This is a genomic window from Streptomyces sp. NPDC051664, assembly GCF_044453545.1.
Classification (GTDB): domain Bacteria; phylum Actinomycetota; class Actinomycetes; order Streptomycetales; family Streptomycetaceae; genus Streptomyces.
Genome location: NZ_JBITCU010000002.1, coordinates 228,889 through 340,907 on the forward strand (window position 1 = coordinate 228,889; position 112,019 = coordinate 340,907).

A 112,019-nucleotide genomic window follows, 5' to 3' on the forward strand; every position below is an offset into this window, starting at 1 on the left:
GCTTCGACATCAGCTCGAAGGCGCCCGCGCTCTCGGTGATGGACGAGATCACGAAGGGCATCAAGGCCGCTTCCGGTACAGGGTCGGGATCAGGACAGACCGCCTGAGGGGTCTCGCCTCCCGGCAGGCGGGCCGTCACTTCACGCGGGTGCCGCGCGACGGCGGTACGGCGTTGCCGGATGCCAGCGGCGAGCGGGCCAGTTCGACGCAGCCCAGGGCGATCAGGGTGAGCGCGGCCAGTTCGGGCAGCAGCCACCAGCCGGTACGCAGATGCTCGCCGAACAGGGTCACGCCGTACAGGATGCTGATCACCGCGTCGCCCAGCGTCAGCATCGGCTGTACGGCGACCAGGGTGCCCGCCTGCAGGGCGTTCTGAAGGAGGAACAGCGATCCCACCCCGGCGGCGGCGGTGGCGTACAACTGCCAGGACGTCATGAGCGCGGCTGCCCCGCCGCCGTCGCCGAGCCGCCCCATGGCGTCCTTCATCAGGGCGGCGGTGAGCGCGTACCCGCATGCGGCGGCCAGACCGAGCAGCGCCCCACGGGGGTTGCCACGGGTGGACAGTGCTCCGGCGATCAGCGCCGCCTCGAAGATCCCCGTCAGGACCAGCGCCGGGATCCACGCCACGCCCTGCACCGAGGAACTGCCGCCGCCCGGCGCGGCGGAGGCCATGCCGAGGGCCAGTCCGAACGTCACGGCAGCCACCCCGTACCAGACCCCACGGGGCACCCGGACCCGCATCACGAACCCGGCCAGGAGCAGCGTCGCCGGCAGCTCGATGACGAAGATCGGCTGGACCACCGAGATCGGCCCGGTGGCCAGCGCGATGGCCTGGCAGACGGCTGCGACGATCACCAGGCCGATCCCGGCCAGCCACACCTTCTGGCGCAGCAGATGGGCGATCAGCGACAGACGCATCGCCTCGGTGTCGGGTACCGAGCGGGCGGCGCGGCGTTGCAGCACAGAGGCGGCGCCGTTGCTGAGTGCGGTCAGGACGGCGAACAGGACACTGATCACCGGACCATGATGCGGGCGCTCCGCCCACAATCCCGGGTCCTGCCGTCCTCGGTGCGGCGGCCCGGGCAGAGGAGGATGCGCAGTCGCGGACCGAAGATGTCCGCAAGCCCGCGTAGCGTGCCGTTCATGGCCGCGAAGACGCACTCCGCCGCACCCGCCTCGCCCCCCGTGCTCCCGCCCCGCGCACTGGGCCGCGCCACCCTGGCGCGCCAACTGCTCCTGCGCCGGAGCCCGATGCCCGCGAAGGACGCCGTCGGGCATCTCGTCGGACTCCAGGCACAGAACACCAAGCCGCCCTACCACCAGCTCTTCGCCCGCCTCGAAGGCTTCGATCCCGTTGAACTGTCCGGGCTGATGGAGTCCCGCGAGGTGGTCCGTATCGTCACCCTGCGGTCCACCATCCACACCCACACCGCCGACGACGCGCTCACCCTGCGCCCGCTGGTCCAGCCGGCCCGCGACCGGGAGCTGAAGATGTTCCGCAATGGGCTCGCCGGTGTGGATCCGGACCGGCTCGCAGCGCTCGGCAGGGAGCTTGTCGAGGAACGGCCCCGTACCCCGAAGGAGATCCGCGAGGCGCTGCTCGCCGAGTGGCCGGACGCCGACCCGCAGGCCCTGACCGTGGCAGCCCGCTGCGTCCTGCCCCTGGTCCAGGTCACCCCGCGCGGGCTGTGGGGCCGCAGTGGCCAGGTCGCGCTGACCACCGCGGAGCACTGGCTCGGCCGGCCGGCGGAGCCGACACCCACACCGGACGCCACCGTGCTGCGCTACCTCGGGGCGTTCGGCCCCGCCTCCGTGAAGGACATGCAGATGTGGGCGGGGCTGACCCGGCTGCGGGAAGCCTTCGAACGGCTGCGGCCGCAGCTGATCACCTTCCGCGACGAGAACGGCGTCGAGCTCTTCGACCTGCCGGACGCCCCGCGCCCCGACGCGGACACCCCTGCCCCGCCGCGCTTCCTGCCCGAGTTCGACAACGTGCTGCTCGGCCACGCCGACCGTACGCGCGTCATCCCGCCGCGGTACCGGGGACGCAACGGGAACGGCAACCAGACGTACGGCACCGTGCTGGTCGACGGGTTCCTCGCCGCGATCTGGCGATTCGGCGCGCCCGTCACGAAGTCCGCCACGAAGTCCGGTGGCGAAGGGATCGTCACGGTGCAGGCGCTGGGGAAGCTCAGCCGGGCCGAGCGCGACGCCGTCGCGGAGGAGGGGCTGCGGATGCTCGCCACGATGGCGCCCACGCAGGCGCCCGCGCACGACATCCGGTTCGCGCCGTTCATCGACTTCGGGCAGTGAACCGGGTTCAGTCGGCGCGGCCCGTCGCCGCCACCGTCACGCCCAGGCCGATCATCGCGAAGCCACCCGCCCCGCCGATCATCGACAGCCGCCTGTCCGACCGGGCGAACCAACTCCGGGCAGCCGAGGCGCCGAGCCCCCAGAGCGTGTCCGTCACGAGACCTATGGCGATCGGAACCAGGCCCAACAGCAGCATCTGGGCCGGGAGATGACCCGTCGACGGGTCCACGAACTGGGGGAGTACGGCGGCGAAGAAGACGATTCCCTTCGGGTTGGTGACACCGACGACCACACCGTCCGCCACCGTCCGCAGGTCACTGCGCGCGGGCCGTTCAGGCGATGCCTGGACGGCCCCCAGCTTCATCTCCTTGCGGTGCCGGAACGCCTGCACGCCCAGGAGGACCAGATACGCCGCACCCGCCAGCTTCACCGCCACGAAGACCGCCGCCGAGCGCTCGACCAGCGAACCGATCCCCAGCGCGACCGCCACCACCAGGCCGTACGAGCCGACGACATTGCCCAGCACCGTTGCCAGCGCGGTACGGCGGCCGTGGGCCAGTGCCCGGCCGATCACGAACAGCACGCTCGGCCCCGGGACAACGATCACCAGCAGGGACATCGCCGCGAAGGCGAGATATTGATGCATGGACACCATGTCCGTCACCCCCTCGGCCTCGACGCTACGGCAGAAGCCGCCGCCGACGTCAGGCACGCGACCAGGACCGACCGGTGCATGGGGGCGGTGCCGCCATGGCCCGGTGTCTACGGCAGCAGCCCCGCCCGGCGCGCCGCCACGACCGCTTCCAGCCGGGTGCGTGCCCCCAGCTTCCGCATCGCCGAGCGCAGATACCCCTTCACCGTCTCCGGTCGAAGGCCCAGTCGGCCGGCCACCACAGCGTTGGTCGCGCCCGACGCCACACAGGCGAGGACATCGACCTCGCGTGGCGAAAGCAGCACCTCACGGGCGTGTGGCTCCTGCGCCCCGGACGCCGAGGCCAGCCGCGCGCACACCGAGAGGAGCTCCTCGCGCAGCGCCGGGTCGGCCACCTTGGGGGCGAGCGCCCGCAGTTCGCGGTGCGCCTCGCGGACGTCCTCCCAGGCCCCCGGAGCGGCCCGGGGGTCCGTCACCTGGTCCCGGGTGACGGACAGGAGTTGTTGCACCTCGTCCCGTACGACAAGGGCCTGTTCCACGTCGCGGGCCGCCGCGACTGCCGCGTCGAACGTACGGTCCCCGAGGGTGAGCGGCTCACGCAGCGCCCCGTACAGCACGCCCCGTACCCTCCGGCGTACGACGACGGGCACCGCGACCACCGAGCGCAGGCCCTCCGCGGCGACTGCGGTGTCGTACTCGTGGCTGATGTGCCGCGACGACGGGTAGTCGGTCACCGCGCACGGCCGCGACAGGGCGATCGACTTGCCGCCGAGCCCGCTGCCGGCCGATATGACGAGCCCGCGCAGCGCGGTGGTCTGCGCACCGTTGAGTTCCACGATCCTGGCGTGGCGCGGGTCCGAGAGCAGTCCGCCGAACGTGACGGGCAGTCCGCTCGTCCGGCGCAGCCGCAGCAGTGCCGCTTGCATCTCGACCGTATCGACCGGTTCCGGCACGCTGTCGCCTCTCTGCCCCGCCCTCCGTACCCCCGTTCGGGGGTGGTGAGACCTGGGTCACTGTTTTCATGATGTTAAGTGACCGGTCCGGTCCGCAATGAGGAGGGCACATGTCGGCGACGAACGCGACGGAAACGTTTCGGGCCGCCCGGGACTTTCTGCTGCAGCACAACGATGACTACGCGGCGGCCTACGAGGGTTTCCGCTGGCCCCGGGCCGACCATTTCAACTGGGCGCTGGACTGGTTCGACGTCATCGCCGAGAACAACGACCGCACGGCTCTGCACATCGTGGAGGAGGACGGCCGGCGCACCGAGGCGTCCTTCGCCCGGATGTCCGCCCGCTCCAACCAGGCGGCGAACTGGCTGCGCGCCCGGGGGGTGCGCGCCGGTGACCGGATCCTTGTCATGCTCGGCAACCAGGTCGAGCTGTGGGAGACGGCCCTCGCCGCGATGAAGCTGCGCGCCGTCGTCATCCCCGCCACCCCGCTCCTCGGCCCCGTCGATCTGCGTGACCGGGTGGACCGCGGCCGGGTCCGGCATGTGATCGTGCGGGACACGGACGCCGCAAAGTTCGACGAGGTGCCCGGTGACTACACCCGGCTCGCCGTCGGCGGCGAGGTCGAGGGCTGGCATTCGTACACCGGCACCGACGAGCAGCCGGAGAGCTTCGAGGCGGACCGGGAGACCGACGCCGACGAACCGCTGATGCTGTACTTCACGTCCGGCACGACCGCCAGCCCCAAGCTGGTCGAGCACACCCATGTCTCGTATCCGGTGGGCCACCTGTCGACGATGTACTGGATCGGCCTCAGGCCCGGAGACGTCCACCTCAACATCTCCTCGCCGGGCTGGGCCAAGCACGCCTGGTCGAACCTCTTCGCGCCGTGGAGCGCCGAGGCGACCGTCTTCATCTTCAACTACACGCGGTTCGACGCGGGCCGGCTGATGGCCGAGATGGACCGCTCGGGCGTCACCAGCTTCTGCGCCCCGCCCACCGTCTGGCGGATGCTGATCCAGGCCGACCTCTCCCAGCTGAGGACCCCGCCGCGCGAGGTCGTCGCCGCGGGCGAGCCGCTGAACCCCGAGGTCATCGAGACGGTCCGGCGCGCGTGGGGCGTCACCATCCGGGACGGATTCGGCCAGACCGAGACCGCCGTACAGGTCGCCAACACTCCCGGCCAGCTGCTGAAGTCCGGTTCCATGGGGCGGCCGAGCCCCGGCTTCAAGGTCGTGCTCCTCGACCCGGTCACCGGCCGGCCCGGCGCGACGGAGGGCGAGATCTCCCTCGACCTGTCGGACCGTCCGGTCGGCCTGATGACCGGGTACCACGGCGACCCGGACCGTACCGCCGAGGCGATGGCGGGCGGCTACTACCGCACCGGCGACATCGGCTCCCGCGACGAGGACGGCTACATCACCTATGTCGGCCGCGCCGACGACGTCTTCAAGGCATCCGACTACAAGATCTCGCCGTTCGAGCTGGAGAGCGCCCTGCTGGAGCACGAGGCGGTCGCCGAGGCTGCGGTCGTGCCCGCGCCCGACCCGGTCCGGCTCGCGGTCCCGAAGGCGTACGTCGTGCTCGCGGAGGGCTGGGAGCCCGGCCCGGACACCGCGAAGGTGCTGTTCGCGCACTCGAGGGCGGTGCTGGCCCCGTACAAGCGGATCCGCCGGCTGGAATTCGCCGAACTGCCGAAGACCGTGTCCGGCAAGATCCGCCGGATCGAGCTGCGCGAGCGTACGGCCGAGGGCGTCGGCACCGAATTCGACGAGGGGGACCTGCGATGAGCGGACGGACCGGCCTTTCCTACGCGCACGGCACCGGCACCACGGCCCTGCTCGGCGACACCATCGGGCGCAATCTCGACCGGGCGATCGAGGCGTACCCGGACCGTGAGGCCCTTGTCGACGTCGCCTCGGGGCGACGCTGGACGTACGCGGAATTCGGCGCCGCCGTAGACGAGTTGGCACGCGCTCTGATGGGTTCCGGAGTGGCGAAGGGCGACCGTGTCGGCATCTGGGCGATCAACTGCCCCGAGTGGGTGCTCGTCCAGTACGCAACCGCCCGCATCGGCGCCGTCATGGTCAACATCAATCCGGCCTACCGGGCGCACGAGCTGGAGTATGTGCTGGGCCAGGCCGGGATCTCCCTCCTGATCTCCTCGCTCGCCCACCGCACCAGCGACTACCGCGCCCTCGTCGGCCAGGTCCGGGCCAACTGTCCCGCCCTGCACGCCGTGCACTACATCGGCGATCCGTCCTGGGGCGAGCTGACGGCAGCGGCCGCAGCCGTCACCGCCGAACAACTGGCGGCCAGAGAGGCCGAGCTGTCCTGCGACGACCCGATCAACATCCAGTACACCTCGGGCACGACGGGCTTCCCCAAGGGCGCCACCCTCTCGCACCACAACATCCTCAACAACGGCTATTTCGTGGGGGAGATGGTCGCCTACACGGAACAGGACCGAGTGTGTCTGCCCGTTCCCTTCTACCACTGCTTCGGCATGGTGATGGGCAACCTCGGCATCACCTCGCACGGTGCCTGCATCGTGATCCCGGCCCCAGCCTTCGAGCCCGCCGCCGTCCTCGCGGCGGTCCAGGCGGAGCGCTGCACCTCGCTCTACGGCGTCCCCACCATGTTCATCGCGGAGCTGAACCATCCGGACTTCGCCTCGTACGACCTCTCCTCGCTGCGCACCGGGATCATGGCCGGATCGCCCTGCCCGGTCGAGGTGATGAAGCGGGTCGTCGCCGAGATGCACATGGACGAGGTGTCCATCTGCTACGGGATGACGGAGACCTCCCCGGTCTCCACCCAGACCCGCCGCGACGACGACCTGGAGCGCCGTACCGGAACGGTCGGCCGGGTGATGCCGCACATCGAGGTGAAGGTCGTCGACCCGGCGACGGGCGTGACCCTGGAGCGCGGCGCGGCGGGCGAGCTCTGCACCCGCGGCTACAGCGTGATGCTCGGCTACTGGGAGCAGCCCGAGCGGACCGCGGAAGTGATCGACGCGGGGCGCTGGATGCACACCGGTGACCTCGCGGTGATGCGCGAGGACGGCTACGTACAGATCGTCGGCCGCATCAAGGACATGATCATCCGCGGTGGCGAGAACGTGTACCCGCGAGAGATCGAGGAGTTCCTCTACGGCCATCCGAAGATTGCCGACGTGCAGGTGGTGGGCGTACCGGACGAGACGTACGGCGAGGAGATCCTGGCCTGCGTCATCCCCCGGGACCCGGCGCAGCCGCCGACCCTGGAGGAGATGACGGAGTACTGCCGTGAGCAGCTGGCGCACTACAAGATTCCGCGGCGGCTGCAGATCCTGGAGACCTTCCCGATGACGGTGAGCGGGAAGGTCCGGAAGATCGAACTGCGGGAGACCTACGGGTAGGGGGCCCGTTGGGGGGCGGCGCCGACGGGCGCTGTCAGGCGGCTTCGATGATGTCGCCGGCAGCGCCCCGGGTGGCCGCCGCCCATTCGATGAGCAGCACCTCGTAGGCCGCGGACTCCACGGAGGACCAGTCCTGGCCGGCTCGTGCGTCCACGAGCGCACGAATCGCCTCGTTCGCCTCGACGGCGGACGGGTGGGTCGGCTGTGCGGACTGTGCGACGCTCTGTGCGGTGTTGCGCGGGGCGAAAGGTGGTGAGAGTCGTGGAGTTAAGACCATGTGCACCACTCTACGGCCGCCCACTGACAGCGACCGAACATTTGTGGCCGCAGGACCGAACGTGACCGATTGCACTCGTTGTTACCGGCCGGTTCCGCTGCGGCGTCGGGGCGTGTGTCCGGGACGGCGCGGGGTCCGCGTGGGAGTACCCGAATCGTGTCGCCGTGTCAGAGTTCGCGTCGCATGCAGACCCTCGGCCAGCGGTCCAGGCCGTGTTCGGCCTCCTCAGTCCTGATCTTCCGCAGCCCGTCGGTGAGTTCGGCCTCGGTCAGCGTGCGGAAGCCGAGGCGTGTGTAGTACGGCGCGTTCCACGGGACGTGCGAGAAGGTGGTGAGGGTGAGAGCTTCGAGCCGCTGCTCGCCCGCCCAGAGCGCGAGGTGGTCGATGAGTGCGCTGCCGACGCCGCGCCGGGCGGCGGACGGATGGACCGAGACCTGCTCGACATGGGCCGCGCCGTCGACCGGATCGGCGATCAGGTAGCCGACCGGACGGTCGTCGGCATCCGCGGCCACCCAGGCGCGGCCGGCCCTGCGGTATTCGTCCAGCAGATCGAGAGGCGGCGGGTCGTCGTCCGCGACGGCGGACATGGCGAGGGTGCGGAAGGGATCGCCGGCGGCGCGCTCGATCTCCTGGAGCAGCGGAAGATCGGAGCGGCGGGCGGGACGGATGCGCATGCCGCCAGTATGGCGGTCGGTACGGCGGTCAGGCGCCGGTGGAGAGCAGTTCGTCCGCCGGGCCGTTGACCGGCTGCGGGGTCCCGGTGAGGTCCATCACGAAGAGCGGGATGCAGAGATCGTCCGCCCGGGACCTGGCGTCCTGCGCATAGCCCGCCAGTGAGAAGAAGACGCTGGTCACCGAGGTGTTCAAGCCGTTCAGCCAGAGACATTCGACATCGCGCAGGGTGGTCGGCCGGGTGGTCGAGTCGACCTGGGCGATCAGCCCGGCGGCGCGCAGATCGATTCGGGACGCGGGGCGTTCCGCGGGCTGTACGACGTCGCGGTAGCCCAGCCACCGCAGATACATCGCGGCCGCGGTGACCGTGTCGCGGCCGGTACGGATCGTCATCGGCCGGAACGCCGGGCGGGGCGCAGCCGCCGTCCGTGGCAGGGGAATGTGGGTGGGCAGGGTCCCGGCGCCCGGGCCGGGCGCGGACTCCGTGGCCGGGCGGACCGGGATCCGCAGCACCGTCCCGCACGGACAGCACAGCTCCGGCTGAGGCCACTGGTCGTGGCGTCCGCAGGTGCGGCAGCGCACGGTCACCCAGTCCTCGCTCCAGGTGCGGTGGGTGATCGGTTCGACGGCCCCGCCGCGCAGTACGGGCGGGGCGATGGGGGTCCCGCATGGGCACGGGTAGACCGGTGTGAGGTAGGCGTGATCGCGGCCGCAGGCCGGGCAGCGTACCGGCACGGACTCCACTGTGGTCTCCCTCCGGCGCCCCCCGGCGCCGCCCCGGGGTCTCGGCGCCCCGTGTCCCCTGTGCTCCGTCCCCATGGTCCACCAAGAGTGAGGCGCGGGGGAGCGACTTGGCGGATTCGTCGGTCTTGACGGCCACTCGGCCGCAGCTTAGATTGCTTCCGTATAGCAGAAACAAACTTTCGTAATGCGGAATAGGTGCTCTCAGGTGGCGCGACAGAGCCCGACTCCACCCGTCCGAGCAGGAGTACTCCATGCCTCGAATGACCGCTGCCCGAGCGGCAGTTGAGATCCTCAAGCTGGAAGGCGTCACCAACGCGTTCGGCGTGCCGGGCGCAGCGATCAACCCGTTCTATGCGGCGCTCAAGGCGGGCGGTGGCATCGACCACACGCTCGCCCGCCATGTCGAGGGCGCGTCCCACATGGCCGAGGGCTACACCCGGAGCAGGGCAGGGAACATCGGCGTCTGCATCGGTACGTCGGGGCCCGCCGGGACCGACATGATCACCGGGCTCTACTCGGCGATCGCCGACTCCATTCCGATCCTCTGCATCACCGGCCAGGCGCCGGTGGCCAAGCTCCACAAGGAGGACTTCCAGGCCGTCGACATCGCCTCGATCGCCAAGCCGGTGACCAAGGCCGCGACGACCGTCCTGGAGGCTGCGCAGGTGCCCGGTGTCTTTCAGCAGGCATTCCACCTGATGCGGTCGGGCCGCCCCGGCCCGGTCCTCATCGACCTGCCGATCGACGTCCAGCTGACGGAGATCGAATTCGACCCGGAGACGTACCAGCCGCTGCCCGTCTACAAGCCGGCCGCGTCCCGCGCCCAGATCGAGAAGGCGATCGGGCTCATGCTCGCATCCGAGCGCCCGGTGATCGTCGCCGGTGGCGGCATCATCAACGCCGACGCCTGCGAACTCCTCGTCGAGTTCGCCGAGTTGACGGGCACCCCGGTCATCCCGACCCTGATGGGCTGGGGCATCCTCGCCGACGACCACGAGCTGAACGCCGGCATGGTCGGCCTGCAGACCTCGCACCGCTACGGCAACGCGAACTTCCTGGAGTCGGACTTCGTCCTGGGCATCGGCAACCGCTGGGCCAACCGGCACACCGGCGACCTGGCCGTCTACACCAAGGGCCGTACGTTCGTCCACGTCGACATCGAGCCCACCCAGCTCGGCAAGATCTTTGCGCCGGATCTCGGTATCGCCTCCGACGCCAAGGCCGCGCTGGAGCTCTTCGTCGACGTGGCAAGGGGGCTCGAGGCCGCCGGCAGGCTGCCGGACCGCAGCGCGTGGGCCGCCTCCACCCAGGAGCGCAGGGCCCGGCTGCAGCGACGTACCCACTTCGACGACGTGCCGTTGAAGCCGCAGCGCGTGTACGAGGAGATGAACCGCGCCTTCGGACCGGAGACGCGCTACGTCACCACGATCGGGCTCTCCCAGATCGCCGGCGCTCAGATGCTGCACGTCTACAGGCCGCGCCACTGGATCAACTGCGGCCAGGCCGGTCCGCTCGGCTGGACCATCCCGGCCGCGCTGGGCGTCGCCACCGCCGACCCCGAGGGCCAGGTGGTCGCGCTCTCCGGCGACTACGACTTCCAGTTCATGCTGGAGGAGCTGGCGGTCGGCGCGCAGCACAACATCCCGTATGTGCATGTCCTGGTGAACAACTCCTACCTGGGGCTGATCCGCCAGGCCCAGCGCAACCTGGACATCAACTTCCAGGTCAACCTGGAGTTCGAGAACATCAACTCCCCGGAACTGGGTGTCTACGGCGTCGACCACGTCAAGGTCGTCGAGGGCCTGGGCTGCAAGGCGATCCGGGTCACCGAGCCGGACCAGCTGCTGCCCGCGTTCGAGGAGGCCAAGAAGCTGGCCGCCGAGTTCCGTGTCCCGGTGGTCGTCGAGGCGATCCTGGAGCGGGTCACCAACATCTCGATGGGCGCCGCGGGTATCGACACCATCAACGAGTGGGAGGACATCGCCACCGAGCCGGGCCACGCCCCGACCTCGATCCGCCCCTTCGTCGCGAGCTGACGACCCTCTCTTCTGCCGCCTGTGTGGGGGTGGACCACCGGAACCCGGTAGTCCAGCCCCACGCGTGTGTCCAGGCCTCGCGAAGGCGCCAACTCCCCCTACCCGTAGTACTTCAGGGTTACCCGGAAGGTGACCTCCCCGGGTGGACGCCGACCACAAGGTCCGCTCCCTAGCTTCTGTACCGGAAGCACCACTGACCATCTCCACGGACATCCGGTACGGAAGGAATATCCCTCATGGCGCCCAGCCCGCCCAGGAGCCGACCGCGCAGGAACGTTCCGCGCGTTGTCCGGACGCTGCTCGCCGCCTTCGTCGTCGCCGCGGTCGCCGTGCCCATGGCGGGCGCGGCCCGGCCCTCGGCCGTCCCGGCGCCGGCCCCGGCCGCCCTCGCCCCGCTGCGTGCTGCGACCGCCGCAGACCTTGCCGACCGGTACGCCGTCAACCGCGGCTCCGTCCTCGCGGCCGAGCGGATGGCCGGCCGCCACGGCGACGGCAAGCGGGCCGCAGCGCTGCGCGGTCTCGCCGACCCGGCGCGCCACTTCTTCTCCTTCGACGGCCGCGACGGCGGCCGCAGCGCCGAGGTCTTCGGCGACCTGTCCAGGGCGCGCCGGATCGCCGTACTGGTCCCGGGGGCGGGCATCAGCCTCGACCGGTACTGGCGGCTGCGGGCCGGCGCCGTCGCTCTGCGCCGGGAGCTGGGCGAGGGGTCGGCGGTCATCGGCTGGCTCGGCTACGAAACGCCGGACACGGTGAGCGAGGCATCGGTGACCACGGGCCGGGCCAAGGGCGCCGCGACCGAACTGAGCGCATTCCTTGCCGAGTTGCGGCGAGCCGAGCCGACCGCTCGGACCTCGTTGCTGTGCCACTCCTACGGATCCGTCGTCTGTGCCGAGGCGGCGCCGGGGCTGCCGGTCTCGGACATCGTCCTGTACGGCAGCCCCGGCACCGGCGTCGACAGCGTCGCCGCACTCCACACCCCGGCCACCGTCTGGGCGGGCCGGGGCCGCGACGACTGGATCGCCGAGGTACCCCACGTACAGATCCGACTGCCGTTCACCACCCTCGGTTTCGGAACGGACCCGGTCTCCCCGGAGTTCGGTGCCCGGCACTTCGCGGCGGGCGACGGCGGCCACAGCGACTACCTGAAGCCCGGCTCATTGTCGCTGGAGAACATCGCCCGGATCGTCTCCGGCCGGGCCCCTGCCGAGGAGGGCCGTCATGCGTGAACTCGTCCGGCGGATCGACGCCGCCACCCCGCCCGAGCGTGACCGCGCCGTCGACGCACTGCGCGCCCTCGCCATTCTGGGCGTGGTGCTCGGTCACTGGCTGGTGACCGCCCTGATCGCCGACACCGGCACGGTGCGCGCCGCGAGCCCCCTCCAGCACATGCCCCAACTGACCCCGGTCTCCTGGCTGTTCCAGACCCTCGCGGTGTTCTTCCTGGTGGGCGGTCAGGTCGGGGCGAGGAGTTATGCCTCCGCCCGCACCCGCGGCACCACGTACGGTGAGTGGCTCGGCGCCCGTACGATCCGGCAGTTCAGGCCGGTCGCCGCCGTGCTGGTGGTGTGGGCCGTGACATCGGGCGCGCTGCTCGCCTCCGGGGTGGGCACGGAGACCGTGCACGCGCTGCTCAAACTGGTGCTGTCACCGCTCTGGTTCCTGCTGGTCTTCGCGGCGCTGACAGCGGCGACCCCGCTGGTGGCGAAGCTTCATCCGCTGTGGCCGCTCGCCGTCGTGCTGCATGTGGACCTGATCCGGTTCGGGCTGGGCGGTGCCGCCGGGCTCGGCTGGATCAATGTGGCGGCCGGCTGGCTGGTCCCGTACTGCCTGGGCGCGAGCTGGGCCCGCGGCGGTCTGCGGAGCCGGTCGACCGGATGGGCCCTGCTGCTCGTCGGCGCCGCCGCCACCGCCGGACTCGTCCTGTGGGCCGGCTACCCGGCGTCCATGGTCGGGGTGCCCGGCTCCAGGATCTCCAACCTCGACCCGCCCACCCTCGCGGCCGTCACCTTCGGCCTCGCCCAGTGCGGCGCGGCCCGGCTGCTGCTCGGCCCGCTGCGGCGCGTCCTGCGACGCCCCGCGGCCTGGGCGGCGGTGGCACTGGTCAACCTCTCCGCGATGACCGTCTTCCTCTGGCACCAGACCGCGATGATGGCGGTCACCGCCGTCGGACTCCTCGCGGGCGAGGCGTTGCCCGGTCTGCACACCGTGCCCAGGGACTTCGGCTGGGTGTTCGCACGGCTGGCCTGGCTGCCGGCCTTCGCCGTGGCGCTGCTGGTGTGCTGGGCGGCCTTCCGCAAGTACGAGGAGGGACGGCCGCGGAGAGGCGGCCGTATCGTCCGTGAGGGGCGACCTGCCCGGAAGCCGGTGATGCGCCGTGCCTAGCCTGGACCGGACGAAGGGGTCGGTGGTGGGGGACGAACAGCGGTTGAGGGCCGCGCTGCGGAGGGCGCCGCGCGCCCTGTTCGAGGATCTGACGGCGCCCGCCGATCCGCTGCCTGCCATGGGGGGGCCCGGATGGCCGGTCTGGCGGCCGGTGTTCGGGATGGTGCTGGTCTTCTGTGCCGTGGCCCTCGCCGTGGTCCAGGTGAGCGCTCTGGCACCGGTCGGTGGCCGCGCCATCCCCGGGTACGCGGTGCTGCTCGGCATCGGCCAGGCGGCGGCGCTGATCGGCGGCATGTTCCGGCCGGTGTCCGCCTGGTGGGCGTCGACGGTCCTCATGGTCGTCACCGCGCGGATCACGGAGCCCGGGTCGAGCCCGGACGCACTCTTCCCCTGGACCGTTTCAGGGCTCTTGCTCCAGTGCGGGGTGCTGTTCCTGCTGGCACTGCGGGTCCGGCCCCGTCGGGCGGCCGGAGCGCTGGTGATCACCCTCCTCGCGGCACTGTCCTGCACCGTCGCCACCACCCGGGCACACCACTACGTCCTCGACCGCGGCGCCCCGGTCCTGATCGCCGCCGTGGTGATCGGCGCCTCGCTGCGCGGCCTGCGGGTGGCCCGCACGCAGCTGGTCGCCCAGGAGGAACTCACCGCCGGGGAGCGTGCTCGGCGCACCCTGCTGGAGGAGCGCAACCGGATCGCCCGTGAGCTGCACGACGTGGTCGCCCACCACATGTCGGTGATCTCCATCCAGGCGCAGGTCGCCCCGCACCTCGTCGAGAACCCGTCCGACGAACTCAGGGAGAACCTCGCCGGCATCCGTCAGAACGCTGTCGAGGCGCTCACCGAACTGCGCCATGTGCTCGGCGTACTGCGCTCGGAGGATGCCTTGTCGCAGGGGGCGAGGCATGCCCCCCAGCCCACCCTCGACCGGCTCGGCGAACTGGTCGACAATGTCCGGGCCGCCGGGCTGACGGTGGCCACCGCCACCTCCGGCGCCCCGCGTCCACTGCCCCCGGGCGTCGAACTGTCGGCGTTCCGCATCGTCCAGGAGGCGCTCAGCAACGCGATGCGGCACGCGCCCGGTGCCCAGGTGCGGGTGGAGACGGCCTACGGGAGGGCGGGGCTCACCGTCCGGATCACCAACACCGCCCCGGACGGACCGACGGCGCCACAGCGGGGCATGGGGCACGGACTGCTCGGAATGCGCGAACGCGCCGCGATGCTGGGCGGCGAACTCGTCACTGGACTGACCCCGGACGGCGGCTACGAAGTCACGGCTATCCTGCCGGTGAGCGCCCCTGACCTGGCCGCCTTACCTGCTGAGGACACACTGTGACGACCATCCGCGTGCTGATCGCCGACGACCAGGTGATGGTCCGTCAGGGATTTACGGTGCTGCTCGACGCCGAACCCGGCATCGAGGTCGTGGGTCAGGCGGTGGACGGCCTCGACGCCGTCTCCAAGGTCGCCGAACTCGCCCCGGATGTCGTCCTGATGGACGTCCGGATGCCCGTGCTCGGCGGTATCGAGGCGACCCGTCGCATCACGTCACCGCACGACGCCCGGGTCAAGGTGCTCATCCTGACCACCTTCGATCTCGACGAGTACGTGTACGAGGCGCTGCGCGCGGGCGCGTCCGGCTTTCTGCTCAAGGACGCCTCGGTCGAGGAACTGGTCCACGCGGTACGGGTGGTGGCAGCAGGTGACGCGCTGCTCGCCCCGAACATCACCAAGCGGCTGATCGCCGAGTTCTCCCGGATGACCGCCGCGCCCAGGGCTCCGCTCAGGGACCGCGTCGGCGGTCTGACGGAACGCGAGACAGAGGTGCTGTCCCTGATCGCGCAGGGGCTGTCGAACGCGGAGATCGCCTCGCGCCTGGTGGTGGCCGAGCAGACGGCGAAGACCCATGTGGGCCGGATCCTGGCCAAGCTGGGTCTGCGCGACCGGACCCAGGCGGCGGTCTTCGCCTACGAGACGGGCCTCGTCCGCCCGGCCGGCTACTGACGCACACACGCAAGGGCGGGGAGCGCGGGACCGCCCGTACTCCCCGCCCTTGCATGAGGGTGGTGACCGCCCGACGGCGAGAGGCCGGCGCGACCGTTTCGTTCGCGCCGCCGGGCGGAGTCCTGTGTGCAGGTTGTGCCGGGACCGCGGCGACGGGCGACGGTCGGCCGGGTCGGCTCTCTCTCAGGTCGAGAGCGGCCGTCGGCTGACTTCACCACCGCACTGGCTCGCACGCCGCCGCGGTCCTCGGTCACGTCCGTCCTGCCGGGCACCCCTCAGGGCCGGTCGGACGGACAGCGCAAAAGAAATGACCTCCCGTCATATCCTCTGCGCGGTGTCGGTGTTCTAGTCCTCGCGCAGGGCGCGGACCGCCTCCTCGACGCGCTTGCCGTACTCGACGTCCGCAGCGTGGAAGTGGGCGAGGTTCTTCTCGATCACGTCGTCGCGGGTGACCTGGGACAGGCCTCCGGCGATGTTGGCGACCAGGCGGCCCTTCTCGTCCTCGGACATCAGCCGGTAGAGCTCACCCGCCTGGAAGAAGTCGTCGTCCTTGGTGTGGGCGGGCGCCGCGTGGGCGCCGGTCCAGCCGTGGACGGCGAGCGGGGCGGCGAGCGCCGCGTCGGTCTGGGCGGGGCCCGCGTACGAGTTGGGCTCGTAGTTCTTGTCGCGCCGCGCACCGTTGCGGGTGGCGTGCAGGCCGTCGCGGCCGTAGTTGTCGACGACGGCGGTCCGCGGCGCGTTCACCGGGAGCTGCGTGTGGTTGACGCCGAGCCGGTAGCGGTGCGCGTCGGCGTAGGCGAACAGGCGGCCCTGCAGCATCTTGTCCGGGGACGGGCCGATGCCGGGCACGAAGTTGTTCGGGGAGAAGGCGGCCTGCTCCACCTCGGCGAACACATTGTCCGGGTTACGGTCCAGGACCAGCCGGCCCACCCGCTGCAGCGGGTAGTCGCTGTGCGGCCACACCTTGGTGAGGTCGAACGGGTTGAAGCGGTAGTCCGCGGCCTCGGCGGCTGGCATGACCTGCACGTACAGGGTCCAGGACGGGTTCACGCCCCGCTCGATGGCCTGCAGCAGGTCCGTCTGGTGCGAGTTGCCGTCCCTGCCCACGAGTTCGGCGGCCTGCTCGCTGGAGAGGGAGCGCACCCCCTGGTTCGTCTTGAAGTGGTACTTGACGAAGAAGGCCTCGCCCTCGGCGTTCGTCCACTGGTAGGTGTGCGAGCCGTAGCCGTTCATGTGACGGTACGAGGCAGGGACGCCGCGGTCACCCATCAGCCAGGTCACCTGGTGGGTCGCCTCCGGGGCGTGCGCCCAGAAGTCCCAGACGTTGTCCGGCTCCTGACGGCCCGTGAACGGGTCACGCTTCTGCGAGTGGATGAAGTCGGGGAACTTGATCGGGTCCTTGATGAAGAACACCGGGGTGTTGTTGCCGACCAGGTCGTAATTGCCCTCGTCCGTGTAGAACTTGAGGGCGAAGCCGCGCGGATCACGTACGGCGTCGGCGCCGCCGAGCGAGTCGGCGACGGTCGAGAACCGGATGAACGTCTCGGTGCGCTTGCCGACGGCGGAGAGGAAGTCGGCACGCGTGAAGCCGGAGACGTCGTCGGTGACCTCGAAGTAGCCGTACGCGCCGGAGCCGCGGGCGTGGACCACGCGCTCCGGAATGCGCTCCCGGTTGAAGCGCGCGAGCTTCTCCAGCAGGTGCTGGTCCTGGAGGAGGATCGGGCCACCGACGCCTGCGGTGGCGGAGTTCTGGTTGTCGGCGACCGGGGCGCCTGACTCGGTCGTAAGCACACGCTGCGTCATGGTGTCGGGGCGACCTTCCGTACGGGAGCTGCTGAACTGCGACGCTCTGGGGGCTCCAGGAGCGTAAGTACGCTCCGAACCGAACGTCAACAGTTTGTTGAAATTGAGAGTGGGGTGTTCCGGATGGTGCCGACGCCTGGGCGCGACAGGACAGGTGTCGGCGCCGACACCATCCGGAAGTCTGGGGGGCGGGCCGGTCAGGCCTGGACGGGCTGACCCGAGAGGCGCTCGACCGCGCGGAGGAGCGCCGAGTGGTCCAGGCCGCCGTCGCCCTGTGCGCGCAGCGAGGCGACGAGTTGTGCGACCACTGCGCCGACGGGCAGCGCGGCACCGACATTGCGGGCGGCGTCGGTGACGATGCCCATGTCCTTGTGGTGCAGATCGATCCGGAAGCCCGGGGCGAAGTCCCGCTTGAGGAAGTTGTCCTTCTTGCGGGTCAGCACGGTCGAGCCGGCCAGCCCGCCGTTCAGCACGTCGAGCGCGGCGGAGAGGTCCACCCCGGACTTCTCCAGGAAGACGACGGCCTCGGCGCAGGCCTGGATGTTGACCGCGACGATCAGCTGGTTGGCGGCCTTCACCGTCTGGCCGGAGCCGTGCGGACCGCAGAGCACGATGGTCCTGCCGAGCGCCTCGAGGATCGGCTGCGCGGCGTCGAAATCGGCCTGCTCGCCGCCGACCATGATCGACAGCACCGCTTCGATCGCGCCGGCCTCGCCACCGGACACCGGGGCGTCCAGCACGCGGATGCCTCGGTCCTTCGCGCTCTTCGCGAGGTCCACGGAGGTCTGCGGGGTGATCGAGGACATGTCGATCAGCAGGGCCCTGGACCTCGCGTTCTCCAGGATGCCGTCGGGGCCGTACGCAATGGCCTCGACCTGAGGGGAGGCCGGCACCATCGTGATCACGACGTCGGCGTCCCGGACCGCCTCGGCGATCGAGCCCGCGCCGTACCCGCCGGCGGCGACCAGCCGGTCGATCTTGTCCTGCTCCAGGGTGTGACCGGTGACGTCGTAACCGGCCTTGACCAGGTTCTCGGACATGGGGGAGCCCATGATGCCGAGTCCGATCCACGCAACCTTGGGGAGGTTGTTGCTCATGAGGGTGCCTTCCTGAAAACGTGTGTACGAGGGGGGTCCGACGCCCTCAGCGGGCCGCGCGCGCCTCGGCGGGAAGCCAGTCGAAGGACTCGGAGCTCGGTCGGTCGCCCGGCTTGTACTCCAAGCCGACCCAGCCGCGGTAACCGGCCTTCGTCAGCTCGTCGAGGAGCTGCTCGAGCGGCAGCGAGCCGGTGCCGGGCGCGCCGCGCCCCGGGTTGTCGGCGATCTGGACGTGGCCGGTCTTCCCGGCGTACGCGGCGATCACCTGGCTGAGGTCCTCGCCGTTCATCGACAGGTGGTACAGGTCCAGCAGGAACCTGGCGTTGCCGAGGCCCGTCGCGGAGTTGACCTTGTCGACGACCTCGATCCCGGCCGGTGCGCTCACCAGCGGGTAGCGCGGTGACTCCGGCTTGTTCAGGGTCTCGATCAGCAGGACCGCCCCGATCCGGTCGGCCGCGCGGGCGGCCAGGACCAGGTTCTCCAGGGCGAGTTCGTCCTGCACGGCCGGGTCCACGCCGTCGACGCGGTTGCCGTAGAGCGCGTTCAGCGCCTCGCAGCCGACCGAGGCGGCGAAGCCGGCCGCCACGTCGATATTGGCGCGGAACCGGTCCGACTCCGCGCCGGGTACGGAGAGCGCACCGCGGTCGGGGCCGGGCAGCTGTCCGGCGTAGAAGTTCAGCCCCACCAGCTGCGTGCCCGCGTCGTCGAGCGCCTTTTTGACAGCGTCGAGTTCGGTCTGCGGCGGGGTGGGGGTCTCGATCCAGGGCCACCACAGCTCGACCGCCGTGAAGCCCGCTGCGGCGGCGGCCGCGGGGCGTTCCAGGAGCGGGAGTTCCGTGAAGAGGATCGAAAGGTTCACATCGAAGCGCTGGTCCGGGTGTCCCATGAGGTCAGGCGCTCCTTCCGTATTGCGGAAGTTAGTTTCTGCTTAACGGAAGATTGCATGGCCGACGAGAGGGCTGTCAAGAGGGGGTCCGTACATCGGGCCCGCCGGGAGCGGTGCGCGCGGCCCCGTGCATGGTGGTTGCGGAGGATGCAACCGCAATTGCGCCACTTGCGGCTTCGGTCGGGGCGGGAGAGTGTGGCTGACATGTCCGACGCAGCCGACCCCGAGGTGCCGCGCATGACGACCCGCACCAGCCGACGCACGCTTCTCGGAGCGCTCCTGGCAGGCGCCGCAGTCTCCTTCTCGCCCGCGCCGCCCGCACCGTCCGGCCCGACGGCCGGGCCGGACGCACCGGCTGCCCGTGACCGAAAGGCCGGGACGCTCTTCCTGGGGACGTACACCTCGACCGGCGGAGGGGGTACGGGGATCGGGGTCGCCGGGTACGCCCCGGCGACCGGGGCGATCACCGGGCGCACGGCGATCACCGGCGTCGACAACCCCTCGTACCTCGCCCTGCACCCCTCGGGCACCACGCTGTACGCCGTCGACGAGCAGGAACAGGGCGGTGTGACGGCCGTGGCGCTCGCCTCGGACGGAACGTTCCGGGTGCTCGGCACCCGCTCCACCGGCGGAGCAGGCCCCTGCCATCTCTCGGTCCACCCGAGCGGCCGGTGGCTGCTGAGCGCCAACTACACCTCGGGCAGCGTCGCCGTGCACCCGATCGCAGCCGACGGGTCGCTGGGTGAGCGCACCGACCTGATCGTCCATACGGCCCCCGCCCCCGGTCCCGGCCAGGACGGGCCGCACGCCCACCAGATCATCACCTCCCCCGACGGCGGCCATGTCCTCGCCGTCGACCTGGGCAACGACACCGTCTACACGTACCGGCTCGACACGCGCCGCGGCACGCTCCGTCAGCTCTCCTATGCCGCGCTGCGGCCGGGCGCCGGGCCGCGCCACCTCACCTTCCACCCGAGCGGCCGCTTCGCCTACCTCGCCTGCGAGGTCGACAACACTGTCGTCGTCTGCGGTTACGACCCCGCCACCGGCGCCGTGACCCCGGGGGCCGGACAGTCCACCGGAACCGGCCCCGGCACCAGCTATCCCGCCCAGCTCCTGGTCACCGACGACGGTCGCTTCGCCTACCTCGCCAACCGCGGCCACAACAGCCTGACCCGCTACGCCGTCGAGGAGGGCGGGGCCGCGCTGCGGCTGATCGACACGGTGCCGGTGGGCGGTGACTTCCCCCGGCAGATCGCCTTCTCGCCGGACGAGGCGCTGCTCTTCGCCGCCAACCAGCGGTCCGGCACGGTGACGGTCTTCGAGGTCGACCGGGCGGGCGGCGGCCTGCGTCGCACCGGAACCCCGTTCGCCGCCCCGATGGCCGCCTGCGTGCTGCCGCTCCCGCCGTCGGGCCCGGCGGCGGTCCGTTAGGGTCGGGGCCGAGCCGCCGGCCCCTGGGCGCACGGCGAGCAGATGAGGGAGGCACAGTGCGCTTGAGAGTGGAGTTCACCACCGAGCCGTTCGATCTCGACGAGGCACCCGCACACGCGGTGGTGGCCCGCGAGGTCATCCAGTCGGCCGAACTGGACGCCGTGGACGTGGGCCCCTTCGGCAATACGGCGGAGGGCGGCGCGGACGCGGTGCTCACCGCGGTGGACTCCCTGCTGCGAAAGGCCCTGGAGTCGGGTGCCACCCGGATATCGCTCCAGGTCAACGTCGTCGGGGAGGACTCGAAGTGACCGAGCCTGCGGACCACCCCCTCGTCACCGCGGTCAAGCCGCTCGTCGACGCCATGGGCGCCGAGCTGGTCGGGCCCGAGCAGGCGCGGGCCGACGACGTGGTGCTGGCCTGGGAGGGCGAGGACGTCATAGCCGTACGCCTGCCGCAGCTGTCGGACTCGCTCGACCACATCCTGGCGGCCATGGAGCGACGGCACGGGATGCCACTCGCCGACCTGGACCGGAAGACGAAGCAGGCGGTCGTACGGACCCTGGAGGCACGCGGTGCCTTCTCCGTACGGCATGGCGTGGAGACGGTGGCCGGTGCCCTGGGCGTCAGCCGCTTCACCGTCTACAACTATCTCAACCGGGAAATTGCCGCCAAAGGTGAGTAGTTGAGCGAAGAGGTGCACAAGCACATGGAAGGCCGTTGTCCGGATCGCCCGGCGACGGCCTTTTCTGTTCGGGTAATTTCAACAAAGTGTTGACGTGGTGTTGCGGAAGGCGTTAGCTATCCGCAGCCCGACCAACGCACAGCGAAGAACAGCCACGGAGGCTCCCGTGACTTCGAGCTCCACACCGGGCCTCGCCCGGTTCAACATCCTGGCGGACGACGAGGCCATCACCGCGTTGCACGAGGTGTGTGCCAGCGGGGCATGGGGAAGAGCGATCCTCTCCCGGCGCCCGTACGCCACCGCAGAAGCCCTTCTCTCCGCCAGTGACGCCGCCACGGCCGAGCTGACCGAGGACGAACTCGCCGACGCGATGGCCGGACACCCCCCGATCGGCCGCCCGAAGCCCGGGGACCCCACCTCCTCACGCGAACAGCGGGGGATGGCCGGCGCCACCGAGGAGCTCAAGGCCGAGATGCTCGAACTGAACCTGGCCTACCAGGAGCGGTTCGGACACGTCTTCCTGATCTGCGCCACCGGCGCCACCGGTGAGCAGATGCGCGACGCGGTGAAGTCCCGGATCGGGAACTCGCCCGAGCAGGAGCGCGAGATCGTGCGCACCGAGCTGGGCAAGATCAACCGCATCCGGCTGACCCGTCTCGTGACAGAAGGAGAGTGACGGTCTTGCGCACCGACACCACCGCATCGGTGTCCACACACATTCTGGACACCAGCATCGGCCGCCCCGCCGAGGCCGTCCCCGTCTCGCTCGCCGCCCGCGGCGGCAGCGACGCGCAGTGGGTGACGCTCGGCGGCTCCGCGACCGATGCGGACGGGCGATGCAAGGACCTGCCGGCGCTGCCGGAGGGCACCACCCACGTACGGCTCGACTTCGACACCGAGACGTACTTCTCCAATGAGCACAGTTCCAAGAAGCAAGCCGAGGCGCAGCAGGACGCCCCCCGCGTAAGGGACAGCGGCGCGTTCTTCCCGGAGGTGGCGATCACCTTCGCCGTCGTACCGGGTGAGCACCATCACGTACCGCTGCTGCTCAACCCGTTCGGCTACTCCGTTTACCGAGGGAGCTAGCACCGACATGCCCACGATTCTCGGCCAGAACCAGTACGGCAAAGCAGAGAACCGCGTCGTCAGGATCACGCGGGACGGCGACACCCACCACATCAAGGACCTGAACGTCTCGGTCGCCCTCTCCGGCGACATGGACGACGTCCACTACTCCGGCTCCAACGCCAACGTCCTGCCGACCGACACCACGAAGAACACGGTGTACGCGTTCGCCAAGGAGCACGGCATCGAGTCCGCCGAGCAGTTCGGCATCCACCTCGCCCGTCACTTCGTGACGTCACAGGAGCCGATCAAGACCGCGCGGATCCGGATCGAGGAGTACGCCTGGGAGCGCATCGCCACCTCCGACGGCAGCTCGCAGTTCATCGGCGCCGACGAGGTCAAGCACTCCTTCGTCCGCAAGGGCCAGGAGACGCGCACCACCCAGATCACCTTCGACGGCGAGAAGTGGCAGGTCATCTCGGGTCTCAAGGACCTCGTGGTGATGAACTCCACCAGCTCCGAGTTCTGGGGCTACGTCAAGGACAAGTACACGACGCTCAAGGAGGCCTACGACCGCATCCTCGCGACCGAGGTGTCCGCCAAGTGGCGGTACAACTGGACCAGCGACGACGCGCGTATGCCGAACTGGGAGAAGTCCTACGAGCAGACGCGCAAGCACATGCTCCAGGCCTTCGCCGAGACGTACTCCCTCTCGCTGCAGCAGACCCTCTACCAGATGGGTTCGCGCATCATCAACAGTCGCAGCGAGGTGGACGAGATCCGCTTCTCGCTGCCGAACAAGCACCACTTCCTGGTGGATCTGGAGCCGTTCGGCCTCAAGAACGACAACGAGGTCTACTTCGCCGCGGACCGCCCGTACGGCCTGATCGAGGCCACCGTGCTGCGCGACGGCACAGAGCCTCAGATCCCGGTCGACATGACCAACCTCTGACGCGGCACCGAACCGGTCCCCGCCCGCCGACGGGCGGGGACCGGCCGGACCGGAGGGAACCACCCATGGCACAGCACACAACGGGGCCGGCCGCAGAAGGCCCGTGCACCGCACCCCCGGAGAGCTCCGCGCATCCGGCCGGCGTGCTGATCCGGACCCGCCACCGTCCCGCTGACGCCCGCCGGGCCCGGCCTCCACGCCGGATCCCCGTCCTGGGCGCGGACCGTGCCGCGCTCCGGGATCGGTGCGGGAGCGCTCGTCGCCGCCCCGTTGAACCTGTTCTTCCATCATCTCGGCACCCACGGCCGCACGGCTGTGGCACTCAAATCCTCCTAGGGCCCTGCCGTGCCCACGTCCCCGCAGAGAGAAGAAGGAAGCGCCATGGCAGCCCCTGATCGTGTGGAACGCATCGTCATCGAGAACTGTTCGATCGCGACGGTCGACGCCGACGACACCGAGTACGCCTCGGGCCATGTGGTCGTCGCCGGCAACCGCATCGAGCACGTCGGCGCCGGCCGAGCCCCCGAGGGCCTGGAGAATGTCGTACGACGCATCGACGGCGCCGGGCACCTCGTCACTCCCGGCCTGATCAACACCCACCACCACTTCTACCAGTGGATCACCAGGGGCCTGGCGACGGACCACAACCTCTTCGACTGGCTGGTCGCGCTCTATCCGACATGGGCGCGCATCGACGAGCCGATGGTCCGCGCGGCCGCGCAGGGCTCGCTCGCGATGATGGTCCGCGGCGGCGTCACCACCGCCATGGACCACCACTACGTCTACCCGCAGGGCTCCGGCGACCTGTCCGGCGCCATCATCGGGGCGGCGCGCGACATGGGCGTACGGTTCACCCTCGCCCGGGGCTCCATGGACCGAAGCCAGAAGGACGGCGGACTGCCGCCGGACTTCGCCGTCGAGACGCTCGACGGTGCGCTCACCGCCACCGAGGCGACCATCGACGCGCACCACGACGGATCGTTCGACTCGATGACCCAGATCGCCGTCGCGCCCTGCTCGCCCTTCTCCATCTCCACCGAACTGCTGCGTCAAGGAGCCGAGTTGGCCCGCCGCCGCGGCGTCCGGATGCACACCCACGGCTCGGAGACCGTGGAGGAGGAGAAGTTCTGCCACGAGCTGTTCGGGATGGGCCCGACCGACTACTTCGAGTCGACGGGCTGGCTCGGCAACGACGTGTGGATGGCGCACTGCGTCCATATGAACGACTCCGACATCGCCGCGTTCGCCCGCACCGGAACGGGCGTCGCGCACTGCCCCTCCTCCAACGCCCGCCTCGCCGCAGGCATCGCCAGGGTCCCCGACATGCTCGCCGCGGGTGTCCCGGTGGGCCTCGGCGTCGACGGCACCGCCTCCAACGAGTCCGGTGAGCTCCACACCGAACTGCGCAACGCCCTCCTCATCAACCGCCTCGGCGCCCACCGCGAACGGGCCCTGAATGCCCGTCAGGCCCTGCGCCTGGGCACGTACGGCGGCGCCCAGGTACTCGGTCGCGCCGACCAGATCGGCTCCCTGGAGGTCGGCAAGCTCGCCGACTTGGTGCTCTGGAAGCTGGACACGCTCGCCCACTCCTCCATCGCCGACCCGGTCACCGCGCTGGTGTTCGGCGCGGCGGCCCCTGTCACCCTCTCCCTCGTCGACGGGAAGACGGTCGTCGAGAGCAACCACCTGACCACGGTGGACGAGGACGCCATCGCGCGCACCACCCGCGACGAGGCCCGCCGCCTCGCGCAGATCGCCGCCGGAGCCTGACGCTCCGGGGCACCCCCCAAGAACAGCCGGCCGAAGGGGGACGGCCCTTGGCCGGCCGCCGTGGGCCCGAGCGGGGTTCACGGCAGCCGGCCCGGCGGGCACGTACACAGACGTACGCGCCCGCCGGACCGGCGACCGAAGCTGCCGCATCAGCTGCACGACCTGCCCCACCTGCACCAACGCCCCACCTCCCAGACACCCGCGTCGCTCTTGACGTGTAACCGACCGGAGGAACCGCCGTGGCAGCACAGCCCAGGTTTCGCAACGACGCAGTCGCAGGACCCGACCAGGAGCCGATACGGGACGACCCGCAGGTCGCCGACGGCAAGCATCCGGTCGACGAGACCCTCCCCCCACTGAGGATGTTCACCAGCGGACTGCAGCACGTGGCCGCGATGTACGCGGGCGTGGTGGCCCCGCCCATGATCGTGGGACCCGCTGTGGGCCTCACCCCCAAGGAGACCGCTTTCCTGATGGGGGCGAGCCTCTTCACCGCCGGCATCGCCACCCTGCTCCAGACCCTCGGCTTCTGGCGCATCGGCGCCCGGCTGCCGTTCGTCAACGGCGTCTCGTTCGCCGGTGTGACACCGATGATCGCGATCGGCAAGGACCGGGGACACGACGGCATCGCCGTCATCTTCGGCGCGATCATCGTGGCCGGCCTGCTCGGCTTCGTCCTAGCCCCCTACTTCTGCAAACTGGTCCGCTTCTTCCCGCCCGTCGTCACCGGCACCGTCATCACCCTGATCGGCGTCTCCCTGCTGCCGGTCGCCTTCAACTGGTCCCAGGGCGGCAACGCCACGGCCGACGGATACGGGTCGACGACCAACATCTCCATGGCGGCCCTCACCCTGGTGATCGTCCTCGCGCTGCGCAAACTGCTGCGCGGCTTCTTCCAGCAGATCGCGATCCTGCTCGGACTGGTCGCCGGCACCCTGATCGCGATCCCGGTCGGCATCACCGACTTCGGCGCGATCAAGGACGCCGACCTGGTCGGCTTCCCGACCCCGTTCCACTTCGGGGCGCCGCAGTTCGAGGTCGCCGCCATCGTCTCCATGTGCATCGTGATGCTGGTCTGCATGACCGAGTCCACCGCGGACATGCTGGCACTCGGCAAGATCGTCGGCCGTCCGGCGGACGAGCGGACCATCGAGGGCGGCCTGCGCGCCGACACCCTGGGCAGCGCCGTCAGCCCGCTCTTCAACGGCTTCATGTGCAGCGCCTTCGCGCAGAACATCGGTCTGGTGGCGATGACCAAGGTGCGCAGCCGGTTCGTCGTCGCCGCGGGCGGCGGCATCCTCGTCGTGCTCGGCCTGGTACCGGTCGGCGCGTCCGTCATCGCGCTCGTGCCGCTGCCGGTGCTCGGCGGCGCGGGCATCGTGCTCTTCGGCTCGGTCGCCGCGAGCGGAATCCAGACGCTGGCCGGCGCGGCCCTGGAGAAGGGCGAGAACGCGCTGATCGTCGCGGCCGCCGTCGGCATCGGCCTGATCCCGATCGCGGCGCCGGAGTTCTACCACGCGTTCCCCAAGGATCTCCTCGTCGTGCTGGACTCGGGGATCTCCACCGGCTGCGTCGTGGCGATCGTCCTCAATCTGGCCTTCAACCACCTGGGCCGGAAGCCGGAACCGGTGGCGGAGGAGCCCTCCGTGACTGAGGCAGCGGCTCCGGTGGGCGCGCACTGAGCGCATCCGGTACGGCGCAGTGGCGCGTACGGCGAGTGCCGTACGCGCCACCGGTGCATCGCGGCAGGGCTCAGCCGATGTGGTAGCTGTCGCCGTAGACCTTCCAGTCGAGCGGCGGATCCAGGTTCAGATTGCCGTTGTTCAGGAAGACCCGCTGGGCGGTGTCCACCCGGCTGGTGTCCGAGTGGGCCTCCTCCTGCTGCATCGCCCAGACCCGCGCGTCCAGGAAGGCGTTCAGGTAGGTGACCTCGTCGCCGCCCTGGGCCGGCGGCTTCGCCCTGGCGAGAGCGCGCTCGCGGATGGCACTGAAGCTGGTGCTGTCGTCGCCGTCGCCGTGCATGACGATGGCGTCGTAGTACGCGAACTGGCCGAGCGTACCGACGCCGTCAGCCTTGCCCCGGCTGACCGCCGGGTCGAAGTACACCCGGTCCCGCTCGTCGTTCTGCGCCTGCTCGAACGCCGGGTCCGACGCGGCGGTCACCCAGTCCCTGGTGAAGTTCGGGTCGAGGCCGTCGTGCGAGTCGGTGCCGTCCACCTCCCGCAGTGCGGGCAGATACTTCGCGAGGACATTCCCCGGCTTGCGCTGGGTGTAGAGCTCGACGAGGTCGAGCATGTCGCCGGTGCCGGAGCAGAATCCGATGATGCCCGCGGTGTAGCCGCGGCCGTCGCCGATGTCCTCGATGTACTTGTACTGGGCCTTCCAGTCGAGGGTGGAGTTCTCCGCGCTGGAGACCAGCTGCATGGCGATCTCCTTCTTCGCCGGATCGTCGAGCCCGGTTGCGGCGGCCACGTGGCGGGTGGCGGAGGCTTCCTGATGGACCGCCGGATGCGTGGGGGCACCGGCGTAGGCAGTGGCGGGAATGGCCGTGAGTGTCACCCCGAGTGCGACCAGCGCGAGCCGGGCGGGGCGGGTGTTTCGACGTGCGGTGCGCTTATGGGGAGCGTGCACCAGTCCTCCAAAGGGAGTTCGTCGCTGGGCTGTTCTGTTAGGAAGCTTTCCTATCAGAGTCGAACGCGGGTCGTACACCCCTTCGACACAAGCGAGTTGAGTTCCACTCCGGCGGCGGAGGAGGCGGCCATCAGGGTTCTGACTCCGGGTCACCCGGCCCGGTCCGGGGCACGCCGAGCCCGATGGCGCACGTCGTCCGTCGCACGGGCGCTTCGTGCGCCTCTCGATCAGAGGTTCACGGGCCGTCGATGCGGTAGCTGTCGCCGTACACCTTCCACCGCAGCGGCGTCTCCAGCCGGAATCTGCCCTCGCGTACGAAGACCCGTTGGGCCGTCTCGATGCGGCTTGTGTCGGAGTGCGACGGCTCCTTGCGGATCGCGGTGACACGGGCGTCGAGGAAGGCGTTCAGATACGTCGTCTCGTCACCGCCCCGCGACGGCGGTTCGGCCGCGGCGAGAGCCTCGCGGCGCATCGTACGGAACCCGACCGTGCCCCCCGAGTCGGCAGCACCGTGCATCACATAGGCGTCGTAGTAGATGAACTGTCCGAGAGCTCCCAGCCCGTCGTCCTTGGCCTGGCGCACCGCCGGATCGAAGTACGAGTGGTCCCGTTCCGCGTCCTGCGCCGACCGGAACGCGGCGTCGCCGGCCGCCTTGGCCCAGGCGTCGGTGAACGGGCGGCCGAGACCGCCGTGCGCGTCGCTGCCCTTGACGGCTCGCAGCGCGGGCAGGAACCGTTCCAGCGGATTGCCGGGGCGGGTCGCCGCGTACCGCTCGACGACCTTCAGCATGTCGCCGGTGCCGGAGCAGAATCCGATGATGCCCGCGGTGTAGCCGCGGCCGTCGCCGATGTCCTGGATGTACTTGTACTGGGCCTTCCAGTCGAGGGTGGCGTTCTCCGCGCTGGAGACCAGCCGCATGGCGATCTCCTTCTTCGCCGGATCGTCGAGCCCGGGCCCCGCGGAGCCCTTTCCGGAACCGGCCCCGGACGCGGAGCATCCGGACAGTACGAGGAGAGCCGTCACGAGAGCCGTGAGGAGGGCACTGGCGGGGGCGACGCGGGAACGCGGAACGAGCTTCACTCCGACAGCCTGCCAGGCGCGGAGAAGGATCTTGCTCCATTCGGCTGTAGCGTCAGAGGTATGGAAGATCAGTCTGTTGTGGATGTCGGTGATGTGCGGCTGGCGTACCGGACCTGGGGTGACCCGTTCGGCTCGCCCGTCGTGCTGCTGCACGGCCTCGGCGGTTCCGCCGCGAGCTGGGAAGCGGTCGGGAGCCTGCTCGGTGAGGAATGGCGGGTGTACGCCCTCGATCTGCGCGGGCACGGGGAGAGCGACTGGCCCGACGAGTACTCCTTCGAGCTGATGCGGGACGACGTCCTGGGCTTCCTCGACGAGTGCGAGCTCGACCGCGTCGGCCTGGTGGGCCACTCCATGGGTGGCGTCGTCGCCCATCTGCTCGCCCAGGAGCACGCGGACCGGGTGGAGCGGCTGGTGCTGGTGGAGACCCCGCCGCCGTTCCCCAGCGAGCCGAGGCCCGCCGCGCAGCCCGAAGGGCCGGTCGACTACGACTGGAATGTCGTCGCACCCATCCGGGCCCGGATCGCCGACCCCGACCCGCACTGGGCGGACGGTCTCGGCGAGATCGTCGCACCCACGCTGATGATCGCCGGCGGCCCGGAGAGCACCATGCCGCAGGGCCGGCTGGCCGACATGGCGTCCCTGATCCCGGACTGCCGACTGATCACGCTCGGCGGCGGCCACCGGGTCCACGAGACCCACGCCGACCAGGTCGCCCAGCAGATCACCGAGTTCTTCACCAGCTGACCTGTGCGGCCGACGGAATCCCCGCACCGGCGCGTCATGGGCACGGCCGGAGTCCTGTTCTCTGCGGCCGTAGTCCGTCGACGTAGGCGAAAGGTCCGGTCGGCATGGCGGGTGGGGCACTGCAGGGGCGTTGTCAGTGCCGGGTGCCAAGATCCTTTCATGGAACTCGCACCGTTCTTCGCCGAGATCGACGCCCAGCCATGGGCCGAGCTGCAGCATGCGTACGGAAGCGCCGCCGATGTGCCCGACTGCCTGCGGGCGCTTGCCGGGGACGAGGACGAGGCGTCCGAGGCGCTCTCCGAGCTGTACGGCAGCATCCTGCATCAGGGATCGGTCTACGAGGCGACGGCCCGCGCGGTGCCGTATCTGGCACGGCTCGCGGCGGCTGGGCACCGCACCGAGGACCTGCTGGTGATGCTCGGAGGGATCGCGGAGTCCGGCGAGGACCAGAGGAAGACGGACGAGGCCGCCTGCCGGGCGGCCGTCGTCGGCCAACTGCCGTTGGTCCTGGGCTGGATCGACGACGAGAAGCCCGGATTGCGGCAGGCCGCCGCGTGGACCGCGGCCATGACGGGGGCGTCCAGTCAGGTGCTGCCGGTGCTCCGGAGGCGCTGGGCGCGGGAGACGGATCCCCTCGTCCGGGCCGAACTCCTCGGCGCCATCGCCCATCTGGACCCGGCAGGGAGCGTCGCCGAGGCGACCGAAGCCATGGGGGCGGGCGAGCCTGGTCAGGTGAGGATCGCGGCCCTGCTGGCCGGTGTCGACGCCGGCCGGCCCTGGACCCCCGCACACCACGAGGCGATGCTGATCCTCCTCCCGGCGGACGGGCTTGTCGCAAGCCGCCTTGATCAGGAGCGCAACGAACCGCTGCAGTATGTGGTCGAATCGCTGCTGTTCCGCGACACCTCTGCGGACCGTGAAGCGGCGTACGCCCTGCTCTCCGCCGCACTGCGCAGCCCCGAGCCCGACGCCCGTACGGAGGCGCTGTGGGCGGCCGAGACCGCCTGCCGGCTCTCGCGCAGCGCTCCGGAACGGCTGGCCGCACCGGTGCGCGCACTGATCGCCGACCCGGCCGCCGTGCCCGCCGCGTACCCGCTCCTCACGAAGCTGGGCGCCCACGCAGCGGAGGCTGCTCCCGTACTGGCCCGACTCGCCGCAGGGGAGGGCGATCCGGCGGACCGGGCTCTCGAAGCCCTCGTCGCGGTGGCACCGGCGCAGGCCGCGCCCCTCCTCGCCCGCGACCTGGGGCAGCGCCCGCGCGGACTCGGTGCCGCGTGCGGCTTCCCGGCCCGAGCGGCGGTCGCCCCTTCGTTCCCGTACGACCCCGAACTGCTGGACGCGATCCGTATCCGCCTCGGAGCCGGTGATCTCGAAGGCAACGAGCCGATCTGGCTCACGGTCCTGCTCGGTGCCTGGGGGAGGCGGGCGTCCTCCGCCCTGCCCGAACTCCGGTCCGCGCTGCAGAGATTCCCGAAGGTCGTACCGAAGGCGCTGGCGGCGGTGTGCCCGCCGGAGCACCGCGCGAAGACGGCGGAACTGCTGACCGCCGCGGCACGCTCCGGACCGAAGGCGGGCAGGCTCGCGGCGGCCAGGGCGGTTCACGAGCTGACGGGCGACACCGCGCCACTACTGGCGGCGACGGCCGCGCAGCTCGCCGCGGGTGGTTTCGACGTACGGGAGGCTGCGGGCATCGCCGGTGAGCTGGGCCCGGAGGCAGCCGATCTGGTGCCCGCCCTGCGGTCGGCCCTCACTGCTCCCGGAGTGAACCGCACCGTCCCGCAGCTGGACGGCGACGTCGAGATCGCCACCGCCCTGTGGCGGATCACCGGTGACGCGGAAGAAGCGGTGCCCGTGCTCGCCGGAGTGCTCGCGGCGGTCGAACCGGCCTGGATGCGCTGGACGTTCATCCGTGCCGCGCGAGCGGCGGCCCTCATCGGGGAGCCGGCCCGACCGCTGGTCCCCGCACTGGAGGGCCTGCTGGCGGACCGGCAACAGACTCCGGCTGCGGTACTCGCCCTGCACGCGATCGCACCCGAATCCCTCGACGCCCCACGACTGGCCGACCTGCTCCTGGACTCCGCGGAGGCGGACGCCGAACCGGTCACCGCCATCGAAGCCCTGGTCGCCCTCGGTCCGACCGCACTCACCGACGACCACCTGAGCCGGCTGACCGCACTCGCCGAGCGGGACCTGCGGGTGACGGCGTCAGGAATCGAATCAGGCATCGCCCCGGCCGACGAACGGCTCCGCGACCGGGCGCGAGAGGCGGTGCGTACGCTCCGACCGCACTGATCGCGTCTGTCCGCACTGACCGCGCGGGCCGCACCGGCGGCAGGGCGGCGTGGTGTCGAGGGACGACATGAGCCGTCCGCCGGATCCGCCGACGGCAGGGGCGGACCATGAGCCGGCCGATGCCGGACGCGTCAGCCGCCCGGCTGCCAGTCCGGGCGTCGGCCGCTCATCGCGACGGCCCGGTCGACGAGGGGCGCGTCCGCAGGTACCGGGACCGGCGGGCCGAAGAGCTCTCCCAGCCGGGGACTGTCGTCGCTCGGCGTCGTCAACGCCAGGGACACCCGGAGGCTCGCCTCGTCCGCCTCGTACTTCTGTCCGGTCGACCTGGCCAGGTCCCAGCCGTGGATCACCAGCTCGTTCAGAGCGACCATCGCCGCCACCTCGCCCGGCAGATCCACGCCACCGGCCCTGGTCATTCCCTGCCGGGCGGCGGGGTCGCGCCAGGCGGCCACAAGCTCGTCCAGCAGGGGCGGCAGTGCCTCGCGCCAGCCTTCCGGCAGGACCGGAAGCACGGTGTCCGGAGAGGTGTCGGTCGTCGGTCCGAGGTTCTTGCGGCCCGCGTCGCGGAAGGCCGTGACCAGCCCGACCAGGTGGGCGAGCAGCTCCCGTACCGCATAGTCGGGGCAGGGTGTCGGGTCGGTCAGACAGCGGTCGTCGATGCCGTCGAGCAGTCCGGCGATCTGCCGTGCCGCGGGTTCGAGATCGAGTGTGGGCGTCGTTCCGTTCTCTGTATCCATGTTCTGCAGACCGCCGTGGCGGTCCGAACTCATCGCTCTGCGCACAACGCATCCGCGGCGCAGACCGGCATATTGCGGAAGGCACCGCTCCACGCTCTTGTCCGGGACCCGCCGGCCGTGGCATACAGGTCCAGACCATTGCTGCCGGACGGAAGGCAAAACCGTGCAACGCCCCCACGCACACGCCGCGTTGGCCACCTCCGCCGCCCTGCTCCTCGTCACGCTCACCGCATGCGGCGACCCCGCCGACGCCGCCGACAAGCAGAAACCGACCGCCCCGGGCGGGGTGACGGCGCAGGCGAGCAGCGCCACCTCCGTCCACGTCATGTGGGACCCGGCCTCCGACAACAAGGCGATCACCGGCTACCAGGTGTACCGCAAGGGCACGCAGGTCAAGTCCGTCACGGCGGCCCGGCAGATGATCGACATCGACGGGCTGACCCCCTCCACCGCCTACACCTTCACCGTCCGGGCCCGGGACGCCGCCGGGAACCTCTCCGCGCCGAGCCGAGCCGTCGCCGTCACCACGCCCGCGCCGACACCCGCCGACCACGAGCCGCCGACGCGACCGGTCAAGCTGCGCGGCAAGGCGGACGGCAGCCGGGCGGCGACCCTGTCCTGGGGCGGCTCGACGGACGACGTGGGCGTCACCTCGTACGACATCTACCAGGAGGACTCCCGCATCCACAGCGTGCCCGGCACACAGACCACGGCCCGTCTGACCGGACTGCGCCCCGGCACCGTCTACACCTTCACCGTCCGGGCCCGGGACGCCGCCGACACGTCCTCGCCGGACAGCAACGCCCTTGACCTCACCACGCCCTCCGCCCCGGGCGCGCCGGCCGGTACTGCCCCCACCGATCTGCGGATCACGAGCAGGGCCCAGGGCAAGGAGTACGCGATCGACCTGGACTGGAAGCAGCCCGACACCGGCGGTGAGATCCCCGCGTACCAGCTCTTTCTCGACGGCCGGCTCACCACCACGATCGTGTGGGGCGGCAAGCCGCCGGCGGGCCGGGCGAGCTACCGGCTCACCGTCGGTGACCCGCGCGGGACCCGCTACTCGATGAAGATCCGCGCCAAACTGCCGGACGGGAAGTGGGGCGACTTCTCCGCCCAGCGCACGGTCGTCCTGGGCGACTGACAGGAGGCCGTGTCCGTCAGGCATGGCGTGCGGGGAGTCGCACCGTATGGTCCATTGATCCCGGAAACCTCATGGATGAGCAGGATGAGGAAGAGGGGTTGGACGATGGCGATGGATCTGGGCTCCCGCGTCGACGCGCTGATGGACGGGCTCCGGACGGATCTGGAGCGGCTGACGGCCATCCCGTCGGTCTCGTTCCCCGGATTTCCGCCGGAGCCCCTGCAGCAGGCCCACGACCTGCTCGTGGACCTCCTGCGCGACGCGGGCGTCGAGCGCATCGAGCGGCTCGACCTCCCCGGCACCGCGCCGATCATCGTCGCCGAGGTGCCTCCGCCGTCCCCGGACGCGCCGACCGTGCTGCTCTACGGCCACTACGACGTCCAGCCGCCCGGTGACGAGGCCCTGTGGCAGTCGCCTCCCTTCGAGCCCACGCCCATCGACGGGGGGCTCGGGCTGCGCGCCCGCGGCGTCGCCGACGACAAGGCGAACATCGTCGTCCACCTCGGCGTGCTGCGGGCCTACGAGGGAAAGCCCCCGGTCGGCCTCAAAATCATCCTGGAGGGGCAGGAGGAGTACGGGAGCGCATTCGACGACTACCCACCGACCGACCCCGACCGCTTCGCCTGCGACGCCATGGTCATTGCCGACACCGGCAGCATCCGCCCCGGCAGCCCCACCCTCACCGCCGGTCTGCGTGGCGCCTCGGAGGTCTTCGTCGAGGTGCGGACCCTCGACGAAGCCCGCCACAGCGGCGAGTTCGGCGGCGCCGCCCCCGACGCCCTGCTCGTCCTGCTCACGGCCCTCGGGACCCTCCACGACGTGCACGGCGATGTCGCCGTCGAGGGGCTGCGCCGCGAGGAGTGGACCGGCACCGCGTATACGCAGGAGGAGTTCCGCTCCCTTGCCGGGGTCCGGGACGGTCTGCCGCTGATGGGTACGGGAAGCCTCGGCGAGCGGCTGTGGAGCGGACCGGCGATCACCGTCATCGGTATCGATGCCCCGGGCGTCGACCACGCCGCGTCCGCGGTCGTCCCGTACGCCAGGGCCAAGCTGAACCTCCGCTTCCACCCGCAGCAGGACCCGGAGGAGGCGCAGGGCCTGCTGGTCACCCATTTGCAGTCAATGCGCCCGTTCGGAATTCCGCTCACCGTCACCTCGGGCGACGCCGGCCCCGGATTCGAGCCCGCCACCGAGGGCCCGGCCTACCGGGCAGCCCGCACCGCGCTGCGCGAGGGCTGGGGCAAGGACCCGGAACTCGTCGCCAGCGGCGGCTCGATCCCGCTGGTCAACGGTTTGTCCAAGGCGGTGCCGGGCGCCGAGGTGCTGCTCTTCGGCGCCCAGGACAGCATGTGCAATCTGCACGCCCCGAACGAACGGGTGCTGTTCTCGGAGCTGCGCTCGGCGGTCGTCGCCGAGGCAGCGTTTCTGCGCGAGTACGCGGAGGCGTACCGCGCGGGGAACAGGTCCTGAGCACCCGGTGACGGGGCGGCCGCACGCAACCGCGCCCCCGGTGCTGTGCGGTACCGGGGGCGCGAGGTGCTACGGGATCGGACGGACTCAGACCAGCTGCTCGTACGCCGGCAGTGTCAGGAAGTCCGCGTAGTCCTGGTCCAGCGACACCTGGAGCAGCAGGTCGTGGGCCTGCTGCCACTTGCCGGACGCGAATGCCTCCTCGCCGATCTCCTCGTGGATCGCGGCGAGTTCCTCGGCCGCGACCTTGCGGGCCAGGTCCGCCGTGGCGTGCTTGCCGTTCTCGAAGACCACGTCCGCGTTGATCCACTGCCAGATCTGCGAGCGGGAGATCTCCGCGGTGGCGGCGTCCTCCATCAGGTTGAAGATGGCCACCGCGCCCATACCGCGCAGCCACGCCTCGATGTAGCGGATGCCGACCGCAACGGCGTTGCGCAGGCCGTCGTACGTGGGCTTGGCGTCCAGGGTGTCGATCGCGATCAGGTCGCCCGCCGCCACGGAGACCTCTTCGCGCAGGCGGTCCTTCTGGTTCGGCTTCTCGCCGAGGACCGCGTCGAACGATGCCATGGCGATCGGAACGAGATCCGGGTGGGCGACCCAGGAGCCGTCGAAGCCGTCGTTCGCCTCGCGGTCCTTGTCCGCCTTGACCTTCTCGAAGGCGACCTTGTTGACCTCGGCGTCACGGCGCGACGGGATGAACGCCGCCATGCCGCCGATCGCGTGTGCGCCGCGCTTGTGGCAGGTGCGGACGAGGAGTTCGGTGTACGCGCGCATGAACGGGGCGGTCATCGTCACCGCGTTGCGGTCCGGCAGGACGAACTTCGAGCCGCCGTCGCGGAAGTTCTTGACGATGGAGAAGAGGTAGTCCCAGCGGCCAGCGTTCAACCCGGAGGCGTGGTCGCGGAGCTCGTACAGGATCTCCTCCATCTCGTACGCGGCGGTGATCGTCTCGATCAGGACGGTCGCGCGGACGGTGCCCTGCGGGATGCCGACGTAGTCCTGGGCGAAGACGAAGATGTCGTTCCAGAGGCGGGCCTCCAAGTGGGACTCCGTCTTCGGGAGGTAGAAGTACGGGCCCTTGCCGAGGTCGATCAGCCGCTGGGCGTTGTGGAAGAAGTAGAGGCCGAAGTCGACCAGTGCACCGGGCACCGGGGTGCCGTCGAGCTGGATATGACGCTCATTCAGGTGCCAGCCGCGGGGGCGGGTGACCACCGTGGCGAGTTCGGCGGCGGGCTTCAGCGCGTAGGACTTGCCCGACGTGGGGTCGGTGAAGTCGATGCGGCGTTCGTAGGCGTCGATCAGATTGAGCTGGCCGAGGATGACGTTCTCCCACGTGGGGGCGGACGCGTCCTCGAAGTCGGCGAGCCAGACCTTGGCGCCCGAGTTCAGGGCGTTGATGGTCATCTTGCGGTCGGTCGGACCGGTGATCTCCACCCGGCGGTCGTTCAGCGCGGCCGGGGCCGGCGCGACCTTCCAGGAGTCGTCCGCGCGGATCGCCGCCGTCTCGGGCAGGAAGTCCAGCGTGGAGGTGCGGGCGATCTCGGCGCGGCGCTCGCCGCGGCGGGCGAGCAGCTCGTCACGGCGGGGCGTGAACTGCCGGTGCAGCTCGGCCACGAACGCGAGGGCCGCGTCGGTCAGGACCTCGTCCTGCCGGGGCAGGGGTTCGGCATCGACGATGGCCAGCGGGGACGGCGCTGGTGCGGACATGAGCTGTCACTCCTTCAGCGGGCGGTGCGGGCGGCGCCTCTACGGCCGCCGGGCCGCCAGAAATGGCACGGCGTGCCAGGGCTCCGGAACGTGGCCGTGGGCGCCGTCTGGGATACAGAGCGCTTCTGACCAGTGGATAGTAGTTTCCTCATAGTGGAAGTTCAATGGTTTGTTGATGTCGAGATTCTCCGGGTCGACAGAAGTGGGGCGGGGCTGGCGCAGCGTGCCAGTGCGCGCCCAACCCGTTCATTCGAGGTGCGTCAGGTCCTCCGCCGTGTCGATGTCGTACGCCTCCGCCACATCGGAACACTCGACGAGCGTGATCGCATCGCGGTGCGTCCGCAGGTACGTCCGGGCACCCTGGTCGCCCACCGCGCCCGCAGCGACATCCGCCCACCGGTCGGCCCCGAACAGCACCGGATGACCGCGTTCCCCGTCGTACGAGGCCGCCGCCAGACTCGCCCGGGAGCGGTACGCCGACCGCACCCGTGCCACCGCCTGCGCGCCGATGCCCGGCTGGTCCACCAGCAGTACGATTGCCGCGTCCGCCCCCGTGCCGGCGAGTGCGCCCAGACCTGCCCGCAGCGACGAACCCATGCCTTCCGGCCACTGCGGATTGACGGTCACCGTGCAGCCGGAGAGGTCGGCCCGTGCCTGTACCGTCTCCGCCGCGGCGCCGAGCACCACATGGACGGGGCCGCAGCCGCCGTTCCGCAGCGCGCGCAGCGCATGTTCGACGAGCAGCCGGCCGCGGTGTTCCAGCAGGGCTTTCGGCCGGCCGCCGAGCCGGCGGCCGCCGCCCGCGGCCAGCAGCAGACCGGCGATCACCGGCTGCTGTCCCCCGTCGGAGGGACGGGACGATTGCGGAGCGGCGGAAGTGGACAGGGTGTGGGGTGTATCAGCCATGAGGCCCTGAATACCTCACCGCACCGGTGATTTCCTACCGGACCGGCCAGTACGCTGCGTCCCCCGGTGGTCACCCTGATTTCTGTCCGTGGAGTGGCGCGCGGCACCTGTCATGGCGTTAACTTGCGCACACCCCCGGGCACTTGACCACGGCTCGGGACGTGGTCGAAACACCGGCACAAGGATGTGCGAGGGGGAGTGCTTTGTTGCGAAGCGTGGGGCAGGCGCGGGTGACCAGCAGTGGCGAGGATCCAAGGGTGACGGAGCTGCGTACGGCCGTCTCCCGGCTCCGTCGCGAGCTGGCCGGGCATCCTGCGGAGTTCCCCGACCGGGGGATCGCCGAGGACGAGCTGGCCGCACTGGACGCCATGGCAGTCACCGGTGTGCCCGAGATCCCGCGGCTGCGCCGCTCGCTGCTGCTGATCGCGGGGGCGGTCGGCTCGGTCAGCGCACTGGCATCCGCGCTCAGGGGCGTACGTGTCGCCGTGGACCTCTTCGGCGAGCCGCCGCGCCGCTGACGGAACGCAAGGGGGCGCGTCGGACGCCCCCGGACACGACAGTGCCCGCCGGGTATCCGCCCGGCGGGCACTGTCGTGTCCGAGCTGCCTCAGCCGGTGGGGCCGCTGCTGGCCAGCGCCTGCGACAGCTCCTTCGCGACCTGCTGCAGGATCGGCACGATCCGCTCCGTCGCCGCCTCCGTGACCCGTCCCGCAGGGCCCGAGATCGAGATCGCGGCCGAGGTGGGGGAGTTCGGTACGGAGACCGCCAGGCAGCGGACCCCTATCTCCTGCTCGTTGTCATCCACCGCATATCCTGCGCGGCGGACCTGTTCCAGCGCGTCCAGGAAGCCGTCCGGGGTGGTGATCGTCTTCTCGGTGGCGGCCGGCATTCCGGTGCGGGCCAGCAGCGCCCGTACCTCATCCGGCGAGGTGTGCGCGAGGAGCGCCTTGCCCACCCCCGTGGAGTGGGGGAGCACCCGCCGGCCCACCTCGGTGAACATCCGCATCGAGTGCTTCGACGGCACCTGTGCGACGTAGACGACCTCGTCGCCGTCGAGCAGCGCCATGTTCGCGGTCTCGCCGGTCTCCTCGACCAGCCGCGCCAGATACGGTCGGGCCCAGGTCCCGAGCAGCCGGGACGCGGACTCGCCGAGCCGGATCAGGCGCGGGCCGAGCGCATAGCGCCGGTTGGGCTGCTGGCGCACGTAGCCGCAGACGACCAGCGTGCGCATCAGCCGGTGAATGGTGGGCAGCGGGAGTCCGCTGCTCGCGGAGAGTTCGCTCAGCCCGACCTCGCCCCCGGCGTCGGCCATCCGCTCCAGCAGATCGAAGGCGCGCTCAAGTGACTGCACGCCGCCGCTGGAACCGGCGGGCTTGGAGTCGGATGTGCTGGCGTGGGACGGCGGCACGTCAACGGTCCTTTCGAGGCGGAAGGGCAAGGCAGCAGCCTACCGGGAGGTTCCCGATCGGCCCACTGCTCCGGCACGGCGTCCTGGCCGGTCAGGGCCTGTTTGTCCGGGTGTCCGCGGTCCACGGGACGGTTCTGCGAAGCCGTACCCGACCCATGCTACGTTCCGCTCTCCGAAATTACCCTTTTACTTTGTGGAAATCTCCAGTCGCCCATGTGGGTGGTCGTCCTGTCGTCCGGGGAGGAGGGTGGGGTCTTGACGGGCTGGAATCCCACGTGAAGACTCCTTCAACAGTTCGTTGAATTTCTTCGGCGACCCCAGGCCGCCGAGAGGCCGGAAGTGAGGAGCACGGGTGTCCGGTGCGGACGTGAACCTGGTACTGCGCTCGACGCGCGTCGTCACCCCCGAGGGGACACGCCCCGCGGCGGTGGCGGTCGCCGGCGGGACGATCGACGCCGTCCTGGCGTACGACACCGAGGTGCCGGCCGGCGCCCGGCTGGAGGACTTCGGCGACGACGTCCTGCTGCCCGGCCTCGTCGACACCCATGTCCATGTGAACGACCCCGGCCGCACCGAGTGGGAAGGCTTCTGGACCGCCACCCGCGCCGCCGCGGCGGGCGGCATCACCACCCTGCTCGACATGCCGCTCAATTCTCTCCCGCCGACCACCACCGTCGACCATCTGCGGACCAAGCGGCAGGTGGCAGCCACCAAGGCGCATGTCGACACCGGTTTCTGGGGCGGTGCCGTACCGGCCAACGTCAAGGATCTGCGGCCGCTGTACGAGGCCGGGGTCTTCGGCTTCAAGTGCTTCCTTTCGCCCTCCGGCGTCGAGGAGTTCCCCGAGCTCGACCAGGAGCAGCTGGCCCGCTCCATGGCCGAGATCGCCGGGTTCGGCGGGCTGCTGATCGTGCACGCCGAGGACCCGCGCCATCTGGCGGCCGCGCCGCAGCGCAGCGGACCCGCGTACGCCGACTTCCTGGCCTCCCGGCCGCGCGACGCCGAGAACACCGCCATCGAGGGCCTCATCGCCCACGCCAGGCGGCTGAACGCGCGCGTCCACGTCCTGCATCTGTCGTCCGGCGACGCGCTGCCGCTGATCGCCGCCGCCAGGCGCGACGGCGTGCGGGTCACCGTCGAGTCCTGCCCGCACTTCCTCACCCTCACCGCCGAGGAAGTCCCGGATGGCGCAACAGAGTTCAAGTGCTGTCCGCCGATCCGTGAAGCCGCCAACCAGGACGCGCTCTGGGACGGGCTCGCCGACGGCACGATCGACTGCATCGTCTCCGACCACTCGCCCTGCACCACCGACCTGAAGACGCCGGACTTCGCCGCCGCCTGGGGTGGCATCTCCTCCCTCCAGCTCGGCCTGCCCGCCATCTGGACCGAGGCGCGCCGGCGCGGCCGCTCGCTCGATGACGTGGCCCGCTGGATGTCCGCCGCCCCTGCCGCGCTGGCCGGGCTGACCCGTAAGGGCGCCATCGAGGCCGGCCGGGACGCCGACTTCGCGGTCCTCGCCCCCGACCAGACCTTCACCGTCGACCCGGCCGAGCTGTTCCACCGCAACCAGGTCACCGCCTACGCGGGACGGACCCTGCACGGCGTCGTGAAGTCGACCTGGCTGCGCGGCCGGCGGATCGCGGCGGGCGGCGTCCTCACCGAACCCACCGGCCGGCTCCTCGAAAGGAACCTCTGACCATGACGGCGACAGCGCACTTCACCGGGGACGCCGATCCGTACGGCGGCGGCGACCCGTACGCCGACTACCGCACCGCCGACTTCCCCTTCACCCACCTCGTCGACCTCGCCGACCGGCGGCTCGGCGCGGGCGTGATCGCCGCCAACGACGAGTTCTTCGCCGAGCGCGAGAACCTGCTGAAGCCCGGGCCCGCCGAGTTCGACCCGGAGCACTTCGGGCACAAGGGCAAGATCATGGACGGCTGGGAGACGCGCCGCCGCCGTGGCGTCAGCGCCGCGCAGCCGCACCCCACGGATGAGGACCACGACTGGGCGCTGGTGCGGCTCGGCGCGCCCGGAGTCGTACGCGGCATCGTCGTCGACACCGCCCACTTCCGCGGCAACTACCCGCAGGCCGTGTCCGTCGAGGCGGCCTCCGTCCCCGGCTCCCCGTCGCCCGAGGAACTCCTCGCGCCGGACGTGAAGTGGACAACGCTCGTACCCCGTACGGCCGTTGGCGGCCACGCGGCCAACGGCTTCGCGATCGACGTCGAACAGCGCGTCACGCACCTGCGGGTCAACCAGCACCCCGACGGCGGGATCGCCCGTCTCCGGGTCCACGGAGAGGTCGTCCCGGACCCCGCCTGGCTGGCAGCCCTGTCCACCTTCGACCTCGCGGCGCTGGAGAACGGCGGTCAGGTCGAGGACGCCTCCGACCGCTTCTACTCCCCGGCCACCAACACGATCCAGCCCGGCCGCTCCCGGCAGATGGACGACGGCTGGGAGACCCGCCGTCGGCGCGACAAGGGCAACGACTGGATCCGCTACCGGCTCGCCGAGCAGTCGGAGATCCGGGCCGTCGAGATAGACACCGCGTACCTCAAGGGCAACTCGGCCGGCTGGGCGAGCCTTTCGGTACGGGACGGGGGGATCGGCGCCGGGGACGGCGGCGAGTGGACCGAGATCCTGCCGCGGACCCGGTTGCAGCCCGACACGAACCACCGCTTCGTCCTGCCGGAGGCCGTACGGGCCACCCACGTCCGCATCGACATCTTCCCGGACGGCGGCATCTCACGGCTGCGGCTGTTCGGCTCACTGACGCCGGAGGGCGCGACGCGACTGGCCGCCCGCCACCGCGAGCTGGGCGGCTGACGAGGACGGGTGACTCCGGCTCCTTCCTGGTGTGCCCGAGGCAACCCGATCCAGGGCTTGTGGGACTCTGGGCGGATCGCATGTCCCGAGCAGGAGTCGAGTCGCCATGATCTTCATCGCCGTCAAGTTCACCGTCCGCAGCGCCGAGCGCGACAACTGGCTTCCGGCCGTCGAGCCCTTCACCCTCGCCACTCGCCAGGAACCGGGCAATCTGTTCTTCGAGTGGTCGTACAGCGTCGAGAATCCGGACCAGTTCGTGCTCCTGGAGGCCTTCGCGTCCCCGGAAGCGGGCGAGGCGCATGTGAAGTCCGAGCACTTCGCGGCGGCGATGGACGCGATGGCGGACCTCGTCGCCCGGACCCCGGAAATCATCAACGTCGAGGTCCCGGGCGACGGTTGGTCCCTGATGACGGAGCTCACGCCCCGCGGTGAGTGACCCGGGAGCGGTGAGCTCCGGCCGGTGAGCCGGGCAGGGTGAGGTCCCACGGGCGAATCCCGGCCTGTGAGCCGCCGCCGGTCAGAACTCCTCGTGGGACTCCGGGTCGCCGCCGAACCGCCGCCGCGGACCGGCGGAGATCCGGGCCAGTTCGTCCGCCGTCAGCTCGAAGCCGAACAGATCCAGATTCTCGCGCTGCCGCCCCGGGTCGGCGGACTTCGGGATCGGCACCGCACCGAGCTGGGTGTGCCAGCGCAGGACGGCCTGACCGGGTGTCACGCCGTGCGCCTCGGCGACGGCGACGATCTCCGGGTCCGCCAGCAGCCGGTGTCCGCGGCCCAGCGGGCTCCAGCTCTCGGTGACGATGCCCTTCGCCTCGTGCACGGCCCGCAGCTCCTCCTGTGGGAAGCGCGGATGCATCTCGATCTGGTTGACGGCGGGCAGCACACCGGTCTCCTGCTCCAGCCGCTCGACATGGGCCGCGGTGAAGTTGGAGACACCGATCGACCGCACCAGACCGTCCTTGCGGAGCTGGATCATGGCTTTCCAGGTGTCGACGTACAGATCGACCCGGGGCAGCGGCCAATGGATGAGATACAGATCCACGTGGTCGAGCCCGAGATTGCGCCGGGACTCCTCGAACGACGCCAGCGTCTTCTCGTAACCGTGGTGCCGGCCCGGGACCTTGGTGGTGACGAAGACGTCCTCCCGCGGCACGCCGCTGCGGGCGATCCCACGACCTGTGCCTGTCTCGTTGCGATAGTTGAGCGCGGTGTCGACGAGCCGGTATCCGAGGCCCAGCGCCCCGGCGACGGCCTGCTCGGCCGCGTCGTCGTCCATCGGCCAGGTGCCGAGCCCGACGGCGGGAATGGTGCGGCCGTCGTTGAGGGCGCGAGCCGGGGTCTCGATCATGATCTCCCTTTACGTTCGGAAACCTTCCTGGCCAGACTAGGACGGACGACGGTGGTCCACCCGTCCGGACGGCCACCGGCGGGAATCGGCGACGTCGACCGCTGAGACGGGTGTTCCCGCAGCCGGGGCCCGCCCGGTACCGTGATCGTTCCGCGTGTGAGCCGGTGAGGTCTCCACATCGTTTCCCGCTGTGGAGAATCAGGAGAACCAGGTGTCCGCTGTCGCCCTGCCCGCCCTCGCACCACCGCGCCGGGCCTGGCTCACCGATCTGCCCGTGCTGCTCGTCGCGGTCGTCTGGGGCGCCAGCTATCTCGCGGCCAAGGGCATCACCACGACGTCCACCGTCGTCGCGGTCCTCGTCCTGCGCTTCGTCATCGTGCTGCCCGTGCTGGCCGTCGCCGGGTGGCGCCGGCTGCGGGCGCTCAGCGCGGCGCAGTGGTGCGGCGCCGGTCTGCTGGGGCTGGTCCTCAGCGGGATCTTCCTGGTGGAGACGTACGGCGTCGTGCACACCTCGGCGACCAACGCCGGACTCATCATCAGCCTGACGATGATCTTCACGCCACTTGCCGAGGCCGCGGTGACCGGGGTCCGGCCGACCGGAGCGTTCCTCGCCGCCGCCGCACTGTCCGTCGCCGGTGTCGTGCTGCTGACCCAGGGCGGCGGTTTCACCAGCCCGTCGGTGGGCGATCTGCTGATGTTGGTGGCGGCCCTCGCCCGCACCCTGCATGTGCTGATGATGGCCCGCATCAAGTCCGTCCAGGCGGCGGACTCGCTGTCGTTGACCACCGTGCAGCTCGGCAGCGCGGTCGCCGTCTTCGCCGTGCTCGCCGCCGTTCCCGGCACCGGGGAGTCGCCCTGGACGGCGGCTGCGGGGTTCGGCGTCCGGGAGTGGGGCGGGCTGCTGTTCCTCTCTGTCTTCTGCACGCTGTTCGCCTTCTTCGTGCAGATGTGGTCGGTACGCCGCACCTCGCCGTCCCGGGTCAGTCTGCTGCTCGGTACGGAACCGCTGTGGGCAGCCGCCGCGGGCATCGCGATCGGCGGCGAACGGCTCTCCGCCCTCGGCGTACTGGGCGCGGTGCTCGTCCTGGCCGGGACCGGCTGGGGGCGGCGCGCGGCAACGCCCGCCGCTGCTTGAGCCGCCTACTCCTTGAGCCGGTCCGCTGCCACCATGACAGCGGCGCCCGTCATCACCAGCACGATGTTGACGAACACCGCGTACCCGCCGAGGAACTCCAGTCTCCGCACCACCGCCCAGAGCCGGAACCAGCCCGTCCATTCGTGGAGCAGCCCGGCGATGCCCTGGATGAAGACGATGAAGCCGACCGACTCGCAGAGTTTCTTCATCCCGTGAGCCTCCCGCGCACGGTCCCACCGCCGCGTCGGCCGCCGGTCTGCCCCGCTGCGACTTAAGTCTCCGGTCCGGTGCTACCGAAGTCTCCGGTCCCGCGACTTCGGTGGCCTCCCGCGCCCGTACGGCCGGTACCAGCCCGCCACCTGAGTAGTTTTGTCGATATGACGCGCACGGAGTACCCCTGGCTGCTGCCCTCGGCGATGGCCGATCCCGAGCTGCCCGGTGACCAGGGCCGCAGGGCGCGCCGTACGGTAAGGGACTGGGTCGTCGACATCACGGCCTTCCTCTGCGCGGCGGCGATCGGCGTGGCCGCGGCCGGCGCCATCGACGCCGACCGCACCACCCCCGACGGCGTCGTCTTCATCGACTCGCTGATCGGCGCCGCGGCCTGCTGCGCCCTGTGGACACGGCGGCGGTGGCCGGTCGGCCTGGCTGTGACCCTGACACTGCTCTCCGTCGTCGAACCGGTAGCCGCCGGGGCCTTGCTCGTGGCGCTGTTCAGCGTGGCGGTGCACCGGCCGTTCAGACCGGTGGCCGCCGTCGGCGTGCTCGCCCTGGCCATCGCGCCCGTACAGCCGTATCTGCGCCCCGACCCGGCGACGTCGTTCCTCGCATCCACGGTCGTCGGCGTGCTGCTGGTCCTGCTGGTGCTGAGCTGGGGCATGGTCGTACGGTCCAGACGCCAGCTCGTCGTCACGCTTCGCGAGCGTGCCCGCCGGGCCGAGGCGGAGGCCGGGCTCCGTGCCGAGCAGGCCCAGCGGCTGGCCCGCGAGGCCATCGCGCGGGAGATGCACGATGTGCTCGCCCACCGGCTGACCCTCCTCAGCGTCCACGCGGGCGCCCTCGAATTCCGCCCCGACGCGCCACCGGCCGAGGTCGCCCGGGCCGCTGGGGTCATCCGGGACAGCGCACACGAGGCGCTCCAGGACCTCCGCGAGATCATCGGCGTCCTCCGGAGCCCCGGCGACGGCGACAACGGGGACGGCAACCGGCCGCAGCCCACCCTCGCCACCCTGGACGCACTGATCGCCGAATCCCGTCTGGCGGGGATGAAGGTCACCCTCGACAACCGCGTCGCCGACCCGGTCACCGCCCCCGCCGCCACCGGCCGCACCGTGTACCGCATCGCCCAGGAGGGCCTGACCAACGCCCGTAAGCACGCCCCCGGCACCGAGGTCACCGTCACCGTCACCGGCGGACCGGGCGACGGACTCACCATCGAGGTACGCAACCCGGCACCCGTCGAACCGTTCGAGCGGGTCCCCGGCTCCGGCCAGGGCCTCATCGGCCTGACCGAGCGCGCCACCCTCGCGGGCGGCCGCCTCGACCACGGCCCGGAAGCCGACGGCGGCTTCGTCGTCCGGGCCTGGCTACCGTGGTCCTCATGACCACCCCCAGGGATCCCGTGGCGCCCCCCGTCCGGCTGCTCATCGTCGACGACGACCCGCTCGTACGGGCCGGGCTGACGTTCATGCTCGGCGGCGTCGACGACATCACCGTCGTGGGGGAGGGTGCGGACGGCTCCGAGGTCGCGGATCTCGTCGACCGGCACCGCCCCGATGTGGTGCTGATGGACATCAGGATGCCGACGATGGACGGGCTGACCGCGACCGAAGCGCTGCGCGGCAGACCAGACGCGCCCGAGGTCGTCGTCCTGACCACGTTCCACGCCGACGAGCAGGTGCTGCGGGCCATCCGCGCCGGAGCCGCAGGATTCGTCCTGAAGGACACCCCGCCCGCGCAGATCGTCGACTCGGTGCGACGGGTCGCGGCCGGTGACCCCGTGCTGTCGCCCGCCGTCACCCGGCAGCTCATGGCTCGTGCCGCGGGCGGCGCCGACGGCCGGCCGGCCCGGGCCGAACGGGCCCGGCAGCGGATCGCCTCCCTCGCCGAGCGGGAGCGCGAGGTCGCGGTCGCCGTCGGACGAGGCCGGTCCAACGCGGAGATCGCCGCGACCCTGTATCTCAGCGTGGCCACCGTCAAGGCCCATGTGTCGCGCATTCTCGCGAGGTTCGGCTTCAACAACCGCGTTCAGATCGCGCTGTTGGTGCACGACACGGGTCTGCTCGACGAGGAGGGCGACTCCACCGGCGACGTACGCTGATGGGGGTCGGTCCGAGCAGATCGACCGAACCGGCCGGGAGGGGGCGGACCGTGTCCGCATCGGACGTCGATCTTCGCGGGATCCAGGACTTCACCGCGAATCCGTATCCGTACTACGCGAAGATGCGCGCCGAGGGACCGGTGCACACCATCCGTACCGACGACTTCGAGCGGGTCTGGCTGATCGTCGGTTACGAGGAGGGCCGCGCGGCTCTCGCCGACCAGCGGCTCGGCAAGGACTGGCGCACGACGCCGTACGCGACGGGCGTGGGCGATCCGATCAACGCCAACATGCTGGAGATGGACGCGCCCCACCACACCCGGCTGCGCAAGCTCGTCGCCCGCGAGTTCACCGCCCGCAGGATCGAGTCACTGCGGCCGCGCGTCCAGCAGATCACCGATGAACTACTCGACGCGATGGTGCCCTCCGGGCACGGTGACCTCGTCGACGCGCTCGCCTTCCCGCTGCCCATGACGGTCATCTGCGAGCTGATCGGTGTGCCGGACCTGGACCGCAACGAGTTCCGCCGGCTGTCGAACGGCATCGTCGCCCCGAAGACGGCCCAGGAGGAGGGCGAGGCGGTCCGCTCGATGGGTGCCTATCTGGTCGAGCTCATCGAGGACAAGCGGTGCTCGCCCGGGGACGACCTGCTGAGTGCGCTGATCCGGGCGCGCGACGAGGAGGGTGACGGACTGTCGTCCGACGAACTCGTCGGGATGGCCTTCCTGCTGCTCGTCGCCGGTCACGAGACCACGGTCAACCTGATCTCCAACGGGGTACGCGCACTGCTCGCCCACCCCGATCAACTGGCCGTACTCCGCGCCGACTTCGGCTTGATCGACGGTGCGGTCGAGGAGATGCTCCGGTACGACGGGCCGGTGGAGACCGCCACCTTCCGCTTCACCCGTGAACCGGTGGGGATCGGCTCCCGGGTCATTCCGGCCGGCGAAGCGGTCCTGATCGCCCTGGCCGGAGCCGACCGTGACCCCGCCCGCTATCCGGAACCGGACCGCTTCGACATCCGCCGCGACACCCAGGGGCATCTGGCGTTCGGACACGGCATCCACTTCTGCATGGGGGCGCCGCTGGCCCGTATGGAGGGCCGGATCGCGATCCGCGCACTGCTGGAGCGGTGCCCGGATCTCGAACTCGTCCCGGACACCGGGGAGCTCGACTGGCTGCCGGGGATGCTGATCCGAGGGGTGCGACGGTTGCCGGTGCGCTGGTGAGGTAGGAAAGCGTGTCATGACCGGACTTGATTTGCAGATGGCACAGAAGGTCCTCGACAGCCAGCCGTTCAGCCGGCTCGTCGGGGCACGGATCACCGCTTTCGGGGACGGTGCGGCCACCCTCGAAGTGGATATCCGTCCGGAACTCCAGCAGCAGAACGGCTTCGTGCACGGCGGGGTGCTCTCCTACGCCGCCGACAACTCGATCACGTTTGCCGCCGGGACGACCCTCGGAGCGGCCGTACTCACCGGCGGCTTCTCGATCCAGTACATCCGGCCCGTCACCGGCCGCACCCTGATCGCCCGTGCCGTCGTCGTCCACTCCGGCCGCCGCCAGGCCGTCGTCCGATGCGACCTGTTCGCGGCCGCGGACGACGGCACGGAAACCCTGAGCGCGGTCGCCCAGGGGACCGTGCTCCCCGCCCGGAACTGAAGAGACCGTTCCACCTCAGTCGGCCGGGATCTCCGCCACCGCCACCGGCCGGTGCTCGCGCCGGGACAGCTCGCACGCCTCTGCGATGCGCAGTGCGTGCAGAGCTTCCCGGCCGTCGCACGGGTTGGCCGCCTCGCCCTGCACCACCCTTACGAACGCATGCAGTTCCGCCTCGTACGCCGGGGCGAACCGCTCCAGGAACCCCGGCCAGGGCTTGGCCGGGGCGGCGGGACCCTGTGGCTCCACCGACGTCAGCGGAGTGCGCTCGTCGAGACCGACCGCGATCTGGCCGAGCTCGCCCGCCAACTCCATCCGTACGTCGTACCCGGCGCCGTTGCACCGGGTCGCCGTAGCCGTGGCCAATGTGGCGTCGTCGAGGGTCAGCAGGGCCGCCGCCGTGTCGACATCGCCCGCCGCGCGGAACATCGCGGGCCCGGCATCCGATCCGGTGGCGTACACCTCCACCACCTCACGGCCAGTCACCCACCGCAGGATGTCGAAGTCATGGACCAGACAGTCCCGGAACAGACCACCGGAGTGCGGCAGATACGCGGCCGGTGGCGGCGCCGGATCGGACGTCACGGCCCGCACGGTGTGCAGCCTGCCCAGCGACCCGCCCCGCACTGCGGTGCGCGCCGCAGCGTACCCGGCGTCGAACCGGCGCATGAAGCCCAGCTGGAGCACGCTCCCGGCCCGCTCGACCTCGCGCAGCGCGCTCAGCGTCCCCGCAGGGTCCAGCGCGATCGGCTTCTCGCAGAACGCGGGCAGCCCCGCGCGCGCGGCCGCCCCGATCAGCTCCGCGTGCGCCGACGTGGCCGAGGCGATCACGACGGCGTCCACCCCCGCGCGCAGCACTTCGGCCACGGACCCGGCGGCTGCAGCGCCCGTCCGGGCCGCGACCGCGGCCGCCCTCGCCCCGTCGGTGTCCGTCACCACCAGCGCGTCCACCGCGGGGTGGCGGGCCAGCACACCCGCATGGAAGGAACCGATCCGGCCGGTGCCGATGAGTCCGATACGCATGGACCCAACGTGCCGTCCACCGGCTGCGCTGTCAACTATATGTCCTGACAAACGAGAGTGTGTTCGGGCGTCGGGACTCAGGGGGCAGGGCTCCCGGTCGGCTCGTCGTCCACCGCCTGGCTCTCCGGTGATGTGGCCCTGGCCACTGATCTGACGGATTGTCAAATCGACTTGGATGCCGGTGGATCGGAAAGGGAGGGGTGCTGCGACCGGCGACTTGCTCCCATTCGCCCCGGCCTGCCCCCGCTGGGCTCGTAACGATCTCCAGAAAGACTGGTACTGCGTGTGTGGGCCACATAATCTCCCGTTGCCGTCGGCAGCCGGAAGAGGCTGCCGTGACCCCTGGGGGGACCGCATGGCCATGCGCGAGCACGAAGTCGACCGCCGTACGCTGTTCAGATTCGGCCTGGGGGGAGCGGTCGCTGCGGTCGTCGGCACCGAACTGGCGCTCCCCGCCGCGGCCCAGGCGGCACCCTCGGCGGAATTCCCCTGGATCATCGACTGCGACAGCTGGGGCGCCAGGCCGCCGTCCAGCATCATCCAGATCACCGGCAACACCACCAACAAGATCATCCTGCACCACATGGCGTTCCCGAACGTCACCGACTACTCGCGCGAGCACGCCGTCCAGCTGGCCAAGGACTGCCAGGACCTGCACATGGACACCAACGGCTGGGCGGACACCGGCCAGCACTTCACCGTGAGCCGGGGCGGCTACGTCCTGGAGGGCCGTCACCGGAGTCTGGAGACCCTGGAAGCCGGGGAACACCAGGTGACCGCCGCCCACTGCCCCGGCGAGAACGGCAACGCGATCGGGATCGAGAACGAGGGCACCTACATCACGGAGACCCCGCCCGAGGCCCTCCTCGACTCGCTGGTCGAGCTGTGCACCGCCGTGTGCCGCAAGTTCGACCTGAACGCCTGGGACGTCTTCGGTCACTGGGACTTCCGCGACACCGACTGCCCGGGCATCGCCTTCTACGCGCAGTTCCCGATGATCCGCTCGCGCGTCCTCAAGGCGCTGGGTACGCCGGCCGGCGCGATACCGGAGCGCCGGTGGCCGGACATCTGGCGGTTCGTCGGCGGCCCCGTCGTCAAGGTGGCGCAGTACCTGCTCGCCGACCTCGGATACGAACTGGCCGCCGACGGCGTCTTCGGCCAGGACATGAACCCGGTCGTGAACGACTTCCAGGCGAGGAACGGCATACCGGTCGACCCGGACTGCACCTTCGACCGTGCCACCTGGGAAGCGCTCGTACCCACCCTCGGCAAGCACGCCACCGGCCTGCCCGTCGTGGCGCTTCAGGAGATGCTCGTCCGCAAGGGATACGCAGATGCCGCACCGACGGGCACGTACGACCACGGGACGATGAAAGCCGTCCAGGGCATTCAGCGACTGCACGGCCTCGTTCCCGACGGCAAGGTCGGGACGAGCACGTGGTGCGCAGTCGTCGGCGGCTCGGTACGGCAGGCGTTCCGGGTCTGAACCCGTCCGCGGCAGCAGACCGGCAGGCGTTCCGGGTCTGAACCCGTCCGCGGCAGCAGACCGGCAGGTGTGCGAAGGCCCGCCCGCGGGCCTTCGCTTCCCGGCCGGCCGTGGCGGGTCCGGTGCCCGGGCGGGTGGTCAGCCCGGTTGGCTGTTGTCCTTCAGGGTGCCCCAGCCGTGCCAGCGTTCGATCTCGATCCAGGCGCTCACCCGGTCGCGGTCCCGCATGCGGTAGTCGGTGCCCAGGTACTGACGGGCCAGCCTGTCGATGTCGGCGAGGCCCTCGTCCGGGCGTGTCTCGGCGACGCGGCCGATGATGCTGATGTGCGTGTACCAGGCCGCCTCGTCCAGCACGGTGAGAGTGACGCGCGGGTCGCGGCGGATGTGCTCCAGCCGCTTGCGGCCCTCGTCCATGTTCACCAGGACCCGGCCGTCGTCCCAGAGGTACCAGGTCGGGGTGGACACCGGCTGGCCGTCCGGGCGGAGCGTGGTGATGACGGCGGGGTTCGCCTTCTTCAGCATGGCCACGGCTTCGTCCGGCAACGGTGGCTTGGACATCTGCTCTCCCTCACATCGACCCGTCGTACGGCACCGGTGGCGCGCCCCCTGAGCACCCCACCCGCAGACTACGATCACCCCGCCCCGGTCGCCCGCCGACCCGCCCGCGATCGGGTGACCTCGTGTCGCATCTCCTGAGCAGCGTTGTCAGGACAACCGGACAACGGGACGACCTGACTACCGGTGGTCCTGACATGAGGGCTACGCTCCTGCCGTGCCCAAACCCGTCGCCGACCCCGCCGCCCTCGAACTCGGCGTGGACCGCAGCAGCCCGGTCCCGCTCTACTACCAGCTGTCCCAGCAGCTGGAGGCGGCCATCGAGCAGGGTCGCCTCGCTCCCGGCAGTCTCCTCGGCAACGAGATCGAGCTCGCGGCCCGGCTCGGCCTGTCGCGCCCCACTGTCCGCCAGGCCATCCAGTCGCTCGTCGACAAGGGCCTGATGGTCCGACGCCGCGGGGTGGGCACCCAGGTCGTCCACAGCCAGGTCAAGAGGCCCCTCGAACTGAGCAGCCTGTACGACGATCTGGAGGCGGCCGGCCAGCGCCCCGCCACCCGCGTCCTGTGCAACCGGATCGAGCCCGCCACTGCCAGGGTCGCCGCCGCCCTCGGTGTCCCGGAAGGCACCGACGTCCACCTCGTGGAGCGGCTGCGGTCCGCGCACGACGAACCGATGGCTCTGCTGCGCAACCACGTGCCGGCCGGCCTGGTCGACCTGGGCACCGAACGGCTGGAGGCCACCGGTCTCTACCGGATCATGCGGGCCGCCGGTATCACCCTGCACAGCGCGCGTCAGAATGTCGGCGCCCGCCTCGCCACGGCCGAGGAAGCCGCCCAGCTCGCCGAGCCCGAGGGTGCGCCGCTGCTGACGATGGAGCGCACCACGTACGACGACACCGGGCGGGCGGTCGAATTCGCCTCCCATGTCTACCGGGCCTCGCGCTACGCCTTCGACTTCCAGCTCCTCGTTCGCTGACGAGCGCTGCGGAGGCCCCGTTGACGACGCCGACGCACCCCGCTAGAACTCCCCAAGCCGCACTCGGGCGGCCGGGAGAGAAGGCGGACCCACCATGCGTACCCCTCGCAAGGCAGCAACCCTGATCGCCATATGCACCATCGGCCTCGCGCTCACCGCCTTGACCGGATGCAGCAGCTCCGGCGGCAAGAGCTCGGAGGACAAGCCCGGGAGCGGCAGCGGGCAGGGCGTCAGAGGCGTCTCCACACCCCGGATGAAGATCGCCATGGTCACGCACGCGGGGGAGGGCGACACCTTCTGGGACATCGTCCGCAGCGGTGCGAAGCAGGCCGCGGCCAAGGACAACGTCGAGTTCCTGTACTCCGCCGACAAGGAGGGCAAGGAACAGGCCCAGCTCGTCCAGGCCGCCATCGATCAGAAGGTCGACGGCATCGTCGTCACGCTCGCCAAACCGGAAGCCGTCAAGGCGGTCGTCGCCAAGGCGGTGAAAGCCGGCATCCCCGTCGTCACGATCAACTCGGGCGCGCAGTTCTCCACGGAGGTCGGCGCGCTCAGCCACATCGGGCAGGACGAGAAGGTCGCCGGCGAGGCCGTCGGCGAGGAACTCAACAAGCGCGGCCGCAAGAAGGCCGTCTGCGTCATCCACGAACAGGGCAATGTGTCGCTCGAGGAGCGGTGCGCCGGGGTGAAGAAGACCTTCAAGGGCGCGGTCGAGAACCTCAACGTCGAGGGCACCAACATGCCCGCCTCCACCTCCTCCATCGAGGCGAAGCTCCAGGCCGATCACGGCATCGACGCGATCGTCACCCTCGGCGCGCCGTTCGCCGCGGCCTCCGTCAAGGCCAAGGAGGGCTCCGGCTCCAAGGCCGAGGTCGACACATTCGATCTGAACGCCGAGGTCGTCAAACGCCTCAAGGCCGCGGAGGTCGGCTTCGCCGTCGACCAGCAGCCCTACCTCCAGGGCTATCTCGCCGTCGACGAACTGTGGCTCAACAAGACGAACGGCAACGTCATCGGCGGCGGCAAGCCGGTGCTCACCGGCCCGGCGATCGTCACCGCCGCCGACGTCCCGCAGCTGGAGGAGTACACCGCGCGCGGCACCCGATGACCGCCGTACGCGCCACCGCATACACCACCGTGCACACCCCCTTCCGACGCACGCGTCCCGCCCCTGCCGGGCGGCGCCGACCCGGGCTCGGGGATACTTGGCCAGCCGGACCGGGAGGCGATACCCCCAGGCGGCACCAAGCAGTACAGCGAGCAGCACAAGAAGGGCACGGCGTCGTGGCAAGGGTTCGGACAGGGGTACGTGCGATGGGTGCCGTGCTTGCGGCGGTGCTCGGGGCCTCCCTCGTGGGATGCAGCAGCACCGGTGGCAAGCGGGCGGAGGAACGCGCCGCCCGGGCCGCCGCCGAGGGCCGGTCCGCGGTGAACACACCCCGCTGGACCTTCGCCATGGTCACCCACTCGGGCGACGGCGACACCTTCTGGGACATCGTCCAGCGGGGCGCCGAGCAGGCGGCCGTCAAGGACAACATCAAGTTCCTGTACTCGCACAACGACGAGGCGCAGCAGCAGGCCCAGCTCGTCCAGGCCGCGATCGACCAGAAGGTCGACGGGCTGATCGTCTCGCTCGCCAAGCCCGACGCGATGAAGGACGTCGTCGCCAAGGCAACCAGGGCCGGGATCCCGGTGATCACGGTGAACTCGGGCTCCGCGGAGTCCAAGGCGTTCGGCGCGCTCACCCACATCGGCCAGGACGAGTCCATCGCCGGCGAGGCCGTCGGCGACGAGCTCAACGCGCGCGGCCGGAAGAAGGCCCTGTGCATCCTGCACGAGCAGGGCAACGTCGGCCACGAGCAGCGCTGCGCCGGGGCGAAGAAGGCATTCGACGGGCAGATGCAGAACCTGTACGTCGAGGGCACCAACATGCCCGACGTCCAGGCGTCCATCGAGGCGAAGCTCCAGGCGGACAAGAACATCGACGCGGTCGTCACGCTCGGCGCGCCGTTCGCGGACGCCGCCGTGAAGGCGAAGCGGACCGCAGGCTCCAAGGCCGAGATCGACACGTTCGACCTGAACGCGAAGGTCGCCACCGCATTGCAGGACAAGACCCTGGGCTTCGCCGTCGACCAGCAGCCGTACCTCCAGGGGTACGAGGCCGTCGACCTGCTCTGGCTCTACCGCTACAACCGCAACGTGCTCGGTGGCGGGCGCCCCGTCCTCACCGGCCCGCAGATCATCACCTCGAAGGACGCCGCCGAGCTGGCGGAGTACACGAACCGGGGGACCCGATGACCACGACGGAACAACCACCGGCCCCGGCGGCCGGGTCCGACGAGCGGCTGCTGCACACCTCGGCGCTGCGCAGGCTGCTCGGCCGCCCCGAACTCGGTTCGGTCGTAGGCGCCGCGGCCGTCTTCATCTTCTTCTCGATCGTCGCCGACAGCTTCCTGCGCGCCTCCAGCTTCGGCACGGTGCTGTACGCGGCGTCCACCATCGGGATCATGGCGGCGCCGGTGGCGCTGCTGATGATCGGCGGCGAGTTCGACCTGTCCGCCGGTGTCCTGGTCACCAGCTCCGCATTGGTCTCGTCGATGTTCAGCTACCAGATGACGGCCAATGTCTGGGTCGGCGTCTTCGTGTCGCTGCTGGTGACGCTGGCCGTCGGCGCGTTCAACGGGTTCATGCTGACCCGTACCAAACTGCCGAGCTTCATCATCACGCTCGGTACGTTCCTGATGCTGACCGGTCTCAATCTCGGCTTCACCAAGCTGATCAGCGGAACCGTGTCGACGAAGTCCATCGCCGACATGGAGGGCTTCGACTCGGCCCGCAAGGTCTTCGCCTCGCAGTGGACCGTCGGTGGGGTCGAGCTCAAGATCACCATCCTCTGGTGGGCGGTGCTCGTCGCGATCGCCACCTGGATCCTGCTCCGTACCCGCTTCGGCAACTGGATCTTCGCGATCGGCGGCGAGGCCGACGCGGCCCGCGCCGTCGGTGTCCCGGTGATCCGCACCAAGGTCGGGCTCTACCTCGGGGTCGCCTTCGCCGCCTGGGTCTCCGGGCAGCACCTGCTGTTCTCGTTCGACGTGGTGCAGTCCGGCGAGGGCGTCGGCAACGAGCTGACGTACATCATCGCGGCCGTCATCGGCGGCTGCCTGATCACCGGCGGCTACGGCTCCGCGATCGGCTCGGCGATCGGCGCTTTCATCTTCGGCATGACCAGCAAGGGCATCGTGTACGCGGAGTGGAACCCGGACTGGTTCAAGTTCTTCCTCGGAGCCATGCTGCTCCTGGCCACCCTGCTCAACGCATGGGTACGCAAGCGTGCGGAGGCGACGAAATGACGACCGCGGCCCCCCGGGCGCTGATCGAGCTGGACCACGTCAGCAAGTTCTACGGGAACATCAAAGCCCTCCAGGACGTCTCGCTGGAGGTCCACGCGGGCGAGATCTCCTGCGTCCTCGGCGACAACGGCGCCGGCAAGTCCACCCTCATCAAGATCATCGCAGGGCTGCACCGGCACGACGCGGGCCGGTTCCTCGTCGACGGCGAGGAGACCGCTCTGGCCAACCCGCGCGAGGCCCTGGACCGGGGCATCGCCACGGTCTACCAGGACCTGGCCGTCGTTCCGCTGATGCCCGTCTGGCGAAACTTCTTCCTCGGCTCCGAGCCGACGACGGGCGTCGGTCCGTTCAAGCGGCTCGACGTCCGGATGATGCGCGAGACGACCCGCTCCGAGCTCCTGCGCATGGGCATCGACCTGCGCGACGTCGACCAGTCGATCGGCACCCTGTCCGGCGGCGAGCGCCAGTGCGTCGCCATCGCGCGGGCCGTCTACTTCGGCGCCAAGGTCCTCGTCCTCGACGAGCCCACCGCGGCGCTCGGCGTCAAGCAGTCCGGGGTCGTGCTGAAGTACGTGGCGGCCGCCCGGGACGCCGGGCTCGGCGTGGTTCTCATCACGCACAACCCGCACCACGCCTATCTGGTCGGCGACCGGTTCGTGCTGCTCAAGCGGGGCGCCATGTCCGGCAGCCACACCAAGGACTCCATCACCCTGGACGAGCTGACCCGCCAGATGGCCGGTGGCAGCGAGCTCGAGGAGCTCAGCCACGAGCTCGAGCGGGCCCCCTCGCCGACCCACCTGGGTGGCCATCCGGTCACCGACGACACCCCGTAGGAGAGGGCGCGGGCGGGGTGCCGCGGACCCCGATCGCCCGCCCCGACGCTCCGGCAGTGGCAGAATCGAGCCCGACGGGCGCCGTCCGCCGCCGGGAGCTGACACCACCCGGTCCCCCCAGACAATGCAGGGACGATGAGCACGTACCGCGACTTCACACACCGCGGCTCCGCCCGCGCCACCGTCCTGCGGACCGTCGGGACCCGCGAGCGGCGCTCGCACCTCACGGCGCCACGGGTACCCACCGTCGGCATCGACATCGGGGGCACGAAGGTGATGGCCGGCGTCGTCGACGCCGACGGGAACATCCTCGAGCAGTTGCGCACCGAGACGCCGGACAAGTCCAAGAGCCCCAAGGTCGTCGAGGACACCATCGTCGAGCTGGTCCTCGACCTCTCCGACCGGCACGACGTGCACGCCGTCGGCATCGGCGCGGCGGGCTGGGTCGACGCCGACCGGTCCAAGGTGCTGTTCGCCCCGCACCTCGCCTGGCGCGACGAACCCCTCCGCGACGCCCTCGCCTCCCGCCTGGTCGTCCCCGTCATGGTGGACAACGACGCGAACACCGCGGCGTGGGCGGAGTGGCGGTTCGGCGCGGGCCGCGGCGAGGACCATCTCGTCATGATCACGCTCGGTACCGGCATCGGCGGCGCGATTCTGGAGGACGGTCAGGTCAAGCGCGGCAAGTACGGGGTCGCCGGTGAGTTCGGCCACATGCAGGTGGTGCCCGGCGGGCACCGCTGTCCGTGCGGCAACCGGGGCTGCTGGGAGCAGTACAGCTCCGGCAACGCCCTCGTCCGCGAGGCCCGGGAGCTGGCCGCCGCCGACTCGCCCGTCGCCCACGGCATCATCGAGCGGGTCAAGGGGAACGTCTCCGACATCACCGGGCCGCTCATCACCGAACTGGCCCGCGAGGGCGATGCGATGTGCATCGAGCTCCTCCAGGACATCGGCCAGTGGCTCGGTGTCGGCATCGCCAATCTGGCCGCCGCGCTCGACCCCTCCTGCTTCGTCATCGGAGGCGGTGTCAGCGCCGCCGACGACCTGCTGATCGGTCCCGCCAGGGACGCCTTCAAGCGCCACCTCACCGGTCGTGGCTACCGCCCCGAGGCCCGGATCGCGAAGGCGGAGCTCGGCCCGGAGGCAGGTATGGTCGGCGCCGCGGACCTGGCCCGGCTGGTCGCCCGCCGGTTCCGCCGCACCAACCGCCGTCGTGTCGAGCGGTACGAGCGGTACGCGCAGATCTACGACCAGGCCGCGAGCACCATCCGGTCGACCCGCAACACCCGTACCTCCTAGGGATCCCCAGAACATGACCACAGCAGAGCATCCCGTCCTGCCGCGCCAGTCCTCGCCGCCCGACGAGGGCGGCGGGCGGCCCCCGGAGGACCGGCGCCGGATGATCCGGCGACGCCTGATCACGGCGACCATCATCGTCCTGCTGATCGGCGTCCCGGCCGGCTATCTGCTGATCTCCGCCGGCCAGAGCCGCCGCTCCGGGCAGGACAAGGAGGCCGAGGCCTCCGCGCAGGGGCTCCGCGAGGGCTGGCCGTCCCGGATGCAGCGCCGGATCTTCGAGGTGCCGATCCCCGGCGACGCGGTGGACGTCCAGTACTACGAGACGAACAACTGGAAGGCCAGCCGGATGTACGTGCAGTTCCGTACGTCGTCCGCCGGGCTCGACCGCTTCCTGTCCCGTCTGGGCTCCGGCCGCGCGGCCCTGACCGACGGCGACGTCACCGTCGGCGCCCGCGACACCAAGATCGCGGGCTGGTACTTCGGCCAGGGCGTCGACTGGGCGGGCACCACCCACAGCAACGAGGACCCGCGCCCCACCCAGGACATCACCGTCGACATGACCGATCCGGCATCTCCTGTCGTATATGTCGTGTCTGCGGCGACCCCCTGACCGGAGGCCGACGGACCGCTCACTAACCTGGAGCGAGTGAGCGATGTGAGTGAGACGAAGACCCCGCAGCCCGCGCAGCCGTTCCCGGGCGCGCAGTCCGTACCTGCGGCGCAGCAGTTCCAGGGCCCGCAGACGCTGGAGCCGTTCCTGGGACCGCCGGCAGCGCAGCCCGGGCACACCCTGCAGCCGGTGCCGCCGCTGTCGGCCACGCAGACCGGACAGGTACCGCTGCAGCCGTCGCACGCGCAGCCGGTGCCGCCCGCCCAGCCCGTGCCCCCGCAGCCGGTGCCGCCCGCCCAGCCCCGGCCGATCCCGCAGGGATCCCGCGCACTGCCGATGCACACCCTCCAGTACCGGTTCGACGGACCGCAGGACGCCCCCGTCCTCGTCATCGGCCCCTCGCTCGGCACCACATGGCACATGTGGGACCGCCAGATACCGGAGCTCTCCCAGCACTGGCGGGTCTTCCGCTTCGACCTGCCCGGCCACGGCGGTGCCCCGGCCCACCCCGCCACATCCGTCGGCGAACTGTCCGACCGGCTGCTGGCCACCCTCGACAGCCTCGGTGTCCAGCGCTTCGGGTACGCGGGCTGCTCCATCGGCGGCGCGATCGGCGCCGACCTCGCACTGCGCCACCCGCACCGGGTCGCCGCGCTGGCCCTGGTCGCCGCCTCGCCCCGGTTCGGCAGCGCAGACGAGTTCCGCCAGCGTGGCGTGATCGTCCGCACCAACGGCCTGGAGCCGATGGCCCGCAGCGCACCGGACCAGTGGTTCACCCCCGGTTTCGCCGCGGCCCAGCCCGCCATCGTCGAGTGGGCCGTGCAGATGGTCCGCACCACCGACCCCGGCTGCTACATCGCGGCCTGCGAAGCCCTCGCCGCCTTCGACATCCGTCCCGAACTCGGCCGCATCAGCGTCCCGACCCTCGTCCTGGTCGGTGCCGAGGACCATGTCACCGGGCCGGCCGAGGCCCGTACCCTGGTCGCGGGCATCCCGGACGCCCGGCTCGCCCTGGTCCCCGGCGCCTCGCACCTCGCCCCCGTCGAGCAGCCCGGAGCCGTCACCGACCTGCTCCTCACCCACTTCTCCACGAGCTGGCAGGACACCCTCGCCGCCATCCCCGTCCCGGGTACCGGCCCCACGCTCTCCGCCCCCGTCCTGCCCATCGCGGAGATCGCGGCCGCCACAGCCGCGCCCGGCACCGTGACCGCCGGCCGCCCTGACCCGTACGACCCGGGGATGAAGGTCCGCCGCGAAGTGCTCGGCGACGCCCACGTCGACCGGGTCATGGCCGCGTCCGACGACTTCACCGGCGAGTTCCAGGAACTCGTCACGCGCTACGCCTGGGGCGAGACCTGGAGCCGGGAGGGCCTGGACCGCCGTACCCGCAGCTGCGTCACGCTCACCGCACTGGTCACCTCCGGCCATCTGGAGAGCCTCGCCCCGCATATCAGGGCCGCCCTGCGCAACGGGCTGACGCCGGCCGAGATCAAGGAAGTGCTGCTGCAGACCGCCGTGTACTGCGGCATACCGGCCGCGGGCGCCGCCTTCACCATCGCCCAGTCGGTGATTCATGAAGAAACCACGCCCCGGCCGTAGCAGGATGAGCACCATGAACGCTGCGAACCCTCTGCACCTGACCCTGACCAAGAAGACGCACTCCTGCATCCGGCTGGAGAAGGACGGGCGGACGCTCGTCATCGACCCGGGCGGCTTCTCGGAGCAGGACGCGGCACTCGGCGCCGACGCGATGCTCGTGACCCACGAGCACGCCGACCACTTCGACGAGGGCCGGCTGCGGGCCGGCCTGGAGGCCAACCCGGCCGCGGAGATCTGGACCCTGCGCAGCGTCGCGGAACAGCTGTCCGCAGCCTTCCCCGGCCGGGTGCACACCGTCGGTCACGGCGACACGTTCACCGCCGCAGGATTCGACGTACAGGTGCACGGCGAACTGCACGCGGTGATCCACCCCGACATCCCGCAGATCACCAACATCGGCTTCCTGGTGGACGGTTCGCTCTTCCACCCGGGGGACGCGTTCACCGTCCCCGACCACCCCGTCGACACGCTGATGCTCCCGGTGATGGCCCCCTGGAACAAGATCTCCGAGGTCATCGACTACGTGCGCGAGGTCAAACCGCGCCGGGCGATCGACATCCACGACGCGCTGCTCACCGATCTCGCCCGCCCGATCTACGACCGGCAGATCGGCAGCCTCGGCGGCGCCGACCACGGCCGGCTGACCCCCGGGGACTCGACCGGTCTGTGACCGGCGCCGGTCCGCCGACTGTCAGTGGGAGCCGCTAGGTTTACGTATATGCGCATCGCCACGTGGAACGTCAATTCGATCACCGCCCGCCTCCCGCGGCTGCTGGCCTGGCTGGAGAGCACCGGCACGGACGTGCTGTGCATCCAGGAGACCAAGTGCACGGCCGAGCAGTTCCCGGCGGACGCCCTGCGCGAGCTCGGCTACGAGTCCGCGGTCAACGCCACAGGCCGGTGGAACGGGGTGGCGCTGGTCTCCCGGGCCGGCCTGTCCGACGTCGTCATGGGGCTGCCCGACGGCCCCGACTACGACGGCGTGCAGGAGCCCCGGGCGATCTCCGCGACCTGCGGCCCGGTCCGCCTCTGGTCGGTGTACGTGCCGAACGGCCGCGAGATCGAGCACCCGCACTACGCCTACAAGTTGCGCTGGTTCGAGGCCCTGCAGAAGGCGGTCGCCGCGGACGCTGCGGGCTCGCAGCCGTTCGCGGTGCTGGGCGATTTCAACGTGGCCCCGACCGACGAGGACGTCTGGGACCCGGCCCTGTTCGAGGGCGCCACCCATGTCACCCCCGCCGAGCGCGCCGCCCTCGCCGCACTGCGCCAGGAGGGCCTGTCGGACGTCATGCCGCGCCCGCTCAAGTACGACCGCGCGTACACCTTCTGGGACTACCGCGAGCTGCGCTTCCCGAAGAACAAGGGCATGCGGATCGACCTGGTCTACGGCAACGCCCCGTTCACGGTGGCGGTCAGGGACAGCTACGTGGACCGCGAGGAGCGCAAGGGCAAGGGCGCGTCCGACCACGCGCCGGTGGTCGTCGACCTGGAGCTGTGACCCGTCGGCCGGTGACGAACGGCCTGGTCCTGGCGCAGAATGGCGCCCTGATCATGCAAAGTCCTGGGGGACCATGCACAGCCGTACCCGCACCGGCGCAGCCGCCACCGGCGCCGCCGCGCTGCTCCTCGTCCTCACCGGCTGCGCCGACGAGCCCGCCAAGGCCGATCCGAAGGCTTGCAGGGCCGTCATGGAGAAGCGGTTCGTGGAGAACACCGCCGACGGCACCGTCCCGCCGGAGTGCAAGGGCATCGACAACAAGGTCCTGGCCGGTTTCGTCGAGGACATCTTCAACGCCCATGTCGGCGACGCGACGAGAGAGGCCACCAAGGACCTGGAGGACGAGCTGGGCGGTACGAAGGTGACGGTCGGCGACCCGCCCTCGCCCCGCCCCTGACCGCGCCACCCGGCATGATCGGAACGAGAGGACCTACGACGCCTCCAGGTGCGGCGCGTGGGTCCGGACCGCGGCCAGCACCTGCCGCTTGGACGGATTGACCATCGAGTGGCCGGCCACGGACACCGTCGGCACGGTCTCGTTCCCGTCGGCGACCGAGCGGACGAACGCCGCCGCCTCGGGATCCCGCCAGATGTTCACCTCGGTGTAGGTGAGGCGGCTGAACCGCAGCCGCAGCCGCAGCTTCATGCAGTACGGGCAGCCGGGCCGCCAGTAGACGACCATGCCGTCGTGGTCCTCGGCCATGCGGGTCCCCCGTTCGCGTAGGCGTGAGGTGGATCCTAACCGGCCCGGCCGGAGCCAGGGCGGGCGGCGCTGTCGGTGGTCGCCGATACGGTGGTTCCCGTCTTGTCCCGCTTGCCGGCTGGTCGCGATGACGCGGACCGCGCTCCGCCTGTTCAGCGCCGGGCGGGGCGTGCGGACGGCGCGTGCGGCGGCGCGCGGCCGGGTGCGTGCACCGGGTTCAGTCCTCGAACGACAGGCCGCGCGCCCTGTGGTGCGTATCCCGGCCGGGATGCGACCCTGAGTGGTATGAACATCCCTTTCTTGGACAACTGGCGTAAGCGTCACGACGGTACGCGCGGGGCGGGCCTCGCGGCCGCCGTCGAGGTCGACCCGGAGGGCGTCGCCGAGCTGCTCGCCGAGTGTGAGCTGCTGCGTGTCCGAGTGGGGCAGCGCGGACTGGAACTCGACGACACCCCGGCCTCGTTGACGGCGCTCGACCAGCTGCCGCCGCGCTGGCGCGACGACCCCGAGGAGCTGCCCTGGCTGGGCAACGACGCCGGGCTGTATCTCGGCACAGTCCTCGTGCGCAATGTCCCGGGCGCGGCCTGGCACATCTGGCCGAGCGGTCAGCCCGTGGTGCGGCTCGCCTCCGGGCGGGAGATCGATGTCGTCGAGGCGGGGCTCGACTGGGCGATGACCGGCAGCCCCGAGCTGTCGCAGGTGTACGCAGAGTCGGCCGAAGGATAGTTCACCACCAAAACCAAATAAAACGCCTTATGCCCTATTTATGCGTGTCGGGTGCGAAGTCCCTTTTCGGGATGGATAGTTTGCGCTGAACTCGACACAGCGATAAGTGGGTAGGGCAGCGTATGGCCGTCGATCCGTTGATCGAGCTGCGGGACGTCAATAAGTACTACGGAGCGTTGCACGTACTGCAGGACATCAATCTCACCGTCGGCCGCGGGGAAGTGGTGGTGGTCATCGGCCCCTCCGGCTCCGGCAAATCAACGCTCTGCCGGACCATCAACAGACTCGAGACGATCGAGTCGGGTCATATCGCGATCGACGGCAGACCCCTCCCGGAGGAGGGGAAGGGGCTCGCGCAGCTGCGCGCCGAAGTCGGCATGGTCTTCCAGTCGTTCAATCTCTTCGCGCACAAGACCGTGCTGGCCAACGTCTCGCTCGCCCAGCTCAAGGTCCGCAAACGCAAGAAGGACGAATCCGACGCGCGGTCCCGGGAGCTCCTGGAGCGGGTCGGGCTCGCCTCCCAGGCCGACAAGTATCCCGCCCAGCTCTCCGGCGGGCAGCAGCAGCGGGTGGCCATCGCCCGCGCCCTGGCCATGGACCCCAAGGCCCTCCTCTTCGACGAGCCGACCTCGGCGCTCGACCCGGAGATGATCAATGAGGTGCTCGAGGTCATGCAGCAGCTCGCCAGGGACGGCATGACCATGGTCGTCGTCACGCACGAGATGGGGTTCGCCAGATCCGCCGCCAATCGCGTGGTCTTCATGGCGGACGGCCGCATCGTCGAGGACCGTACCCCGGAGGCGTTCTTCACCGCCCCGGAGAGCGACCGCGCCAAGGACTTCCTGTCCAAGATCCTCAAGCACTGACGGGAGGCCCCCAGTTGCGTACGAGAAAAGTGCTGGCTGCCTGTGCGGGGCTCCTGCTGGCCGTCCTTGCGGTCGGCTGCGGCAAGGACGGCAGCCCTCCGGTGAAGGGGCCGAAGCCCGCGCAGCTGCCCGTGTACAAGGTCGACACCAGCTTCCGGCTGCCCGAGTCGAAAACCTGGACGAAGGCGAAGAAGCGCGGCTACCTCCGGGTCGGGGCCAAGGAGGACCAGCCGTACCTGGGGGAGAAGGACCCGGCCACCGGCCTCTACTCCGGTTTCGACATCGAGATCGCCAAGATGATGGCTGCCTCGCTCGGCTTCGACCCGAAGACGATCCGCTTCAAGACGATCGCCTCCGCCAACCGCGAGACCGCGCTGCAGAACGGCCAGATCGACTACTACGTCGGCACCTACACCATCAACGAGATGCGCAAGAAACTCGTCGGCTTCGCCGGGCCGTACTTCATGGCCGGGCAGTCGCTGCTCGTCCGCACGGACGAGCACGACATCAACGGCCCGCAGGACCTGGCCGGCAGGACGGTCTGCTCGGCGGCAGGCTCGACCCCGTACCAGCGGATCGCGGCCGACTACCCGAAGGCGATCCTCGTCGCCTACGACACGTACTCGATCTGTGTCGACAACCTGCTGACCTACCAGGTCGACGCCGTCACCACCGACGACGCCATCCTGCTGGGCTTCGCCGCCAAGGCACCCAAGGAGCTGAAGGTGGTCGGCAAGCCGTTCTCCGAGGAGCCGTACGGCATCGGGGTCCCACGCAGCGACAACGCGCTTCGGTTCGCACTCAACGACGCCCTTGAGGCCAACGAGAAGAACGGCAACTGGAAGAAGGCGTTCGAGGCCACCCTCGGCCTGTCCGGAGTGCCCGCACCGACTCCGCCGCCCATCGACCGCTACCCGGCGACCTGAGGGGACGGGCCCACACCATGGACGTACTGACAGAGAACTTCTCGACCTACGCCGAAGGCTTCCTCGGCACCCTCGAACTCACCGTCTTCGCCTCGATCCTGGCGCTGGTGCTCGGCTTCGTCATGGCCTCGTTCCGGGTGGCGCCCGTCGGCTCGCTCCGGGTGTTCGGCACCGTCTGGGTGATGGTGCTGCGCAACACCCCGCTGACCCTGCTCTTCTTCGCGGTCCTCCTCGGCCTGCCGCGCTTCGGCCTGGTTCTGCCGTTCAAGGTCTTCGCGGTCCTCGCGCTCGGCTGCTACACCTCCGCGTTCATCTGCGAGGCGCTGCGCTCCGGCATCAACACCGTGCCGCAGGGGCAGGGCGAGGCCGCCCGTAGCCTCGGTATGACCTTCGGACAGACACTGGGCTCCGTGGTGCTGCCGCAGGCGTTCCGCTCGGTGATCCCGCCGGTCGGCTCGACTCTCATCGCCCTCGCCAAGAACTCGGCGATCGCCGGCGCGTTCAGCGTCGTCGAGCTGCTCGGCACCTACAAGACCCTCAACGAGCTGGGCTACAACATCATCTGGACCTTCGTCTGGATCGCCGTCGGGTACCTGATCATCACCTTGTCCATCAGTGCGCTCTTCAACGTGATGGAGAAGCGCTGGGGAGTCGCCCGATGACCACCCACGCCCCCGAAGCCACCGCGCTCTACGACGTCCCGGGCCCGGTCACCCGCAAACGCCACAGGGTGTACGGGATCGTCTCCACGGTCCTGATCCTCGCCCTGGTCGGCTGGATCATCTATCTGCTCTTCGCCACCGAGCAGTTCACCAGCGCCAAGTGGACACCCTTCGAGTACAAGGGCATCCAGGAACTGCTGCTGCGCGGACTCGGCAACACGCTGAAGGCGTTCGCGTACGCCGCGGTGCTCTCGCTGGTACTCGGGGCGGTCCTGGCCGTCGGGCGGCTCTCCGAACACCGTGCGGTGCGCTGGCTCGCCACGCTCGTCGTCGAGTTCTTCCGGGCCATGCCCGTCCTGGTGATGATCTTCTTCATCTTCGTGGCGCTGAAGGTGCAGCCGCTGCCGGCGCTGGTCGCCGGACTGACCCTCTACAACGGATCGGTGCTCGCCGAGGTGTTCCGTACCGGCATCAACTCGGTGGACCGCGGCCAGCGCGAGGCCGCGTACGCCCTCGGCATGCGCAAGACACATGTGATGACCTTCGTGCTGGCCCCGCAGGCGGTGCGCGCCATGCTGCCCGCCATCATCAGCCAGCTGGTGGTGGCGCTCAAGGACACCTCGCTCGGATACTTGATCACGTACGAGGAATTCCTCCACGCCGGCAAACTCATCGCGTCCAACCTCGACTACGATCTTCCCTTCATCCCTGTGGTGATGGTGATCTCGCCGATCTACATCGGGATGTGCATGCTGCTCTCCTGGTTCGCCAACTGGGTGGCCAAGCGGGAGCGGCGCAACCCGAAGACCAAGGCCGTGGAGGTCGCACCGGCCGAACCAGGAACGCTGCTGCCATGAAGTGCAGTAGCCCAGACCGGCCGTACAGCGGTCTGGATGAGCGGTGCCCGCCCGGCAGCAGCCGGTGATCACTTCTCGCGCAACGGGACGGACAGGTACGAGGGGTCCGTGTCCGGCGAGGAGAAGGTCAGCTGTGAGCCGGCCGGGTTGTGCTCGATGTAGAGCGGGTCGACCGTGTCGACGACCAGGGCAAGGCGGTGACCGGCCGGAAGGTCGTAGGCCGTGGAGAACAGCTCCAGGTCCACGCCGAACAGCCGCCCCGGCGTCTGTCCGTGGAAGGTATAGGGGGCGTTACTGACCAGCTTGCCGAGGCCGAGCGGCCCCTCGTCGTAGAGATAGGCGACGAGGGTGCCGCTCTCCTTGTTGCTGGTGACCGTGGTGTGAAGCTTCGCGGTGCCGCGGATGTGCTGTGCGGAGTCGTACCGCTCGGACTGCCAGACACCCGCGAAGGTGCGCGGCAGCAGCGGGATCGAGGCGACCGGAGGCAGCTTCACGAACTGGTCGAGGGCGTTCGACAGCATGACGATGCCGCCGTCGGCGCCCGAGTCGACGTTCGCGTAGATCTTCTTCGTACCGCTCAGCGCGATCCGCTTCCGGTCGGCGCCGACCGACTTCCAGTCCGGGTAGCCCTCGTAGCCGCTGTCCGTACGGGACTTGAGCTGGACCGGCTGCTCCTGGTCGATGCCGTTGCGCTCGCCCTTGAGGTAGCGGTCGAACCAGCGGTGGGCATCGGTCCAGGTGTCGTTGGGCAGGCCGAGCAGACCGGTGGCTTCGGCGGTGGCGTGGTCGCCGGGGCGGAACTCCAGGCGCTTGGGGCCGCTGAGCTTCTCGTAGAACGAGGCGTACTGGTTGGGTGGGAAGATGGTGTCGCCCCACGCGTTGCCCATCATGACGGCGGCGCCGTTGGCATTGATCTCGTCCAGATACGTGGCGGGGGAGCGCTTCTTCCCCCAGGCGATCATGTCCGGTTCCTTCGCCAGGTTGGACCCGAGGAAGTCGGTGAGCGTCGTGTTCAGTTCGTCGCTCGGGCGGCCGGTGAGCAGGCCGGCCCCACCGAGCAGTGCGGCGGCCTGGAGGTGCTGGGTACGGCCGCTGTAGATGGAGTCGATGAGGTCGGCCCAACCGCTCAGTGCGACCACTGCCTTGATCCGCTTGTCGTGGCCGGCCGCGAGCAGACTGATACCCGCTCCGTACGACACGCCGCCCATGCCGATGCGCTGCGGGTCGGCGGGGGTGTGGGCGAGGGCCCAGTCGATGACGGCGGAGACATCGGCGATGTCCGGCGGACCGGCGACCTCGATCCTCCCGCCGGAGAGCCAGAAGCCGCGTGAGGTGTAACTGACCACCACGTAGCCGGAGTCGGCCAGCTGCTGTGCCTGCGCGAGATACTCGATCTGCGGTGTCGCCCAGCTGGAGGGCAGCACGATCAGCGGGTGCCTGTCGCCCGGCTCCGCACCGGCGGGGGTGAAGACATTGCCCTTGAGTGTGATCCCGCCGGAGCCGGGGATGTCGTAGAACTTCAGGCTCGGGGCCGACGCCGCCGTGGGTGCGGCGAGGGGCTGGGCGACGGCCGCCGGCGCCGCGCCGAGCGCGGCTCCGGCGATCAGGACGGCGGCGGTTCCGATGGATGCGGTGGTGCGCAGAGCCGGGTACGGACGTCCCACGGGTCACTCCTCACGCGTGTCGGTGCAAAGTGACCCGACGGTAACCCTGGTCGCTTACCGTTGGTAACTCCCCGGTAAGTTTCGTGAGCGTAACGATTGTTGGACGTGGTGTCAGCGGTGACGCGAAGTCAGGACGTCAGAGGCGTAAGAGGTCACATGGACTCGCGGATCAGTCGACGGCGCTCTTCGCCTGCCAGTCGGACCAGGACACATTCCACGCCCCGTAGCCGTTGCCCTCCGCGACCGTGCCCTTGGCGTCCGCGCCGGTGATCTCGAACGGGTCGCCGACCTGAGTCTTCCGGTACAGCTCCGCGGCGTTCGCGTCGCTCATCCCCACACAGCCGGAACTGTGGTTGGCGACCCCGAAGTACGCGGCGTTCCACGGCGCGGCATGGGCGTACATCCCCGACCAGGTCAGCCGCATCGACGAGTCGACCATCTTGTCGTACGCGTCGCCCAGGCCGACCGTCTCGGAGCGCATGTTGATCGTGCCCTCCTTCGCCATCAGTACGGCCGTGCCCCGCCAGGACGCCTTGTCCCCGCCGGGGGTGCCCGCCGACATGGGCACGTCCATGACCGTCTTCCCGTCCCGGCGCAACGCCAGCCGGTGCCGGTCGAGGTCGACCTTGACCACCTGGTTGCGGCCGATCGTGAAGGTCGTCGCGTAGTCGCGCACGAACCAGCCGCCGGCCGGGCCCGAGTCGATGCCGTTCAGATCGGCGTCGAGCGTGACGCGCGTACCGGACTTCCAGTACTCCTTGGGCCGCCAGTCGATCCTGTCCTTGCCGGAGTAGTCCTGCAGCCAGCCCCAGGACCCCTCGGTGTTGTTCGACGTGGTGACCTTCAGCCCTCTCTCGACCGCGGCCTTGTCCTTCACCGGGTTGTCGAACACGATCGACAGCGGCTGGGCGATGCCGACCGTGGTGTTCTTGCCGGGGGCGAGCGTCAGCTTGTTGACCTTTTCGGCCACAGCGGTAGAGAACCCCGCGCGGTCGGTGCCGCCTCCGGTGTCCGTGGCCTCGACGCTGTACTCGGTACCGGGTGCGGCGACCCGGTCCGACGTCCAGGTCCGGCCGTCGCCGGATATCCGGCCGGTGAGCGCGTCACCCTCGGCGGCGGTCACCTTGACCGTCCTCAGCTTCCCGTCGGCCAGCGTCACCGTCACCGGCTTGCCCGCGGCGGCTTTCGAGCCCTGGAGGTTCACCGTGATCCTGGTGTCCGGAGTCCTGGCGGACCCGGCACCGTCATCGGACCCGGAACCCGAATCCGATGCGGCGGCGCCCGAGCAGGCAGTGAGGGCGGCGCCGAGCACCGCCGTACCTGCGATCAGAGTCAGCCGGGCCGGGCGGGCGGGCGAGGTGGTGCGGCGTATGCGCCGGCTTGCAGAGATCAACGGAAAAACCTCCATGGCGGTGCTTCTCATCGGTGGAGAGGCATGTACTCGACCATAGGTTCCGCAATTACCTGGAAAACCATGGATTCCCTTGTGTGACACGGAATGCAGCACAACGGTCATCGTCCGGTCACATTCACCGCGCGGACCCGTCATAGGCCGCTGTGAACATCTTGTGCAGCCCCGCCGAGCCGTCGGCCGGGAGGAACCAGGGGAGGGTCACGGACATGTCAGCGCTGTTCGCGACCGGTGACCGCAGGGGTGAACAGGGGCTACGGATACGCAGTCTCACCGCTGCCGAGCACCGGGCATGTGTGACCGCGCGCGCCGGGGCGAGCTTTCTGCAGTATCCGTCCTGGGCCGGGGTCAAGGATCAATGGAAGTCGGAAATGGTCGGATGGGGCGGCGACAGCGGTGAATTGACCGGCAGCGCTCTCGTGCTCTACCGGCAATTCCCCGGCACCCGTAAATACTTTGCCTATCTGCCGGAAGGGCCGGTGGCCGACTGGGCCGATCCTGAAATCGACCGCTGGCTGGTGCCATTGATGGCGCATCTGCGAAAGGCCGGTGCCTTCGCCGTACGGATCGGCCCGTCACCGGTCTACCGCCGCTGGGACACCGCCCGGCTCAAGGCGGCCACCGGGCCCCGCCGGAAGGTCGGCGACGTCCTGGCCACCGAGGTGGACCCGCTCGGCACCGCTGTCGCCGAACGGCTCCGGGCACGCGGCTGGCGCCGGTGCGGCGGGGACGGGGACGCCGGGAGCGACGCCGACGCCCAGCCGCGCCATGTCTTCCAGGTGCCGCTCGCCGGCCGTACCCCCGACGACCTGTGGGCGGGCCTCAACCAGGAGTGGCGCCGCAACGTCCGCAAGGCCCGGAAGTGCGGCGTCCGGATCGTCGTCGGCGGTGCCGCCGAACTGCCCGAGTTCCACCGGCTGCTGCGGATCACCGAGGAGCGGGACGGCTTCCGTCTCGGTCGCTCCCTCGCCTACTACCAGCAGCAGTACGCCGTGCTCAACGCTGAACAGCCCGGCCGGATGCAGCTCTACCTCGCCGTCCACGAGGGCGAGATCCTTGCCGCACACACCATGATCAGCACCGGGCGGCGGGTCTGGTACCAGACGGGCGCGTCCGCCGACCACCGTCGTGAGGTCCGCCCCAGCAACGCTCTCCAGCGGCAGATGATGCTCGATGCACTGGCTCTCGGCGCCGAGGTGTACGACATGCGCGGGGTACCCTCCACCCTCGACCCCGACGACCGCGCCTTCGGACTGCTGCGCTGGAAACTCGGCACCGGCGGACAGGTCGTCGAGACCCTCGGAGAGTGGGAGACATCGGTGGGCGGAGCCGCCAACAACACGCTGTACCGCGCGTTCCAGGCGTACTTGGCGCGCCGGTGACCGCCGCCGAGGCGACCGGAGAGGTCGCAGAGGACGAGCAGCGGAAGGCGACGGACAGGTCGGGGCCGGTGCTGCGCAGCGGCGCCGTCATGGCAGCCGGCTCGGTCGTCTCGCGGGCCACCGGGTTCATACGCTCGGCGGTCGTCGTCGCCGCGCTCGGCACCGGACTCCAGGCCGACGGGTACGCGGTCGCCAACACCGTCCCCAACATCCTCTACATGCTCCTCATCGGCGGTGCCCTCAACGCGGTGTTCGTCCCCGAACTGGTGCGGGCCGCCAAGGAACACGCCGACGGCGGCGCCGCGTACACCGACCGGCTGCTCACCGCCTGCGCGGTCGGCCTCGTCGCCCTCACCGGACTCGCTGTCGCCGGCGCCCCGCTGATCGTCGCTGTCTACACCCCGTACTCGGGCGAGCGGGCGGAGCTCACGATCGCGCTGGCCCGCTACTGTCTGCCGCAGATCCTCTTCTACGGGCTGTTCACGCTCCTCGGTCAAGTACTGAATGCCCGCAACCGGTTCGGCGCGATGATGTGGACCCCGGTCCTCAACAACCTTGTGATCATTGCGGTGTTCGGGCTGTATCTGGGCGTTGCGGCAGGCTCCGAGGGCACGCTGACCACCGCACACGCCCAGTTGCTGGGGTGGGGGACGACGGCCGGGATCGCCGTGCAGACGCTGGCCCTGGTGCCCGCGCTGCGGGCCGCGAAGTTCCGCTGGCGGCCCCGGTTCGACTGGCGGGGGAGCGGCCTCACCCGTCCGCTGCGGTCGGCCGGCTGGCTCGTGATGCTGGTACTGACGAACCAGGTCGCCTACTGGGTGGTGACCCGGCTCTCCACCCTCACCGGGCAGCATGCCGTGGAGCAGGGCGTGGCAGGTGGCGTGGGCTATACCGCGTACAGCTACGCCTACCAGCTGTGGGTGGTGCCGCAGGGCATCGTGACCGTCTCGCTCGTCACCGCGCTGATGCCGCGGATGAGCCGGGCGGCGGCCGAGGGAGATCTCGCCGGGGTGCGTCGCGATGTCTCCTACGCGCTGCGGACGACGGCCGCGGTGGTGGTGCCCGCTGCGGGTGCGCTGTTCGCGCTCGCGCCGTGGGTGATGGGGGCCGTGTTCGGCTACGGACGCACCGGCGCCGCCGACATCACGGTGATGGCCGGGATGATGATGGCATTCGCGCCGGGACTGATTGCGTTCTCCGGGCAGTACGTGCTGTCCCGGGGGTTCTACGCGATGGGCGACACCCGTACGCCGTTCCTTCTGAACCTGGTGATCGCGGCGTTCAACGCGGGGCTGTCCGGTGTGGCGTATCTGATGCTGCCCGCGCGGTGGGCGGTGACGGGGATGGCCGCGGCGTACTCGGTGGCGCTCTTCGCGGGGTTCGCGGTCACCGCGTATGTGCTGCATCGCAGGGTGTCGGGCGGAACCGGCGAGCGGCGGCCTGCGCTGTGGAGGTCGCCCGGACTGTGGGCGCATGCGCGGCTGGTGGTGGCGTGTGTACCCGCGGGGGCGCTCGGTTACGGGGCGGCTCGCGCATGCGACGGGTCCGGAGACGTGGTGGCAGCGGCGGCGGGGGTGTTGGTGCTTCTGGGGGTGGTGGGGGCGTTGGCCCGGCCGCTGCGGCTCGCCGAGGTCAGTGCCGTGCTGGCTGCGGGACGGGGCCGGCTGCGGCGTTAGCGGGCGCCGGGGCCGTCCGGTGGCCGTTCTGTCCTTGATGGTGCCGGACGGCTCGGCTGTGCCGGTCGGCTTGATCGTGATCGTGGGGATACTGGTGCCATGCCGCGTGTGCTGTTGATCGAAGACGACCCGTCCGTACGGGAAGGGGTCGAGCTCGGGCTGCGAAGGCGCGGTCATGAGCTCCGGGCCGTGGAGACCGGCGAGGCGGGACTCGGCGCGCTGGCGGAGTTCCGGCCCGATATCGTCCTCCTCGACCTGATGCTGCCCGGCATGAACGGCGTCCAGGTCTGCCGTCGCATACGGGAGTCCAGCCAGCTGCCGATCATCATGCTGACCGCCCGCGGAGACGACTTCGATGTGGTCGTCGGGCTGGAGGCCGGCGCGGACGACTACATCGTCAAGCCGGCCCGCACCGAAGTGATCGAGGCCAGGATCCGGGCCGTGCTGCGACGGCTCGCCGAACCCGCCGGGCGCAGCGGCATCGAGTTCCACGGCGAACTGGCCGTGGACCGTGCCGGGTTGTCCGTCGCCAAGGCGGGGGAGCGGATCCTGCTCGCCCCGTCCGAACTGAAGCTGCTGCTGCATCTGTCGGCCTCTCCCGAGCAGGTCTTCAGCAGACAGCAGCTCCTCGAGTACGTCTGGGAGCACAGTTACCACGGCGACGCGCGACTGGTCGACGCGTGCGTACGGCGGTTGCGGCAGAAGATCGAGGATGTGGCGGGCAGCCCCCGGTACATCCAGACCGTCCGCGGTTTCGGCTACCGGTTCGGGCCACTGGTATGAGGTTTCTCGGCGCCCGGTTCGGTCTGCGGACCCGTCTCATATCGGCATTTCTTCTGGTCGCGGCGATCAGCGCGCTCACCACTGCGACACTGACCTACCGCGAGGCCCGGTCCGCGATCCTTCAGCAGGCACAGGACACCGCGGTCGCCCAGTTCCGCGACCGGGTCACCGCGCAGGCGGTCAGCCTCCCGCTGGACGCGGACCAGTTGCGGCGGATATGCGAGACCCTCGCCCGGGAAGGCAAGCCGCACACCTGGATCGTCTTCGCCGAATATGCGGACCTGCGGGTCTCGTCGTCGGACCGGTCCACCTCGAACGTGATCACACCCGCACTGCGCACCGCCGCCCGCACCACCACGCACGCCTCGTTCCAGCGGGTCGTCAAGAACGACGGGCCCTGGCTGACGATCGGGATGCCCGCCGTGTTCGACCGCGGCTACGGCGCGCAGCGCACCGGGCTCGTCCTCTTCGCGGTGATGCCGCTCCACCCGGAGGAGGCCAATGTCAGCGCCATGGTCACCGCGGCCCGCGACGGCGCCCTGCCCGCGCTCCTGATCGCCCTGGTGCCGGCCCTGCTGGCCGCCCGCAGCGTGCTGCGCCCGGTCCGTGACCTGCGCCGGGCCGCCGCCGGAATCGGACGGGGCGAGCTCGACACCCGTATCGAGGTGAAGGGATCCGACGAACTCGCCGAACTGGCCTGGACGTTCAACGAATCGTCCACCAAGCTCCAGCAGTCCGTGGAGGAGCTCCGACGGGCGGAGGCGCGGGCCCGGCGCTTCGCCTCCGACGTCTCGCACGAACTGCGTACACCGCTCGCCGGGATGCTCGCCGTCACCGAAGTCCTCGACGAGGAAGCCGCCCATCTGAACGCCGACACCGCGGCGGCCGTCCGGCTGATCAGCGCGGAGACCGGGAAGCTGGCCGCGCTCGTCGACGACCTGATGGAGATCTCCCGCTTCGACGCGAAGGCTGCGGGCCTCCACCTCGACGAGGTCGACGTCGCCGAGACGATCCGCAAGACCCTGCAGGCCAGGCACTGGGAGGGGCAGGTCACCACCGAACTTCCGGAGGGGGTGAGAGCGGTGCTCGACCCGCCCCGCTTCGATGTGATCGTCGCCAACCTGGTCGGCAATGCGCTGCGGCACGGGGCACAGCCCGTCCGGGTGCTGCTGCGGACCGAGCGGCGGGGCGGGGAGGAGTGGCTGGTGACGGAGGTCGAGGACAGCGGTCCCGGGATCGCCCCGACCGTCCTGCCGCACGTCTTCGACCGGTTCTACAAGGCCGACCAGGCGCGGACCCGGTCGGCGGGCAGCGGGCTCGGTCTGGCGATCACGCAGGAGAACGTACGGTTGCACGGCGGCACGGTCCACGGCGCCAACAGGCCGGTTGGCGGTGCCGTGTTCACGGTCGAGCTTCCGTTGGAGGGAGCATGAGGCGGGGGTGGGTCCTCGGGGCACTGCTGCCCTTCGTGCTGCTGGCCACCGGGTGCGGCATCCGGTCCACGGACGTGGTCGAGGTCGGCGATGCGGCAACCGTGCAGGTGGCCCCCGCCCGGGCGGGCACGGTGCTGTACTTCATCTCGCCGGCGCCCCGGGGCGGAGTGCTACCCGTCGTACGGCAGGTCGACATCCCGGGGGACAAGACATCCGCGGGAACGGGGGAGGGGGCGCAGGGCTGGGGCAAGGAGATCGCCATGCTGTTCAACGGTCCTTCCCCGGCGGAGAAGAAGGCCGGCCTGCGGACCGAACTTCCTATGATCAATGGCGAGGTGAGCGTGCGCACGGATCGGGAAGGAGTGCGGGTCCGGCTCGAGTCCGCCGTCAACCAACTCTCCGAACTGGCCCGGCAGCAGCTGATCTGTACGGTCGCGCACGCGCGCGGCGTCGAGCAGGGCATGGCAGTGACGGTGTCCGGAACCGATGGGTCCGTCGGGCCGGCCCGCTGTTCGGACTGATCGTCGGGCCGCCCCCTGGTCGGGCCCGGGAGGAGGAAGGCCGGACGGGCCCGGCCCGGCCCGGCCCGGGCCCGCGGGCGGATCAGCTCGACGCGCGGTGCGAAGTGCGCTGTGCGGGTACGGGCGTCTGCGCGGCCCGCGTCACATCGGCGACCAACTCCACCACATCGGGGCCGTACGCCTGCGAGTTGACCACCTTGAGCAGCAGGCAGAACGTATTGTTCCCGTTCTTGCGGGACAGCTTCTCGTAGTTGCGGGCCAGATAGCGGGACGCCGCCTGGTTGGTGATCGCCTGCTGTCCGCAGAACAGGAAGACCGGGCGGGCATCCTGACCAGCCGTCAGCCTGGCGAGCAGGACGTGCTCGGCGATGCCCTTCTCCGCCCGGTAGCGCTCCGTTCCGATCTGGAAGGCACCACTGTCCGGGCCCGGCTCCGGCTCGGTGTTCACCTTCACGCCGGGCAGCAGGGAATGCAGATGGGCGGCCATCCGGCGGTTCGGACACATTCCAAGAGTCCCACCTTGAAATCAGGTTCATGACATCCTCCTGAACTGCGAAAACGCAAGGCTCCCGCTTCGGTGGGCGCCTTCGTCATGGAACGGAGGCGCCAGAAGCAACGGCAACTTGTACTCGTCGGTGCGTACGCGTTCCGTTCCGCGCTGGAAGGGTTGGGTGAGGGTCGGTGCCAGTTCCGGTGGGAGCCGACGGCCCTTGTTCTCGACCCGCAGCACGCTCGTGTCCGTGCGCCTCGGTGTGGACCGTCACGGTGCCGTCGGCGGGGAGGTTGTGGACGATGGCGTTCTGGACGAGGTTCGTCACCATCCGCAGCAGAAGCTCCGCGGAGCCGCTGGTCCAAGCCGCCCCGCCGGGGACGTCGAGCGTGATCCGGCGCTGTTCGGCGAGGGGAAGCAGCGTCTCCTTTAGGGAGGGCTTCGAGCAGTAGGAACTCCCGTATTGCCGCAGTGCGGCGGCCACTACCCGCCTCACAGCCACCGAGGCGAGAGGATGAGGACATGCTCACCCCCCAAGGGATCGCGTTTGCCACCCCGGCCGACCTCGGCGACCTAACGAACTACCGCCGCTTCTGCCGGGCCGCCGGCCTCAACCCTGTACCCGACGGCTACGGCCTCCTCCTCGTCACCGACGAGTGGGGCAACAAGAAGACGCTCGTCAGCGGTGACGTCGAATACGTGCGGGCGATCGTCGGGGCCACACCCGAAGCTCTCAGTGGACTGGAACTCCCCCAGGACAAGTTTCTCGTCCGCGACGGTTGGCCCGACAGCTGGGCCTGACCCTGTAGCTACACCGGCCGCACAGCCGCTGACGAGAGGCTGCCTCTCCGGCGCTTCATGGCTGCGGCGCCGCTCAGGCCAATTCGTTGGTGGTTGCGGCGGCGGGGAAGAGGCGCTGGACGGCGGCGACGACGACGGCGGCGTGGCGGGCCGCCAGGGGGGTGCCGCGGAGCTGGTCGCCGGCCGCGTCTACGAGATCGAGCTGTCCGGCCCTGGCCATGGCGATCTGGTTGACGAGGACGAGGATGTCGATGGGGTCCCAGGCGGTGTCCAGTTGGCCGTCTTCCTGGGCTTTGCACAGCAGCTTGGGGCCCTTGCTCTCAGGGCGCCCACGGCATCTCACACCCGGCATCGTTCCGAAGATCCAAACGAAAGGCCTTAGCGCCGCCGGTCTCGGTTCCCGGGGGCTGAAGTAGTCCGCACGAGGCGAGATTCCGTGATCTGCACGATGTTGAAGTTGATCAAAGCCATGTCGCCTGCCGCAGAATCCACCGTCGGTTTCTGATCTCACCGTCCATGCCCGGCGCCGGCCTGGACCGTAGAGAGCGGCGGACCTTGCCGTACCGCCGGATGGCCTACGTGGGTTTTGGCCAGGGGAATGTGGGTTGGTTGAGTGGATGAGTCGTCCGGTCCACGGAACCGAACCCTCACCCCGGCCGCGGCCGCACGGCGCGACTCCGCCCCCCACACTCGGGAGGGGGGCGGACTCAGGCTGGGTGCGAACTCGCCCCCGAGCACTCCGCCCCCTGTCTCCGGCCACGGCTACGGCTGGGACGGGGTGGTGGGGCTCGTTCACCATGGGGCAGGCCACAGGTTCGGCCCGCTTCCACGCCAGTCGATCATCCCGGAAAGGATCACGTCTTCCTCGGTGACGTTGTCCATCCGCCGAAGGCAGCGCCGACGAGTACGCGGCGATCCCCGGCGCCCACTACCTGATCATCGAGCACGACGGCACCTACCGCGACATCCTGGAGCAGATCCGGGCCGTGTTCCTCGAAGCCCGGCGGGCCGCGGCCGCCGGCGAGACGCCGGTGGTGCTGTCCGTCGACTCGGGCACCGCGCTGTGGCGGATGCTCAAGACCTGGACCAACGAGCGGGCCCGGCGCAGCAGGAACAATGCGCAGCTCCTGCAGGAGAACCCGATTACTCAGACACCGGCGCCGGCTGCGCGGTCACCAGTACCTGGCCGACTTCGCCAAGGCCCGTCCGTTCAATCCCTTGGAGCGGCTGATGTATTCGGCGGCAGCGCGCGATGAGTCGGTGGCGCGACACATGCATCTGAGGGTCATGACCGGCTCCCCTCCCACTCCGCTCCCTCTCGGAAGCACCCGCGGAAAGGAAGACTGAACCGCTCCGGGGTTCTGTGGAGACTTGATTCCATCAGGCCATGGCACGTCCGTTGAGGACTCCGTTGAGCTGCGCCGCTGTGCGTTGCGGATGGCGGAGGAGCGTGAGTACGACACCGAGTGGGCCGCGATGGTTCTGTTCACGAGTTCCGGTTCTGGCTCACTTTGCGTGGAGGGCTGACTGGCTGTGATGTCAGGGGTGTGTGGTGGGATGGCCGGACTCTGCTGCCGTGACCTGCTGGGCCCGTCTACTCGTCTCTGCCCTCAAGCTGTCGAGGGACCAGCAGAACGAATTGATCGACCTGCTCGGGAAGATGGCGGAAGCCGAGTCCGACCCCGCTCGGCGGGAGTTCCCGGAAGGCTTCGGTTCCTTGATGATGCGGTCTGACCCGCGCTTCAGGAGGAGAGTAGGACGCGCTTGCCAACGGCGCGACCACCACGACGACAGCTTTCACCACCTCCGGCCGGGCGATCAGGTGGTTCGCCTGACGGTCTCCCTGTCACCGCCTGCGCGGCGAGAGAGTTACGGGCCAGGCCGCCGGCGACGGCGGCGAACGCGCCATGGTTCGCCCTATGGCACGGGATGGCTCGGGCCGCGCTGTAACGTCTCCGCGTTCACCTGGGTGGTTGTGTCGCGCGAACGGGCCACCGGGGTCGCGAACGGCTTGGACCGCGTGCTCCCTGGTAGCGAGCTACGTGCGATGTAGAGGTCCCAGGAGTGGAGCTGTGATGCGGTCCCGATCGAAGCTGTCCGAACTCGCCACTGCCGTCGTTGCCGCCATCGCCCTCCTGGTCGGTGGCTGCGCCGGCGAGCGGTCGCCGGACCGGGAACCAGCGCAGGCGCAGGCAGTGCCCGTCCCCTCGCAGTCGCCGGCGATCGCGCAGGGCGCCCCGCTGGAGGAGCCGGCACAGATGGTGAGCCGCAACGGTGTCCTTCGGGTGGAACTCGTCGTGGAGAGGCGAAAGGTGGAGGTGGGCGGCCGCAAACTGTGGGCCCTCACATACAACGGCAGTTACATGCCCCCCACGCTGCGGATCCGGCCGGGGGACAAGCTGGACCTGGCGATGAAGAACTCGCTGGACGAGTTCACCAATCTGCATGTTCACGGACTTCATGTGTCGCCGAGCGGCAACTCCGACAACGTCTTCATCCACATCAATCCCGGCGAGACGTTCCACTACGCCTACCAATTCCCGAAGAACCTCGCCCCCGGCACTTACTGGTACCACTCACATGCGCACACGATGTCCGCGCCGCAGGTCGCCGGGGGCATGTCGGGTGTCCTCATCGTCGACGGACTGCAGCAGTACCTGCCGACGGGCCTGCGCCACATCACCGAGCACGTCATCGGGCTCAAGGACTTCCAGGTCGAGGGCGATGCGGTCAGGACCAAGGGCCTGCACATCGGCGCACCCACCAACCGCACGGTCAACGGTCAGCTGAACCCGACCATCCGCATCCGGCCGGGCGAGACCCAGTTGTGGCGGCTGGCCAACATCAGCGCCAACATCTACTACAAGCTCCGCCTGCAAGGTCAGCGGTTCCGTGTGATCGCCCACGACGCCAACCCAGTTGACCGGATCTGGACGGCCGACTCGCTTCTCCTCGCGGCGGGCGCCCGTTTCGACGTGCTCGTGCAAGGCGGTCCGGTCGGCCGTACCCAGCTGCAGACGCTCGCCTACAACACAGGGCCGGCCGGCAACAAGTTCCCGCAGTCCACCCTGGCAACCCTGGTGACCGAAGGGCCTTCCGCGCACGCGGCAGCCCTGCCCACGTCGCCCTTCGCACCGACCGACGACCTGAGCCACGCGGCGATCGCCGCACGGCGCACCCTCGTGTTCTCCGAGAACAAGGACGGCACCGAGTTCTACATCAACGGCAAGCAGTTCGACCCGAACCGGGTGGACGTCCGGTCCAAGCTGAACACGGTCGAGGAGTGGACCGTGCGCAACGACAGCGACGAGGAACACTCGTTCCATGTGCACGTCGATGATTTCCAGTTGATGAGCGTCAACGGCCTTCCTCACCATGGTCACGGCTTGCAGGACACGGCGAGCGTGCCCGCCAAGGGGCGGCTTGTCATCCGGATCCATTTCACGAACTACACCGGCAAGACCGTCTTCCACTGCCACATCCTCAATCACGAGGACGCAGGCATGATGGCGGTGCTCGAGATCGTCAAATAGCGTGCAGGTGACACGCAACACCAGGGCGGAGCGCCACCATCGACGCCGACGCCGGAGGGACGAACTCGTCGCGACGAGGCCGCCTTACCCGCGGTCGTGACCGGGACTACCGGGGCCCGTCCTCGGGCACCTCGGCGGCGTCGAGGTCCGCCCACGTGGCGTCGGTCAGGTCGGTGGCGGTGCCGCTTGATGCGGTCGCCCTTCCAGTCGTAGTCCAACCACGCCCCGGCGGGAACCTTCGCCTGCTGGGCCACGTTCCACCGCCGCCGCGGGCACCTCCCTGGCGGACTCCGGGAACCTGGCCTCCACCTCTGCCATAAGCGTGCTCGTGCGGAGACCCTCGCGCTGCGCGGCGGGCAGCACCTGGTGCTGGGTGATGAACTGCCAGTCGTAGGACTGATCCGGTCCGGCTACCGCAGTCCAGCCGAGTACGACGCCGTCCTGGCGGCCTGACCAGCACACTGATGGTGTCCGCCAAAGCGGAACAAGCTCAGAGAGGAGACGCTCGTGGCACGGCGCCGGTACGTGGAAGTTCCGCGTTCGGACACAGCGCGCGCCGAAGCCTTCAGTGACGGCGTCCTGGCGATCGTCATCACACTTCTGGTGCTCCATCTGAAGCCGCCACCGATCGCTTCGGGTGGCCTGCTGGCCCAGTTGCTCAACCAGTGGCCGACCTATCTGGCCTATGTCGCCTCGTACCTCTACATCGCTGTCGTATGGCTCAACCACAAGGCGGCATTCCAGCGCATCAAGGCCATGACCCGCGGCCTGCACTGGGCCAACCTCGGTGTGCTGTTCTCCACTGCGCTGCTGCCCTGGCCCACCGCGCTCGTCTCCGAAGCCATCGCGGAGGGCAACCCCCCGGACGACCGGGTAGCCGTCGGGCTCTATGCGCTCATCGGCGCGATGCTATGGGTAAGCTGGATGATCTTCTTCCATGTGCTCTTCCGCCACCCCGAGCTCCTCGAGGACACCGTGGAGGAGACCTTCTTCCTCGGCGAACGCCTTCGAGCCCTCGCCGGGGCCCTGCTCTACGCGGCCGCCGGCCTTGTCGGCGTGCTGACCATCCCCGCCCTCGCGCTCGCGATCTTCGTACTCCTACCACTCTTCTACGGCCTCACGAGCCATGGCTACGCCCAGCTCCCAGTCTTCGGGCGCCGTCTGCCGCCCAAGCATTGAGCATCGTCCAACCTGAATTGGCAGGTCACCGGGCTGGGTGCTCGTGCCGGTCGGGGCTGATCGGTAGCAGGTGGTCATCCGGCCCGTTGCAGATTCGTCGGAATCGCGGGGTCGGGCCAGGGGCCCTCGTCCTCTGCGGAGGGGGTGCGCGGGTCCGGGGAGAGTGTGCCGGTGGCGGATGTGCTGGTGTGGGTGATGCAGCGGCGGGTGGTGCCAGCCGACCGTGCCGAGCGGCTGCGCAAGGAGCTCGCCGAGATCGACGCGGAGAGTGGCCCCCGGGAGGCCGCAGAGTGGTGATCGGGCAGTTCATCGAGGCCGAGCGGAGCAGGTGATCACGGGACTGGCCGGCGCTCTTTGGCTGATCCTGTAACGCACGTCTGGCCCGGGGCGGCCGCTCGGCTCGAAGAACCGGCGGTGCGCCACCCGTCGGCACCCGCTCGACCGTCTCCCGCGCGGCCGACTCGGCTTTCAGCAGCCCAGCGCCGACGGCACCGGGCGCCTCAAACCGACCAAGAGGAACACGACGCTCCATAGTTCCCTCGCCCGTCCGGAGTTCACGCCCCCAGCGGAAACTCAGTCGTGATCGGTCGGACGACGGCTTCTTAAGGAGTTCCTCAGTGCAACTACAGCGTCCTCATATGGACGGCCAGCAGGCTCGGCGTCAGTTGCCCACGCGATCAGGAGCAGTCATGAATGACTATGACCCGACAAGCCACTCGCCGGCCGGCTCAGCCCCGGCGAGCATGGCCGTGCAAGCGCGCCGCCCGAGGGTGCGGCGGTTGCTGTCGAAGAAGAAGGGCGGATTGATTGTGGCCGCCGGGCTGACGTGTGCGTTGGCCGGACTGGCCAATGCCGGCACGTCCGCCGCGGCGGTTTCCTCGTCGGCCGCGTTGCCCCTTTCCTCCACAGCCACATCCTCACCGACCGCAACGCCCAGCCGGCCCGCCGGTGGCGGGCCCGTGGCTGGGCCGTCTGCCGGGGGTTCGACCGGCATCGTCGAGACGACTTCCCCGTCGGGCTTCACCCTGTCAACGGCAACGGGTGTGAAGGTGACCGTCGACGAGTCCTCCTCCACGACCTACAAGATGGGGACCCGCCGCGCCTCGGTGCGCGCCGTGAAGGAGGGCGCAAGCGTCCTCGTCCTGGGGACGGTCGACAGCGCGACCATCACGGCTACGAAGGTCATCGTGCAGCCCAAGGGTGACGGCGGAGTTGCGGCTGCCGAGGCGGCAGGGGTGATCCCCTTCAAGCAGGGCACGCCGTCACCGGCGAAGTCGGTCGGTCAGATCCCGGACTACACCGAAGGAGAGGGGACGATCGTCAGCGGGGCGGCGGCGGACAAGGCGACCAAGGCCGCGCAGGCCGTCGTCCCCGGAGGCATCAACGACCGGGTGGTGAAGCTGAGCAACGGCGAGTACGAGGTCCACAACATCAGCGTCAACTGGCCGCACCACATCTTCGTAAGCAAGAATTTCAAGGTCCTCGGCTACGAGTAGCCGCCGCGATAGTGCGCGGTCCCCGTGGCTGCCTCGGGGGGGGGGGGGGGGGGGGGGGGGGGGGGGGGGCGGGGCGCCGCGGGCGGGCGGGGGGGGGGGGGGGCGGGGAGTGCTGCTGGGGGTGCTGGTCGCGGCGTACGACCGCGGCTGATCCTTCTCGGGCCAACGACAGCGGGGGGGGGGGCGGGGGGGGGGGGCGGGCGCGGGGGGGGGGGGGGGGGGGGGGGGGGGGCCCCCCCCCCCCCCCCCCGAGCCGGCCTTCTGGACCCACGGCGCGTCAGCGTTCGCCGAGCGGAGCGAGGTCAGGATGTGGGCTGTTCTCCACCTACCGGCCCGACAGCCACATCAGGCGCCTCACCGCGGCGAGATCCGCCTTGAGGACTGCCCACCCGAAGTCCACGAAGTCCTGTCCCTCTGCGCACAGGCCACCCACGACAGCGACGGCTGGTTCAGCATCGCCCTCGCCGGAAGCCTCGACCCTCAGGACTCGTCAAAGGCTGGGCCACCGAAGCCGCATCCCAACTCCTCTATGACGCGGGCGCGCACCACACCTGCGTCAACGGCGGCGGCGACCTCCAACTCCACGGCCAGCCAGTCCCCAGCAGGCGGTGGCGCATCGGCATCGCCCACCCGCTGCAGCCCGGCAAGCTGGCCACCGTCATCACCGCCCACGGCGACCTGGCCGTCGCCACCTCGGGCACCGCTGAACGCGGCGCCCACATTCTCAACCCACACCACGGCACACCCGCCACGACGTTCGCGTCCCTCACCCTCATCGGGCCACGCCTGACGGTGACCGACACCTACGCCGTTCGCCTGAGGCGACGGCGCACAAGACTGGGTAGAAACACTGGACGGCTACAAAGCCCTCGCGGTCCTGCCCGACGGCCAGGAATGGCGCACCCCAGGATTCCGCCGATATGGATCATGAGACGGAACATGGACTCAACCCCGCCCGCAAGGAACGGGAGCCTCCCCATCACGGCCGCGGCTTGCCCACCGAAGGCACCGCACGAGCCGAACTCGTCCCTTGCCCAGCATTGAACACCAACCCCGAAGGAGCCCCCTGTGGGACTCGATCGGCCGTTGGTCCGTGTGGCTGCCCGATTCGCGATGAGTCAGGTGACGCGCAGTCCGCCGTCGACGAACAGGTCGAGGGCGTTGACGCCGGTGTTGCGGAGGACGAAGTCGGTGGCATCGACGACCTCCGCCGTGGTCACGAGGCGTCCGATAGGGGTACGCGCCAGGTGTGGGTGCTCGGGCGCGTCGCGCCACTTGACGCTGTCTCCCACCACGCCCGGATGGATCGCATTGATGCGGTGGGGTGCGAGTTCCACGGCCAGGGTTTTCACCAGGCCGGTGATGCCGCCGTTGAAGGCGGTCACCATGGTGGAGCCGGGGTAGGGGCGTTCCTTGGCCAGGCCCCCGAAGAACACGACCGACGCACCGGGGTTGAACCGGTCACGCAGGGCCCGCACGGTCTCGGTGTAGCCCACCAGTTTGGTGGTCACGGACTCGATGGCTGCGGCGATATCGAAGTCCGCGAGGGAGTTGACGCCCTGTTTGGCGGCGGTGATCACCAGGTTGTCGACCGCGCGCACTTCGCTGAGCGCGGCGGCGATCGTCTCCGGCTGCGACAGGTCAACGGCCAGGCCCCGGGTCATGCCGCCGATTTCGCCGGCCACCGTGTCGGCGTGTGCCGTGGTGCGGCTGGTGATGAGGACCGTGTCGCCACGGTCGGCGAACCGCTGGGCTACGGCGCGGCCCAGTCCGCTGCTTCCTCCGACGATGATCGAGGTGGTCACGATCCAGTGCTCCGTTCAGGTCGACGGGTGGCTGACAAGGATTCCGTACAAGCAAGGAGGCCCGGGACCGGGACGCCCCGTACGGGCTACGACGGCGGCCTCCTCAGGTAGTCGACGGCGGCGAGGTCGTCGTTGTCATGGCCGGCCGCGACGGTAGCTTGCAAGCGGTCCCGGACGGCCTGGAGCAGAGGGCTGGGGGTGGCGGCTGCCGCGGCCAGTTCGATGTCCTTGAGGGCGAGTTGCACCGCAAATCCCGGCGCGTACGAGGCGTCGTCCATGACGCCTACTTTCTGCAACTCGTACGGCATGGCGAGCGGGCCCGCTTCGAGCACCCGGACAAACGTCGCGTGGTCGACGCCGAGAGCGTCGCACAGTGCAAGGACGTCGCTCATGGCGACCGTCGAGGCGGCCATCCAGGCGTTGACCACGAGTTTGAGGGCGCTGCCCTCGACCTCCGTCCCGACGTGGAGCACGGACGAGCCGAGATCGTCCAGCAGGGGACGCGCCCGCGAAACGACGTCCTCGGCGCCGGCGACCAGCCAGACAAGCTTGCCCTGCAGAGCGGGAGCGGTGCTTCCCGAGACCGGGGCGTCGAGGTAGGCAACACCGTGATCACGGGCGAGTGCGGCCAGCGCGCCGGCGTGCTGTGGCCCTACTGTGCTCGCCTGTACCCAGACGGCATCGTTGTCGAGCCGACCGATGGCGTCTGACATGACCTGGGTGACCGCATCGCCGTCCCGGAGCACGGTGACGACGACGGACGCGCCGGAGACCGCGTCTCCCACCGCCCTCACGGCCGTGACCCCGGCAGCGTGCTCCGCCACCGAACGGGCCCTCTCCTCGGTCCGGTTCCACAGCCGTACCTCGTGGCCGGTTTCTCCGAGCCGCGTCGCCATCGCGGCGCCGAGTGCGCCCGCTCCGAGAACAGCGACGGTGGAAGCGTGAGACATGAAAAACACCCCTTGCCTGTTTCCCCCCATGGCCATGTTCTGTCGACAACCCGAGTCCTTCCTGGCAACGGAACGCAGCGCCCTTCACGAGCAGCAAGTCGAACATCGGCGAGTCGGGCCGATGGCATCCGGACCTGGCCGACCGCGCCCCGAACGGGTCTAAGTTCCAGCCATCGCCCGCCACCTTGGCCTCGCGGTTCCTCACGACCCGGGATGCAGAGCATCGGTTCGAGGCCGACGTAGGAAGCATGTCGCGGACAGGACAACCAGGAGCCCTTCGATGACCAGGCTGAACAGCCCCAGGGGTTCTGCCCAATTGCCGATGTCGCTTCTGTAGTCGGGCAACCCCGGCCCGCGCGAGAGGACGTAGCCGACGATTGGCCCGATGCCCACTCCTAGAGCCAAGAACCAGCCCAGCCTGACAATGCCCACCACGAGCAGTACGGCCGTCACTACAGCCGCGATCTCCAGGGCGTAGTAGAGAACAGCGATGTACCGAGGCGTTTTCGATCCTGGAACACCCCCTTGGTCGACGACATGCACAGCAGCCACGCCCAGGCACAACAGAGCCCCCGCCAACCGGGCGGTCCAGCCTGAAGCGATCGCGCCTCGTTCTGCCATGCGGTCTGACTCCTTCGGCATGCCGAGCAAGCGAGAAGGACCTTTCGATCGACGTTCCCCGGATCGGCATTGGCCTAGCAGTTACAACCGGCGTTCACCCCGTTGACCAAGGGCTGTCCCGCAGATGATCCAAGCGGCTGCTCGCTGTGCGGCGCGCTCGGGACCGTAATACGAACGGCACAACTCCTGATCAAGGAAGATGCGCGATGACCAGCGGTGACCGAGCTCGAGGGAGTCGAGGCGGCCGACCCACAGCAGACCACTACTGTTGATCAGTAGTTGACGCCCTCGGACAGCAGAAGCATCACGACCCCGGACGGTGTCCGCACGGACATCGTCCGGGGGCGGGCTTGTTCTGTGCGGCCCGGTCCGGTGGTGCGTCGCGGGCTCAGCTCACTGCCACGCCGTAGGGGCTGTCGCCGAGGGTGACAGTCGCGACGACCTTGTGGGATGTCGGGTCGATGACTTTGAGGGTGCCCGCTCCCTGGTTCGTGACATAGATCGCCTCGTTGGTGACCTCCAGGTTGAACGGGTCGGTGCCGGCAGGACCCAGGGCAATGGTGGCCGAGACGCGGTTACTGGGAATGTCGATCACGGATACGTTGCCCGGGCCGAGATCGGCGGAGTAGGCGACGTGGCCGTCGGGCCCGATGGCCACGTCAAAGGGACCCTCGCCGACCTGCACGGCCGTCGCCTTGCCGGTACGGGTTGCGACGGCAAGGACCTGCTTGCCCACTTCGTCGGCGACGTAGGCCGACTTGCCGTCCGGGGTGATGGCGACGCCGACCGGAGAGTGCCCTGCGGAGAGGTTCCGGGTGACGCGGCGCGTGCTGGTGTTGATGACCGACAGGTTGCCGGACCCGGAATTCGCCACGTAGGCCGTACCGCCGTCAGGACTGAACGCCACGTTCACCGGGGACTTGCCGACCGGGATGGTCGCGGTCACCCGGTTGGTTCGGGTGTCGATGACCGAGACGGTGTTCGAACTGCCGTTGGTGACGTAGAGGGACTTGCCATCGGGGCTGAGCCCGACACCGGTGGGGCTCTTCCCGACCGTCACGGTTTTGACGATCTTGTTGTCCTTGGTGTCGAGGACCGAGACCCGGGCCGAGCCGCTGTTGGCGATGTACACGTGCTTGCCGTCCTTGGCGACCGCGACGCCTTCGGGTGCCACGCCGGCCGGCACGGTGGCGACGACTTTGTAGGTAGCGGCGTCGATCACCGAGAGCGTGTTGTCCTGCTGGTTCGTGACATACACGTGGCCACTGGCACCGGCGTGGACGGGCGCGGCCGGCACGGCGGAGTGCTTGTGGACTGAGGGGGCGGGCGAACAGGAGGAGATCAACAGGATTCCGATACCCGCCGCGAGTACCGGTCGGAGCGTCCTGCCGGGTCGCCGGTCGCCGCTGCCGGCTCGGGTCCGCAGGGCAGAGAACATCTCGCCTCCTGTGCGCGTTGCGATGGTTGGGTCCGGGACCGGGCCTGGCAGGGAAGGATCAGGCCAGGAGCCCGCGGGCGTAGTAGTCCTTCTCGTCCCGAACACCGGGAAGCGCGAAGAAGTAACCCCCGCCCCTTGGGCTGATGAACGGCACCAGTGCTTCGTCTTCCAGCCGGGTCTGCATGGCGATGTAGGTGTTCAGCTCCTGCTGGAAGCAGACGAATGCATGCCCCATGTCGAGTTCCGGCAGGTTGAAGCTCCGGTCGTAGTCGTAACTGCGACGCAGGATCGTGCTGGTCGCCGCGGTCTGCGGAGTCTGGGGATTGGCGAGGCGGATGTGAGAGTTCAGCGCGGTGATCAGGCCCTGCGGGTCATTGGTGTAGATGGGGTCGAGGAGATCCGTGGCGTTCTCATCCACGGCGTACATGGGAGCGCCGCTCGCCTTGCGGCGGCCGAAGATCCGCTCCTGTTGAGCCACGGGCACCTTCTGCCACGCCTCGATGAAGAAGTGCACGATACGCACCACGTGGTACGTGCCGCCTGCGGCCCAGGCCGGTTCGGCGCTCTTCGGCTGGACCCAGACCACCTGATTCATCTGGGTCTCGTCGGAGAGGGTCGGGTTGGAGATGCCGTCCTTGAAACCGAACCAGTCGCGCCGGACACCGACGGGACGCTCCGGATTGCGCTGGCCGTCAATGCGCCAGCGCAGCTTCGCCGCGGATTTGGTGTGGGTCAGGATGTCGAGCAACGCGTGCACCGTCGTGTCACGGTGATCGGCGCAGATCTGGATCAGCAGGTCACCCTGGCTCAGCGCGGGGTCCAGGTCGTCATGGCGGAAGGGCGTCATCTTGACGAGCTGGACCGGCTTGCGCTTGCTCAATCCGTAGCGGCCGTCGAAGAGGGACGCGCCCACTCCGACTGTCAGGGTGAGACCATCCGCCACGAATGTGGGCCCCATGATGCCGTTGTCCGACGGCGTTGCGGTCGGGGGCACCTTTGGTGGCCTGCCGCCCGCCGTAAGGAAGCGGGCTCGCGAGGTCAGCGTGCGGAAAAGGTCGGTGAGTTCCGCGCGGTTGGAGGCGGTCACGTCCAGCGAGACGAAAATTGCGTCCTGTTGGGGCAGAGTGGCGATGCCTGCCTGGTGATAGCCATGAAAGGGAATCGTGCGGGATTTCGGTTCCGCCTTGATTCCGACCATAGGGTCGGCGCTCGCCGCGCCGCTGCCCAAGACGGTCGCGCCCGCCGCCCCGGCCACGCCCGCGGCGGCGCCGTGCAGAAAGGACCGCCGGGCAAACGCACTCGCCGGGCACCCTTCGCCGCTCCACCCTTCCTCCAGGGTCGCGGATATCTCGTCAGCCATGGTTCCCCTCAGGCAAGGATCCAGGCGGCAAACCGTACGGTGCCGCCGCGATCGGACTCCGTGAGCCGGCCCCGGCACAAGCCGCGCGACCGCGTGCGGCACCCCAACCAGCGCCGGGATTGCCGCCAGTTACATGACCGTGCCGCAAAACGTAATATATTGGACGTGCGCGCTCGCGCCACTTGACGCCCTCGCGGTGCCGCGATCATCACTTGGGGTTGTGCAGGGGTACCGCGGGGCGGAGCCAAAGCGAGATGGCCCAACCCTCGGCGATCGGGTTGAGCGTCACGATCAGGTGCGACGACAGCGACCTCGTCGCCGAGTTCTTGCGCCACGCCGGGCTCGACGACGGCCACCAGCTGCTCGACGGCCCGGCCTCGTCCGGGGGAGCGGCGGCCGGCCGCACCAGTGGATCGCCGCATAAGGGGATGCGGGTGCACGCCACGCGGTGGCAGCACTAGCTGGGCAGACCTGGCAGCAAGTCACGACCAACAGACCAGCGGACGCCGCCTTCAGAAGCTCATTAATGTATTGGCATGGACGGCTGAACAGCGGGGATCGGTCGTCACTCAGCGTGGACGGCCTGGCTGGCGTCGGGGGCGCTTGACGAGTTCTACGCGGATCTTCACTGCGAGGTGCCCGACCAGGACGCGGGCAAATTTGCCGGTGAGCGGCAGGTCCACCGGGTGTGTCCACGCCCTGGCTGGGCCCCGCATGAGGGATCCCGTGCCTCGGGTGCGCCGGCTCCTGGTCCACTCCTCCGCCATCGCGGCGGGCCGGCGCAGCGCCCGCGGCAAGCGATCCCAGCAATGGCCCATGGCCTGTAGCGTCCCTTGAAGGCTTCGGCGCGACTGCTATGGCCGCCGTTTACCGATCCACAGATGTCGACTCCTCTTCGCGGGCGGCTGCCTAACCCCTGCGTCGTCACGCGACGTAGCTGGCCAGCCACACACCCTTTACCGACACATCGCGGCAAAATGCGCAAAAATGTCTCAAGAGGCTGTTTGGGTATATGCCAGGGAGTCACAGATGGACGCCTCGGACGAACTCCTTCGAGGGCCTGACCCGGCGGCTCTTTTGACGCTGGACGGTGTCATTTGCAGCCTCAACGCTGCGATGGCCACGGTGCTGGGCAGGCCGGCGGAGCAGTGCCTGGAAGATGACTTCGGTGATCTGTGGCCCGCAAACCAGCGGATGTCGGCCGACAGTCTCGTGGCCCACGCCGCCAGGACGAAGACGGTCGCGATGCGGGTGCTTGAGTTCCCCGGGCGAGGCGGAGCACCACCCGTTGCCTGCTTGATCGAGGCGCGGCAGGTCAAGGATCCCGTCGGTGACGAGCAGCGGGTCTGGGTGCACGCGCTGGATGTGGGGAACGACCTGGCGAGCCTACTGATCCCGTTCCGGATGGCCACCAAGGCCGCCAACCTCGGCCTGTGGATGTATTCACCTCATGAGCACCAGCTGGAGTGGATCGGTGGCGCACCCGTCGTGGCCGCGCTCTTCCCGGATTTTACTGCGTCCCTTTCCAGAGTGATCTCGGCAGTGCACTCTGACGACCGGGAGGCATTGCGGCAGCTCGTGCGCTCGACCTCCGCCCCGTCCCCTTGGGTGAGGGTGCGGTACCTGACCCAGGACGACGGCTGGCACCAATTGGCTGCTCAGACCCGGCGGATCCAGTTGGGGTATGGCGGCCCCGAGCGGATCTTCGGGGTGGTCCGCGACGACACCAAGCAGGCGAAGCACAAGGAGAAGGCGCAGGCCGCACTGACTGCCGAGCGACAGCGCGCCAAAGACATCGCTGACTTCTCCTCCGCTTTGATCACCGCAGCCACGAAGCAGGAACTTCAGCAGGTCGTCCTTACCCGGCTCGCCGCAACCTTCGGTGCCAGCGGCGCCCTGCTCGCACTCGTCGACGAAGACCGCCTGCGCGTCTCCACCGATGCCGGAATAGCCATGTGGGAGGTCGAAGCCCTGCACGGCCTGCGGCTGGACATGCCGAGCCCGCTGCCCGAGGCGATCCGCACCGGAAAGCAGCATTTCATCCCCGACCGGGAGGATTACATGCGCCGTTGGCCGCATGGGGTCGGATTTCAGTGGCTCGCCCGGCTCGGCTTCGACTACGCCACCTCCATCACCCCTCTCAGCGAGACCGGCAATCAGCCACTCGGGGCGTGGATGGTGTTCTACGGCAGCGGACACCGGCCGTCCCTGGATGAGCGGACCCTCATGGGTACTTTGGCCGACCTGGCGGGCCAGGCGCTGAGGCGCGTCAAGTCGCAAGCGGCACGAGTCGAGCTGGCCACGGCGCTGCAGAAGACCATGCTCCCCACGCTGCCCGAGCACCTCACGGGCCTGGAGGTCGCCGCCCGCTACCGGCCGAGCCGGCACGGGCTGGATATCTGCGGAGACTGGTACGACGCCTTCGTGATGTCCGACGGCGCGATCGCACTGGAGATCGGCGACGCCCAGGGGCACGATGTGGACGCCGCCGCCTTGATGGGACTGGTGCGCTTGTCCATGCGTGCGATCGCCGCCCAGGAACCGGATCCCGCAACCGTGCTGACGCGCACCAACGAGCTGCTCGTCACGATGGAGGCGGCACGTTTCGCCAGCTGCACCATGCTGCATATCGACCCGGGCGACGGACAGGTCACCGGCGCCAGCGCCGGCCATGTGCCGGTGCTGTGCGCGCGCGACGACGGCGGCCACCGCATCCGTGAACTGCGGGGCGGGCCGGTCCTGGGAGTCGTGCCCGGCACCGAGTACCGTGAGGAGACCTTCACCCTGGACGAGGACAGCGCGCTGGTCATGGTCACCGACGGCGTGGTCGAAGGACCGGGCCTCACACTGGAAGCCGGACTGGAGCGAGCCGGAACACTGGCCGGAGCGGCCCTCCACGACGGACTCAACGCCGAGGAGACCGCCGACCGCATCCTCGACGCCGCGGTCGCGGTGGACCACCTCGACGACGTGGCCGTGCTGGTCATCCGACGCATATGACTGCCCCCGCGTCCTCACGACCCGGCTGCAAGACCACCCCTTGGGCTCATTCGCCGAGCGGTGTGTTCTCGATGACTCAGCCAAAAGCCGGCTGGATAGCCAGGGAAGGGTAGGGGGACGCTCTGGCGAGCTTGGCAGTCGGCTTCCCACCGAGGCCGAGCTACAGCAGCAGTACTCGGTCGGCGGCGCTACCGCGCAGCGAGCGCTGACCGAGCTGGCGCAAGCCGGGTTGGTGGAGCGCCACCGCCGGCGGGGCAGCTTCGTCACCGAGGGGGTTTTCTCCCGCCGGGCGGGCGCCTTTGAAACAGGCCCCTGACCAGCGCTTTTTAGGTGCTGTGCTGGGTTGCATGATGACGTTCAAGCAAGTGAGGAGGGGCTCCGCGTACCGGTACTACCTGTGCCAGGTCGCGGTCGGCGACATTCCCGCGAATCCCGGAGTAGCGGAGACCGCCGCTGCGCCCCGTCCTGCGACAGGCCGGGGCCTCGCCGCCGCGACACCCAGCCGGGAGCCGACCGCCTGAAGACCTGAGCGGACACAGTGGCACTGCTCAACGTTCGCCGTCGCGGGACATCCAGTAGCCGCCGTTGCACTTTTGGTTCGGTGCAACGGCGACTGTGTCGGCAGGGGCGTTACTACAGCTCCCGCTCGATCTGGTTCTCGCTGACCTTGTCTTCGCGCAGGGTCGCCTCGTTCTGGACGGCGTAGCGAGCCTGCGCCCCACTGCCCTCAGTACTGCGGATCTCGCCCCGCTGAAGCTCGTCCTGCTGGTCCCGGTACTCCACGTGCTGTCCCTTGCGGTAAGGCATGGAAATCTCCAACTCTCGTGTGGGTCGGTGGGGGTCGCCCCGCCCTTCGGCGGGCCGCTCCTGGCGCCGGCGACAATCGGCGGGCGCACTGACAGCCCACCCTCAACTCCGCCCTACGGCAATCACTACGGGCCGAATGGATGACGCCTCGCCCGCCACCGCGTCGACGTCCTCTGGAGCTTCCTCTGCGACGGACGGGGCTACGAGCCCGTGCCGCCCACCGCTCTCGCGGTTTGTCATCCGATCAGGGCGTGCCCGGTTGATCGCACCTCCCAGCCCAGCCGATATGTCCGTTCTTCGCAGGGAGATGTGGGAGGTCGCCTCCCTCCTGCTGCGGAGCGTGCTGGGCCTTGGTGGCGGTCTGGTGGGCATCTGGGAGCTGACCCGCCAGGCTTCGGGACCGGTCTGGAGGAAGCTGCGGGTCTTCTCTGCGGTGGCGGCTTTGACGCTCGCCGGGCTGCTCGCCGTCTAAAAGCTTGACTCTGTCGGTGATCTTGGAGTTTTCCAGTGCGTCAGCGTGATCAGCGGGCATGCTCGGGGCTGTTCCGAAGGCCGATGCAGCTACCGAGGTGTCCGTTGTCGCTCCGCCCCCGTTCCGGTGAGCAAGTCCCTTCTCTGACCGCGCAAATCGCACGGAAAAGCAACCCGGGCGGTACGACGGCGATGTGGGTGAGAGACCGGCTGGACGGGCTGTGGTGCGACGAGGATTTCGCGGGCTGGTACCCGCGTGACGGACGCCCCGGGCTCTCGCCGGCCCAACTGGCCACCGTCTGCGTTCTGCAGTTCTTGATGGGCATGTCGGACCGGCAGGCAGCGGAGGCAGTCCGCTGCCGCATCGATTTCAAGTACGCCATGGCCTTGGAGCTGGACGATCCTGGCTTCCACCACAGCGTGCTCGCCGACTTCCGCGAGCGCCTCACCGAAGACGGCAGGGCCGACCGCCTCCTCGACCTGGCACTCGCCCGCCTGAAAGAGGCAGGGCTGGTAAGCGAGCGCACTACGCAGCGCACCGACTCCACCCATGTCGTGGCCGCGGTGCGCGACCTGACCCGGTTGGAACTCGTCACCGAGGCGGTCCGTGCCTCGCTCGAAGAAGTAGCCCGCACAGCCGGACACCTGCTTGTCGGCCTGGTCGACGAGGAATGGGGACGCCGCTACGGCCGCCCAGTCCGCCTGGGCAAGAACCTCACCCGGCCCAAGACCCGGATCCTGGCCGCAGGCAACGACGCCTGCCAGCTGTTGGAGCGCCTCAACCAGGACAGTTCCAGCTACCGAACCGGCCCAGCGGTCGGGGCGCTGCGGCAGATCATCGTGCAGAACTACTGCCGCGACGCGGCAGGACGCCTGAGCTGGCGCACCAAGGAGGACGGCGGACTGCCACCCTCCTCGTTGGTGATCGTCTCTCCCTACGACACCACGGCACGCTACGTCCGTCACGGGCACATCATCCGCTGGAAGGGCTTCGCCGCTCATCTCACCGAGACGTGCACCACCGGCAGCGCCAACGTCATCACCGACGTGGCCACCACCTCGGCCGCCACCAACGACGGCCAGGCCCTGCCCGGCATCCACACCCGCCTGGCCCGTCGGGGGTTGCTGCCCGCCGAACACCTGGTCGACGGCGGCTACACCTCCCTGGTCCACGTGGAACGAGCCGCCCGCGAACACCAGATCACTGTCACCGGGCCACTGCCAGGCAACCCCACCCGCCAGCACCGCAAGAATGAAGGCTTCGACCGGGACGACTTCCACATCGACTTCGACCGCCGACAGGTCACCTGCCCCCAGGGCCAGGTCAGCGCGGGCTGGCACGGCCCCTACCCGACCTCCTCACCCACCGCGGCACCGCTGATCGTGGCCCGGTTCACCAAGAGCCAGTGCCGCCCCTGCCCGGCTCGCACCCACTGCACCACCACCGCAGACAGCGCCCGAACCGTGGGCTTCCCGCCACGCGAACTCCGCGACCTGCAACTCCGAGTCCGTGCTGAGCAGCAGACACCCGACTGGAAGGCCCGCTACGCGGTCCGCTCCGGAGTCGAGGGCACCATCAACGAGTTCGCCCACGGACACGGCATGCGCCGGTGCCGCTACCGAGGACAACCAAAAGCCCACCTGCAACACGTACTCACAGCCATCGCCGTGAACATCGAACGACTCAGCAGCCGGTCAGCGACCGAGGATGCCTCCTCACCGAGACGGCCGACTGCCTTCCAGACCTTCCTGGACCAGCAGGGGTTACCTCGACCAAAGTCCTGGCGCACCCTCGGCACCTGACCCCGTCCAAGATCACCGACAGAGTCAAGCTAAAGACGGTGTCCTATGTGGTGAGTTTGAGGTTCGCCCCAGGCGTGTTCTGGGCTCCACCGCCCTGCGTCCACACCCGGTCCTCGGGGATCAACGACCTCGCGATTTCCCACAGCCCGTCACGGAACAATCCAACTCCACATACCCCACCCCATGACCAGCCCAACGAGCGAGCCCCACATCGTCTACGTGCCGTACCAGCTCAATGGTCAGCTGGTCGAGCAACCGTCTGCGTTCTGAGCCTCGCGCCGGAACGGCTTCGATCCGGTCGAGCGGTGGATGGTGCGGCTGGGGCGCTGCTGACGGTCAAACGTGGCAGGCCCAACCTCTGTGTTGCACTGCTATCGGTCCTCAGCCCGCCTCGTGAGGGTGTCGCGCGTTTCCGCTGCCACCTGCTGGGTTTCGCCTGTCGGGATCACCAGGACGGGCACGGCCGCGCCACGCGGACTGACGACGGCGCCGTCCGGCGGGTTTCCCTCCGTCAGCCCGCCGGTGATGCCCAGGACACCCAAGCCCGAACAGACCGCTTCGCGTACCTCCGGCTGGTCTTCGCCGATCTCGCCTGTAAACACGAGCGCGTCGATCCGGTCGAGGGAGGCGGCGACACTCGCGATGCCGCGCCGCACGCCAAGCGCGAACACGTCCAGCGCGAAGGTCGCCATACTGTCCCCCCGGGCGCCTGCGCGGACGAGGTCCCGGGTGTCCCCGGACATGCCGGACAGGCCGAGGAGGCCGGACTCGTGATTGAGAGCGTCCTCGATCCGCGCGGCCGTCAGGCCTGCCGATGTCTGGAGCCAGAGCAGCAGACCCGGGTCGACGCTCCCGCTGCGCTTGCTCATCACCAGGCCCTCCAACGGGGTGAAGCCCATGGTGGTGTCGACGCTGCGCCCGTCGCGCACCGCGCAGACCGAGCAGCCGCCTCCCAAGTGCGCCAGGACGACGTGCAGGGAGCCGGCCGGACGCCCGATCAGCCCGGCCGCCCGCTGCAGGGCCCACGCGTAGGACAGGCCGTGAAACCCGTACCGGCGCAGACCGTACCGCTCGGTCCACTCGCGAGGCACCGCGTAGGTGCGGGCGGCGGGTGGCAGGTCGGCGTGGAAGGCGGTGTCCAGACACACGACGTGCGGCACGTCGGGCAGCAAAGCGCGGGTCGCGTCCAGGGCGGTGAGGGCCGCGGGCATGTGCAGCGGGGCGAGCCGTGCCGTACGGTCGAGCTCGGCGCGTACGTCGTCGTCGACGATGGTAGGGCGCAGCAGGTGCGGTCCGCCGTGAACGAGGCGGTGCCCGGTCGCCCCGACCGGGGGCGCGTCGCGCAGGAAGTCCTCGATCGTGTCGGCGGTCTCCGGGCCGGGTGGCTCGGTGAGGTGCCTCGCGGCTCGTTCGCGGCCGTCGGCACCCAGAACCGTCAGGTGCAGGCTGGAAGAGCCAGCGTCGACGACGATGATGTCAGGGCCGTTCACAGCTGCCACTTTCGCTTCGTGGTCTCGGCAGGATCGGTGCGGCGGATCGCCTCGCGCAGCCGATCACGATGGTGCGGTAGGCGACGGCCAGGTCGCCGGTGACGGTGGAGCGTCCGCGCACACGGCCCAGCGCGGTAACGGCCGGGTCGTGCCGAGATACGCCGTTGCTCACGAGGAGGTCGTAATTCACCATTGGCCGGGCGTTCACCGCCGTCCTGATCCGTTGCAGGGGTCCATCCCTTACCGGGGTCCAGGGGGCAGGTGACTCCGAGGTCATCGTGGACTCGTCTGGCCTGGGAGCGCTGATGTCGCCCAGGGCTGAACCGGTATCGCGCTCGATGGACAAGTCGCTCCCGGTCGGCGACGAGGCCACGCAACCGATCGTCAGCGACTACGAGGACGGCACCAATGTCCTTGTGCCGCATCAGCTGGGCAACGTTCACCACGGACGTCAGCGACGACACGACGACGGGATCTTCCGTCATGACCTCGCGAACCTGCTGGACCATGATCCTCCTTCAAGCTGCACACCGGCAGGACTGTTGGACTTTCCCAGCTCGTGTACCCGTGACCAGGGACCGCGTGGCCTGGCCTCGGGGGAGTTCCATCCATTGGCTCTCGCGACTGTCTTCACCAGCAGACTGGCCGTACACGGTCACCGACCGTCTGGCGGCCCTGCTCGCAGTGCTGCGCCGGCCGCCGGCGGGACGCGACGCCCATGCTGCGCGACGCGGCAGCGACAGGTAGGGACTGGTCGGCCGTTTCTATGACCTCCGGGCGGACAGCGGTGTTTGCCATCCGGTGACCGCGACACTCGGAAACGAAGTCTGGTCGGCGTCCGTGGGGCCGTGTGCCCCTTTCCGTCGACGCCCCGGAGGCTCCCGCCATGTCTGATGTTCGCTCGCGTTCCTACTTCCTGGGCCTGCTACCTCTGCCCGAGCGTCAGGCCCTCGCGCGTGCACTGCGCACCGAGACCGTCGGTGGCCTGGTGGGCATGCGACAGGAGATGTGCCAGGTGCCACGCTGCGGACGGCCCGCCAAGTCGGCCCAGGTGGCACTGTGCGATCCGCACCACCGCCATCGGGTCGACACCCTGAAGCTGAGCATGGAGGACTTCCTCGGCCACCCCGCAGTCATCCCGCGCGCGAGCACGGGGCAGTGCGAAGTGGAAGTCTGCTACCGGCTGCGCGACTACGACACCTCGCGCTACTACCAGGCACACTCACTGCGGCTGAGCACGCCCGCAAGCGCGGTGAAGTGAGTGACGAGGAAGTGTGGCGGCGCACGACCTCGGCCATCAACGCCGACCGAGAGCTGTGTCTGCGGGGACTGCCGGACCGGGTCGTCGCGGAGGTCCTCTACGGGCTTCAGGCCCGCACCGAGGCAGGCGTCAGGACGTGGGACCACTTCCTGCGGCCTCTGTGCGACCGGCTGCGGCAGATGCAGACACCGACCCTGGAGGTGCTCGCCGATCCGGACGTGTTGGCCACGCTCTCGCGCGTGAAGTCCACGGACGGCGTGGTGCGCACGATGCTGATGTGGCTGGACTGGCTCGGGGCGACGCCCGAGTTGGAGCGCCGCAAGGACGTGTGGGATCTGAGGATCTTCACGGGACAGACCGGCGCGCTGGACTTCACTCGGATCTCGCAGCCGACGCTGCGGGAGGCGGTCAAGCACTGGGCGTACGACGACCTGCCGCGCCGCCGGGGCAAACGGCCCGGCGGCGCGGTCCAGCCGTACGTGACGGCGATGAACCTGCTGTCGGAGAGCCTGCGCCTGCAGCGTGAGGACGGCGGGGTCCACCCGCCGGATCTGCACCGGGGGACATCGTCGCCTTCTGCAACCGGCTCGCGTTCCTGACCGAGACCGGGAAGATCACCGCCCATACGCGCAGCAAGGCCGTACGCAACGTCGCGCTTGTGCTGAGGCGTATCCGCACCTTGGGACTGACACATCCGGGACAGCCGATGGCGGGCTTGCCGACCGACTTCCGCCTGCAGCGGGAAGACACCCCGGACGAGCCCGAGGACACCGAGGCGGGCAAGGACCTGCCCGACGCGGTCATGCGTCAGCTGTGCGACCGCCTCGACGAGTTGGAGCAGCTCACCAGCCGCGAGGTCCGCGTGGGCACCGAACTGCTGATGGACACCGGCCGGCGCCCCGAGGAGATCCGGGACCTGCCCCTGGGCTGCCTGGGGCAGGACCCCGACGGCTCCCTGGTCCTGGTCTACGACAACCACAAGTCCTACCGGAGGGGCCGGCGGCTTCCGATCGGCAAGGCCACCGCGGGCGTCATCACCACCCAGCAGCAGCGGGTGCGTGGAATGTTTCCCGACACTCCCGTCGGCGAGCTGAAGCTGCTGCCCAGCATGCGCGCGAACCCGCACGGCACCAAGGCGATCCACTCCATCGGCGAAGGCCACCGCACCTGGGTCGACGCGCTGCCCGACTTCCTGGTCCCCACCACCGTGGAGGAGAACCGGCAGGCGGTCACCCGCCTGCTGCCCTTCGACAAGAGCCGGAACTTCCCCTACGCCTACCGGCACAGCTATGCCCAGCGGCAGGCGGACGCTGGTGTGGCTCCGGACGTGCTGATGGAGCTGATGGACCACTCCGATCTCAAGACCGCCCAGAACTACTACCGGGTCAGCCAGGAGCGGCGGCGTGAGGCCGTGGACCGGGTGATCGCCTTGCAGTTCGACCGCAACGGCACTCGCGTCTGGCGTAAGGCCCAGTCGCTGCTGGACTCCGAGCACGTCCGCCGGGCGATCGGCGAAGTCAGTGTCCCCTACGGCGTCTGCCAGGAGCCCTCGATCGTCGCGGCTGGCGGGCAGAGCTGCCCGATCCGGTTCCGGTGCGTGGGCTGTGACCACTTCCGTACCGACGTCTTCGGGAACAGTTGATTGTCGGCGGGATCATGCTGCTCGTCATCGTCTTCGGCCTCCTCTACCGCTTCAGGTAGATCACGCCGCTTCGTACCGGTGGGCTCCGGAGGCGACGATCAAGGTCTGCGTGGATGCCCACGTCCGGCCCGTGTGACGGCCGAACGGGTCTCGACAGCACGCTCTCGTTCCGTTTCAGTACCCACGTGGGCCGGCCCGCCGAAGGCTGGCCATGGGCGGGGAGGCATCAGGAGTCGGGGAAGAGAGGCCAGCCGGCCATCAGGCCGCCATCCAGGGTGAGGGTCTGGCCGGTGACGTAACCGGCCTTGTCGGAGCCGAGATACTGGACGGCCGCGGCGATCTCCTCCGGGGTGCCGGGCCGGCCCATGGGGAGTACGGAGTTGATCGCGTCCCGGATGGCGCCGGTGCCAGTGGCGCGTTCGTACATTGAGGTCTGCGTGTAGCCGGGGGCCACGGCGTTGACGCGGATACCGTGCTTGGCGCCCTCCAAGGCGGCGGCCTTGGTGATTCCGATGACGGCGTGCTTGCTGCCCACGTACAGGCTGAGGTCGGGGTAGCCCATCAATCCGTAGGTGGAGCTGACGTTGATGATGCTGCCGCCGCCTTGCGCCTGCATGGCTCGGAACTCGTGCTTCAGGCTGAGGAGCGTGCCCTTGACGTTGGTGTCGAAGGTGGCCTGGTAATCCTCGTCGGTCACCTCGGTGACCGGGGTGAGCTTGCCCTCGGTGCCGGCGTTGTTGAAGGCGATATCCAGGCGCCCGAAGCGTTCCACCGCGCGGTCGACCAGATTCCGGACCTCGGTGTCGTAGCGCACGTCGGTCCTCACGAACAGAGCGCGCCCGCCGCTGTTTTCGAGCTCCTCGGCGAGTGCGTCGCCGGCGTCCTGGTGGCGTCCGGAGGCCACGACGTCCGCACCCTGGCGGGCGTAGGCGAGGGCCGTGGCGCGGCCGATGCCGGTCAGCGCGCCGGTGATGAGGACAACAGGAGCTGGCACGAGGTGGACCTTCGGTAGGGCCTCACAGGGGTGAGGCAGGCGTGAGGCGTCGAGCATTGTCGGGTGGATCGAGGTGTCAGTCGCGGGCCGGGGGAGGGTGGTCTGCTAGATCCCTGCTTTGCGGATGTCTTCGTACATCCGGGCCGCCAGGTCGGTGAGTTCGTTGCTGTCACGGACGTTGGCCTGCAGGTCGAGCAGCATTTCGCCGACGCCCGCGGCCGCATAGCCGGCCACGTCCTCCACGATCTGCTCGACCGTGCCCACGAACAGCTGCCGCTCGGCCCCGCTGACCGGGGCATCGGTGAGAGTGATGTTCGCCCTCCCGCACATCTGCAGGGCGCCCGCTTCGCGCCCGTACGACGCGGCCCGCTGCGTGATCTCGCGCCACTGGGACGCGACCTGCTCCGCTGGGATGCCGGCCGGCAGCCAGCCGTCGGCACGGCGGGCCACCCGATCCAGTGCCTTTCCACCGCCTGCCGCCAAGTAGACGGGGATGGGGCGCGCGGGCTTGGGTCCGACCTCGGCCTCGTTGATCACGGTGTACCGGCCCTGATATGACACGGGATCTGGTCCCCACACCGCCGCACAGACATCCAGCAGCTCGTCCAGCACCGCCCCGCGCTCCTCGAACGAGGCGAACCCGGCCGCCGCGTACTCGTCCCGCGACCAGCCCGTTCCCAGCCCTGCGACCACCCGGCCGCCGCTGGCCGCATCGAGCGTCGCAAGGGCGCGGGCGAGCTGGAACGGCACATGGAGCGGCGCGATCAGCACGCTACTGCCCAGCCGGACCCGCTCTGTCGCCGCCGCCACGAGCGGAAGCACCACCAAAGGATGGGCCACCGAGCGGTACGCTTCCGGCCAGGCCAGCCCGGGCACTCCGTACACACCCTGCTGGGGCCGCAGCGGGAACAGCGCCCGCTCGAACACCCACAGGCTGTCGTAACCAATCTGTTCCGCCGCCCGTGCCACCCGCGCCGGATCGCGCGACAGGTCGCACCACTTCATCTGCGGTACTCCGAGTCCGAGCTGTATGGCCATGGCCCGATCGTCCCCCGTCGCCCCACTGACCGCAGCCGTTGCACCCCCATCTGCAGGACATGCGCGCGCCCACACGGCGCGCTCGATGTTTCCCCGCGGCCGGCCTGAGAGATCGAGCAGGTCGGCCGGAGGCTCACGATGCCCTGATCGGCTCGGGTGGAAGGATCGAAACAGCTTCCCTGGGGCGCCGTCGGTGAAGTCGTAGACATCAGGTGCGCTGGCGTGTGTCGGCATGAGGGGGCCGCTGACTTCGACGGTCGGGTGGCGTGGGGTCACGCGTGCGGGACGACCGCGATGGGGCCAGCGCCGTGGTGCAGTACCGCGTGGGTCCTCGGAGGTGATCTCCAGGTGGGGTAACGCCGGCGCAGGGTGTCGGCCGCCTCGCAGGGGACGCTCTCGGCCCAGGCGCGCAGGGTCACGGGGCCGGTGAGCGGCACGTGACCGTAGGGCTGCCGCGCTCGTCCGACAGGGTCGATGTCAGGAGGTGTCAGCCGCGCATTGGGCTGCGGGCGGGACGCTCCTGTCACCCGCTGCGACGGCTGGGCAGCTGAAGTAGGCCGCCCCCTTGCCGACAGATAAAGCAGCGCAGGGGTTGCGCCTTTCGGCGAACCAGTGCCCCCGAAGCCGAGAACGCGGCGAGAGTGTGCTGTTACGGCCCGCGCAGCGTCACAGGGGCCGGATGTTGTGGTTCATCCGGAACATGTTGGAGGGATCGTAGGTGCGCTTCACCCGCGCCAGGCGTTCGTAGCGGTCGGCGCCGTAGGCCTGGCGCACCCCTTCGGGCGTTGTCGCCTCGTCACCGGACATGAAGTTCACCATGTTCCGGTCGGCCGCCCAGGGCGCCAGTGCGTCCATGACACGGCCGAGGTGGCCCCGCATCGTTTCGCGCTGCTCGGGACCGCCCACGCCGAAGCCGAACGCGACGAAGGGGATGCCTCGGGTCGACACGGCGTTGGGCACGGCAGGCTCACGGTCGAATGCTCCGCCGAGGGCGCGGACCTCCACGTTGCCGAGCGGGCACCGCGAGTCCGGTCCGGCGAGCTCCACCAGCATGTCCACGGCCTCCTCGGGCAGCTCGCGCATGCAGGTGGTCTGGTCGTAGTAGGCCAGCGGGTCGGTGGGGTCCAGGTGCATCTCGGCCATCGTCGAGTACGGCCTGTCCCGGATCGTGTCGAAGAGCGGCGTCGCCAGGTTCCGGAACGGAGCCATCAGCCGCTCGGCGTCCTCGGCCTCGCCGAGGGAGCCGATCCGCAGATGCACCACGAAGGCTCCGCGCAGCGGCTCCGGAAGCTCGGGCCGGCCGGGAAGCCGTTGGACGGCGACCGAGGAGGACATCTCCTCCGGCAGATCGTCGACCCACTGGCGCCAGGTGTGCAGCACGTCGGCCATCTGCTCGCCCCGGTACCACAACCCCCCCGCCGTAGAACCGTGCCACCGGGAACGCCTCGAGGTCGACAGAGGTGACCACGCCGAAATTGCCCTTGCCGCCTCGCAGTGCCCAGAACAGGTCGGGCTCGCTGTCGGCGGTCACGGTCCGCGACACACCCTCGGCGGAGACGACCCTCAGCTCCCGCACATGATCGGCCGCGTATCCGAAGGAGCGGCCCAGCAAGGGACTCTGTCCGCCCCCCAGTGTGTAACCGACCACGCCCACCGTCGCCGCGGACCCGCTCGCCGGCGCGAGACCATGAGCGGCCGTCGCGCGGACCACATCGCGCGCGCGTACGCCGGCCTCGATCCGTACGATTCGGCGGTCGGGATCCACGGTGACGCCGTTCATCCGCCCGGTGCTGATCAGCAGCGCGCCGTGGCCAGGCAGGACCACCTGGTGTCCGGTCGCCTTCACCGCCACGGGCAGGGAGTGCGCCGCTGCGAAGCGAACGGCGGCGCACACATCGGCCTCGCAGGTCGCACCCATCGCGAGCGCGGGCTCCAGAACACGGTTCAGGTTGTAGGTGGCGCATTCCTCGGCGTAGCCGCCATCGGCGGGCAGAAGCACCGGGCCGTCGACGTGCCGCGCCAGGTCCGCGGCATGGCCGGGGATCACGACAGGGGCGACTGGCTCCGCCCCCGTTTCCAGCTCGCCGTCCTCGTCGCTGATGACGTCGCCGACCGTTGCGTAGAAGGCGGCGACGCCGGGCAGCTCCGGCCCCTTGGCACGGGAGGCGGCGAGGTCTTCGGGCGTGTCCCAGGTGAGGACATCCAGCCACTCGTCGTCCGACAGTCGCACGAGGCGCGCGTCGAGGAAGCCGTCCAGGCCGGCGGCGAAGTCCGCCAGCATCTTGGAGTGGGCGGCGAGAAGATCGGCGACCTGGTCGGGGTTCACCCGGAAGCGGGTCAGCTCCACTGTGGTCATGGATGCCCCTCATGTCGATTCGTACCTTTTCAATAATATTAGGTAGTTACCGGGCGCTGAAATCCCGAAAGCCCCCTGCCCGCGCATCGACGCATCAGCGAACTTCCGGGTCGCAGGACATGCACCAGGTGGCCCCAGGCGGTGAGTTGGCTGATCACCTTGTTGGGCACCCAGGGCAGCGGTGGCCGGGGCCGGTCCGTCGGGGCCGACGGGGTGTCGACCGGGTGCTTGGCCACCGGCGCGGACTCCCCGGTGAGGGCGGCGTGGCGCATGGTCAGGCCGGTGGAGCGCAGAATACGCAGATCCGCCGGGACCAGATCGCCCGGTCCGAGGCGGATCACGTCACCGGGTACGAGCTGGTCGACCGGGATTTCTCGGGGAGGCCGGGCCGATCGTTCGCTGGTGCGGCGCCGCACGGTCGCTCATCGAGGCAAAGGCCGAAGGCAAGGAAGCGGCGCAGCCGGCCGAGGGTGAATCGCAGCAGCCCAGTCAGGTCGTCGACCTGATGGCGGCTCTGAACGCATCCGTACAGAGGGCCCGCGAGTCCCGCGGCGAGACGGACGCGCACGCAACGGTCCACGAGATGAAGCCTCGCAAGAAGGCCGCCGCGAAGAAGAGGGCGAAGAAGGCGCCTCCCAAGAAGGCTGCGGCACAGAAGACCACGGGGAAGAAGGCGGCTGGCCGGAAGCCTCGCAGCGCCTGATTACCCGAGCACGGACAGCTCCCCGGCCCGAGGAAACGGCGGACGCATCCGACTCGCCCAGCTGCACGGGTCTCGGTCCGGAGCGAGGATCAGTGTACCGGTGGTGGCTCAGATGTCACTTCGACTGGACCGCCGCCGGACTCACGAGGGCGCCTCGTGCGTCCAGGTCCCGGGATAGTGGCAGACGTGTCTTCCCGGCCAGATGCGAGGGGCTCGGTTCGGCACGATGTTTGGTCTGGGGGGTGGCCCAGACATCTCTCCCAGTTGAGGCCGCCCCTGTTGAAGCCTGGACCTCAACCCTCTCGTGCGCCCGTATGGCCTACCGAATTTGGGGAGGGCATGTGGGCTGCTTGGGTTGTGGCGTCGCTCGGTCCAGGGATTTACGCCCCTGCTGGCCACGGCCGGGCGACACTCCGCCCCCACTCGGGAGGGGGGCGGATTAGTGCGTTTCGGGGAAGGTGCGCTGGGAGACAGTTCGACTAGCTTGAACGCGTGGACGAGCGCGCGCCGGAACCGGAGCACTGGCTGACATCCGAGGCCAGCGTGAACACGTCCGGTTTCTGGACGGGCATCGAGAGGTTCCGCACCGCAGTGATGCTCGCCATGCACCTCGACGTCGAAGTCCTGGACGGAGAGCTGAACGACCTGTACGAGGGACAGCTGTGAACCGTCGCTCGTACCCGAACGTCGGCTGAACCCGGCCGACGCTGTTTAGCCGTCCGGATGCAAAACGTCTCGCCCGGCACAAAGATCAAGGTGCGGTGGTGGCCCGGGTTCTCCTCCTAAGGGCTGTCCCGTACTCCCTGGCGGGCGTGCGACGACAGCTGCGGCGCCTCGCCGCGTTGTCGGAACGCCCGAATAAATCCAGTATGCGGACGTCCTTCCGCCTTGCGATGCACCGCATCTGACGCCGTGCGCTGATCCACCAGGGATTACGGGACAGCCCTTAGCGGCCTGGGCCGCCACCCGTCAGCCAGAGCAAACAGCAAACAGTAAACAAGGGTCTGAGGCTTTCGTGCATCCGGAGATCGGCTGGCACGCGCAGCCAATCAACGTCCTTTCGGTCGCGTCACCATCTGCTATGGCTGGCTCAGATGCATTGGTGATCGCGCGGGATGGCCGAGGTCCCGCAAGGGCCCCACTCGTATGCGGGCGGGGCCCTTTAGTTCGTCGGCACTGATGAGTCACCACGCCCCCTGCTCCGGCTACGGCCGGGACGGGGGGTGCTTTCGTGCGTCCGGGGCTGTACGCCCATCTGGCCGACAGGGGCTTTTGGGTGGGATCTTGCAAGCTGGTTAGCTACCGCTGCGGTCCGCTCACACGCTGTCATCCGCTCGCTATGGCCGGGCGGCAATCCGCCCCCGCCGCTCGGGGAGGGGGCGGGTATATGCACCCGGGCAGCCACGTTCGTAGCTCTCTGCCCTCCCGGCGCGCCTGTAGGAGGGGGGTGAGACGGCACTTATGCCGCTTCGTACTCGTGGGCCCGGCCGCCACGCCATTCGATCCAGAGTGGGTCGTTAAGGCACTTCTCGGCGTCGATGCCGGCCCGCCGGAGAACTTCGATCAGCTCATGGTCATCGGCGACGAGACCGGCGAGCTCATCGTTGATCGTGACCACCCGAAGACCGGTAAGGGAGATGCCGTGGACGACTACCGGGGCACTCATGCCTCCAGGGTGCACCCCGCTCCCTGCTGAGCACACCGAGCTCGCGATGTCGGGCCCGACGGGTAGCGCCGAGCCCCTACCGCCCGCCAGGTCGGCAGCGCAGCAGGCGTCGCGCTGGGAGGCTCGCTACTGGCCGGCGCAGCCAACTTCACCACCGGGCTGCGGACCAGCATGGCCATCGGCGCCGCCGCCTACCTGGCGGCCGCCGCCCTCGCGCTCTTCTGCATCCCACAGAAGGAACCCCGCCACGCCGCCGACTGAAGGCCTGCCAACCCATCGCTGACGCTCCGAGAATCCACGGGAGCCGGAGCGACCTGTAGCTTGCTGTGAACGCCGAACAACAAAACCGCAGCCGGTAGGGCTGCGACAGCACCTCGTCGAGTGCGGCCGCATGACAACGGCTCGGAGAATGTCAGTCGGCGCTGGACGAGGAGCAGCTCACGGCCCTGGTGTCCCTGATCGCCGTCATCAACGCCTTCAACCGACTGAATGTCATCACCCGACAACCCGGGGGCGACTACCAGCCCGGCCAATTCGGGTAAAGGGCGCAATCTCGATTCGGGTGGCGCCGGGCGAACCCGGCAAGGCTCGGGCTCGCCCGACCGCCGCCCACCGGCCCGGTCGCCAAGCCGCTGTGCATGGGGTCATCCGCGGGCACTATGGCTACAGCGCGTCCACCGCACTCACCTTCCAGCCCGCGGACGTACGCGTCAGCGTCATTCGCACCCGGTTCAGGTCGACGCGCGGCCCCGTCACTTGCGTGCTCGTGGTTACCTGATTGACGAAGAGCAGGACGACGGCCTTGTCCGGCGAGGCCGACACCACGGAGGCGGCCGGTGCACCGCCGCCCGGCGGCTTCACCACCGTCGCCTTGACCACCCCGTGGTACTTGGCGGCGGTCGGCGCCACCACCCTCGTGGTGGTCCTGCCGTATTCGTCACGGAACTTCCCGGTCAGGTGGCCGCGCGCCGCCGCGAAGTCCTTGTCGAGCCGCCGGTAGTCGTACGACAGCACCACGGGCGCCGCCTTCTGCGCCGCGGCGAGCGCCTCCAGCCGCGCCCCGTCCGCCTGTCGCCCCTCCTCGTACTCCCACCCCAGCACGGCGGCCGCGGCCGGCATCGCTGCCACCAGCACGGCCAGTACGGCCAGCACGGCGCGGAACCGGCCACGTCTCCGACTCTGCGCAGAGGCGACCACCGGATCGTCGGCATGTAGCACCGGCCCGGCCTGTTGATCTTCCGCCTTCCGGCCCTGGCTCGCGTCGTCGGGTGCTTCCAGAGGCGCCTCGTCCCGAGCCGGCGGATGCGTCCTGTCCACTGTCTTCGGACGCGTCTCGTCCGGGCTGCGGGTTGCGACCCGTTCCGTCCGCCGGGCTGCCGCTCGGGCGGCGGCGGCCATCGAGCGGCGGCCGGGGGTTGCGGCGCCGGGGCCTCGTCCAGTCGGGTTCGCCACGGTGTTGCTCCTCACTGCCTTGCTCCTCACTGCAGGCGATACGGGCGTGTCCTCGGGCACCCGGTCAGCCGACGAACTCGACATCGGACGTCAGCCAGCGGCCGTGCTCGAGTACGAGATCGAGCTGGAGCCGATAGGTGCGGGCCTGGCCCCCGGGGGCGGCGGAATTGGTCACGTTGCTGTCGGCGACGACCAGGACGCGTGCGGTGCGCTCGTCGGAACGCGCGATGCCCGCTTCGAGCACCTGTCCCTGCGACACCGACTTGTTGGCCGCGACGAGCTTCGTCAGCTCGGCGGTCTGCGCGGAGAACTGCTCCTTGAAGGCACCGGTGGCACCCTTCAGCACGTTCTCGCTGTCCTGCTCGTAGTGCCGGTAGTCGAGCGAGGTGAAGTTGAGTGCGGACTGGCGGGCGGCGGCCAAAATGTCCTGGTGTCGCTGCTCCTCCGCGCGCTGCTCGTACACCTGGACGCAGAGCCAGCCGCTCAGCGCCGTGGTCACGACCGTCGCCACGGCGAGCGTCGCCGCCACGGCCCTGCCACGCCGGGCCGAGGCCGCTGTCGTGGTGCCGAGCAGGCGGAGCAAGCGGGTCAGGCGCGCGAGGATGCCCGCGTTCATGCCATAGGTCCGACGAGCAGCCATTGCCACGATTCCTTTCCGAGCACACTCTGTTCGCCGCCCGTCGAGCCGATCTCGACGGGCGTTCCGTCCGGACCGGCGGCGATGCCGGTCTCCGGGTCGTACGGGGTCACATACGCGGCCCGACCGGCCCCCGTCGAAGCCGAGGCACCGGGTACGTTCTGCGCGCCACGGACCGAGGTGGCGCTGCCGCGCGGGGCCGTGCAGTGCGCGCCGGTGTCGGCGGGGCGCTCGCTGGTGTCCGCGGGGTCGCGCCGCTGGGTGCCGTATCCCTGACGGCACGGCGCTGGATCGTCGGCCCCGGCGACCAGGCCGAAGTGGGTGGTGCCGTCGCCCGGGACGACCGTGGGACTGCCCGCGACGACGACCGGAAAGGTCACCAGGGCCTGTTCCACGCCGGGCAGCCGCGCCACGGTGATTTGGCCGCCGCTGATCAGATTTCCCAGCAGCACGGGCAGAGCGGTCTCGTTCTGCTTGAGCAGCGAGTTCAGCTCCTGCGCGGCCGGTGCGGTCGAGCCGATCAGCCTGCGCAGGTCCCCGTCACTGGACTTCAGCTCGGTGGTCAGGGCCGCCAGGTCGTGCGAGAACGACCTGATCGCCGACCCCTTGTCGACCTGTGTCTTGAGGACCGTGCGTGAGTCCTCGATCAGTGAGACGGTCTGCGGCAGTGACGCGGACGCCGACTCCACCAGGTTGTTGCCCGAGTCCACAAGACGGCTCAGATGCGGGCCGGTTCCGGCGAAGGCACTGCCGAGCTCGTCGACCGTGATCCGCAGATCTTCCTTGCCCACGGAGTTGACCAGCCGGTCCAGGCTCAGCACGACATCCGTGATGGGCAGCGGCACCCGGGTGTCGCCGCGGGCGATCACGCTCCCGTCCCTCAGATACGGGCCGTCGCTGTCCCGCGGCTGCAGATCGACGTACTGCTCGCCGACCGCCGAACGGTTCGCCACCACCGCCAGCGTGTTGGCCGGTATGCGCGCCCCGTCCTCGATCTTCAGCGCCACCGACACCCCACGGGAGCCGGACAGCCGCAGCTCACCGACGCGGCCCACTGGCACCCCGCGATAGGTGACCTCCGCGCCCGGGAAGACTCCTCCGGACGCGGTGAACTCGGCGCGCACGGTGTAACCGCGGTCGAGGAGGACATCCGCCAGGCCGGTGTACCTGGCGCCCACGTACGACACCCCGACGGCGGTGACCGTGGCGAAGGCGAGCAACTGGGCCTTGACCGTACGAGTGATCACAGTTGCATCCCCCTCAGCATGAGCTCGGCAAGGGCGAGTGATACCCCGGGCGGAAGGCGGTCCGCGTCCCTGCCTCCGTAGGTGGCGTAACTGCCGGTGCACACCGGCGGACACAGCGGATCGGAATCGACCGGCGGCCCGGACGGTGTGCCGGGCTTCTTGGGCACGCCCGGAGCCTTCGGCAGCGCGGTGGGCAGCGGTACGCCGGGGGCCCCCGGCAACTCCGGTAGCTCCGGTAGCTCCGGTAGTTCGGGCTTGTCCGGTGCGCCCGGCTTCTTGGGCTCTTCGGCGAGATTGCCGTAGACGCTCGCCAGATCCAGATCAGCGGTGATCTTGAGATTGACGTAGTCGCCCTTGATGGCGCCCGTCACGTTGCGCGGGAACGGATACGTCGTCAGAAGCTCCAGGGAGTTGGGCAGATCGCTGCCTGCCTTGTTCAACTGCTCCAGGATCGGCCGCAGACTGCGCAGATTGGCGGTCAGGTCGGCCCGCGAGGCATTGACCACCTTGGTGCCGGCCGTGCCGAGCTTCGACAGAGACGTGAGCATGGCGGTCAGCTTGCGGCGCTGGGCTGCCAGCACCTTCAGTGCGCCCGGCATGGTGTCGACCGCCGTGGCGATGGTCTTCTTCTCCCGCGCCAGCCGTGTGGCCAGCCGGTCGATTCCTTCGAGCGCGCGGACGATCTCCTTGCGCTGCCCGTCAAGACCGCCCAGGAAGGTGTCCAGCTCGGTCAGCAGGGACCTCACCCGGTTCTCCCGGCCCTCCAGGGCCTTGTTCAACTCCGCGGTGACCGTCTTCAGCTGAGCCACCCCGCCGCCATTGAGTAGCGCTGACAGCGCGGAGAGCACCTCCTCGATCTCCGGGTTTCGCCCGCTGCGGGACAGCGGGATCCGGTCACCGTCGCGGAGCCTGCCCACGGGTGCCCTCTCCGCCGGGGCGGACAGAGCCACGTACTTCTCGCCGAGCATGCTGGTCTGGCACAGCTCGGCGATCGCGTTGCCCGGCAGCTTCACCGTGCCGTCGACCCGGAGCCGCACACGGGCATGCCAGTCGACCAGCTCCACCTTCTCGACCGAGCCCACCGTGACGTTGTTGACCTTCACGGCCGACTGCGGCACCAGATCGAGGACGTCCCGGAACTCGACGGTGACCCGGTAGGCGTTGCCGTTGTCGGCCGCGCCGCCGGGCAGCCCCACGTCGTACAGGCCGTTGAACTCGCAGCCGGTGAGCACCACCGAGCCCACCGCCGTCCACAGGGCCGCCGCCCTGCCACCGCGCCGCACTCTGCTGATCGTCATGCCCTGGCCTCCAGGATTCCGCCAAGCGTCCGGTCGACCGGTCCGGTGCCCGACACCGGTGCGGCGCTGGGCAGTTGGGGCAGCGTGTCGAAGAGCTCCTGGAGCTTCTTGCAGTCCGGGTCCTTGCCGCCGGCGTCCCCCGTGGTCCTCAGCAGCGAGCAGAGCAGTGCGGCCGGATCCTGGGGCTGGTCCAGGTTGTTACGGGTGTCGAGGGTGCCGGACGAGGGGTTGTAGGCGTTCTGCAGGTTGGAGAGCCCGGCCGGCGCGACCTCCAGCAGCTCTGCCAGGGCGGCACGCTGGGTGACCAGCACCTTGGTGACCTTGCTGAGCCCCTTCACATCCGCCGTCAGTGCTTTCTTGTTGCTGCGTACGAACGCGGCCACATCGCCCAGCGCCACCCCCAGATGCCGCAGCGCCGCCGCCAGGTCCTTGCGTTCCCCGGCGAGCTGGTCGGCCACATCGGAGAGGCTGTCGTTGAACGACCGCACGTTCTTGTCGTCGGCGGCCAGCGCCGCGGTGAACACCTGCAGATTCCGTACGGTGCCGAACAGGTCCTGTCGGCCGTCGGAGAGGGTGGTGACCGCCAGTGACAGGCCCTCGACCGTCTGGTTGAGCTGTGCGCCCTGGCCGTCGAGGGTGTCCGCGCTCACCCCGAGCAACCGGGACAGTGAACCGTCCGCGTTGGCGCCTTTCGGGCCGAACGCCGCGGCTGTCGTGTGCAGGCTGTCGAAGATTCGGTCCAGCTCGACCGGCACGGCCGTGCGGCTCTCCGGAATGAACGCGCCGTCCTCCATCGCGGGACCGCCGCGGTACACGGGCAGCAGCTGTACGTAACGGTCGCTGACGACCGAAGAGTTGATGATCGTGGCCTGCGCGTTCGCGGGGATCTTGCGCCCGGACTCGTACTCAAGCTCCACCCGCACGCGGCCGCCTTCCGGCGTGATCTTCCCGACCTCACCGACGCGGACGCCGAGGACGCGTACGTCCGAGCCGGAGTGGATGCCGACGGTGCGTGGGAAGTACGCGGTGACATGGACAGGGGCTGAGCGCGGCCACAGGACGACTGCCGTCGCGCCCGCAACGAGCGCGAACGCGACGACCAGGGCCAGACGCCG

At 69.7% G+C, this 112,019-nt stretch carries 109 protein-coding genes and 5 pseudogenes (2 of these 114 only partly in view); 70 read left to right on the forward strand and 44 right to left on the reverse strand.

What is annotated here, in order from left to right:
- On the forward strand, positions 1-107 hold the 3' end of the coding sequence (locus ACIA8E_RS04285; RefSeq protein WP_399294305.1) for a DUF2510 domain-containing protein. It extends 802 nt beyond the left edge of the window; 107 of the gene's 909 nt are visible here — the last part of the coding sequence; its start codon lies beyond the left edge, outside the window; the stop codon is at positions 105-107.
- A gap of 28 nt (positions 108-135) precedes the next feature.
- Here the strand turns inward: ACIA8E_RS04285 and ACIA8E_RS04290 are convergent, their stop codons facing one another.
- Positions 136-1,017, reverse strand: coding sequence for a DMT family transporter (locus ACIA8E_RS04290; protein ID WP_399294308.1), 882 nt, complete (start codon positions 1,015-1,017; stop codon positions 136-138).
- Positions 1,018-1,143: 126 nt separating this feature from the next.
- Between ACIA8E_RS04290 and ACIA8E_RS04295 the strand changes: the two genes are divergently transcribed.
- Positions 1,144-2,313, forward strand: a complete 1,170-nt coding sequence (locus ACIA8E_RS04295) for a winged helix DNA-binding domain-containing protein (RefSeq protein ID WP_399294310.1) — start codon at positions 1,144-1,146, stop codon at positions 2,311-2,313.
- A 7-nt stretch (positions 2,314-2,320) separates the two neighbouring features.
- Here the strand turns inward: ACIA8E_RS04295 and ACIA8E_RS04300 are convergent, their stop codons facing one another.
- Positions 2,321-2,968, reverse strand: a complete 648-nt coding sequence (locus ACIA8E_RS04300) for a LysE family translocator (RefSeq protein WP_399295052.1) — start codon at positions 2,966-2,968, stop codon at positions 2,321-2,323.
- A 107-nt stretch (positions 2,969-3,075) separates the two neighbouring features.
- Positions 3,076-3,918, reverse strand: coding sequence for a response regulator transcription factor (locus ACIA8E_RS04305; protein ID WP_399294314.1), 843 nt, complete (start codon positions 3,916-3,918; stop codon positions 3,076-3,078).
- Positions 3,919-4,028: 110 nt separating this feature from the next.
- Here ACIA8E_RS04305 and ACIA8E_RS04310 point away from each other — a divergent pair, with 110 nt between their 5' ends.
- Together ACIA8E_RS04310 and ACIA8E_RS04315 are read left to right on the forward strand one after the other, a co-directional pair.
- Positions 4,029-5,705: an AMP-binding protein gene (locus tag ACIA8E_RS04310; RefSeq protein ID WP_399294317.1), complete on the forward strand. Its 1,677-nt coding sequence runs from the start codon at positions 4,029-4,031 to the stop codon at positions 5,703-5,705.
- Complete coding sequence (locus ACIA8E_RS04315; RefSeq protein ID WP_399294320.1) at positions 5,702-7,315, forward strand: AMP-binding protein; 1,614 nt, start codon at positions 5,702-5,704, stop codon at positions 7,313-7,315. Before ACIA8E_RS04310 ends, ACIA8E_RS04315 begins: the two co-directional genes overlap by 4 nt.
- A 34-nt stretch (positions 7,316-7,349) precedes the next feature.
- On the opposite strand, the gene ACIA8E_RS04320 is transcribed toward ACIA8E_RS04315, so the two are convergent.
- The 3 genes from ACIA8E_RS04320 to ACIA8E_RS04330 form a co-directional block, all read right to left on the reverse strand.
- A complete protein-coding gene (locus ACIA8E_RS04320) occupies positions 7,350-7,592 on the reverse strand; it encodes a hypothetical protein (protein WP_399294323.1) in 243 nt (80 codons plus the stop codon).
- A 167-nt stretch (positions 7,593-7,759) separates the two neighbouring features.
- Positions 7,760-8,266, reverse strand: coding sequence for a GNAT family N-acetyltransferase (locus tag ACIA8E_RS04325; protein ID WP_399294326.1), 507 nt, complete (start codon positions 8,264-8,266; stop codon positions 7,760-7,762).
- A 28-nt stretch (positions 8,267-8,294) separates the two neighbouring features.
- Positions 8,295-9,008, reverse strand: coding sequence for a hypothetical protein (locus ACIA8E_RS04330; RefSeq protein ID WP_399294329.1), 714 nt, complete (start codon positions 9,006-9,008; stop codon positions 8,295-8,297).
- Positions 9,009-9,259: 251 nt separating this feature from the next.
- Here ACIA8E_RS04330 and gcl point away from each other — a divergent pair, with 251 nt between their 5' ends.
- The 5 genes from gcl to ACIA8E_RS04355 all read left to right on the forward strand — a co-directional run bounded on the left by gcl (position 9,260) and on the right by ACIA8E_RS04355 (position 15,427).
- The gene (gcl, locus tag ACIA8E_RS04335; RefSeq protein WP_399294332.1) at positions 9,260-11,044 is read left to right on the forward strand and encodes a glyoxylate carboligase; all 1,785 of its coding nucleotides are present in this window, start codon (positions 9,260-9,262) and stop codon (positions 11,042-11,044) included.
- Between the two features lie 236 nt (positions 11,045-11,280).
- On the forward strand, positions 11,281-12,270 hold the full coding sequence (locus tag ACIA8E_RS04340) for an alpha/beta hydrolase (RefSeq protein ID WP_399294335.1): 990 nt from the start codon (positions 11,281-11,283) through the stop codon (positions 12,268-12,270).
- A complete protein-coding gene (locus ACIA8E_RS04345; protein ID WP_399294338.1) occupies positions 12,263-13,426 on the forward strand; it encodes an acyltransferase in 1,164 nt (387 codons plus the stop codon). The genes ACIA8E_RS04340 and ACIA8E_RS04345 overlap by 8 nt, the downstream gene beginning before the upstream one ends.
- 25 nt (positions 13,427-13,451) lie before the next feature.
- The gene (locus ACIA8E_RS04350; RefSeq protein ID WP_399294341.1) at positions 13,452-14,759 is read left to right on the forward strand and encodes a sensor histidine kinase; all 1,308 of its coding nucleotides are present in this window, start codon (positions 13,452-13,454) and stop codon (positions 14,757-14,759) included.
- Entirely contained in the window at positions 14,756-15,427 is a 672-nt protein-coding gene (locus ACIA8E_RS04355) for a response regulator (RefSeq protein WP_399294344.1), read from the forward strand. Before ACIA8E_RS04350 ends, ACIA8E_RS04355 begins: the two co-directional genes overlap by 4 nt.
- Positions 15,428-15,772: 345 nt before the next feature.
- Here ACIA8E_RS04355 and ACIA8E_RS04360 read toward each other — a convergent pair whose 3' ends face one another.
- From ACIA8E_RS04360 to ACIA8E_RS04370, 3 genes are all read right to left on the reverse strand, one after another.
- On the reverse strand, positions 15,773-17,230 hold the full coding sequence (locus tag ACIA8E_RS04360; protein WP_399294347.1) for a catalase: 1,458 nt from the start codon (positions 17,228-17,230) through the stop codon (positions 15,773-15,775).
- Between the two features lie 197 nt (positions 17,231-17,427).
- Positions 17,428-18,327: a 2-hydroxy-3-oxopropionate reductase gene (locus tag ACIA8E_RS04365; RefSeq protein WP_399294350.1), complete on the reverse strand. Its 900-nt coding sequence runs from the start codon at positions 18,325-18,327 to the stop codon at positions 17,428-17,430.
- A gap of 46 nt (positions 18,328-18,373) precedes the next feature.
- Entirely contained in the window at positions 18,374-19,213 is an 840-nt protein-coding gene (locus ACIA8E_RS04370; RefSeq protein WP_399294352.1) for a TIM barrel protein, read from the reverse strand.
- A gap of 237 nt (positions 19,214-19,450) precedes the next feature.
- On the opposite strand from ACIA8E_RS04370, the gene ACIA8E_RS04375 reads away from it, so the two are divergent.
- From ACIA8E_RS04375 to ACIA8E_RS04415, 9 genes and pseudogenes are all read left to right on the forward strand, one after another.
- Entirely contained in the window at positions 19,451-20,647 is a 1,197-nt protein-coding gene (locus ACIA8E_RS04375) for a lactonase family protein (protein ID WP_399295054.1), read from the forward strand.
- Between the two features lie 56 nt (positions 20,648-20,703).
- Positions 20,704-20,955 carry a hypothetical protein gene (locus ACIA8E_RS04380; RefSeq protein ID WP_326606402.1) on the forward strand — a complete coding sequence of 84 codons (252 nt, stop codon included), beginning with the start codon at positions 20,704-20,706 and terminating at the stop codon, positions 20,953-20,955.
- Positions 20,952-21,329: a helix-turn-helix domain-containing protein gene (locus ACIA8E_RS04385; protein WP_399294356.1), complete on the forward strand. Its 378-nt coding sequence runs from the start codon at positions 20,952-20,954 to the stop codon at positions 21,327-21,329. Before ACIA8E_RS04380 ends, ACIA8E_RS04385 begins: the two co-directional genes overlap by 4 nt.
- A gap of 166 nt (positions 21,330-21,495) precedes the next feature.
- Positions 21,496-22,005, forward strand: a complete 510-nt coding sequence (uraD, locus tag ACIA8E_RS04390; protein WP_313939851.1) for a 2-oxo-4-hydroxy-4-carboxy-5-ureidoimidazoline decarboxylase — start codon at positions 21,496-21,498, stop codon at positions 22,003-22,005.
- Positions 22,006-22,010: 5 nt separating this feature from the next.
- Positions 22,011-22,415 (forward strand): hydroxyisourate hydrolase, encoded by a 405-nt coding sequence (uraH, locus tag ACIA8E_RS04395; RefSeq protein WP_399294359.1) that lies wholly within the window; start codon positions 22,011-22,013, stop codon positions 22,413-22,415.
- 7 nt (positions 22,416-22,422) lie between these two features.
- A complete protein-coding gene (gene pucL, locus ACIA8E_RS04400; protein ID WP_383956836.1) occupies positions 22,423-23,346 on the forward strand; it encodes a factor-independent urate hydroxylase in 924 nt (307 codons plus the stop codon).
- A 153-nt stretch (positions 23,347-23,499) separates the two neighbouring features.
- Positions 23,500-23,682, forward strand: a pseudogene (locus ACIA8E_RS04405) (purine permease); the annotation flags it as partial.
- A gap of 45 nt (positions 23,683-23,727) precedes the next feature.
- Entirely contained in the window at positions 23,728-25,116 is a 1,389-nt protein-coding gene (locus ACIA8E_RS04410; protein ID WP_399294363.1) for an 8-oxoguanine deaminase, read from the forward strand.
- Positions 25,117-25,355: 239 nt separating this feature from the next.
- Positions 25,356-26,798 carry a nucleobase:cation symporter-2 family protein gene (locus ACIA8E_RS04415; RefSeq protein ID WP_399294367.1) on the forward strand — a complete coding sequence of 481 codons (1,443 nt, stop codon included), beginning with the start codon at positions 25,356-25,358 and terminating at the stop codon, positions 26,796-26,798.
- A gap of 70 nt (positions 26,799-26,868) precedes the next feature.
- On the opposite strand, the gene ACIA8E_RS04420 is transcribed toward ACIA8E_RS04415, so the two are convergent.
- Positions 26,869-27,747 carry a chitosanase gene (locus ACIA8E_RS04420; RefSeq protein WP_399294370.1) on the reverse strand — a complete coding sequence of 293 codons (879 nt, stop codon included), beginning with the start codon at positions 27,745-27,747 and terminating at the stop codon, positions 26,869-26,871.
- A 235-nt stretch (positions 27,748-27,982) separates the two neighbouring features.
- Positions 27,983-28,828, reverse strand: coding sequence for a chitosanase (locus tag ACIA8E_RS04425; protein WP_399294373.1), 846 nt, complete (start codon positions 28,826-28,828; stop codon positions 27,983-27,985).
- Between the two features lie 60 nt (positions 28,829-28,888).
- Between ACIA8E_RS04425 and ACIA8E_RS04430 the strand changes: the two genes are divergently transcribed.
- Entirely contained in the window at positions 28,889-29,572 is a 684-nt protein-coding gene (locus tag ACIA8E_RS04430; RefSeq protein WP_399294376.1) for an alpha/beta fold hydrolase, read from the forward strand.
- Between the two features lie 159 nt (positions 29,573-29,731).
- Entirely contained in the window at positions 29,732-31,864 is a 2,133-nt protein-coding gene (locus tag ACIA8E_RS04435; protein WP_399294379.1) for a hypothetical protein, read from the forward strand.
- Positions 31,865-31,995: 131 nt separating this feature from the next.
- On the opposite strand, the gene ACIA8E_RS04440 is transcribed toward ACIA8E_RS04435, so the two are convergent.
- Positions 31,996-32,601: a TIGR03086 family metal-binding protein gene (locus tag ACIA8E_RS04440; RefSeq protein WP_399294382.1), complete on the reverse strand. Its 606-nt coding sequence runs from the start codon at positions 32,599-32,601 to the stop codon at positions 31,996-31,998.
- A gap of 163 nt (positions 32,602-32,764) precedes the next feature.
- On the opposite strand from ACIA8E_RS04440, the gene ACIA8E_RS04445 reads away from it, so the two are divergent.
- Together ACIA8E_RS04445 and ACIA8E_RS04450 are read left to right on the forward strand one after the other, a co-directional pair.
- Positions 32,765-33,745: a fibronectin type III domain-containing protein gene (locus tag ACIA8E_RS04445; protein ID WP_399294385.1), complete on the forward strand. Its 981-nt coding sequence runs from the start codon at positions 32,765-32,767 to the stop codon at positions 33,743-33,745.
- 84 nt (positions 33,746-33,829) lie between these two features.
- Positions 33,830-35,215 (forward strand): M20/M25/M40 family metallo-hydrolase, encoded by a 1,386-nt coding sequence (locus ACIA8E_RS04450; protein ID WP_399294388.1) that lies wholly within the window; start codon positions 33,830-33,832, stop codon positions 35,213-35,215.
- Positions 35,216-35,302: 87 nt separating this feature from the next.
- On the opposite strand, the gene aceB is transcribed toward ACIA8E_RS04450, so the two are convergent.
- Positions 35,303-36,922 carry a malate synthase A gene (aceB, locus tag ACIA8E_RS04455; RefSeq protein WP_399294391.1) on the reverse strand — a complete coding sequence of 540 codons (1,620 nt, stop codon included), beginning with the start codon at positions 36,920-36,922 and terminating at the stop codon, positions 35,303-35,305.
- A gap of 246 nt (positions 36,923-37,168) precedes the next feature.
- Positions 37,169-37,738, reverse strand: coding sequence for an NTP transferase domain-containing protein (locus ACIA8E_RS04460; protein ID WP_399295056.1), 570 nt, complete (start codon positions 37,736-37,738; stop codon positions 37,169-37,171).
- 305 nt (positions 37,739-38,043) lie between these two features.
- Between ACIA8E_RS04460 and ACIA8E_RS04465 the strand changes: the two genes are divergently transcribed.
- Positions 38,044-38,346 carry a DUF5955 family protein gene (locus ACIA8E_RS04465; RefSeq protein ID WP_399295057.1) on the forward strand — a complete coding sequence of 101 codons (303 nt, stop codon included), beginning with the start codon at positions 38,044-38,046 and terminating at the stop codon, positions 38,344-38,346.
- Between the two features lie 89 nt (positions 38,347-38,435).
- On the opposite strand, the gene ACIA8E_RS04470 is transcribed toward ACIA8E_RS04465, so the two are convergent.
- Positions 38,436-39,236, reverse strand: a complete 801-nt coding sequence (locus ACIA8E_RS04470) for an IclR family transcriptional regulator (RefSeq protein ID WP_399294394.1) — start codon at positions 39,234-39,236, stop codon at positions 38,436-38,438.
- A gap of 352 nt (positions 39,237-39,588) precedes the next feature.
- Between ACIA8E_RS04470 and allB the strand changes: the two genes are divergently transcribed.
- The 3 genes from allB (at position 39,589) to ACIA8E_RS04485 (ending at position 42,501) form a co-directional block, all read left to right on the forward strand.
- Complete coding sequence (gene allB / locus ACIA8E_RS04475) at positions 39,589-40,932, forward strand: allantoinase AllB (protein WP_399294396.1); 1,344 nt, start codon at positions 39,589-39,591, stop codon at positions 40,930-40,932.
- A gap of 2 nt (positions 40,933-40,934) precedes the next feature.
- Positions 40,935-42,065, forward strand: coding sequence for an allantoicase (gene alc, locus ACIA8E_RS04480; RefSeq protein ID WP_399294400.1), 1,131 nt, complete (start codon positions 40,935-40,937; stop codon positions 42,063-42,065).
- Between the two features lie 106 nt (positions 42,066-42,171).
- Positions 42,172-42,501 (forward strand): putative quinol monooxygenase, encoded by a 330-nt coding sequence (locus tag ACIA8E_RS04485; protein ID WP_399294403.1) that lies wholly within the window; start codon positions 42,172-42,174, stop codon positions 42,499-42,501.
- 81 nt (positions 42,502-42,582) lie between these two features.
- Here the strand turns inward: ACIA8E_RS04485 and ACIA8E_RS04490 are convergent, their stop codons facing one another.
- Entirely contained in the window at positions 42,583-43,413 is an 831-nt protein-coding gene (locus tag ACIA8E_RS04490) for an aldo/keto reductase (protein ID WP_399294406.1), read from the reverse strand.
- A 211-nt stretch (positions 43,414-43,624) separates the two neighbouring features.
- Here ACIA8E_RS04490 and ACIA8E_RS04495 point away from each other — a divergent pair, with 211 nt between their 5' ends.
- Positions 43,625-44,548, forward strand: coding sequence for a DMT family transporter (locus tag ACIA8E_RS04495; RefSeq protein WP_399294409.1), 924 nt, complete (start codon positions 43,625-43,627; stop codon positions 44,546-44,548).
- A 5-nt stretch (positions 44,549-44,553) separates the two neighbouring features.
- On the opposite strand, the gene ACIA8E_RS04500 is transcribed toward ACIA8E_RS04495, so the two are convergent.
- Positions 44,554-44,757 carry a hypothetical protein gene (locus ACIA8E_RS04500; RefSeq protein WP_399294411.1) on the reverse strand — a complete coding sequence of 68 codons (204 nt, stop codon included), beginning with the start codon at positions 44,755-44,757 and terminating at the stop codon, positions 44,554-44,556.
- 168 nt (positions 44,758-44,925) lie between these two features.
- On the opposite strand from ACIA8E_RS04500, the gene ACIA8E_RS04505 reads away from it, so the two are divergent.
- The 4 genes from ACIA8E_RS04505 to ACIA8E_RS04520 all read left to right on the forward strand — a co-directional run bounded on the left by ACIA8E_RS04505 (position 44,926) and on the right by ACIA8E_RS04520 (position 48,530).
- Positions 44,926-46,152 carry a sensor histidine kinase gene (locus ACIA8E_RS04505; protein WP_399294414.1) on the forward strand — a complete coding sequence of 409 codons (1,227 nt, stop codon included), beginning with the start codon at positions 44,926-44,928 and terminating at the stop codon, positions 46,150-46,152.
- Positions 46,149-46,868, forward strand: coding sequence for a response regulator (locus tag ACIA8E_RS04510; RefSeq protein WP_399294417.1), 720 nt, complete (start codon positions 46,149-46,151; stop codon positions 46,866-46,868). Before ACIA8E_RS04505 ends, ACIA8E_RS04510 begins: the two co-directional genes overlap by 4 nt.
- Positions 46,869-46,990: 122 nt before the next feature.
- Positions 46,991-48,097 carry a cytochrome P450 gene (locus ACIA8E_RS04515; RefSeq protein ID WP_399295059.1) on the forward strand — a complete coding sequence of 369 codons (1,107 nt, stop codon included), beginning with the start codon at positions 46,991-46,993 and terminating at the stop codon, positions 48,095-48,097.
- 16 nt (positions 48,098-48,113) lie between these two features.
- Positions 48,114-48,530, forward strand: a complete 417-nt coding sequence (locus tag ACIA8E_RS04520; protein WP_399294419.1) for a PaaI family thioesterase — start codon at positions 48,114-48,116, stop codon at positions 48,528-48,530.
- Between the two features lie 15 nt (positions 48,531-48,545).
- Here ACIA8E_RS04520 and ACIA8E_RS04525 read toward each other — a convergent pair whose 3' ends face one another.
- Positions 48,546-49,550 carry a Gfo/Idh/MocA family oxidoreductase gene (locus ACIA8E_RS04525; RefSeq protein WP_399294422.1) on the reverse strand — a complete coding sequence of 335 codons (1,005 nt, stop codon included), beginning with the start codon at positions 49,548-49,550 and terminating at the stop codon, positions 48,546-48,548.
- 361 nt (positions 49,551-49,911) lie between these two features.
- On the opposite strand from ACIA8E_RS04525, the gene ACIA8E_RS04530 reads away from it, so the two are divergent.
- Positions 49,912-51,036, forward strand: a complete 1,125-nt coding sequence (locus ACIA8E_RS04530; protein WP_399294425.1) for an N-acetylmuramoyl-L-alanine amidase — start codon at positions 49,912-49,914, stop codon at positions 51,034-51,036.
- A 138-nt stretch (positions 51,037-51,174) separates the two neighbouring features.
- Here ACIA8E_RS04530 and ACIA8E_RS04535 read toward each other — a convergent pair whose 3' ends face one another.
- On the reverse strand, positions 51,175-51,594 hold the full coding sequence (locus ACIA8E_RS04535) for a PPOX class F420-dependent oxidoreductase (protein ID WP_399294427.1): 420 nt from the start codon (positions 51,592-51,594) through the stop codon (positions 51,175-51,177).
- Positions 51,595-51,808: 214 nt separating this feature from the next.
- Between ACIA8E_RS04535 and ACIA8E_RS04540 the strand changes: the two genes are divergently transcribed.
- From ACIA8E_RS04540 to ACIA8E_RS04590, 11 genes are all read left to right on the forward strand, one after another.
- On the forward strand, positions 51,809-52,567 hold the full coding sequence (locus ACIA8E_RS04540; protein ID WP_399294430.1) for a GntR family transcriptional regulator: 759 nt from the start codon (positions 51,809-51,811) through the stop codon (positions 52,565-52,567).
- Between the two features lie 94 nt (positions 52,568-52,661).
- On the forward strand, positions 52,662-53,675 hold the full coding sequence (locus ACIA8E_RS04545) for a sugar ABC transporter substrate-binding protein (RefSeq protein WP_399294433.1): 1,014 nt from the start codon (positions 52,662-52,664) through the stop codon (positions 53,673-53,675).
- Between the two features lie 206 nt (positions 53,676-53,881).
- Positions 53,882-54,865 (forward strand): sugar ABC transporter substrate-binding protein, encoded by a 984-nt coding sequence (locus tag ACIA8E_RS04550; protein WP_399294436.1) that lies wholly within the window; start codon positions 53,882-53,884, stop codon positions 54,863-54,865.
- Positions 54,862-55,917, forward strand: a complete 1,056-nt coding sequence (locus ACIA8E_RS04555; protein WP_399294439.1) for an ABC transporter permease — start codon at positions 54,862-54,864, stop codon at positions 55,915-55,917. Before ACIA8E_RS04550 ends, ACIA8E_RS04555 begins: the two co-directional genes overlap by 4 nt.
- Positions 55,884-56,750 carry an ATP-binding cassette domain-containing protein gene (locus ACIA8E_RS04560; RefSeq protein WP_399294442.1) on the forward strand — a complete coding sequence of 289 codons (867 nt, stop codon included), beginning with the start codon at positions 55,884-55,886 and terminating at the stop codon, positions 56,748-56,750. Before ACIA8E_RS04555 ends, ACIA8E_RS04560 begins: the two co-directional genes overlap by 34 nt.
- 135 nt (positions 56,751-56,885) lie before the next feature.
- The gene (locus ACIA8E_RS04565) at positions 56,886-58,049 is read left to right on the forward strand and encodes an ROK family glucokinase (RefSeq protein ID WP_399294444.1); all 1,164 of its coding nucleotides are present in this window, start codon (positions 56,886-56,888) and stop codon (positions 58,047-58,049) included.
- Positions 58,050-58,062: 13 nt separating this feature from the next.
- Positions 58,063-58,659 (forward strand): hypothetical protein, encoded by a 597-nt coding sequence (locus tag ACIA8E_RS04570; protein WP_399294446.1) that lies wholly within the window; start codon positions 58,063-58,065, stop codon positions 58,657-58,659.
- Between the two features lie 336 nt (positions 58,660-58,995).
- Positions 58,996-60,258: an alpha/beta fold hydrolase gene (locus ACIA8E_RS04575; RefSeq protein ID WP_399295061.1), complete on the forward strand. Its 1,263-nt coding sequence runs from the start codon at positions 58,996-58,998 to the stop codon at positions 60,256-60,258.
- Positions 60,259-60,271: 13 nt separating this feature from the next.
- Complete coding sequence (locus ACIA8E_RS04580) at positions 60,272-60,928, forward strand: MBL fold metallo-hydrolase (RefSeq protein WP_399294449.1); 657 nt, start codon at positions 60,272-60,274, stop codon at positions 60,926-60,928.
- Positions 60,929-60,976: 48 nt separating this feature from the next.
- Positions 60,977-61,756: an exodeoxyribonuclease III gene (locus ACIA8E_RS04585; protein ID WP_399294452.1), complete on the forward strand. Its 780-nt coding sequence runs from the start codon at positions 60,977-60,979 to the stop codon at positions 61,754-61,756.
- A gap of 73 nt (positions 61,757-61,829) precedes the next feature.
- The gene (locus ACIA8E_RS04590) at positions 61,830-62,153 is read left to right on the forward strand and encodes a hypothetical protein (RefSeq protein ID WP_399294455.1); all 324 of its coding nucleotides are present in this window, start codon (positions 61,830-61,832) and stop codon (positions 62,151-62,153) included.
- A 33-nt stretch (positions 62,154-62,186) separates the two neighbouring features.
- On the opposite strand, the gene ACIA8E_RS04595 is transcribed toward ACIA8E_RS04590, so the two are convergent.
- A complete protein-coding gene (locus ACIA8E_RS04595) occupies positions 62,187-62,459 on the reverse strand; it encodes a mycoredoxin (protein WP_030916780.1) in 273 nt (90 codons plus the stop codon).
- Positions 62,460-62,744: 285 nt separating this feature from the next.
- Between ACIA8E_RS04595 and ACIA8E_RS04600 the strand changes: the two genes are divergently transcribed.
- The 5 genes from ACIA8E_RS04600 to ACIA8E_RS04620 all read left to right on the forward strand — a co-directional run bounded on the left by ACIA8E_RS04600 (position 62,745) and on the right by ACIA8E_RS04620 (position 66,496).
- Positions 62,745-63,185, forward strand: coding sequence for a DUF6278 family protein (locus tag ACIA8E_RS04600; RefSeq protein ID WP_030978075.1), 441 nt, complete (start codon positions 62,745-62,747; stop codon positions 63,183-63,185).
- Between the two features lie 122 nt (positions 63,186-63,307).
- On the forward strand, positions 63,308-64,051 hold the full coding sequence (locus ACIA8E_RS04605) for an amino acid ABC transporter ATP-binding protein (protein WP_399294459.1): 744 nt from the start codon (positions 63,308-63,310) through the stop codon (positions 64,049-64,051).
- A 14-nt stretch (positions 64,052-64,065) separates the two neighbouring features.
- Positions 64,066-64,977 (forward strand): glutamate ABC transporter substrate-binding protein, encoded by a 912-nt coding sequence (locus tag ACIA8E_RS04610; RefSeq protein ID WP_399294462.1) that lies wholly within the window; start codon positions 64,066-64,068, stop codon positions 64,975-64,977.
- 17 nt (positions 64,978-64,994) lie between these two features.
- Positions 64,995-65,639 (forward strand): amino acid ABC transporter permease, encoded by a 645-nt coding sequence (locus ACIA8E_RS04615; protein ID WP_352305086.1) that lies wholly within the window; start codon positions 64,995-64,997, stop codon positions 65,637-65,639.
- Complete coding sequence (locus ACIA8E_RS04620; RefSeq protein ID WP_399294465.1) at positions 65,636-66,496, forward strand: amino acid ABC transporter permease; 861 nt, start codon at positions 65,636-65,638, stop codon at positions 66,494-66,496. Before ACIA8E_RS04615 ends, ACIA8E_RS04620 begins: the two co-directional genes overlap by 4 nt.
- A 68-nt stretch (positions 66,497-66,564) precedes the next feature.
- On the opposite strand, the gene ACIA8E_RS04625 is transcribed toward ACIA8E_RS04620, so the two are convergent.
- Together ACIA8E_RS04625 and ACIA8E_RS04630 are read right to left on the reverse strand one after the other, a co-directional pair.
- Positions 66,565-68,160: an alpha/beta fold hydrolase gene (locus ACIA8E_RS04625; RefSeq protein ID WP_399294467.1), complete on the reverse strand. Its 1,596-nt coding sequence runs from the start codon at positions 68,158-68,160 to the stop codon at positions 66,565-66,567.
- A gap of 169 nt (positions 68,161-68,329) precedes the next feature.
- Positions 68,330-69,553 carry an Ig-like domain-containing protein gene (locus ACIA8E_RS04630; protein ID WP_399294470.1) on the reverse strand — a complete coding sequence of 408 codons (1,224 nt, stop codon included), beginning with the start codon at positions 69,551-69,553 and terminating at the stop codon, positions 68,330-68,332.
- 227 nt (positions 69,554-69,780) lie between these two features.
- On the opposite strand from ACIA8E_RS04630, the gene ACIA8E_RS04635 reads away from it, so the two are divergent.
- The 5 genes from ACIA8E_RS04635 (at position 69,781) to ACIA8E_RS04655 (ending at position 75,366) form a co-directional block, all read left to right on the forward strand.
- Complete coding sequence (locus ACIA8E_RS04635) at positions 69,781-70,953, forward strand: lipid II:glycine glycyltransferase FemX (RefSeq protein ID WP_399294473.1); 1,173 nt, start codon at positions 69,781-69,783, stop codon at positions 70,951-70,953.
- Positions 70,950-72,629, forward strand: a complete 1,680-nt coding sequence (gene murJ, locus ACIA8E_RS04640; protein ID WP_399294476.1) for a murein biosynthesis integral membrane protein MurJ — start codon at positions 70,950-70,952, stop codon at positions 72,627-72,629. Before ACIA8E_RS04635 ends, murJ begins: the two co-directional genes overlap by 4 nt.
- A gap of 99 nt (positions 72,630-72,728) precedes the next feature.
- Positions 72,729-73,412, forward strand: a complete 684-nt coding sequence (locus ACIA8E_RS04645) for a response regulator transcription factor (RefSeq protein WP_327127467.1) — start codon at positions 72,729-72,731, stop codon at positions 73,410-73,412.
- Positions 73,409-74,845 carry an ATP-binding protein gene (locus ACIA8E_RS04650; protein WP_399294479.1) on the forward strand — a complete coding sequence of 479 codons (1,437 nt, stop codon included), beginning with the start codon at positions 73,409-73,411 and terminating at the stop codon, positions 74,843-74,845. The genes ACIA8E_RS04645 and ACIA8E_RS04650 overlap by 4 nt, the downstream gene beginning before the upstream one ends.
- Positions 74,842-75,366, forward strand: coding sequence for a hypothetical protein (locus ACIA8E_RS04655; protein ID WP_399294482.1), 525 nt, complete (start codon positions 74,842-74,844; stop codon positions 75,364-75,366). Before ACIA8E_RS04650 ends, ACIA8E_RS04655 begins: the two co-directional genes overlap by 4 nt.
- A gap of 82 nt (positions 75,367-75,448) precedes the next feature.
- Here ACIA8E_RS04655 and ACIA8E_RS04660 read toward each other — a convergent pair.
- Positions 75,449-75,874: pseudogene (locus tag ACIA8E_RS04660) on the reverse strand (hypothetical protein); the annotation flags it as partial.
- A gap of 504 nt (positions 75,875-76,378) precedes the next feature.
- On the opposite strand from ACIA8E_RS04660, the gene ACIA8E_RS04665 reads away from it, so the two are divergent.
- Positions 76,379-76,657, forward strand: a complete 279-nt coding sequence (locus tag ACIA8E_RS04665; RefSeq protein WP_399294485.1) for a hypothetical protein — start codon at positions 76,379-76,381, stop codon at positions 76,655-76,657.
- 73 nt (positions 76,658-76,730) lie between these two features.
- On the opposite strand, the gene ACIA8E_RS04670 is transcribed toward ACIA8E_RS04665, so the two are convergent.
- The gene (locus ACIA8E_RS04670; protein WP_399294488.1) at positions 76,731-77,000 is read right to left on the reverse strand and encodes a hypothetical protein; all 270 of its coding nucleotides are present in this window, start codon (positions 76,998-77,000) and stop codon (positions 76,731-76,733) included.
- Between the two features lie 1,732 nt (positions 77,001-78,732).
- Between ACIA8E_RS04670 and ACIA8E_RS04675 the strand changes: the two genes are divergently transcribed.
- The 3 genes from ACIA8E_RS04675 to ACIA8E_RS04685 all read left to right on the forward strand — a co-directional run bounded on the left by ACIA8E_RS04675 (position 78,733) and on the right by ACIA8E_RS04685 (position 81,666).
- Positions 78,733-80,190, forward strand: a complete 1,458-nt coding sequence (locus tag ACIA8E_RS04675; RefSeq protein WP_399294491.1) for a multicopper oxidase family protein — start codon at positions 78,733-78,735, stop codon at positions 80,188-80,190.
- Positions 80,191-80,697: 507 nt separating this feature from the next.
- Positions 80,698-81,369: a TMEM175 family protein gene (locus tag ACIA8E_RS04680; RefSeq protein WP_399294494.1), complete on the forward strand. Its 672-nt coding sequence runs from the start codon at positions 80,698-80,700 to the stop codon at positions 81,367-81,369.
- Positions 81,370-81,540: 171 nt separating this feature from the next.
- The gene (locus ACIA8E_RS04685) at positions 81,541-81,666 is read left to right on the forward strand and encodes a hypothetical protein (protein ID WP_399294497.1); all 126 of its coding nucleotides are present in this window, start codon (positions 81,541-81,543) and stop codon (positions 81,664-81,666) included.
- Between the two features lie 400 nt (positions 81,667-82,066).
- Here the strand turns inward: ACIA8E_RS04685 and ACIA8E_RS04690 are convergent, their stop codons facing one another.
- Positions 82,067-82,444, reverse strand: coding sequence for a hypothetical protein (locus ACIA8E_RS04690; RefSeq protein ID WP_399294499.1), 378 nt, complete (start codon positions 82,442-82,444; stop codon positions 82,067-82,069).
- Here ACIA8E_RS04690 and ACIA8E_RS04695 point away from each other — a divergent pair.
- Together ACIA8E_RS04695 and ACIA8E_RS04700 are read left to right on the forward strand one after the other, a co-directional pair.
- Positions 82,419-82,865, forward strand: coding sequence for a hypothetical protein (locus ACIA8E_RS04695; RefSeq protein ID WP_399294502.1), 447 nt, complete (start codon positions 82,419-82,421; stop codon positions 82,863-82,865). The genes ACIA8E_RS04690 and ACIA8E_RS04695 overlap by 26 nt on opposite strands.
- Positions 82,866-83,309: 444 nt before the next feature.
- The gene (locus ACIA8E_RS04700; RefSeq protein ID WP_399295063.1) at positions 83,310-83,909 is read left to right on the forward strand and encodes an FAD:protein FMN transferase; all 600 of its coding nucleotides are present in this window, start codon (positions 83,310-83,312) and stop codon (positions 83,907-83,909) included.
- Positions 83,910-83,983: 74 nt separating this feature from the next.
- On the opposite strand, the gene ACIA8E_RS04705 is transcribed toward ACIA8E_RS04700, so the two are convergent.
- The 5 genes from ACIA8E_RS04705 to ACIA8E_RS04725 form a co-directional block, all read right to left on the reverse strand.
- Positions 83,984-84,670: an SDR family oxidoreductase gene (locus ACIA8E_RS04705; protein ID WP_399294505.1), complete on the reverse strand. Its 687-nt coding sequence runs from the start codon at positions 84,668-84,670 to the stop codon at positions 83,984-83,986.
- Positions 84,671-84,756: 86 nt separating this feature from the next.
- Positions 84,757-85,698, reverse strand: coding sequence for an NAD(P)-dependent oxidoreductase (locus tag ACIA8E_RS04710; protein WP_399295065.1), 942 nt, complete (start codon positions 85,696-85,698; stop codon positions 84,757-84,759).
- A 123-nt stretch (positions 85,699-85,821) separates the two neighbouring features.
- Entirely contained in the window at positions 85,822-86,241 is a 420-nt protein-coding gene (locus ACIA8E_RS04715; RefSeq protein WP_399294508.1) for a hypothetical protein, read from the reverse strand.
- Between the two features lie 388 nt (positions 86,242-86,629).
- The gene (locus tag ACIA8E_RS04720; protein WP_399294511.1) at positions 86,630-87,679 is read right to left on the reverse strand and encodes a cytochrome D1 domain-containing protein; all 1,050 of its coding nucleotides are present in this window, start codon (positions 87,677-87,679) and stop codon (positions 86,630-86,632) included.
- 58 nt (positions 87,680-87,737) lie between these two features.
- The gene (locus tag ACIA8E_RS04725) at positions 87,738-88,934 is read right to left on the reverse strand and encodes a Dyp-type peroxidase (RefSeq protein WP_399294514.1); all 1,197 of its coding nucleotides are present in this window, start codon (positions 88,932-88,934) and stop codon (positions 87,738-87,740) included.
- 359 nt (positions 88,935-89,293) lie between these two features.
- On the opposite strand from ACIA8E_RS04725, the gene ACIA8E_RS04730 reads away from it, so the two are divergent.
- The 3 genes from ACIA8E_RS04730 to ACIA8E_RS04740 all read left to right on the forward strand — a co-directional run bounded on the left by ACIA8E_RS04730 (position 89,294) and on the right by ACIA8E_RS04740 (position 92,355).
- Positions 89,294-89,500 carry a hypothetical protein gene (locus ACIA8E_RS04730; protein ID WP_399294517.1) on the forward strand — a complete coding sequence of 69 codons (207 nt, stop codon included), beginning with the start codon at positions 89,294-89,296 and terminating at the stop codon, positions 89,498-89,500.
- A gap of 568 nt (positions 89,501-90,068) precedes the next feature.
- Positions 90,069-92,039, forward strand: coding sequence for a SpoIIE family protein phosphatase (locus ACIA8E_RS04735; RefSeq protein WP_399294520.1), 1,971 nt, complete (start codon positions 90,069-90,071; stop codon positions 92,037-92,039).
- Positions 92,040-92,079: 40 nt separating this feature from the next.
- Positions 92,080-92,355, forward strand: a complete 276-nt coding sequence (locus tag ACIA8E_RS04740; protein ID WP_399294523.1) for a GntR family transcriptional regulator — start codon at positions 92,080-92,082, stop codon at positions 92,353-92,355.
- A gap of 317 nt (positions 92,356-92,672) precedes the next feature.
- Here ACIA8E_RS04740 and ACIA8E_RS04745 read toward each other — a convergent pair whose 3' ends face one another.
- Positions 92,673-92,846, reverse strand: a complete 174-nt coding sequence (locus ACIA8E_RS04745; protein WP_399294526.1) for a hypothetical protein — start codon at positions 92,844-92,846, stop codon at positions 92,673-92,675.
- A gap of 286 nt (positions 92,847-93,132) precedes the next feature.
- Between ACIA8E_RS04745 and ACIA8E_RS04750 the strand changes: the two genes are divergently transcribed.
- Entirely contained in the window at positions 93,133-93,318 is a 186-nt protein-coding gene (locus ACIA8E_RS04750; RefSeq protein WP_399294529.1) for a hypothetical protein, read from the forward strand.
- A gap of 191 nt (positions 93,319-93,509) precedes the next feature.
- The gene (locus ACIA8E_RS04755) at positions 93,510-95,120 is read left to right on the forward strand and encodes an IS1182 family transposase (protein ID WP_399294532.1); all 1,611 of its coding nucleotides are present in this window, start codon (positions 93,510-93,512) and stop codon (positions 95,118-95,120) included.
- Between the two features lie 371 nt (positions 95,121-95,491).
- Here ACIA8E_RS04755 and ACIA8E_RS04760 read toward each other — a convergent pair whose 3' ends face one another.
- Positions 95,492-96,610 (reverse strand): acetate/propionate family kinase, encoded by a 1,119-nt coding sequence (locus ACIA8E_RS04760; RefSeq protein ID WP_399294535.1) that lies wholly within the window; start codon positions 96,608-96,610, stop codon positions 95,492-95,494.
- Positions 96,607-97,119, reverse strand: a complete 513-nt coding sequence (locus ACIA8E_RS04765) for a CBS domain-containing protein (protein WP_399294538.1) — start codon at positions 97,117-97,119, stop codon at positions 96,607-96,609. The genes ACIA8E_RS04760 and ACIA8E_RS04765 overlap by 4 nt, the downstream gene beginning before the upstream one ends.
- A 377-nt stretch (positions 97,120-97,496) precedes the next feature.
- Between ACIA8E_RS04765 and ACIA8E_RS04770 the strand changes: the two genes are divergently transcribed.
- The 3 genes from ACIA8E_RS04770 to ACIA8E_RS04780 all read left to right on the forward strand — a co-directional run bounded on the left by ACIA8E_RS04770 (position 97,497) and on the right by ACIA8E_RS04780 (position 99,513).
- Positions 97,497-97,871, forward strand: a complete 375-nt coding sequence (locus tag ACIA8E_RS04770; protein ID WP_399295086.1) for a hypothetical protein — start codon at positions 97,497-97,499, stop codon at positions 97,869-97,871.
- Entirely contained in the window at positions 97,868-98,470 is a 603-nt protein-coding gene (locus ACIA8E_RS04775; RefSeq protein ID WP_399294541.1) for a hypothetical protein, read from the forward strand. The genes ACIA8E_RS04770 and ACIA8E_RS04775 overlap by 4 nt, the downstream gene beginning before the upstream one ends.
- 107 nt (positions 98,471-98,577) lie before the next feature.
- The gene (locus ACIA8E_RS04780) at positions 98,578-99,513 is read left to right on the forward strand and encodes a hypothetical protein (protein ID WP_399294543.1); all 936 of its coding nucleotides are present in this window, start codon (positions 98,578-98,580) and stop codon (positions 99,511-99,513) included.
- Positions 99,514-99,739: 226 nt separating this feature from the next.
- Here the strand turns inward: ACIA8E_RS04780 and ACIA8E_RS04785 are convergent, their stop codons facing one another.
- From ACIA8E_RS04785 to ACIA8E_RS04805, 5 genes and pseudogenes are all read right to left on the reverse strand, one after another.
- Positions 99,740-100,507: an SDR family NAD(P)-dependent oxidoreductase gene (locus ACIA8E_RS04785; RefSeq protein WP_399294546.1), complete on the reverse strand. Its 768-nt coding sequence runs from the start codon at positions 100,505-100,507 to the stop codon at positions 99,740-99,742.
- 105 nt (positions 100,508-100,612) lie between these two features.
- Positions 100,613-101,545 (reverse strand): LLM class F420-dependent oxidoreductase, encoded by a 933-nt coding sequence (locus tag ACIA8E_RS04790; RefSeq protein ID WP_399294548.1) that lies wholly within the window; start codon positions 101,543-101,545, stop codon positions 100,613-100,615.
- A 666-nt stretch (positions 101,546-102,211) separates the two neighbouring features.
- Positions 102,212-102,934 (reverse strand): BBE domain-containing protein, encoded by a 723-nt coding sequence (locus tag ACIA8E_RS04795; RefSeq protein ID WP_399294551.1) that lies wholly within the window; start codon positions 102,932-102,934, stop codon positions 102,212-102,214.
- A gap of 211 nt (positions 102,935-103,145) precedes the next feature.
- Positions 103,146-103,901, reverse strand: a pseudogene (locus ACIA8E_RS04800) (FAD-binding oxidoreductase); the annotation flags it as partial.
- A 209-nt stretch (positions 103,902-104,110) separates the two neighbouring features.
- Positions 104,111-104,323: pseudogene (locus tag ACIA8E_RS04805) on the reverse strand (hypothetical protein); the annotation flags it as partial.
- A gap of 83 nt (positions 104,324-104,406) precedes the next feature.
- On the opposite strand from ACIA8E_RS04805, the gene ACIA8E_RS04810 reads away from it, so the two are divergent.
- Positions 104,407-104,604: a hypothetical protein gene (locus ACIA8E_RS04810; RefSeq protein ID WP_399294554.1), complete on the forward strand. Its 198-nt coding sequence runs from the start codon at positions 104,407-104,409 to the stop codon at positions 104,602-104,604.
- A 492-nt stretch (positions 104,605-105,096) separates the two neighbouring features.
- Complete coding sequence (locus tag ACIA8E_RS04815) at positions 105,097-105,270, forward strand: hypothetical protein (protein WP_399294557.1); 174 nt, start codon at positions 105,097-105,099, stop codon at positions 105,268-105,270.
- Positions 105,271-106,063: 793 nt separating this feature from the next.
- Here ACIA8E_RS04815 and ACIA8E_RS04820 read toward each other — a convergent pair.
- Positions 106,064-106,270, reverse strand: coding sequence for a hypothetical protein (locus ACIA8E_RS04820; RefSeq protein ID WP_399294559.1), 207 nt, complete (start codon positions 106,268-106,270; stop codon positions 106,064-106,066).
- 425 nt (positions 106,271-106,695) lie between these two features.
- On the opposite strand from ACIA8E_RS04820, the pseudogene ACIA8E_RS04825 reads away from it, so the two are divergent.
- Positions 106,696-106,812, forward strand: a pseudogene (locus tag ACIA8E_RS04825) (carboxymuconolactone decarboxylase family protein); the annotation flags it as partial.
- 121 nt (positions 106,813-106,933) lie between these two features.
- Here the strand turns inward: ACIA8E_RS04825 and ACIA8E_RS04830 are convergent.
- From ACIA8E_RS04830 to ACIA8E_RS04850, 5 genes are all read right to left on the reverse strand, one after another.
- A complete protein-coding gene (locus tag ACIA8E_RS04830; protein ID WP_399294562.1) occupies positions 106,934-107,722 on the reverse strand; it encodes a hypothetical protein in 789 nt (262 codons plus the stop codon).
- 64 nt (positions 107,723-107,786) lie between these two features.
- On the reverse strand, positions 107,787-108,362 hold the full coding sequence (locus ACIA8E_RS04835; RefSeq protein ID WP_399294565.1) for a hypothetical protein: 576 nt from the start codon (positions 108,360-108,362) through the stop codon (positions 107,787-107,789).
- A complete protein-coding gene (locus tag ACIA8E_RS04840) occupies positions 108,335-109,606 on the reverse strand; it encodes an MCE family protein (protein ID WP_399294568.1) in 1,272 nt (423 codons plus the stop codon). Before ACIA8E_RS04840 ends, ACIA8E_RS04835 begins: the two co-directional genes overlap by 28 nt.
- Positions 109,603-110,904: an MCE family protein gene (locus ACIA8E_RS04845; RefSeq protein WP_399294572.1), complete on the reverse strand. Its 1,302-nt coding sequence runs from the start codon at positions 110,902-110,904 to the stop codon at positions 109,603-109,605. Before ACIA8E_RS04845 ends, ACIA8E_RS04840 begins: the two co-directional genes overlap by 4 nt.
- Positions 110,901-112,019, reverse strand: the 3' portion of a protein-coding gene (locus tag ACIA8E_RS04850; RefSeq protein WP_399294575.1) for an MCE family protein. 48 nt of this gene lie beyond the right edge of the window; 1,119 of the gene's 1,167 nt are visible here — the last part of the coding sequence; the start codon falls outside the window, past its right edge; it ends in the stop codon at positions 110,901-110,903. The genes ACIA8E_RS04845 and ACIA8E_RS04850 overlap by 4 nt, the downstream gene beginning before the upstream one ends.

What these genes read in the sequence shown, in the direction of transcription:
- ACIA8E_RS04430 (WP_399294376.1), top strand. Translation starts at nt 28,889, where the DNA reads ATGGAAGATCAGTCTGTTGTGGATGTCGGTGATGTGCGGCTGGCGTAC.
- ACIA8E_RS04345 (WP_399294338.1), top strand. Translation starts at nt 12,263, where the DNA reads ATGCGTGAACTCGTCCGGCGGATCGACGCCGCCACCCCGCCCGAGCGT.
- ACIA8E_RS04505 (WP_399294414.1), top strand. Translation starts at nt 44,926, where the DNA reads ATGACGCGCACGGAGTACCCCTGGCTGCTGCCCTCGGCGATGGCCGAT.
- ACIA8E_RS04300 (WP_399295052.1), bottom strand. Translation starts at nt 2,968, where the DNA reads ATGGTGTCCATGCATCAATATCTCGCCTTCGCGGCGATGTCCCTGCTG.
- ACIA8E_RS04755 (WP_399294532.1), top strand. Translation starts at nt 93,510, where the DNA reads ATGTGGGTGAGAGACCGGCTGGACGGGCTGTGGTGCGACGAGGATTTC.
- ACIA8E_RS04745 (WP_399294526.1), bottom strand. Translation starts at nt 92,846, where the DNA reads ATGCCTTACCGCAAGGGACAGCACGTGGAGTACCGGGACCAGCAGGAC.
- ACIA8E_RS04655 (WP_399294482.1), top strand. Translation starts at nt 74,842, where the DNA reads ATGAGGCGGGGGTGGGTCCTCGGGGCACTGCTGCCCTTCGTGCTGCTG.
- ACIA8E_RS04440 (WP_399294382.1), bottom strand. Translation starts at nt 32,601, where the DNA reads ATGGATACAGAGAACGGAACGACGCCCACACTCGATCTCGAACCCGCG.
- ACIA8E_RS04570 (WP_399294446.1), top strand. Translation starts at nt 58,063, where the DNA reads ATGACCACAGCAGAGCATCCCGTCCTGCCGCGCCAGTCCTCGCCGCCC.
- ACIA8E_RS04450 (WP_399294388.1), top strand. Translation starts at nt 33,830, where the DNA reads ATGAGGAAGAGGGGTTGGACGATGGCGATGGATCTGGGCTCCCGCGTC.
- ACIA8E_RS04650 (WP_399294479.1), top strand. Translation starts at nt 73,409, where the DNA reads ATGAGGTTTCTCGGCGCCCGGTTCGGTCTGCGGACCCGTCTCATATCG.
- ACIA8E_RS04595 (WP_030916780.1), bottom strand. Translation starts at nt 62,459, where the DNA reads ATGGCCGAGGACCACGACGGCATGGTCGTCTACTGGCGGCCCGGCTGC.
- ACIA8E_RS04525 (WP_399294422.1), bottom strand. Translation starts at nt 49,550, where the DNA reads ATGCGTATCGGACTCATCGGCACCGGCCGGATCGGTTCCTTCCATGCG.
- ACIA8E_RS04565 (WP_399294444.1), top strand. Translation starts at nt 56,886, where the DNA reads ATGAGCACGTACCGCGACTTCACACACCGCGGCTCCGCCCGCGCCACC.
- ACIA8E_RS04520 (WP_399294419.1), top strand. Translation starts at nt 48,114, where the DNA reads ATGACCGGACTTGATTTGCAGATGGCACAGAAGGTCCTCGACAGCCAG.
- ACIA8E_RS04765 (WP_399294538.1), bottom strand. Translation starts at nt 97,119, where the DNA reads ATGGTCCAGCAGGTTCGCGAGGTCATGACGGAAGATCCCGTCGTCGTG.
- ACIA8E_RS04750 (WP_399294529.1), top strand. Translation starts at nt 93,133, where the DNA reads ATGTCCGTTCTTCGCAGGGAGATGTGGGAGGTCGCCTCCCTCCTGCTG.
- ACIA8E_RS04615 (WP_352305086.1), top strand. Translation starts at nt 64,995, where the DNA reads ATGGACGTACTGACAGAGAACTTCTCGACCTACGCCGAAGGCTTCCTC.
- ACIA8E_RS04365 (WP_399294350.1), bottom strand. Translation starts at nt 18,327, where the DNA reads ATGAGCAACAACCTCCCCAAGGTTGCGTGGATCGGACTCGGCATCATG.
- ACIA8E_RS04780 (WP_399294543.1), top strand. Translation starts at nt 98,578, where the DNA reads ATGGCGGGCTTGCCGACCGACTTCCGCCTGCAGCGGGAAGACACCCCG.
- ACIA8E_RS04360 (WP_399294347.1), bottom strand. Translation starts at nt 17,230, where the DNA reads ATGACGCAGCGTGTGCTTACGACCGAGTCAGGCGCCCCGGTCGCCGAC.
- ACIA8E_RS04370 (WP_399294352.1), bottom strand. Translation starts at nt 19,213, where the DNA reads ATGGGACACCCGGACCAGCGCTTCGATGTGAACCTTTCGATCCTCTTC.
- ACIA8E_RS04645 (WP_327127467.1), top strand. Translation starts at nt 72,729, where the DNA reads ATGCCGCGTGTGCTGTTGATCGAAGACGACCCGTCCGTACGGGAAGGG.
- ACIA8E_RS04530 (WP_399294425.1), top strand. Translation starts at nt 49,912, where the DNA reads ATGCGCGAGCACGAAGTCGACCGCCGTACGCTGTTCAGATTCGGCCTG.
- ACIA8E_RS04340 (WP_399294335.1), top strand. Translation starts at nt 11,281, where the DNA reads ATGGCGCCCAGCCCGCCCAGGAGCCGACCGCGCAGGAACGTTCCGCGC.
- ACIA8E_RS04550 (WP_399294436.1), top strand. Translation starts at nt 53,882, where the DNA reads ATGGGTGCCGTGCTTGCGGCGGTGCTCGGGGCCTCCCTCGTGGGATGC.
- ACIA8E_RS04720 (WP_399294511.1), bottom strand. Translation starts at nt 87,679, where the DNA reads ATGTTCTCTGCCCTGCGGACCCGAGCCGGCAGCGGCGACCGGCGACCC.
- ACIA8E_RS04770 (WP_399295086.1), top strand. Translation starts at nt 97,497, where the DNA reads ATGTCTGATGTTCGCTCGCGTTCCTACTTCCTGGGCCTGCTACCTCTG.
- ACIA8E_RS04585 (WP_399294452.1), top strand. Translation starts at nt 60,977, where the DNA reads ATGCGCATCGCCACGTGGAACGTCAATTCGATCACCGCCCGCCTCCCG.
- ACIA8E_RS04485 (WP_399294403.1), top strand. Translation starts at nt 42,172, where the DNA reads ATGATCTTCATCGCCGTCAAGTTCACCGTCCGCAGCGCCGAGCGCGAC.
- ACIA8E_RS04580 (WP_399294449.1), top strand. Translation starts at nt 60,272, where the DNA reads ATGAACGCTGCGAACCCTCTGCACCTGACCCTGACCAAGAAGACGCAC.
- ACIA8E_RS04675 (WP_399294491.1), top strand. Translation starts at nt 78,733, where the DNA reads ATGCGGTCCCGATCGAAGCTGTCCGAACTCGCCACTGCCGTCGTTGCC.
- ACIA8E_RS04600 (WP_030978075.1), top strand. Translation starts at nt 62,745, where the DNA reads ATGAACATCCCTTTCTTGGACAACTGGCGTAAGCGTCACGACGGTACG.
- ACIA8E_RS04835 (WP_399294565.1), bottom strand. Translation starts at nt 108,362, where the DNA reads ATGGCTGCTCGTCGGACCTATGGCATGAACGCGGGCATCCTCGCGCGC.
- ACIA8E_RS04730 (WP_399294517.1), top strand. Translation starts at nt 89,294, where the DNA reads ATGGCCCAACCCTCGGCGATCGGGTTGAGCGTCACGATCAGGTGCGAC.
- ACIA8E_RS04560 (WP_399294442.1), top strand. Translation starts at nt 55,884, where the DNA reads ATGGGTACGCAAGCGTGCGGAGGCGACGAAATGACGACCGCGGCCCCC.
- aceB (WP_399294391.1), bottom strand. Translation starts at nt 36,922, where the DNA reads ATGTCCGCACCAGCGCCGTCCCCGCTGGCCATCGTCGATGCCGAACCC.
- ACIA8E_RS04535 (WP_399294427.1), bottom strand. Translation starts at nt 51,594, where the DNA reads ATGTCCAAGCCACCGTTGCCGGACGAAGCCGTGGCCATGCTGAAGAAG.
- ACIA8E_RS04605 (WP_399294459.1), top strand. Translation starts at nt 63,308, where the DNA reads ATGGCCGTCGATCCGTTGATCGAGCTGCGGGACGTCAATAAGTACTAC.
- ACIA8E_RS04315 (WP_399294320.1), top strand. Translation starts at nt 5,702, where the DNA reads ATGAGCGGACGGACCGGCCTTTCCTACGCGCACGGCACCGGCACCACG.
- ACIA8E_RS04590 (WP_399294455.1), top strand. Translation starts at nt 61,830, where the DNA reads ATGCACAGCCGTACCCGCACCGGCGCAGCCGCCACCGGCGCCGCCGCG.
- ACIA8E_RS04500 (WP_399294411.1), bottom strand. Translation starts at nt 44,757, where the DNA reads ATGAAGAAACTCTGCGAGTCGGTCGGCTTCATCGTCTTCATCCAGGGC.
- ACIA8E_RS04810 (WP_399294554.1), top strand. Translation starts at nt 104,407, where the DNA reads ATGGCGGCTCTGAACGCATCCGTACAGAGGGCCCGCGAGTCCCGCGGC.
- ACIA8E_RS04490 (WP_399294406.1), bottom strand. Translation starts at nt 43,413, where the DNA reads ATGATCGAGACCCCGGCTCGCGCCCTCAACGACGGCCGCACCATTCCC.
- ACIA8E_RS04820 (WP_399294559.1), bottom strand. Translation starts at nt 106,270, where the DNA reads ATGAGTGCCCCGGTAGTCGTCCACGGCATCTCCCTTACCGGTCTTCGG.
- ACIA8E_RS04295 (WP_399294310.1), top strand. Translation starts at nt 1,144, where the DNA reads ATGGCCGCGAAGACGCACTCCGCCGCACCCGCCTCGCCCCCCGTGCTC.
- ACIA8E_RS04575 (WP_399295061.1), top strand. Translation starts at nt 58,996, where the DNA reads ATGCACACCCTCCAGTACCGGTTCGACGGACCGCAGGACGCCCCCGTC.
- ACIA8E_RS04410 (WP_399294363.1), top strand. Translation starts at nt 23,728, where the DNA reads ATGGCAGCCCCTGATCGTGTGGAACGCATCGTCATCGAGAACTGTTCG.
- ACIA8E_RS04320 (WP_399294323.1), bottom strand. Translation starts at nt 7,592, where the DNA reads ATGGTCTTAACTCCACGACTCTCACCACCTTTCGCCCCGCGCAACACC.
- ACIA8E_RS04620 (WP_399294465.1), top strand. Translation starts at nt 65,636, where the DNA reads ATGACCACCCACGCCCCCGAAGCCACCGCGCTCTACGACGTCCCGGGC.
- ACIA8E_RS04795 (WP_399294551.1), bottom strand. Translation starts at nt 102,934, where the DNA reads ATGGCCGACGTGCTGCACACCTGGCGCCAGTGGGTCGACGATCTGCCG.
- pucL (WP_383956836.1), top strand. Translation starts at nt 22,423, where the DNA reads ATGCCCACGATTCTCGGCCAGAACCAGTACGGCAAAGCAGAGAACCGC.
- ACIA8E_RS04515 (WP_399295059.1), top strand. Translation starts at nt 46,991, where the DNA reads ATGCGCGCCGAGGGACCGGTGCACACCATCCGTACCGACGACTTCGAG.
- ACIA8E_RS04845 (WP_399294572.1), bottom strand. Translation starts at nt 110,904, where the DNA reads ATGACGATCAGCAGAGTGCGGCGCGGTGGCAGGGCGGCGGCCCTGTGG.
- ACIA8E_RS04375 (WP_399295054.1), top strand. Translation starts at nt 19,451, where the DNA reads ATGACGACCCGCACCAGCCGACGCACGCTTCTCGGAGCGCTCCTGGCA.
- ACIA8E_RS04555 (WP_399294439.1), top strand. Translation starts at nt 54,862, where the DNA reads ATGACCACGACGGAACAACCACCGGCCCCGGCGGCCGGGTCCGACGAG.
- alc (WP_399294400.1), top strand. Translation starts at nt 40,935, where the DNA reads ATGACGGCGACAGCGCACTTCACCGGGGACGCCGATCCGTACGGCGGC.
- ACIA8E_RS04545 (WP_399294433.1), top strand. Translation starts at nt 52,662, where the DNA reads ATGCGTACCCCTCGCAAGGCAGCAACCCTGATCGCCATATGCACCATC.
- ACIA8E_RS04735 (WP_399294520.1), top strand. Translation starts at nt 90,069, where the DNA reads ATGGACGCCTCGGACGAACTCCTTCGAGGGCCTGACCCGGCGGCTCTT.
- gcl (WP_399294332.1), top strand. Translation starts at nt 9,260, where the DNA reads ATGCCTCGAATGACCGCTGCCCGAGCGGCAGTTGAGATCCTCAAGCTG.
- ACIA8E_RS04435 (WP_399294379.1), top strand. Translation starts at nt 29,732, where the DNA reads ATGGAACTCGCACCGTTCTTCGCCGAGATCGACGCCCAGCCATGGGCC.
- ACIA8E_RS04510 (WP_399294417.1), top strand. Translation starts at nt 46,149, where the DNA reads ATGACCACCCCCAGGGATCCCGTGGCGCCCCCCGTCCGGCTGCTCATC.
- ACIA8E_RS04635 (WP_399294473.1), top strand. Translation starts at nt 69,781, where the DNA reads ATGTCAGCGCTGTTCGCGACCGGTGACCGCAGGGGTGAACAGGGGCTA.
- ACIA8E_RS04665 (WP_399294485.1), top strand. Translation starts at nt 76,379, where the DNA reads ATGCTCACCCCCCAAGGGATCGCGTTTGCCACCCCGGCCGACCTCGGC.
- ACIA8E_RS04715 (WP_399294508.1), bottom strand. Translation starts at nt 86,241, where the DNA reads ATGGCAGAACGAGGCGCGATCGCTTCAGGCTGGACCGCCCGGTTGGCG.
- ACIA8E_RS04325 (WP_399294326.1), bottom strand. Translation starts at nt 8,266, where the DNA reads ATGCGCATCCGTCCCGCCCGCCGCTCCGATCTTCCGCTGCTCCAGGAG.
- ACIA8E_RS04790 (WP_399294548.1), bottom strand. Translation starts at nt 101,545, where the DNA reads ATGGCCATACAGCTCGGACTCGGAGTACCGCAGATGAAGTGGTGCGAC.
- ACIA8E_RS04310 (WP_399294317.1), top strand. Translation starts at nt 4,029, where the DNA reads ATGTCGGCGACGAACGCGACGGAAACGTTTCGGGCCGCCCGGGACTTT.